Origin of the sequence: Thioalkalivibrio sp. ALJ15, from assembly GCF_000383695.1 — a bacterium.
In the GTDB taxonomy this organism is placed as follows: Bacteria; Pseudomonadota; Gammaproteobacteria; order Ectothiorhodospirales; family Ectothiorhodospiraceae; genus Thioalkalivibrio.
In genome coordinates, this window is sequence record NZ_KB912056.1 from 474,630 (window position 1) to 589,972 (window position 115,343).

At 66.5% G+C, this 115,343-nt stretch carries 94 protein-coding genes and 3 pseudogenes (1 of these 97 only partly in view); 49 read left to right on the forward strand and 48 right to left on the reverse strand.

Annotation, left to right across the window (positions count from 1 at the left end; all coding sequences use genetic code 11):
* Positions 1-1,085: the 5' portion of a glutamate--ammonia ligase gene (gene glnA / locus G015_RS0102270; RefSeq protein WP_018139726.1), read on the reverse strand. Its footprint begins 325 nt before the window's first position; 1,085 of the gene's 1,410 nt are visible here — the first part of the coding sequence; its start codon is at positions 1,083-1,085; its stop codon lies off the left edge, out of view.
* A gap of 196 nt (positions 1,086-1,281) precedes the next feature.
* Positions 1,282-2,556, reverse strand: coding sequence for a cation diffusion facilitator family transporter (locus G015_RS0102275; RefSeq protein ID WP_020146084.1), 1,275 nt, complete (start codon positions 2,554-2,556; stop codon positions 1,282-1,284).
* An 86-nt stretch (positions 2,557-2,642) separates the two neighbouring features.
* Here G015_RS0102275 and glyQ point away from each other — a divergent pair, with 86 nt between their 5' ends.
* From glyQ to G015_RS0102295, 4 genes are read left to right on the forward strand one after another with little or no spacing between them, the layout of a single operon-like run.
* Positions 2,643-3,587: a glycine--tRNA ligase subunit alpha gene (glyQ, locus tag G015_RS0102280; RefSeq protein ID WP_018867665.1), complete on the forward strand. Its 945-nt coding sequence runs from the start codon at positions 2,643-2,645 to the stop codon at positions 3,585-3,587.
* A 59-nt stretch (positions 3,588-3,646) separates the two neighbouring features.
* A complete protein-coding gene (glyS, locus tag G015_RS0102285) occupies positions 3,647-5,728 on the forward strand; it encodes a glycine--tRNA ligase subunit beta (protein ID WP_020146085.1) in 2,082 nt (693 codons plus the stop codon).
* A 9-nt stretch (positions 5,729-5,737) separates the two neighbouring features.
* A complete protein-coding gene (locus tag G015_RS0102290; RefSeq protein WP_018139722.1) occupies positions 5,738-6,493 on the forward strand; it encodes a 1-acyl-sn-glycerol-3-phosphate acyltransferase in 756 nt (251 codons plus the stop codon).
* The gene (locus G015_RS0102295; RefSeq protein ID WP_018139721.1) at positions 6,483-7,124 is read left to right on the forward strand and encodes a hypothetical protein; all 642 of its coding nucleotides are present in this window, start codon (positions 6,483-6,485) and stop codon (positions 7,122-7,124) included. The genes G015_RS0102290 and G015_RS0102295 overlap by 11 nt, the downstream gene beginning before the upstream one ends.
* 71 nt (positions 7,125-7,195) lie before the next feature.
* On the opposite strand, the gene G015_RS0102300 is transcribed toward G015_RS0102295, so the two are convergent.
* The 7 genes from G015_RS0102300 to G015_RS0102330 form a co-directional block, all read right to left on the reverse strand.
* The gene (locus G015_RS0102300) at positions 7,196-7,927 is read right to left on the reverse strand and encodes a ThiF family adenylyltransferase (RefSeq protein ID WP_018139720.1); all 732 of its coding nucleotides are present in this window, start codon (positions 7,925-7,927) and stop codon (positions 7,196-7,198) included.
* Positions 7,924-8,706, reverse strand: coding sequence for a TatD family hydrolase (locus G015_RS0102305; protein WP_018993349.1), 783 nt, complete (start codon positions 8,704-8,706; stop codon positions 7,924-7,926). The genes G015_RS0102300 and G015_RS0102305 overlap by 4 nt, the downstream gene beginning before the upstream one ends.
* 11 nt (positions 8,707-8,717) lie before the next feature.
* Positions 8,718-9,752 (reverse strand): NADP(H)-dependent aldo-keto reductase, encoded by a 1,035-nt coding sequence (locus G015_RS0102310; protein WP_018139718.1) that lies wholly within the window; start codon positions 9,750-9,752, stop codon positions 8,718-8,720.
* A gap of 14 nt (positions 9,753-9,766) precedes the next feature.
* Complete coding sequence (locus G015_RS0102315; protein WP_018993348.1) at positions 9,767-10,894, reverse strand: FIST C-terminal domain-containing protein; 1,128 nt, start codon at positions 10,892-10,894, stop codon at positions 9,767-9,769.
* 284 nt (positions 10,895-11,178) lie between these two features.
* Positions 11,179-11,640, reverse strand: a complete 462-nt coding sequence (locus G015_RS0102320; RefSeq protein ID WP_020146086.1) for a hypothetical protein — start codon at positions 11,638-11,640, stop codon at positions 11,179-11,181.
* A 109-nt stretch (positions 11,641-11,749) separates the two neighbouring features.
* A complete protein-coding gene (locus tag G015_RS0102325; RefSeq protein ID WP_019023466.1) occupies positions 11,750-12,640 on the reverse strand; it encodes a phosphoribulokinase in 891 nt (296 codons plus the stop codon).
* A 49-nt stretch (positions 12,641-12,689) separates the two neighbouring features.
* Positions 12,690-14,528, reverse strand: a complete 1,839-nt coding sequence (locus G015_RS0102330; RefSeq protein WP_018137576.1) for an SLC13 family permease — start codon at positions 14,526-14,528, stop codon at positions 12,690-12,692.
* Between the two features lie 250 nt (positions 14,529-14,778).
* Here G015_RS0102330 and G015_RS0102335 point away from each other — a divergent pair, with 250 nt between their 5' ends.
* The 3 genes from G015_RS0102335 (at position 14,779) to G015_RS0102345 (ending at position 19,827) form a co-directional block, all read left to right on the forward strand.
* Entirely contained in the window at positions 14,779-15,627 is an 849-nt protein-coding gene (locus G015_RS0102335) for a universal stress protein (RefSeq protein WP_018175057.1), read from the forward strand.
* A 104-nt stretch (positions 15,628-15,731) separates the two neighbouring features.
* Positions 15,732-17,645 (forward strand): ATP-binding cassette domain-containing protein, encoded by a 1,914-nt coding sequence (locus G015_RS0102340; RefSeq protein ID WP_020146087.1) that lies wholly within the window; start codon positions 15,732-15,734, stop codon positions 17,643-17,645.
* A gap of 166 nt (positions 17,646-17,811) precedes the next feature.
* Positions 17,812-19,827 carry a methyl-accepting chemotaxis protein gene (locus tag G015_RS0102345; RefSeq protein ID WP_020146088.1) on the forward strand — a complete coding sequence of 672 codons (2,016 nt, stop codon included), beginning with the start codon at positions 17,812-17,814 and terminating at the stop codon, positions 19,825-19,827.
* 11 nt (positions 19,828-19,838) lie between these two features.
* Here G015_RS0102345 and G015_RS0102350 read toward each other — a convergent pair whose 3' ends face one another.
* Positions 19,839-21,803: a GNAT family N-acetyltransferase gene (locus tag G015_RS0102350; RefSeq protein ID WP_028490874.1), complete on the reverse strand. Its 1,965-nt coding sequence runs from the start codon at positions 21,801-21,803 to the stop codon at positions 19,839-19,841.
* 224 nt (positions 21,804-22,027) lie between these two features.
* Between G015_RS0102350 and G015_RS0102355 the strand changes: the two genes are divergently transcribed.
* From G015_RS0102355 to G015_RS0102460, 23 genes and pseudogenes are all read left to right on the forward strand, one after another.
* Positions 22,028-22,327, forward strand: coding sequence for an STAS domain-containing protein (locus G015_RS0102355; protein ID WP_018139565.1), 300 nt, complete (start codon positions 22,028-22,030; stop codon positions 22,325-22,327).
* An 11-nt stretch (positions 22,328-22,338) separates the two neighbouring features.
* Complete coding sequence (locus tag G015_RS0102360) at positions 22,339-22,701, forward strand: response regulator (RefSeq protein ID WP_018139564.1); 363 nt, start codon at positions 22,339-22,341, stop codon at positions 22,699-22,701.
* Positions 22,702-22,703: 2 nt separating this feature from the next.
* Positions 22,704-23,421, forward strand: a pseudogene (locus G015_RS14455) (Hpt domain-containing protein); the annotation flags it as partial.
* 92 nt (positions 23,422-23,513) lie between these two features.
* A pseudogene (locus tag G015_RS14460) lies at positions 23,514-24,725 on the forward strand (chemotaxis protein CheA); the annotation flags it as partial.
* 20 nt (positions 24,726-24,745) lie between these two features.
* Positions 24,746-25,267: a chemotaxis protein CheW gene (locus G015_RS0102370; RefSeq protein WP_020146091.1), complete on the forward strand. Its 522-nt coding sequence runs from the start codon at positions 24,746-24,748 to the stop codon at positions 25,265-25,267.
* Between the two features lie 19 nt (positions 25,268-25,286).
* The gene (locus G015_RS0102375; RefSeq protein WP_020146092.1) at positions 25,287-26,066 is read left to right on the forward strand and encodes a ParA family protein; all 780 of its coding nucleotides are present in this window, start codon (positions 25,287-25,289) and stop codon (positions 26,064-26,066) included.
* Positions 26,067-26,083: 17 nt separating this feature from the next.
* Complete coding sequence (locus tag G015_RS0102380; protein WP_018139560.1) at positions 26,084-28,318, forward strand: methyl-accepting chemotaxis protein; 2,235 nt, start codon at positions 26,084-26,086, stop codon at positions 28,316-28,318.
* Positions 28,319-28,338: 20 nt separating this feature from the next.
* Complete coding sequence (locus tag G015_RS0102385; RefSeq protein ID WP_018139559.1) at positions 28,339-29,160, forward strand: protein-glutamate O-methyltransferase CheR; 822 nt, start codon at positions 28,339-28,341, stop codon at positions 29,158-29,160.
* Positions 29,160-29,783 carry a chemoreceptor glutamine deamidase CheD gene (cheD, locus tag G015_RS0102390; protein ID WP_020146093.1) on the forward strand — a complete coding sequence of 208 codons (624 nt, stop codon included), beginning with the start codon at positions 29,160-29,162 and terminating at the stop codon, positions 29,781-29,783. Before G015_RS0102385 ends, cheD begins: the two co-directional genes overlap by 1 nt.
* The gene (locus tag G015_RS0102395; RefSeq protein ID WP_018139557.1) at positions 29,784-30,857 is read left to right on the forward strand and encodes a chemotaxis response regulator protein-glutamate methylesterase; all 1,074 of its coding nucleotides are present in this window, start codon (positions 29,784-29,786) and stop codon (positions 30,855-30,857) included.
* Positions 30,858-30,870: 13 nt separating this feature from the next.
* Complete coding sequence (locus G015_RS0102400) at positions 30,871-32,070, forward strand: methyl-accepting chemotaxis protein (protein ID WP_018139556.1); 1,200 nt, start codon at positions 30,871-30,873, stop codon at positions 32,068-32,070.
* A 43-nt stretch (positions 32,071-32,113) separates the two neighbouring features.
* Positions 32,114-32,419: an STAS domain-containing protein gene (locus G015_RS0102405; protein WP_018139555.1), complete on the forward strand. Its 306-nt coding sequence runs from the start codon at positions 32,114-32,116 to the stop codon at positions 32,417-32,419.
* On the forward strand, positions 32,416-34,143 hold the full coding sequence (locus G015_RS0102410; RefSeq protein ID WP_018993336.1) for a SpoIIE family protein phosphatase: 1,728 nt from the start codon (positions 32,416-32,418) through the stop codon (positions 34,141-34,143). Before G015_RS0102405 ends, G015_RS0102410 begins: the two co-directional genes overlap by 4 nt.
* A 72-nt stretch (positions 34,144-34,215) precedes the next feature.
* Entirely contained in the window at positions 34,216-34,941 is a 726-nt protein-coding gene (locus tag G015_RS0102415; RefSeq protein WP_020146094.1) for an SDR family NAD(P)-dependent oxidoreductase, read from the forward strand.
* 255 nt (positions 34,942-35,196) lie between these two features.
* Positions 35,197-35,400 (forward strand): cold-shock protein, encoded by a 204-nt coding sequence (locus G015_RS0102420; RefSeq protein WP_012983920.1) that lies wholly within the window; start codon positions 35,197-35,199, stop codon positions 35,398-35,400.
* A gap of 212 nt (positions 35,401-35,612) precedes the next feature.
* Entirely contained in the window at positions 35,613-37,181 is a 1,569-nt protein-coding gene (murJ, locus tag G015_RS0102425; protein ID WP_018139552.1) for a murein biosynthesis integral membrane protein MurJ, read from the forward strand.
* Positions 37,182-37,235: 54 nt separating this feature from the next.
* Complete coding sequence (locus G015_RS0102430; protein ID WP_020146095.1) at positions 37,236-38,198, forward strand: bifunctional riboflavin kinase/FAD synthetase; 963 nt, start codon at positions 37,236-37,238, stop codon at positions 38,196-38,198.
* 32 nt (positions 38,199-38,230) lie between these two features.
* Positions 38,231-41,077 carry an isoleucine--tRNA ligase gene (ileS, locus tag G015_RS0102435; RefSeq protein WP_018139550.1) on the forward strand — a complete coding sequence of 949 codons (2,847 nt, stop codon included), beginning with the start codon at positions 38,231-38,233 and terminating at the stop codon, positions 41,075-41,077.
* On the forward strand, positions 41,077-41,586 hold the full coding sequence (gene lspA, locus G015_RS0102440) for a signal peptidase II (RefSeq protein ID WP_018993333.1): 510 nt from the start codon (positions 41,077-41,079) through the stop codon (positions 41,584-41,586). Before ileS ends, lspA begins: the two co-directional genes overlap by 1 nt.
* Positions 41,587-41,589: 3 nt before the next feature.
* The gene (locus G015_RS0102445) at positions 41,590-42,024 is read left to right on the forward strand and encodes a peptidylprolyl isomerase (RefSeq protein WP_020146096.1); all 435 of its coding nucleotides are present in this window, start codon (positions 41,590-41,592) and stop codon (positions 42,022-42,024) included.
* Between the two features lie 15 nt (positions 42,025-42,039).
* Positions 42,040-42,990: a 4-hydroxy-3-methylbut-2-enyl diphosphate reductase gene (gene ispH, locus G015_RS0102450; RefSeq protein ID WP_028490875.1), complete on the forward strand. Its 951-nt coding sequence runs from the start codon at positions 42,040-42,042 to the stop codon at positions 42,988-42,990.
* Positions 42,991-43,107: 117 nt separating this feature from the next.
* Positions 43,108-43,962 carry a formyltetrahydrofolate deformylase gene (purU, locus tag G015_RS0102455; RefSeq protein WP_020146098.1) on the forward strand — a complete coding sequence of 285 codons (855 nt, stop codon included), beginning with the start codon at positions 43,108-43,110 and terminating at the stop codon, positions 43,960-43,962.
* A gap of 210 nt (positions 43,963-44,172) precedes the next feature.
* Complete coding sequence (locus G015_RS0102460) at positions 44,173-44,943, forward strand: S1C family serine protease (protein ID WP_018139542.1); 771 nt, start codon at positions 44,173-44,175, stop codon at positions 44,941-44,943.
* Positions 44,944-44,954: 11 nt separating this feature from the next.
* Here the strand turns inward: G015_RS0102460 and G015_RS0102465 are convergent, their stop codons facing one another.
* From G015_RS0102465 to G015_RS0102490, 6 genes are all read right to left on the reverse strand, one after another.
* Entirely contained in the window at positions 44,955-46,073 is a 1,119-nt protein-coding gene (locus tag G015_RS0102465) for a nucleotidyltransferase family protein (protein ID WP_020146099.1), read from the reverse strand.
* Positions 46,063-46,974 carry an HprK-related kinase A gene (locus tag G015_RS0102470; protein ID WP_020146100.1) on the reverse strand — a complete coding sequence of 304 codons (912 nt, stop codon included), beginning with the start codon at positions 46,972-46,974 and terminating at the stop codon, positions 46,063-46,065. The genes G015_RS0102465 and G015_RS0102470 overlap by 11 nt, the downstream gene beginning before the upstream one ends.
* On the reverse strand, positions 46,974-47,240 hold the full coding sequence (locus tag G015_RS0102475) for an HPr-rel-A system PqqD family peptide chaperone (protein WP_020146101.1): 267 nt from the start codon (positions 47,238-47,240) through the stop codon (positions 46,974-46,976). The genes G015_RS0102470 and G015_RS0102475 overlap by 1 nt, the downstream gene beginning before the upstream one ends.
* Before the next feature lie 52 nt (positions 47,241-47,292).
* Positions 47,293-48,000, reverse strand: a complete 708-nt coding sequence (locus G015_RS0102480) for a hypothetical protein (protein WP_020146102.1) — start codon at positions 47,998-48,000, stop codon at positions 47,293-47,295.
* A 347-nt stretch (positions 48,001-48,347) separates the two neighbouring features.
* Positions 48,348-49,088 (reverse strand): class I SAM-dependent methyltransferase, encoded by a 741-nt coding sequence (locus tag G015_RS0102485; protein ID WP_020146103.1) that lies wholly within the window; start codon positions 49,086-49,088, stop codon positions 48,348-48,350.
* Positions 49,069-50,529: a VanZ family protein gene (locus G015_RS0102490; protein WP_020146104.1), complete on the reverse strand. Its 1,461-nt coding sequence runs from the start codon at positions 50,527-50,529 to the stop codon at positions 49,069-49,071. Before G015_RS0102490 ends, G015_RS0102485 begins: the two co-directional genes overlap by 20 nt.
* A 133-nt stretch (positions 50,530-50,662) precedes the next feature.
* Between G015_RS0102490 and G015_RS0102495 the strand changes: the two genes are divergently transcribed.
* On the forward strand, positions 50,663-52,042 hold the full coding sequence (locus G015_RS0102495; RefSeq protein WP_019592324.1) for a hypothetical protein: 1,380 nt from the start codon (positions 50,663-50,665) through the stop codon (positions 52,040-52,042).
* 12 nt (positions 52,043-52,054) lie between these two features.
* Here G015_RS0102495 and tviB read toward each other — a convergent pair whose 3' ends face one another.
* Complete coding sequence (gene tviB, locus G015_RS0102500; RefSeq protein ID WP_020146105.1) at positions 52,055-53,344, reverse strand: Vi polysaccharide biosynthesis UDP-N-acetylglucosamine C-6 dehydrogenase TviB; 1,290 nt, start codon at positions 53,342-53,344, stop codon at positions 52,055-52,057.
* Positions 53,345-53,583: 239 nt separating this feature from the next.
* Between tviB and wecB the strand changes: the two genes are divergently transcribed.
* The 4 genes from wecB to G015_RS0102520 are packed head-to-tail and all read left to right on the forward strand — an operon-like array spanning position 53,584 to position 57,735.
* Positions 53,584-54,726, forward strand: a complete 1,143-nt coding sequence (wecB, locus tag G015_RS0102505; RefSeq protein ID WP_018139533.1) for a non-hydrolyzing UDP-N-acetylglucosamine 2-epimerase — start codon at positions 53,584-53,586, stop codon at positions 54,724-54,726.
* A gap of 57 nt (positions 54,727-54,783) precedes the next feature.
* Positions 54,784-55,731, forward strand: coding sequence for a polysaccharide deacetylase family protein (locus G015_RS0102510; RefSeq protein ID WP_018139532.1), 948 nt, complete (start codon positions 54,784-54,786; stop codon positions 55,729-55,731).
* Between the two features lie 13 nt (positions 55,732-55,744).
* Positions 55,745-56,740 (forward strand): polysaccharide deacetylase family protein, encoded by a 996-nt coding sequence (locus tag G015_RS0102515; RefSeq protein WP_018994412.1) that lies wholly within the window; start codon positions 55,745-55,747, stop codon positions 56,738-56,740.
* Positions 56,737-57,735 carry a GNAT family N-acetyltransferase gene (locus G015_RS0102520; protein WP_028490876.1) on the forward strand — a complete coding sequence of 333 codons (999 nt, stop codon included), beginning with the start codon at positions 56,737-56,739 and terminating at the stop codon, positions 57,733-57,735. Before G015_RS0102515 ends, G015_RS0102520 begins: the two co-directional genes overlap by 4 nt.
* Before the next feature lie 205 nt (positions 57,736-57,940).
* Here G015_RS0102520 and G015_RS0102525 read toward each other — a convergent pair whose 3' ends face one another.
* The 4 genes from G015_RS0102525 to G015_RS0102540 form a co-directional block, all read right to left on the reverse strand.
* Positions 57,941-59,095 (reverse strand): sugar-transfer associated ATP-grasp domain-containing protein, encoded by a 1,155-nt coding sequence (locus G015_RS0102525; protein ID WP_028490877.1) that lies wholly within the window; start codon positions 59,093-59,095, stop codon positions 57,941-57,943.
* A gap of 92 nt (positions 59,096-59,187) precedes the next feature.
* A complete protein-coding gene (locus G015_RS0102530; RefSeq protein WP_232196814.1) occupies positions 59,188-60,417 on the reverse strand; it encodes a hypothetical protein in 1,230 nt (409 codons plus the stop codon).
* 15 nt (positions 60,418-60,432) lie between these two features.
* Positions 60,433-61,500, reverse strand: a complete 1,068-nt coding sequence (locus tag G015_RS0102535; RefSeq protein ID WP_020146109.1) for an ATP-grasp domain-containing protein — start codon at positions 61,498-61,500, stop codon at positions 60,433-60,435.
* A gap of 11 nt (positions 61,501-61,511) precedes the next feature.
* Positions 61,512-62,087 carry a GNAT family N-acetyltransferase gene (locus G015_RS0102540; protein ID WP_020146110.1) on the reverse strand — a complete coding sequence of 192 codons (576 nt, stop codon included), beginning with the start codon at positions 62,085-62,087 and terminating at the stop codon, positions 61,512-61,514.
* Between the two features lie 470 nt (positions 62,088-62,557).
* On the opposite strand from G015_RS0102540, the pseudogene G015_RS14465 reads away from it, so the two are divergent.
* The 3 genes and pseudogenes from G015_RS14465 to G015_RS0102555 all read left to right on the forward strand — a co-directional run.
* Positions 62,558-62,800: pseudogene (locus tag G015_RS14465) on the forward strand (hypothetical protein); the annotation flags it as partial.
* A 50-nt stretch (positions 62,801-62,850) separates the two neighbouring features.
* Positions 62,851-64,317: a hypothetical protein gene (locus G015_RS0102550; RefSeq protein ID WP_020146112.1), complete on the forward strand. Its 1,467-nt coding sequence runs from the start codon at positions 62,851-62,853 to the stop codon at positions 64,315-64,317.
* Positions 64,317-66,539, forward strand: a complete 2,223-nt coding sequence (locus tag G015_RS0102555) for a hypothetical protein (protein ID WP_020146113.1) — start codon at positions 64,317-64,319, stop codon at positions 66,537-66,539. The genes G015_RS0102550 and G015_RS0102555 overlap by 1 nt, the downstream gene beginning before the upstream one ends.
* A 49-nt stretch (positions 66,540-66,588) precedes the next feature.
* Here G015_RS0102555 and G015_RS0102560 read toward each other — a convergent pair whose 3' ends face one another.
* Together G015_RS0102560 and G015_RS0102565 are read right to left on the reverse strand one after the other, a co-directional pair.
* Positions 66,589-68,436, reverse strand: a complete 1,848-nt coding sequence (locus G015_RS0102560) for a hypothetical protein (RefSeq protein ID WP_020146114.1) — start codon at positions 68,434-68,436, stop codon at positions 66,589-66,591.
* 30 nt (positions 68,437-68,466) lie between these two features.
* The gene (locus G015_RS0102565) at positions 68,467-69,858 is read right to left on the reverse strand and encodes a putative O-glycosylation ligase, exosortase A system-associated (protein ID WP_018993313.1); all 1,392 of its coding nucleotides are present in this window, start codon (positions 69,856-69,858) and stop codon (positions 68,467-68,469) included.
* Between the two features lie 181 nt (positions 69,859-70,039).
* Here G015_RS0102565 and G015_RS0102570 point away from each other — a divergent pair, with 181 nt between their 5' ends.
* Together G015_RS0102570 and G015_RS0102575 are read left to right on the forward strand one after the other, a co-directional pair.
* Positions 70,040-71,638, forward strand: a complete 1,599-nt coding sequence (locus G015_RS0102570) for an acyl-CoA ligase (AMP-forming), exosortase A system-associated (RefSeq protein WP_018175021.1) — start codon at positions 70,040-70,042, stop codon at positions 71,636-71,638.
* A gap of 41 nt (positions 71,639-71,679) precedes the next feature.
* Positions 71,680-72,885, forward strand: a complete 1,206-nt coding sequence (locus tag G015_RS0102575) for a pyridoxal-dependent decarboxylase, exosortase A system-associated (RefSeq protein ID WP_020146115.1) — start codon at positions 71,680-71,682, stop codon at positions 72,883-72,885.
* Between the two features lie 16 nt (positions 72,886-72,901).
* On the opposite strand, the gene G015_RS0102580 is transcribed toward G015_RS0102575, so the two are convergent.
* On the reverse strand, positions 72,902-74,701 hold the full coding sequence (locus tag G015_RS0102580; protein WP_028490880.1) for an ABC transporter ATP-binding protein: 1,800 nt from the start codon (positions 74,699-74,701) through the stop codon (positions 72,902-72,904).
* Between the two features lie 298 nt (positions 74,702-74,999).
* Between G015_RS0102580 and G015_RS0102585 the strand changes: the two genes are divergently transcribed.
* Complete coding sequence (locus G015_RS0102585) at positions 75,000-76,607, forward strand: amino acid adenylation domain-containing protein (protein ID WP_020146117.1); 1,608 nt, start codon at positions 75,000-75,002, stop codon at positions 76,605-76,607.
* Between the two features lie 43 nt (positions 76,608-76,650).
* Positions 76,651-77,352, forward strand: a complete 702-nt coding sequence (locus G015_RS0102590) for a class I SAM-dependent methyltransferase (protein WP_018139516.1) — start codon at positions 76,651-76,653, stop codon at positions 77,350-77,352.
* Here G015_RS0102590 and G015_RS0102595 read toward each other — a convergent pair.
* The 4 genes from G015_RS0102595 to G015_RS0102610 are packed head-to-tail and all read right to left on the reverse strand — an operon-like array spanning position 77,349 to position 80,319.
* Positions 77,349-78,350, reverse strand: coding sequence for a glycosyltransferase (locus G015_RS0102595; RefSeq protein ID WP_020146118.1), 1,002 nt, complete (start codon positions 78,348-78,350; stop codon positions 77,349-77,351). The genes G015_RS0102590 and G015_RS0102595 overlap by 4 nt on opposite strands.
* A gap of 8 nt (positions 78,351-78,358) precedes the next feature.
* Complete coding sequence (locus G015_RS0102600; protein ID WP_018994397.1) at positions 78,359-79,243, reverse strand: hydrolase 1, exosortase A system-associated; 885 nt, start codon at positions 79,241-79,243, stop codon at positions 78,359-78,361.
* Positions 79,240-80,067, reverse strand: coding sequence for a hydrolase 2, exosortase A system-associated (locus G015_RS0102605; RefSeq protein ID WP_018994396.1), 828 nt, complete (start codon positions 80,065-80,067; stop codon positions 79,240-79,242). Before G015_RS0102605 ends, G015_RS0102600 begins: the two co-directional genes overlap by 4 nt.
* Positions 80,068-80,319, reverse strand: coding sequence for an acyl carrier protein (locus tag G015_RS0102610; RefSeq protein ID WP_012983883.1), 252 nt, complete (start codon positions 80,317-80,319; stop codon positions 80,068-80,070).
* A gap of 430 nt (positions 80,320-80,749) precedes the next feature.
* Between G015_RS0102610 and G015_RS0102615 the strand changes: the two genes are divergently transcribed.
* Positions 80,750-82,462 (forward strand): asparagine synthetase B, encoded by a 1,713-nt coding sequence (locus G015_RS0102615; RefSeq protein ID WP_018994395.1) that lies wholly within the window; start codon positions 80,750-80,752, stop codon positions 82,460-82,462.
* On the opposite strand, the gene G015_RS0102620 is transcribed toward G015_RS0102615, so the two are convergent.
* The 14 genes from G015_RS0102620 to G015_RS0102685 form a co-directional block, all read right to left on the reverse strand.
* A complete protein-coding gene (locus tag G015_RS0102620; protein WP_018994394.1) occupies positions 82,456-83,802 on the reverse strand; it encodes a phenylacetate--CoA ligase family protein in 1,347 nt (448 codons plus the stop codon). The genes G015_RS0102615 and G015_RS0102620 overlap by 7 nt on opposite strands.
* A gap of 2 nt (positions 83,803-83,804) precedes the next feature.
* Positions 83,805-85,040, reverse strand: coding sequence for a glycosyltransferase (locus G015_RS0102625; RefSeq protein ID WP_018994393.1), 1,236 nt, complete (start codon positions 85,038-85,040; stop codon positions 83,805-83,807).
* Positions 85,030-86,247 (reverse strand): TIGR04063 family PEP-CTERM/XrtA system glycosyltransferase, encoded by a 1,218-nt coding sequence (locus G015_RS0102630; RefSeq protein ID WP_018175010.1) that lies wholly within the window; start codon positions 86,245-86,247, stop codon positions 85,030-85,032. The genes G015_RS0102625 and G015_RS0102630 overlap by 11 nt, the downstream gene beginning before the upstream one ends.
* Complete coding sequence (locus G015_RS0102635) at positions 86,244-87,191, reverse strand: methyltransferase domain-containing protein (protein ID WP_020146119.1); 948 nt, start codon at positions 87,189-87,191, stop codon at positions 86,244-86,246. Before G015_RS0102635 ends, G015_RS0102630 begins: the two co-directional genes overlap by 4 nt.
* 2 nt (positions 87,192-87,193) lie before the next feature.
* Positions 87,194-89,125, reverse strand: coding sequence for an XrtA/PEP-CTERM system amidotransferase (locus G015_RS0102640; RefSeq protein WP_020146120.1), 1,932 nt, complete (start codon positions 89,123-89,125; stop codon positions 87,194-87,196).
* Position 89,126: 1 nt separating this feature from the next.
* The gene (locus G015_RS0102645; RefSeq protein ID WP_018139506.1) at positions 89,127-90,362 is read right to left on the reverse strand and encodes a TIGR03088 family PEP-CTERM/XrtA system glycosyltransferase; all 1,236 of its coding nucleotides are present in this window, start codon (positions 90,360-90,362) and stop codon (positions 89,127-89,129) included.
* Entirely contained in the window at positions 90,359-91,903 is a 1,545-nt protein-coding gene (gene xrtA, locus G015_RS0102650; protein ID WP_018139505.1) for an exosortase A, read from the reverse strand. The genes G015_RS0102645 and xrtA overlap by 4 nt, the downstream gene beginning before the upstream one ends.
* Positions 91,900-93,141 (reverse strand): TIGR03087 family PEP-CTERM/XrtA system glycosyltransferase, encoded by a 1,242-nt coding sequence (locus tag G015_RS0102655; protein ID WP_020146121.1) that lies wholly within the window; start codon positions 93,139-93,141, stop codon positions 91,900-91,902. The genes xrtA and G015_RS0102655 overlap by 4 nt, the downstream gene beginning before the upstream one ends.
* 90 nt (positions 93,142-93,231) lie before the next feature.
* Positions 93,232-94,302 (reverse strand): FemAB family XrtA/PEP-CTERM system-associated protein, encoded by a 1,071-nt coding sequence (locus G015_RS0102660; protein WP_018993301.1) that lies wholly within the window; start codon positions 94,300-94,302, stop codon positions 93,232-93,234.
* Positions 94,286-95,194: an XrtA system polysaccharide deacetylase gene (locus G015_RS0102665; protein ID WP_019592347.1), complete on the reverse strand. Its 909-nt coding sequence runs from the start codon at positions 95,192-95,194 to the stop codon at positions 94,286-94,288. Before G015_RS0102665 ends, G015_RS0102660 begins: the two co-directional genes overlap by 17 nt.
* A gap of 16 nt (positions 95,195-95,210) precedes the next feature.
* A complete protein-coding gene (locus tag G015_RS0102670; RefSeq protein WP_020146122.1) occupies positions 95,211-96,272 on the reverse strand; it encodes an XrtA/PEP-CTERM system-associated ATPase in 1,062 nt (353 codons plus the stop codon).
* Between the two features lie 2 nt (positions 96,273-96,274).
* Positions 96,275-97,732, reverse strand: a complete 1,458-nt coding sequence (locus tag G015_RS0102675; protein WP_018139500.1) for a TIGR03016 family PEP-CTERM system-associated outer membrane protein — start codon at positions 97,730-97,732, stop codon at positions 96,275-96,277.
* Between the two features lie 73 nt (positions 97,733-97,805).
* Positions 97,806-98,699, reverse strand: a complete 894-nt coding sequence (locus G015_RS0102680; RefSeq protein WP_018139499.1) for an XrtA-associated tyrosine autokinase — start codon at positions 98,697-98,699, stop codon at positions 97,806-97,808.
* A 117-nt stretch (positions 98,700-98,816) separates the two neighbouring features.
* Complete coding sequence (locus G015_RS0102685) at positions 98,817-100,373, reverse strand: XrtA system polysaccharide chain length determinant (protein WP_018139498.1); 1,557 nt, start codon at positions 100,371-100,373, stop codon at positions 98,817-98,819.
* Positions 100,374-100,727: 354 nt separating this feature from the next.
* Here G015_RS0102685 and G015_RS0102690 point away from each other — a divergent pair, with 354 nt between their 5' ends.
* The 4 genes from G015_RS0102690 to G015_RS0102705 are packed head-to-tail and all read left to right on the forward strand — an operon-like array spanning position 100,728 to position 103,824.
* A complete protein-coding gene (locus G015_RS0102690) occupies positions 100,728-101,321 on the forward strand; it encodes a PilZ domain-containing protein (RefSeq protein ID WP_018139497.1) in 594 nt (197 codons plus the stop codon).
* Positions 101,322-101,364: 43 nt separating this feature from the next.
* Positions 101,365-102,183 carry an acyl-homoserine-lactone synthase gene (locus tag G015_RS0102695; RefSeq protein WP_018994386.1) on the forward strand — a complete coding sequence of 273 codons (819 nt, stop codon included), beginning with the start codon at positions 101,365-101,367 and terminating at the stop codon, positions 102,181-102,183.
* On the forward strand, positions 102,173-102,949 hold the full coding sequence (locus G015_RS0102700; protein ID WP_018994385.1) for a PEP-CTERM/exosortase system-associated acyltransferase: 777 nt from the start codon (positions 102,173-102,175) through the stop codon (positions 102,947-102,949). Before G015_RS0102695 ends, G015_RS0102700 begins: the two co-directional genes overlap by 11 nt.
* Positions 102,949-103,824 (forward strand): ThiF family adenylyltransferase, encoded by an 876-nt coding sequence (locus tag G015_RS0102705; RefSeq protein WP_018174998.1) that lies wholly within the window; start codon positions 102,949-102,951, stop codon positions 103,822-103,824. The genes G015_RS0102700 and G015_RS0102705 overlap by 1 nt, the downstream gene beginning before the upstream one ends.
* A gap of 122 nt (positions 103,825-103,946) precedes the next feature.
* Here G015_RS0102705 and pepA read toward each other — a convergent pair whose 3' ends face one another.
* Positions 103,947-104,777, reverse strand: a complete 831-nt coding sequence (pepA, locus tag G015_RS0102710) for a flocculation-associated PEP-CTERM protein PepA (RefSeq protein WP_019592349.1) — start codon at positions 104,775-104,777, stop codon at positions 103,947-103,949.
* 236 nt (positions 104,778-105,013) lie between these two features.
* Between pepA and G015_RS0102715 the strand changes: the two genes are divergently transcribed.
* Positions 105,014-105,682, forward strand: coding sequence for a class I SAM-dependent methyltransferase (locus tag G015_RS0102715; RefSeq protein WP_018174996.1), 669 nt, complete (start codon positions 105,014-105,016; stop codon positions 105,680-105,682).
* Between the two features lie 90 nt (positions 105,683-105,772).
* On the opposite strand, the gene prsT is transcribed toward G015_RS0102715, so the two are convergent.
* From prsT to G015_RS0102740, 5 genes are all read right to left on the reverse strand, one after another.
* Entirely contained in the window at positions 105,773-108,553 is a 2,781-nt protein-coding gene (prsT, locus tag G015_RS0102720; RefSeq protein ID WP_020146123.1) for an XrtA/PEP-CTERM system TPR-repeat protein PrsT, read from the reverse strand.
* Between the two features lie 34 nt (positions 108,554-108,587).
* Positions 108,588-109,925 carry a PEP-CTERM-box response regulator transcription factor gene (gene prsR / locus G015_RS0102725; RefSeq protein ID WP_018174994.1) on the reverse strand — a complete coding sequence of 446 codons (1,338 nt, stop codon included), beginning with the start codon at positions 109,923-109,925 and terminating at the stop codon, positions 108,588-108,590.
* Positions 109,926-109,951: 26 nt separating this feature from the next.
* On the reverse strand, positions 109,952-112,018 hold the full coding sequence (gene prsK, locus G015_RS0102730) for an XrtA/PEP-CTERM system histidine kinase PrsK (RefSeq protein WP_020146124.1): 2,067 nt from the start codon (positions 112,016-112,018) through the stop codon (positions 109,952-109,954).
* Positions 112,019-112,021: 3 nt separating this feature from the next.
* Positions 112,022-113,416, reverse strand: coding sequence for a TIGR03013 family XrtA/PEP-CTERM system glycosyltransferase (locus G015_RS0102735; RefSeq protein WP_012983858.1), 1,395 nt, complete (start codon positions 113,414-113,416; stop codon positions 112,022-112,024).
* A gap of 133 nt (positions 113,417-113,549) precedes the next feature.
* The gene (locus tag G015_RS0102740; protein ID WP_012983857.1) at positions 113,550-114,188 is read right to left on the reverse strand and encodes an XrtA/PEP-CTERM system exopolysaccharide export protein; all 639 of its coding nucleotides are present in this window, start codon (positions 114,186-114,188) and stop codon (positions 113,550-113,552) included.
* A gap of 518 nt (positions 114,189-114,706) precedes the next feature.
* Here G015_RS0102740 and G015_RS0102745 point away from each other — a divergent pair.
* Positions 114,707-115,288, forward strand: a complete 582-nt coding sequence (locus G015_RS0102745; protein ID WP_028490881.1) for a YdcF family protein — start codon at positions 114,707-114,709, stop codon at positions 115,286-115,288.
* Positions 115,289-115,343 lie beyond the last annotated feature (55 nt).

The following is a 115,343-nucleotide window of genomic DNA, read 5'->3' on the forward strand; positions in this document are numbered from 1 at the left end:
GGGAAACGCAGCTCGATGCGGCGGGCCTTCGGGCTCATCACGAACGGGATGCGCAGCGACGCGGAGCGGTTGCGCGCGGAGTAGGCCAGCATGACCGGCGCCTCGAAGCCCGGCACCAGACGCTTGTAGCTGTTGGTGGACGGGTTGGTGAAGGCGTTCAGCGAGCGGGCGTGCTTGATGATGCCGCCGATGTAGTACAGCGCGGTCTCGGACAGGCCGCCGTACAGGTCACCGGAGAACAGGTTCTTGCCGTCCTTGGACAGCGACTGGTGCACGTGCATGCCGGAACCGTTGTCGCCGACGATCGGCTTGGGCATGAAGGTCGCGGTCTTGCCGTGCATGTGGGCCACGTTCTGCACCACGTACTTCAGTACCTGCACCTCGTCGGCCTTCTGCGTCAGCGTTGCGGGGCCGACACCGATCTCGCACTGGCCGGCGGTGGCCACCTCGTGGTGGTGCACCTCGGTAACGAGGCCCATCTCGGTCATCACTTCGCACATGGTCGAGCGGATGTCGTGCAGGCTGTCGACCGGCGGCACCGGGAAGTAGCCACCCTTCACGCCCGGGCGGTGCCCGATGTTGCCGTCTTCGTAGACGCGCTCGGAATTCCAGGAGGCCTCGGAGGAGTCCACGCGGCAGTAGGAGCCGGAGAGGTCCGAGCCCCATTTCACGTCGTCGAACACGAAGAATTCGTTTTCCGGCCCGAACAGCGCGGTGTCGGCGATGCCGGTGCTCTGCAGATAGGCCTCGGCACGACGCGCCAGGGAGCGCGGGCAGCGGTCGTAGCCCTGCATGGTGGCCGGCTCGACCACGTCGCAGCGGATGTTCATCGTCATGTCCTCGAAGAACGGATCGATGACCGCGGACTCCGCATCCGGCATCAGGATCATGTCGGACTCGTTGATGCCCTTCCAGCCGGAGATCGACGACCCGTCGAACATCTTGCCTTCCTCGAAAGACTCTTCGTCGAGGTCATGGGCTGGAACGGTTACATGCTGTTCCTTGCCCTTGGAGTCGGTGAAACGGAAGTCGACAAAGCGGACTTCCTTTTCCTGGATCTGCTTCAGCACGTCGGCTGCGGACATGGGAGTCTCCTTAGGTTTGCTCTTGGTCTTTGGGTTCGCCGCGCCGATTCGAGCCCGGCCGGCGTTGAATCGGTTCTATGCAGGCATCATGCCAGTTCGTTCGATTGGCCCTGTGACGGTCGTTCAGGACTCATCAGGCCCGTACCACGCGGCGGGCTGCACAATATCCGTGCGCCATCGGCACCACAGTAGTGCATCAAGTCTTTTGTTGCACGCCAGTGGTGCATGGGCGATAGAGGATCTTCACCTCACCCAGCCGGTCCTTCAGGCGCGGATGGCCCTGCAGCGACTGTGACAGGCCCTCGCCCCGCGCGTTCAGGTCCGCGGGCGTGCATGCCCCGTCAAGGCGCAGCGTCAGGGTCAGGTGGATGCGCCCGTTCAGATAGTGCATGGAAAGCTGCTCCAGGCGATCCAGTTCCGGGGTGTCGGCCCAGGCCTCGCGCACCGCTTCGGCGATCTCCGGACGCAGGGGCAGGTTCGAGCTTCGAGCCTGATCTTCGTCGTTTTCCGGATCTACATGGACCGTAAAATCGCGCAGCCGCTCGTGGCGCTGGGTGACGGCCCCGTACACCGCATCGGCAATCCGGTGTCCCTCGGACACCGAAATCATCGGGGCCACCTGGATATGCACATCGGCGACCACGTCGTTGCCGTGCCGCCGCGTACGCAGCATGTGCGCGTCCTTTACCCCGGGCACTTCCATGATCGTGCGGTGGATGTGCGCGACATCCTCCGGATCCAGTGCCGTGTCAATCAGTTCGGCCGCGCTGCGCACGATCAGGCGCCCGGCGATATGCAGGATGAACAGGGCAACGATCAGCGCCGCCAGGGCATCCGCCCACGGGAAGCCCGCCACCGCGGCCCCGACCCCGACCAGCACGAACAGCGAGGAGATCGCATCCGTGCGGTGATGCCAGGCGTTCGCATCCAGCATCCGCGAGCCGATCCGTTTCGCCACACGGTGGGTGTACTGATAGAGCCCCTCCTTGGCCACCAGCGTCAGCACCGCAAAGGCGAGCGCGGCCGGCGCCGGCCCTGCGGTCGCGGCGTTGGTATCCATCAGCCGCTGTCCGGCGGCCCAGGCGATCCCGAGGCCGGCCAGTGCGAGGAACACACCGACGACCACGGTGGCCAGGGTCTCGATACGCCCGTGTCCGTAGGGGTGGTCATGATCGGGCGAGGCCGCGGCCTTGCCAGCGGCGAACAGCACCACACCATCGGTGATCAGGTCCGACAGGGTGTGCACGCCGTCGGCGATCAGCGCCTGCGAGTTCAGCAGCCATCCGCTCAGCAGCTGTGCCAGGGCAAGAAAGGCATTCACCACCGCACCCACGACCGTTACCCGGCGCGTGGCACGGTAGCGCCGGCCGTTTTCGGGCGAGATCGTGGCCTCGGAGTTGGCGCGGGGGTCGCTCAGGACATCCCTCCCGAACAGGGTCAGGCCCTCAGTATGGGCGTGCCTCCGCCACATGCAAGACGCTTGCACTGCCTTCAGCGGTGGCCGCAGCCGGAGCCCGGCCGATATACTGTCCGCTTTGCCCTGACCCGGGATTCCGCATGGCGCACGAACGCACCCCGTCCAGCAGCAGCCCCACCTTCCAGGACCTGATCCGTCGCTTGCAGGACTACTGGAATGACCACGGCTGCGTGGTCCTGCAGCCCTACGACATGGAGATGGGGGCCGGCACCTTCCATCCGGCGACCTTCCTGCGCTCCATCGGGCCGGAGCCGTGGCGCGCGGCCTACGTGCAGCCCAGCCGCCGTCCCACCGACGGTCGCTATGGCGACAACCCCAACCGCCTGCAGCACTACTACCAGTTCCAGGTGTTGCTGAAGCCGTCGCCGCCGGACATCCAGGATCTCTACCTGGGCTCCCTGGAGGCCCTGGGCTTCGACACGCTCACCCATGATGTGCGCTTCGTCGAGGACAACTGGGAGTCCCCGACCCTCGGTGCCTGGGGCCTGGGCTGGGAGGTCTGGCTGAACGGCATGGAGGTCACCCAGTTCACCTACTTCCAGCAGGTCGGCGGGCTGGACTGCCACCCGGTCTCCGGCGAGATCACCTACGGGCTGGAACGCCTGGCGATGTACCTGCAGGGGGTGGAGAGCGTATTCGATCTGGTCTGGACCGTCGGGCCCGACGGCCGCCCGGTGACCTATGGCGACGTCTATCACCAGAACGAGGTGGAGCAGTCCACCTACAACTTCGAGCATGCCGATCGCGATGCCCTGTTCGCCGCCTTCGACCAGCACGCAAACGAGAGCGACCGCATGATCGAGCTGGGCCTGCCGCTGCCGGCCTACGAGCAGATGCTGCGCGCCTCCCACAGCTTCAACCTGCTGGATGCCCGCGGCGCGATCTCGGTCACCGAGCGCCAGCGCTACATCCTGCGCGTGCGCGAGCTGTCGCGAAACGTCGCCCAGAAGTACTACGAGTCGCGCGAGGCCCTGGGCTTCCCGCTGTGCGCCGACGACGATACGAACAAGCCCGACGCCGCCTGAACCCAATTTCCAGACCGCGCCCTGGCGCGCGGTTGCGATGGACCCGACACGGACCCGACATGGCTGAAGCCCGCGAACTCCTGATCGAACTGGGCACCGAGGAGCTGCCCCCCACCGCCCTGCCGCGCCTGCGTGACGCCCTGGCCGAGGGCCTGGCCACGCGCCTGCGCGAGGCCGGGCTGGAACCGGGCGCGCCCGAGGCCTTCGCCACCCCGCGGCGGCTGGCCGTGCTGTTCCCCGATGTGCCCGCGCGCCAGCCCGACCAGCTCCAGGAGCGCCGCGGCCCGGCCGTGGCCGCCGCCTTCGACGCCGCCGGCGAGCCGACCAAGGCGGTGCTGGGCTTTGCCCGCTCCTGCGGAGTGGAGGTCGAGCGCCTGGAACGCGAGACCACCGACAAGGGCGAATACCTGGTCTTCCGCCAGATGCAGCCGGGCCGCGCCCTCGGCGAGCTGCTGCCGGAGATGCTGGAGGCCGCGCTGGAGGCCCTGCCCACGCCCAAGCGCATGCGCTGGGGCAGCAGCCGCACCGAGTTCGTGCGCCCCGCGCACTGGCTGGTCGTCCTGCACGGGACCGAGGTGCTGGAGATGACGGTGCTGGAGCAGACCGCCGGGCGGGCCACGCATGGTCACCGCTTCCACCAGCCCGGTGCGCTGGAGCTGAAGCGCGGCAACGACTACGCCGAGCGGCTGCGCAGCCCCGGCTTTGTCGAGCCGTCGTTCGAGGCGCGGCGCGAGAACATCCTGGCGCAGGTGCACGAGCAGGCCAAGGCCCTGGGCGGGCGCGCACTGGTCGATGCCGACCTGCTGGACGAGGTGACCGCGCTGGTGGAGTGGCCGGTGGCCCTGACCGGCGGTTTCGATCCGCGTTTCCTGGATGTCCCGCAGGAGGCGCTGATCTCTACCATGCAGGACAACCAGAAATACTTCCCGGTGGTCGACGAGGCCGGGCGCATGCAGCCGCACTTCATCGTGATCAGCAACATCGAGTCGCGCGACCCGCACGCGGTGCGCGACGGCAACGAGCGCGTCCTGCGCCCGCGCTTCGCCGATGCCGAATTCTTCTGGCAGCAGGACCGCAAGAAGCGCCTGGAGGAGCGGCTGGACGCGCTGGACTCGGTGGTATTCGAGAAGCGCTTGGGCACGCTGCGCGACAAGTCCGTGCGTCTGGAGGCCCTGATGCAGCGCCTGGCCGGCCTGATGGGGCTGGATGCCGGGCTGGCCGCGCGCGCCGCGCGCCTGGCCAAGTGCGATCTCGTGACTCAGATGGTGTTCGAGTTCACCGAGCTGCAGGGCACGATGGGCCGCTACTACGCCCTGCACGACCGCGAGGACGAAGCGGTCGCGGCCGCGATCGAACAGCACTACTGGCCGCGCCAGTCCGGCTCCGAGCTGCCGGATGTCCCGCTGGCCCAGGCACTGGCGCTGGCGGATCGGCTGGATACGCTGGTCGGGATCTTCGCGATCGGCAAGCAGCCCACCGGTACCAAGGACCCGTTCGCCCTGCGCCGCGCCGCGCTGGGGCTGGTGCGCATCCTGGTCGAGCGCGAACTGCCGCTGGCCCTGACCCCGCTGCTGCAAGCCGCGGCCGAGCCGATCCGCGAACGGGTGCCGGAGGCCGACCAGGCGGTGGAACCGGTGCGCGAGTACATCCTAGAGCGCCTGCGCGGCTACCTGCTGGAGCAGGGCCAGACGCACGAGACCATCGAGGCGGTGGCCGCGGTCGTGCCCGATACCCCGCTGGACTTCGTCCGCCGCGTGCGCGCGGTCAGCCTGTTCCGCGAGCGCCCGGAGGCCGAGGCCCTGGCCGCGGCGAACAAGCGCATCCACAACCTGCTGCGCAAGGCCGGCGAGGAGGCCGAGGCCGACCTCGACCCCGAGGCCCTGGCGCTGGACGAGGAGCGCCAGCTCTACCAGGGTCTGCAGGCGGTGCGTCCCGGCGTCGAGCAGGCGGTGGCCGATGGCGACTACCTGCACGCACTGGGCGAGCTGGCGGGCCTGCGTGATCGTGTCGACACCTTCTTCGACCAGGTGATGGTGATGGCCGAGGATGCCGCCGAGCGGCGCAACCGCCTGGCGCTGCTGCGCGAACTGCGCCGCGCGTTCGAGACCGTGGCCGACATCGGCCGCCTGGCCACGGGATAGCGCCGCCGCATGCTCCCCCTGATCCGAGGCCTCCTGTTCCAACTGGGGTTTATCGGCTCCACGCTGGTGTTCGGCCTGCTGGTCCCGCCGCTGATCTGGCCGCTTACGCGCCCGGCGCGCTATCGCGTCCTGACCCAGTGGGGGCGCTTCAACGTCTGGTGGCTGCGCATCACCTGCGGGCTGGACTACCGGGTGCGCGGTGCCGAGCACATCGACCCCTCGCGGCCGCATGTGGTGCTCTCCAAGCACCAGTCCGCGTGGGAGACGGTCGCCTATGTGGCGATCTTTCCGATGCAGACCTGGGTGCTCAAGCGCGAGCTGATGCGCATCCCCCTGTTCGGCTGGACCCTGTCCATGCTGGACCCGGTCCCGATCGACCGCGAGGCCGGGCGTCAGGCGCTGGAGAACCTGGTCGCGGAGGGTCAGCAGCGCCTGGACCAGGGCCGCTGGGTGATCGTCTTTCCCGAGGGGACGCGCGTGGCACCGGGCGAGCACGGGCGCTACCGCCAGGGCGGCGCAATACTGGCGGCACGCACCGGATACCCGGTGCTGCCGGTGGCGCTGAACAGCGGGAGCTTCTGGCCGAAAAAGGGCCTCCGGCGCTACCCCGGCACCATCGAGGTGGTGGTCGGCCCGCCAGTCGAGACCGCCGGGCGCAAGCCCGTCGAGGTACTAAGCGAAGCCGAAGAATGGATCGAGACCACCATGGCCGAGATCGAGCCGCGTCCCGCGAAATCGCCGTCGGAGGAGCCGCATGGGCAGTGAACCGCTGATCAGTGCCCCGCTGGTCGAATTGCGTGACCGCAGCATCTACCGCGTGGGCGCCTCGGACCCGACCGTCTGGCTGATCGACGACCGCGAGCTGGGGGGCGTGCTGGTCAACGCCCCGGCGTATTCCGAATCCCTGCTGGAGGCGATTCGGGCGATCACAAAGCCCGCCTACCTGTTTTTGCCCAGTCGCCATGGCGCGCAGGACCTGGATGCCTGGCGGGCGGCTGGGCTGGAGACCCTGGCGTTCGAGGCCGAGGCACCGGCAATCCGTGCGGCCGGCGGCGAGATCGACATCGCCTTCAACCGCAAGCAGCGCCTGTCGCGCACCATCGATTTCCTGCCGATGGCCGGGGTGACCGAGGGCACCTGTGCCCTGCGGCTGAAGAACCTGCCGGGCGTCGTGTTCTTCGGGCCCGCGCTGGCGCCGGGGGCGGATGGCTGGCCCACGCTGATCCAGACGCCGGACGATCATTCCTTCGAGGCGCGCCTGTTCGGCGCCCTGGGCGTGAAGGACCTGAAGTTCGCCTACGCCTTCTGCGACCGCTTCGACCCGGCCGGCACGCAGTACGGCCCCGACGCCGACCAGCACATCCAGGCCCGCATCGAGGCCGTGTTCGACGAATAGCAGGACCGCTGGGGGAGCTCCTCGGCGATTGCCGCGGCGCTTTGCGCCTCGCAATGACGGGGCTGGGCGAGTCAGGCGCGGGCGATCAGGGTCTGGATCACGTGGCCGGCGGCGGTCAGGCCGAAGATCGCGGGCAGGTAGGAGATCGTGCCGTTGACCGAGCGTGGCCGGCCGCCCTCGACCGGCCGGTGTTCGGTGCCCTTGCGCGGCTGCTCGATCGAGAACACCACGGGGTAGTCGAGCCGCGCGTCCATGCGGCGCAGGTTCTTGCGCATCTGCCGCGCCAGCGGGCAGACGCGGGTGGACTCCAGCGGGCCGACCCGTACGGCCGTGGGGTCGATGCGCCCGCCGGCCCCCATGCTCGAGATCACCGCCTGGCCGCGGCGCTGGGCCCCGGCGACCAGCGCCGCCTTGCAGGCGATGGAGTCGATTGCGTCGAGCACGAAGTCGGCGTCTTCCGGCACCAGGTCGGCAATGCTGTCCGGACGCAGGAACTCGCGCTGGATGTTCAGTTCGATCTCCGGGTCGATATCGCGGATGCGTGCCTCCATCACCGCGGTCTTGGGCTGGTCCACGGTGGAGCGCAGTGCGACCAGCTGGCGGTTCAGGTTGGAGGCGGCGACCACATCGTGATCCACCAGCGTCATGCGTCCGACCCCGGCGCGTGCGATCGCCTCGGCGGCAAAACTCCCGACCCCGCCCAGCCCGGCGATGAATACATGCCGGTCGCGCAGGCCGGCGGTGACGTCGGGACCCAGCAGGAGGTCGGTGCGTTCGCTGTAGGGATTGTGGGGCGTGCTCATGGATCCGGGTCGTTCGGGAGCCGGAGGACCCGGCGTGCATTTTGTGACGTGATTATAGCCATCTCGGCCGGGTCGATGTCCCGCAGGCGGGCCAGATGGCGGTTCACCTCGGCGGTCATCATCGGTTCGTTGCGCTCGCCCTGGTGCCCGGCCAGTGGCTGGTCCGGGGCATCGGTCTCCACGACCAGCGCCTCCAGCGGGGCCTCGCGCACCACGCGGTGCAGTCGTTTCGCCCGTTCGTAGGTCACCGGCCCGCCGATGCCCAGACAGCAGCCGAGATCCGCCGCTTGTCGGGCCTGCTGCGGCGAGCCGATAAAGGCATGCAGGATCCCGGTCACGCCGGGCTGCTGGCGCAGGCCTTTCAGCACTGCGTCCAGCGCGCGCCGGCTGTGGATGATCACCGGCAGGTCGCGCTCCCGCGCGATGGCCAGCTGCCGCGTGTAGAAGCGCCACTGGCGGTCCCAGTCGAGCCCCTCTTGATAGCCATCGAGCCCGATCTCGCCGACCGCGATGGTCTCCGGGTGCGTATCCAGCCAGGCCTCCAGGGCGTCAAGGTCCGCGTCCGCATGCGCCTGCAGAAAGGTCGGGTGCAGGCCGTAGGCGACATGCAGACCCGCGTGCTGGCGGTACAAGGCGTCGAGGTCCGGCCAGCGTGCGCGGGTGACGCCGGGCAGGACGAGTTCCTGAACCCCGGCGGCGCGGGCGCGGTCCAGCACCGCCGGGCGATCCGGATCGAACGCGTCCAGGTCCAGGTGGACATGCGTATCGATCAGGTGCACCGGCGGTGGTCCTACGGACAGGGGTAGGTATAGCGGGCGTGGATGGCCTCGATGGCCTCCAGCACGGCATCGGACAGGGTGATGTTGACGGTGGCGATGTTCTCGCGCAGCTGCTCCATCGTGGTTGCCCCGATCAGGTTGCTGGTCACGAAGGGCTGCTGGTTGATGAAGGCCAGCGCCAGCTGTGACGGGGTCAGGCCGTGTTCGCGGGCCAGGCGCGCGTACTCCGCGGTCGCGGCCAGGCCGGATTCGTTGCTGTAGCGCTGGAAGCGCTCGAACAGCGTCAGGCGCGCCCCCGCGGGCTTTGCCCCGTCCAGGTACTTGCCGGAGAGCATGCCGAAGGCCAGCGGCGAATAGGCCAGCAGGCCGGCGTCCTCGCGGATGGCCATCTCCGCCAGCCCCGCCTCGAAGCTGCGGTTGAGCAGGTTGTAGGGGTTCTGGATGGAGACGATGCGCTCGGACAGGCCGCGGTCATGGGCGCGTATCCACTCCATGAACCCCCACGGGGTCTCGTTGGAGATGCCGATGGCGCGCACGCGGCCGCTCTCGACCACGGCCTTCAGCGCCGCCGCGGTCTCTTCGATCGAGGTCGCGCTCTCGTCCGGCTTGTGAACGTAGCCGAGCTGGCCAAAGAAGTTGGTGGCGCGCGCCGGCCAGTGGACCTGGTAGAGGTCCAGGTAGTCGGTCTGCAGGCGCCGGAGGCTGTCGTTCAGGGCCTGCTCGATGTGTTCGCGGTTCAGCTGCGGGCCACCGCGGAGGTAGTCGATCATCCCGGGGCCGGCGACCTTGCTGGCCAGCACCACGCGGTCGCGGTTGCCGCGCTTCGCCAGCCAGTTGCCGATGTAGGTCTCGGTCAGCCCCTGAGTCTCCTCGCGCGGCGGGACCGGGTACATCTCGGCCGCATCGATCAGGTTCACGCCCTGGTCGAGCGCGTAGTCCAGCTGCTCGTGTGCCTCGGCCTCGGTGTTCTGCTCGCCCCAGGTCATGGTGCCCAGGCCGATCAGGCTGACCTCGATATCGGTGCGTCCCAGTTTGCGGTATTGCATGCCAGTCCCTTGGTTCAGGTGAATAGGGTAAGGACCCCGGTGTAGCCGTACAGGCGGTTGGCGAAGATCTCGCCATTGGCGAAAAAGCCGATCAGGGGTACATCCCCCAGACCCTGCTGCACGATTGCCAGTTCCGCGCCCTCCTGGCCGAACTGGTGGCGCCCGCGTCCGATGCAGGAGACATAGATCGCCCCGCGGATCCCGTTCGGGGCCTGGGCGCGAATCTGCTCCAGCATGCGCTCGAGGTCGTCGCGAGCGGCCTGGCCGTCGCGGCGTACGAACAGGATCTTCTGCCCGGGCTCCAGCAGTTCGCCGACCGCGAGCACCTGCTGATCGAGGTCCACGCCGATGATATTGCGGACCCGGTAGTCGCCGGTGTCCGAGCCGGCGATCGGGAAGCCGACCAGGATGTAGCCCAGTGCCCGCTCCAGGTCGCGCGACAGGACGTCGCCGATGATGCCCTTGAATGCCGGCAGTGCTCGCTGACCATCCAGCTGCACGATGATGTTGCGCCAGGTCTCGGTCAGCTCGTGCTGGCCGGGCAGCGGGGTGCAGCCCTGGCTGTGGCGTGCGGCGATCGCGACATCGTCGCGCAGCGCGAGCCCGGTGATGCCCGAGGCGACCACACCATCGGCGATCTGCCCGGCCCCATTCTCGCCGGAGTGTATGCCGCCGGTGGCGAACCAGGCGGTCTGGTCGCCAATTTCGGTCAGCACGGCCTCGACACCCTCCGTGCGTGGATCGGCGTTCAGCAGCAGGCGCCCCGGGGTGGCGGGGTCGAGGAAGCCGTCCAGGGCCTGCTTCAGCTCGTCCAGGCTGTGGACCGGACGCTGAATCACGCGCGCGGAACCGGCCGGCAGGTCGCCGATCATCAGGGTAATCGCCGGGTCTTCGTAGAATTCGCGGTCTGGCCCGATCACGGCCATGCCCATGCCGCCGACGAAATGGTCCACCCCTAGTGCCTTGCGCAGCGTGTCCATGACCAGGCGGGCATTGCGGCTCAGCGCGTCGGAGACGTAGATAAAGCCCACGCGCACGGTCTCCGGATCCCGGGGCGGCAGCGTGCCCAGCCCCTGGATCAGTTCGGCGGCGAGGGTGCGCGGATCATTGCCGCTGGCGGCGGTACTGACAAAGCGTTCCATCAACGTTCAGGACTCCATTACAGCCCTAGGGAAACACTGATCAATGTACACGCTCGCGCTCGAGTCGCTTTTGCGTGCGAACAAGGCGCGGTGACTGCCGTGCAGTCATTCTGCACAAGGGAGCCGCAACGCCGTGCGCATGCAAAAGCGGCCGAGCCCCTTCGGGGTTGGCACCCCAGGTTCCCCGATCCTGCGTTGCGCCGCTTGCGGGTAGAACCACTACCCGCTGCACGGCGCGCCTTGTCTCGGAAAACCTGGGGTACCAACGCGAGTGTGTACATTGATCAGTGCTTCCCTAGCTGTTCCAGCATGCTGAGGGCCTCGTTGTCGGTTTCGGGGATGCCGCGCCGGATGGTCATCTGGTCGTTTTCTGTGAACTCCAGGCGGGCATGGTGGCGGGTGTCCAGCTCCTCCAGAAACCAGGCGATCTCGGAGGGGTGGACCGCCCGTTCGCCCCGCATCAGGTGCCGCGCGAGGATCGCGTCCTCGCGGATGTCCAGATACAGCGGCTGGGGCAGCGCCAGGGGCAGCACATGGGTCTGTACCAGCCACTCGATCGGCGTGGCGCGCCGGGTCGGCAGGCGGCGGCTGTCGATGCGGAAGTGCCCGCCGCCGCCGGGCTGCTTGAGCAGTTCCTCCAGCCAGTCGCCCTCGAAGCCCTGGTGCACGATTAGCGAGCGGCCGGTATAGCGGCTGCGAAAGCGTTCCATCTGTTGCGCAGGGCGTGGCCCGAACAGTCCGAACACGGCAACTCCATGAGTCCAGGTGGGATCGTCGGAATGCTAGCCCAAACACCTGTCGCCACAAAAAAGCCCCGCCGGAGCGGGGCTAGGGGAACTTCCGGAGCGCTTGTGCTCAGCCGCGACGCGACAGCATGTCGTGGATGATCGGCGCGAGGATGACCTCCATCGCGAAGCTCATCTTGCCGCCGGGCACCACGATGGTGTTCGGCCGGGACATGAAGGAGTCGGGCAGCATGTTCAGCAGGTAGGGGAAGTCCACGCCGAACTTCTTCGGCTCTCTGAAGCGGATTACCACCATGCTCTCGTCGGGGGTGGGGATGTCCCGGGCGATGAACGGGTTGGAGGTGTCCACCGTCGGCACGCGCTGGAAGTTGATGTCGGTGTGGCCGAACTGCGGGGTGATGTAGTTCACGTAATCCGGCATACGGCGCAGGATCGTGTCCACAATGGCCTCGGCGGAATAGCCGCGCTCGGCGTTGTCGCGGAAGATCTTCTGGATCCACTCGAGGTTCACGATCGGCACCACGCCGATGCCCAGGTCCACGTGCTGCGCGGCATTTACTTCACCGTTCACGACCAGGCCGTGCAGGCCTTCGTAGAACATCAGGTCGGTGCCCGGCTGGATCTCTTCCCAGGGGGTGAATTCGCCCGGTCCAAGGTTGGTGCCGAGACGCTCGTTATGGGCGGCCGCTTCCTCGTCGGAGTGCAGGTAGTAGCGCTTCTGGCCCTGGCCCGTCTCGCCGTAGGTCTTGAACAGATCCTCGATGCGATCGAACAGGTTGGCCTCGGGGCCGAAATGCGAGAAGTGCTGATTGCCTTCGTCGGCGGCCTTCTTCATGGCCTCCTTCATCGCCTTGCGGTCATAGCGATGGAAGCTGTCGCCCTCGATGACGACCGGGTTGATCTGCTCACGACGGAAGATCGACTCGAACGAGCGCTTCACGGTGGAGGTGCCGGCTCCCGAGGAGCCGGTGACCGCGATCACGGGATGTTTTTGCGACATGGGGTTTCTCCTTGCATAGCTTCTTGCGACGAATAGTGTACGGACGAGTTTAGAAAATGAGATTGAGCATCAGCATGGCCACGATACCGAACAGCAGCGTCATGATGCCGCCGGCCTTCATGTAGTCCTTCACCCGGTAGCCGCCGGGGCCCATGATCAGGGCGTTCACCTGGTGGGTCGGGATCAGGAAGGAATTCGAGGTGGCGATCGCCACGGTCAGCGCGAACACGCGCGGGTCGGCGTCCATCCCCGCGGCCTGGGCGGCGATCGCGAAGTTGATCGCCAGCGGCACCAGCAGCACGGTCGCACCGACATTGGACATGACCAGCGTAAAGAACGTGGCCAGCGCGAAGATCGTCGCCTGCAGCACCCAGGGCGGGACGGTCCCCAGCAGTTCCAGCGTGTTCTGCGCAATCCACGCGGCGGTGCCCGTGTTCTCCACCGCCATCCCCAGCGGTATTAGTGAGGCCAGCAGGAACACCGTCTTCCAGCTCACCGAGCGATAGGCGTCGTCGAGGCTGATCACGCCGGTCAGGATCATGCCCAGCGCGCCGGTCAGCAGCGCGACCGACAGCATCAGGTCGGTGAACAGGATCAAGCCCACCGTCAGCGCCAGGAAGAACAGCGCATGCGGGACCTTGGAGGGGCGCAGCTCCTCGCGCGGGTAGTCGGAGGTAATCACGACAAAGTCGCGATCCTTGTCCAGGCGCGCCAGCGACTCCCAGGTGCAGTGCACAACCAGGATGTCGCCGATCTCCAGCGGGATGTCACGCAGGCCCTCGCCGAAGGTCTCGCTGCCGCGCTGGATGCGCATCACCGACAGGCCGTAGGTCTGGCGCATGGCCAGTTCGGTCACGGTCTTGCCGGCGAGGTTGGAGCCAGGCGCGATGGCGACCTCGGCGACCCCCGAGCGGCTGGTGTCCAGCGCGTTCGCAAACACGTCCAGGCGCGTGGTGGGGCGCTTGCGCGTGCCCTCGCACAGCTTTTCCATGCGCGCGGGGCTGGCGAGCACCGCCAGGTGCGAGTTGGCCTGGATCTCGTAGCCGGTCCAGGGGGCCATGCGCAGCTCGTCGCGCACGTAGGTGCCGACGATGGCGATCCCGGTCTCGCGTTCGATCTCGGCCACGGTGCGGCCCACCAGCGGGTCCTTCTCGGGAACGAATACTTCGTGGATCTCGTAGGACAGGCCGTATACCCGCTGGAAATACTCCTGTGCACTCTCGCGCTGCGCGGACTTGGACTTGACCGAAGGCAGTACGAAACGGCCCAGCACCACGAAGTAGACGATGGTAGTGGCCAGCAGCGCGAGGCCGATCGGGGTGACGTCGAACAGCTGGAAGGGCTCCATGTTCGACGGCAGCAGGTCATTCAGCAGGATCAGCGGGCTGGAACCGACCAGGGTGATGGTGCCGCCGACGATCGCGGCGAAGCCCATCGGCATCAGCAGGCGCGACAGCGGGATCCCGAGGCGGCTGGAGATCCGGCTCATCACCGGCATGAACAGCGCGGCGGCGCCGATGTTCTGCATGAAGCTCGAGATGACGCCGACGGTGCCGGAGACCGTCGGGATGATGCTCTTCTCGGTGGTGCCGCCCACGCGCATGATGAAGGCGGCCACCTTGTGCATCACGCCGGTCTTGTCGAGACCGGCGCCGATGATCATCACCGCGATGATCGCGATCACCGCATTGGAGGCAAAACCGCTGAACAGTTCGTCCTGCGCGACCAGCAGCCCGAGCCCGGGCACCAGCGTCAGCAGGCCGAGCAGCACCATCACCGAGATGGCAGCCAGGTCCACACGGATGACCTCCGTCACAAACAGGAAGATGGTGAACGCCAGTAGCGCGAGCACCACGATCATCTCGGTGGTCAGCGTAAGGTTTTCCATGTATCGATTTCGTATCCTGAAGACCCGCACCGGACGGTGCAGAGCCGGGGCTGAGGGGGCTGGCGAGTGGCCCTGGCCGGTGGCCAGTGGCGTGGGAGGCGTCGCCGGTGCTTCCCCTTGAAAGCGCGCGATTATTTCATCCCGGGCGGTTGGACGCAAAAAGCGGGCCGTTCGGACCTTTCGCGAGACGCTGGCTGTCGTGCGCCGGCCGGTCGGTTATGCTGGTCGAAAACTGTCAGGGAGACGCCCCATGTCCGATGCCCCGCTTTGCCGTTTCGAGACGATCGTGCTCGCGACTGACGGCTCCGAGTTCAGCGAGTCGGCCGAGGCTGTCGGCCTGGATCTGGCCCAGCGTTGCGGGGCCCGGCTCATCCTCGCGCGTATCATTCCTACCGATACGCAGCACGACGCACTGTCGCCCCGGCGCAGCCACGATGCGAGCGTGACCGCGCAGGGCGACCTGGACGTGCTCGAGAAAAAGGCGCGCGAGCAGGGCCTCGATGCCCTGCCCATCCTGCGCCACGGAGTGGACCGGCATCAGGAGATCGTCAAGATCGCCGAGGAGTACAAGGCCGGCCTGATCGTGATCGGGCGCCGCGACCGCAACGATCTCGCGCGTCTGATGGTCGGCGACGCGACGCGCAAGGTGGTGGGCACGGCGCCGTGTAACGTCATGGTCGTTCCGCGTGGCGCGCAGGCGCCGCACCGGGGGCTGCTGGTCGGGACCGATGGCTCCGAACTGGGCGATCAGGCGGCGCGTGCGGCGATCGAACTGGCCGGCTATTGTCAGCTGCCGATCACCATCGCCTCGGTCGCCGTGCCCGGCCAGAGTGACGAACGCCGCCAGGAGGGCGTCGATGCGATCCAGCGCCTGCAGGGCGAGGCCCGGGAGCAGGGCCTTCAGGCGGACGCGACCTTCGAGGAAGGCCGCGCCGAGGTCACCCTGATTGACGTGGCGCGGCGCGACAATCGCGACCTGATCGTCGTGGGCAGCCACGGACGTACCGGCCTCAAGCGTCTGCTGATGGGTTCGGTGTCCGAGCGCGTGATTGGCGGTGCTGACTGCCCGGTGCTGGTGGTCAAGGGCCTGAACGTCTAGGGAAACATTTGTTTCCCTGGTCGCACTCCCTGGTTCACGATTCCCCCTGAACCCCTTCTGCCCGGCGTTTGCCGGGTTCCCCAACTGGATTCCTCTCGATCTCGATGGCTCTGCTGACCCTGCGCGATATCCACCTGGCCTATGGCATGGCGCCGTTGCTGGATGGCCTGAATCTGAGCCTGGAGCCCGGCGAACGCGTGGCGGTAGCCGGGCGTAACGGCGAGGGCAAGTCGACCTTGCTCAAGGTGATTGCGGGTGCAATCCAGCCGGACTCGGGCGAGGTGGTCCGCCAGGACGGCCTGGCGACCGCATACCTGACCCAGGAGCTGCCGCCCGGGGTCGAGGGCACGGTGTTCGATGTGGTCGCCGAGGGGCTGGGCGAGGCCGGGCAACTGCTGGAGCGTTTTCACCACCTGAGCCAGGCCGCCGCCAGTGGTGACGCCGAGGCCCTGGAGAAGATGGGCCCGGTCCAGGCCCGGCTGGAGGCGATCGACGGCTGGAGTCTGCAAAACCGGGTCGAAACGACGCTTTCGCGCCTGGAGCTCGACCCCGAGGCCGGATTCGCTGCGCTCTCCGGCGGGCTCAAGCGTCGCGTCTGGCTGGCGCGCGAGCTGGTGCGCGAGCCGCAGCTGTTGCTGCTGGACGAGCCGACCAACCACCTGGATGTGGCTGCGATCCGCTGGCTGGAGGAGTTCCTGCGCGGGAGCGGGCTCACGGTGGTGTTCATCAGCCATGACCGCCAGTTCATGGAACAGGTCGCCACTCGCATCCTGGAGCTGGATCGTGGCCAGGTGTACGAACACCCGCCCTCGATCGAGGCCTTCCGCACGCGCCAGGCCGAGCGCCTGGAGGTCGAGGCGCGTCAGCGCGCCGAGTTCGATCGCAAGCTGGCGCAGGAGGAGACCTGGATCCGCCAGGGCATCAAGGCCCGGCGTACCCGCAACGAGGGGCGGGTGCGCGCCCTGCAGGCCCTGCGCAAGAAGCGCGCCGAACGACGCGAGCTGGGGGGACAGGTACGCATGCAGCTGTCCCCCGAGCAGCGTTCCGGCCGTTTGGTGATCGAGGCGGAGCATGCGGACTTCGGCTACGGCGACACGCCGGTGGTGCGCGACGTGAACCTGCTGCTCCAGCGTGGCGACGCCCTGGGCATCATCGGCCCCAATGGCGCCGGCAAGACCACGCTGCTGCGCGGGCTGCTGGGCCAGGTGGAGCCACTTTCCGGAACGGTCAAGCTGGGCACCCAGCTCGAGATCGCCTATTTCGACCAGGCACGGGCGCGTCTCGACGAGACGACCACCGTGCAGGATGCGGTCGGCGAGGGCCGTGACCGCGTCACCGTGAATGGCGAGACCCGACATGTGCTGAGCTATCTCGGGGATTTCCTGTTCCCGCCGGAACGCGCGCGCCAGCCCGTATCGGCCCTGTCCGGTGGCGAGCGCAACCGGTTGCTGCTGGCCAAGCTGTTTCTGCGCCCGGCCAATTTGCTGGTACTCGACGAGCCCACCAACGACCTGGATGTCGAGACCCTCGAGCTGCTGGAACAGCTTCTGATCGAGTACACCGGCACGGTGATCGTGGTCAGCCACGACCGCGCGTTCCTCGACAACGTTGCGACCAGCACGCTGGTGCTGCCCGGCGATGGCACGGCCGAGGAATTCGTCGGCGGTTGGTCGGACCTGCCCGCACGCGTCACGCAACGCCTGCTCACGCGCGAAGCGGATACCGGAGCCCAGGAGGCGCCCGCCGCACCCGAGGCCCGCTCCGAGCCGACGTCCGCGGTCGCGGAACCGCCGCCCCGCGCCCGCAAACTCTCCTACAAGGAGGCTCGCGAGCTGGAGGCCCTGCCAGGCCAGATCGAGGCGCTGGAAAACGAGCACCAGTCGCTGGCCGAGGCCCTGTCGGATCCAGAGGTATTGCGCGATGGGGAGCGCGTGCGCGAGTTGCAGGCCCGGCTCGAACAGGTCGAACGAGACCTGGCGGTGGCTTACGAGCGCTGGGAGGCGCTGGAATCACCCTGACTCTTTCCGCGTCATCCGGTGTGATGTGACTCTCAAAACGGCCGGGGCTCAACTTCAGGGGAATGCGGCCGTAACAGGGGATGAATCGTCTCTACAGGCAGCGGAAGACCCGCTTGCACGTGATGGCATGCGCCCGGCAGAAGGCGCTGAGGAAGGAGTCAACACCATGCTGGACAAACTCTCCATTCGGGGACTGCTGATCGCCGGCTTTGGGCTGGTCGTCGCGATCCTGATCATCAATTCGCTGCTGGCGCTGCGTGCCCTGAATGTGGGCGGACAGGGCGTGGCCGAACTGACCCAGTCCGACTATCCGGCTGTGGCGCGCGTCAATGAGGTGGAGCAGCTGTTGCAGGAGAGTGCCGCCTTCCTTGGCTTCTACCTGATGAGCGAGGAAGAGGACCACCGCGACGCCTGGCTGAACGCGATGGACGAGCTGGACGTCGCCATGGATGCCCTGGTCAACGATCCGGTCGTGCAGGGCTCGGATGAGCTGAGTGCCTCTGCGGAACAGGTGCGCGCGAACATTGATGGCTTTGCCGCGCACCGTGACCGTCTGATTGAAGTGGCCGAGGACGTGGCCCAGAACATGCCGGCCCAGGGTGTCGCCAACTCGCGTGCCAATCCGGCAACCATGCAGATGACCCAGCTGACCAGCACCATGATCGACGAGGAGATGGCGCGGGCACGCTTCCAGCGCTCGTTCGAGCGTCTCGGCGATTTCTACAGCCTGCGCACCAACCTTTTGCAGATCACCTCGAACCTGCGCGGTTTCATCGCGTTTCGTGATGACTCCTTCGAGCAGAATCTGCGACTGTATCTCGGCCAGACCCACGACGTGCTGGCGCGGTTGCTGGAACAGTACGACGAGCTCGACTTCGAGCAGCAGATCGCGGTCGAGGACTTCGAAGGGCTCCTGAATGATCTGGATAGCGCGATCCAGGACATCGTTCGTATCCACGGCAGCGAGGAGGCCCTGCAGGACGCATTCCTGATCCGTACCGAGGTCGGCCCGGTGATCTTCGAGGCACGTAATGAACTGCAGCAGCTGTCCGAGCGCATCACCGGCCGTGCTGAAGTGTCCGCCGCCGAGCTGACCGCGACCATGCGCAATACCCAGGTGACGCAGGGCGTGCTGGCGCTGATCGGCGTGATCCTGGGTGTGGCCGGCGCAGTCTTCATCATCCTGGTGGTGCGCCGTGCGCTCGCCCACTCGACCGAGGCGCTGGAAGAGATCGCCGACGGTGATGGCGACCTCAGCCGCCGCCTGGACGAAAACGGCCTGTTGGAGACCGCCCAGCTGGGGCGTGCGTTCAACCGCTTCACTGACAAGATTGCGCAGGCGATCGGTAACGCCCGTAGCGGTACCGAGACCCTTAACCGTGCGACCGAGAACCTGAATCAGGAGGCCTATCAGGCCCGCGAGGTGGTCTCGCGTCAGCGCGACGAGACCGAGCGCGTCGCCACGGCGATCAACGAGCTGCAAAGCAGCGCCGAGGAGATCGCGCGTAATACCGATGCCACCTCCCAGGCCGGACAGGAGGCCAGCGGTGCGGTGAACAACGGCGCCGACGTGATGGAGAAGAACATCGAGTCCATGTCCTCCCTGCTGGGCACGGTCGAGCAGGCCGCCGGCACTGTTGCCAAGCTGGGTGAAGACTCGAAACAGATCGGCACCATCCTTGAAGTCATCCGCGGCGTAGCCGAGCAGACCAATCTGCTGGCCCTCAACGCGGCGATCGAGGCCGCCCGTGCCGGGGAACATGGCCGCGGGTTTGCCGTGGTGGCCGACGAGGTACGCAAGCTGGCGACCCGCACGCAGGAGTCCACCGACGAGATCGAGAGCATGATCTCGCGTCTGCAGACCGCCACAGGCTCTGCGGTGAAGGCGATGCAGCACGGCCAGGAAGAGGCCGAGACCACCATGGAGCACACCGCCGAGGTGAATGGGGCCCTGCAGCAGATCCGCCAGTCGGTGACCACGATCGTGGAGATGACCGATCAGATCGCGGTTGCCGCGCGTCAGCAGAGCACCGTGGTCGAGGACATCAACCGCAACATCGTGCAGATCTCCGACGGGGCCGATCAGTCTGCCAACACCGCCGATCGGGTCAGCGCGGCCTCCGACGAGCTCAAGCAGGTCGAGCGCGAGATCCAGCAGGCGCTGGCCCAGTTCCGGCTCTGATGACGGCTGGATCAGCCCGGGGGCTGCCCCCCGGACTCGACCCGGGTGCGCCAGGCCTGCGCGGCCTGACGCAAACGCCGTACCACGCCGCGGCGTCCGGAGACCCCCAGACGGACAGCCAGGTCGTCCCAGTCGATCGGTGGCTCCAGGGCGGTGGCCAGCACGGTTCCTTCTGTATCGGTCGGCGGCTGCGCGCGTAGCTGGCGGACCAGGGCCGGGAGTACCCATTCCAGTGGCCGGGCGCGCTCGGCGAAGGCCTTGAGCTCCGCCAAGTCCTTTGTCATCGCCGGATCAGGTCCGGCCTCCGGAAAAAGGGCTTCCAGCGCCCGTGCCAGGGCCGTTTCGTGCCGGGGCCACAGACGATCCCGCCATGCGGGCCAGTCCCGGGCCTGTGCGGCTGCCAGGCATCGTATCGGCCCGGCGAGCGTGTCATCGACCGCCTTCAGGACTACACCCCCTGGGCGGCCGCTGTAGGGATCCGGGCGCAGGCCGGCACGTAGCAGGTCGAAGCCCCCGCGTTTCCACAGCCCGAGCAGGCCGGAATCCAGGCCAAAGCTGGCCCCGACCATGCCGATACCCTCGGCCCGAGCGCATTCGGTGATCTGGTGCAGCAGCCGCTGTCCCAGCCCGCGACCCTGCCAGTGCGGATGCACCGCGATGCGCTGGATGCGCCAGACCGGGTGCCGGGCCAGGTCGAACGCCCCCTGGGCTGCCAGCACGCAGGGCAGAAAATGCCCCTGGGGTCGGCGCTCTCCTGCCCAGACCGCTTCGGCCATGCTGGCGTCCAGTCCCGGTTCCACGCCCACCAGCACCACGCCGAACAGGGCCCCGTCGCGGATGCCCTCGAGCGTCAGCAGGTGGATGGCGGCGTCGTCCAGCCAGCGCTGCAGATCCGAGGGCCGGGTGCGGTAGTGCGCATCGGCCAGCAGGCCGGCCACGGCCTCCAGTCGCCCGGGCTGCGTCGCCAGCTCGGATGCATGGCTCCAGTGCCATCGCACCGCCTGCGGCTCTGGCGCGGCACTGGGGGCCCCCAACAGGAACAGGTCATCGATCCAGCGCTCCAGCGGGTCGCCGGGTTCCCAGCGCACTGGCGTCTCCAGGCGCGCGTGGCGCATGCGAAGACCCGCCTGTTCCAGCGCGGGCAAGGCGCGCAGCCGAAAGCCCTGCCCGCTCCCCTCGAAGCCACCCGTCGTAGTCGCCAGCACCAGTCGTTGCCCCCGCCGTGCCAGCCGCAGGAGGTGGTCGACCGGGAGTGCGGCGGCCTCGTCCACCACCAGGGTTTCCGATTGGGCGGCCGCCGCCTCCAGCGCGGCAGGGGCGTGGTAGCGCAGCTCTTCGGGGACACGGCCCAGGTGCGCTTGTATGGCCTTGTGTACCGCCTGGACAGCCGCCTCGGTCGGGGCTGTCAGGGCCATGCCCCTGGGCGTGGGGGTCGGAGAGGATCCGGCCATCCAGTCCCCCAGCAGGGTCGATTTGCCGCGGCCGCGGGCTGCGGTCAGGACGCCGCATTCGCCGGGTGCCAGTGCATCCAGCAGTCTGCGGGCCGCCTGCTGGTCCGGCGTCCACTCAAAGGGTGTTCTCTCGCTACGCGGGAGTGGCCAGCGATCCGGTCCTTCCTGGACCCATTCCACCAGTGGCGCCCGCAGCGCTGTGCGCCAGCGCCTGGACCAGGCCCCGTGGCCGGGTTCGTCCAGCAGCAGCAGAATCCCACCACCGCGCAGGAGCCCGGCGGCGATCGCAAGGGCATCACCGGGAAGGGGTGTGGTGGCCTCGAACACCACTGCATCACACTCGTGGCCCAGCCAGTGGCCGGCCTGGGCCGGCCGGGTACGGGGCACGCCTTCTGGTGGATGGCTGCCCACCCAGAGCGGTTGGCAGTTGTCCGGCATGCGCGCCAGCCAGCGCGTCGCCTGGTCCCGACCCTGGTTCGACCCGCGGAGCGCGAGCACGCGCCGAAAAAGGGTGTTCACCGCCATCCCCATTCGCCTTTCGGCGTGCCCGGCAAAATATCCGGGTAATCGTGCAGAGGCCCGCGCGGCCCCACGCTGCCAGCAGATTGTTGAGAACGGGTTCTCAAGTTTTCGACTCGGAGGCCGTACAAGTATTCTACAGGGACCCTGTATTTTCTTGTACAGATCCTGTACAAAAGAGTCCGGAGCATGGGGATCCGTCGCTTCGTCACTCACAAAGGGTACTGCACATGAACAAGGTTCTGCTGCCGGAAAGGCTGCGCATCGACACGGTGGGTGAATGCTGGGAGAGCCTGCGAGGGGCGATCGAGGCAGGCCAGCCGGTCGCGCTGGAGGCAGCGGGTGTGCGGGATGTCGACGCTGCGGGCGCCCAGATGCTGCTGATGGCAGAACAGGCCGCTCGCCACCAGGGTCAGGCCCTGGTCTACGAGTCCTGCAACAACACCCTTGAACAGGCGCTGGCCGCACTGGGTCTGGCTGAACTCCATGCCCGGATGCAGGCCGCGCCTGCCACTCACGACCCGATTTGAGGACATAACGTATGGCGAAGGTACTGGTGGTGGACGACTCGGCCTCGATGCGCCAGATGGTCGCATTCACGCTCAAGCAGGCGGGCCACGAGGTCACCGAAGGCCGCGACGGCAATGATGGGCTGAGCAAGGCCCAGGGCCAGAAGGCGGATCTCGTGATCACCGACGTGAACATGCCGGGTATGGACGGCCTGCAGATGACGCGCGAGCTGCGCAAGCTCGGCGACTACAAGTTCACCCCGATCCTGGTGCTGACTACCGAGGCCGGCCCGGAGAAGAAGCAGGAAGGCAAGGCGGCCGGCGCGACTGGCTGGCTGGTCAAGCCGTTCGACCCGGACCAGCTGATGAACACCGTGAACCGGGTGCTGCGCTAGTCATGTCCATCGACATGGCCCAGTTCGTCGACGCCTTTCTCGAGGAGAGCTTCGAGGGGCTGGAGCGCATGGAGACCGAGCTGCTGGCGCTCGAGGGCGGTGGCGATCCGGAGACGTTGAATACCATCTTTCGTTCCGCGCACTCCATCAAGGGCGGGGCCGGGACCTTCGGCTTTGCCGCGATCTCCGAATTCACCCATGGCGTGGAGACCCTGCTCGACCGCCTGCGTAATGGCGAACAGGCCGCCGACCGTGACACGGTCAACCTGCTTTTGCGCGCGGTGGACATCCTGCGCGCGCAGCTGGAGGCCGCGCGCGACGGCGGCGAGGCGGACCCGGCCGAGGTGGCCGAGGTGCGCACCCTGATCGAGGCCCATCTGGGCGAGCCGTCATCGGCCGAGCCGGCACCCGGGAGTGCCGGTGGGGAGTCGCGCGCCGGCTCGGGCTGGCGCATCCACTTCCGGCCGCACCGCGACCTGATGCGTACCGGCAATGACCCGCTGCGTATGTTCGAGGTGCTGGAGGAGCTCGGCACGCTGCGGGTGACCTGCGAGACCGGTGATCTGCCGGATACCGCCGAGGGCTTCGACCCGGAGGACTGCTACCTTGCCTGGACCCTGGAATTGGAGGGTGACGCGACCGAGGATCAGCTGCGCGAGGTCTTCGAGTGGGTCGAGGATGAGTGCGACCTGAGCATTGAGCCGCTGCCATCCCCCTCCGCGCCCAGCGACCAGGACGTGCCGGTTGTGGAGGAAAGCTCAACCGGGGAGCGAGAGCCCGCCGAAGGTGGCGCCCGTCAGCCCGCCGCCAGTCGGGGGGCCGAGTCCAGCTCCATGCGCGTCAATACCGGCAAGATCGACGCCCTGATCGACATGGTCGGCGAACTGGTGATCACCCAGTCCATGCTGACCGATATCAGCGAGCAGCTGGAGGACGACCCGTCGCAGGTGGAGGCACAGATCGAACGCCTGCGCACCGGCCTGGCCGACCTGGAGCGCAACACCCGCGAGTTGCAGGAGAGCGTGATGGGCATCCGCATGGTGCCGATCGCGCAGATCTTCAATCGCTTTCCGCGGCTGGTGCACGACATCTCCGGCAAGCTCGGCAAGCAGATCGAGCTGACGCTCAAGGGTGAATACACCGAGATCGACAAGACCGTGATGGAGCACCTGGGCGACCCGCTGGTCCACCTGGTGCGCAATGCGGTGGACCACGGCATCGAGCTGCCCGAGGCCCGTCGCGCGGCCGGGAAGCCGGAGACCGGCCAGGTCACGCTGGAGGCCTACCATCGCGGCGGCAACGTGATCATCGAGATCCGCGACGACGGCAAGGGCATGGATGCCGAACGCATCCTCGCCAAGGCGCGCGATGCCGGCCTGGTCGGCCCGAATCAGCACCTGGAACGCCACGAGGTCCTGCAGCTGATCTTCGAGCCCGGGCTGTCCACCGCCGACCAGGTGAGCGACCTCTCCGGGCGCGGCGTTGGCATGGACGTGGTCCGCAAGAACATCCGCGGGCTCGGCGGCAACGTGGAGCTGGAGTCTCAACCCGGTAAGGGCTCGCGCCTGACCATCCGCCTGCCGCTGACGCTCTCAATCATGGACGGCCAGCTACTGAAGGTGGGCGAGGAGACCTTCGTGATCCCCCTGATCGCGATTGTCGAGTCGCTGCAGACGCAGGCCGGCAGCGTGCAGCAGGCCTTCGGCAAGCTGCCGCTCTACCGGCTGCGCGACGAGTACATCCCGATCGTGGACCTGGCCGCCCTGTTCGGGCGCGCCGAGCCCAGCCCGCTGCCGGACCCGGCCCTGCTGGTGGTAGCCGAGGCCGACGACCAGCGCGTGGCCTTGCGGGTGGATGACCTGCTCGGCCAGCAGCAGGTCGTGATCAAGACACTGGAAACCAACTTCCGCAAGGTCCCCGGTACCGCTGGCGCCACCATCCTCGGGGATGGTCAGGTCGCCCTGATTCTGGATGCGGCGGGCATCGCGCGAATGGCCGCCAGGCGCGATACCCGCGCGGCCTGACCTACAAGGAGCCAAGCATCATGGCGAACGACGCAACCCAGTCCATCCACGACCCGGCCACGGCCGGCGAAGACCAGTACCTGACCTTCATCCTCGCCGAGGAGGAATACGGCGTGGACATCCTGCGGGTGCAGGAGATCAAGGGCTGGGAACGCCCCACACCCCTGCCGAACACGCCCGACTACATCCGTGGCGTGATCAACGTGCGCGGAATGATCGTTCCGATCATCGACCTGCGCCTGCGTTTCGGCATGGAACCGCTGGACTACGGTCCCACCACCGTGGTGATCATGCTGCGCGCGATCAACGAGGAACGCGAGCGCGTGATGGGGGTGGTGGTCGACGCCGTCTCCGAGGTCTACAACGTCGGCGCCGAGGACCTGCAGCCGGCGCCGGACTTCAACACCCGTATCGGAGTCGACTTCGTGCGTGGCCTGGCGACGCTGGACGAAAAGATGATCCTGATGCTGGATATCGACACCCTGCTCGGCGCCGGCCTGATCGCCAGCGCCGATGCCATCGAAGCGGGGGCTACGGCCTGAGGCCGGCCCGACAAGGACGATGCGGACGATCGCGGTGATCAACCAGAAGGGCGGGGTCGGCAAGACGACCGTGACCCTGAACCTGTCGCATGCCCTGGCGCTGGCCGGGTATCGCGTGCTGGCGATCGACGCCGATCCGCAGGGTCACCTGTCCATGGCCTTCGGCCTGGAGGACCCCGCCGGGCTGGACCGCGTCCTGCACGGCGGGGCGCGCCTGGCGGACGCTTTCAGCGAGGCCGGCAACGGCCTGCAGATCGTCGCCGCCGGGGAGCAGCTGCAGGAGGTGGAAAACCTGCACGCGGGAGGGGCCGAGCGGGGCTGGCGCCTCAAGCGTGCGCTCGACGATTTGCCGGAACCGTTCGATTTCGTATTGATCGACTGCCCGCCCTCGGCCGGGTTGCTGGGGATGAACGCGATCATTGCCGCCGACGAATTGCTGATCCCGGTCGCCGGCGACTTCCTGGCCTTGAACGGGCTGTCGCGGCTGATGCGCATCCTGCAGGGCATCGAACAGCGCCTGGGCCGGGCGCGCACCAAGTGGATCGTGCTGTCGCGCTTTGTCGAGCAGCGCCGTCACGCCCGCGAGGTGCGCGAGCGCATACGCGAACACTTCGCCGCTGCCCTGCTGCCCACCACCATCCGCGAAACGGTGGTGCTGGCCGAGAGCCCGAGCTTCGGGCAGACGATCTTCGAGTACCAGCCGCGCCATCGCGCGGCCAGGGATTTCCAGCAGCTGGCCGCCGACCTGGTCGCGGCCGGGGCACAACCGACGACCCGCCCACCGGCGGCACACGCCTGAGCCGGGGAGAACGGACCATGACCACACGCAAGCGCAACAAGCTGGGCACCGACCCGCTGGGCTGGATGGACACCGCTGCCTCAGCGTCCGACGCGAGTCCCGACGACAGCGCCACCGAGGTCGCGACTGCCGCGCCCGAACCCGGCCCGGAACCGGTTCCGACACAGAAGACACGCCAATCCACGCGCCGCCGGAAACCGGCTGCGCGACAGACGAACACGCCAAGCGAGGACACAGCAATGGCCGCCAATCCGAAACCGAACGTTGCCGGCACTGCCCCGGACGAACTGATGGACAACCGCTTCATGCAGGCCGCCTGCGAAGGCTCGAAGATGGCCGTGATGATGTGCGACGCGGACATGAACATCATCTATGCCAACCCGTCCGTGCTGTCCTTCCTGCGCGAGCGGCGCGATGCAATCCGCCGGGTATTTCCGAACTTCGATCCGGAAAACCTGATCGGCCAGTCCATCGACCAGTTCCACAAGGATCCGTCGCACCAGCGCGTGATCCTGAGCAACCCCGCCATGCTGCCTTACACCGCGGAGATCGAGGTCGGCGGCATCGAGTTCAGGCTGCTGGCCTCCGGCGTCACGGACGACAGCGGTCAGATTATCGGCAACATGGTCGAGTGGCAGGACATCACCGAGGTCAACACGCTGGAGCGCGAGCGCGCACGCTTCAAGGCCGCGATTGATGGCGCGACCACCCCGCTCATGATGTGCGACGAGAACATGACCATCACCTTCGCCAACACATCGCTGACGGCCATGTTCCAGAAGCATCTTGCGGCCTTCACCCAGGCCTTCCCGGGCTTCAACCCCCACAACCTGGTCGGTCAGTCCATCGACCAGTTTCACTCGGTTCCGTCGCATCAGCATTCGATCCTGAAGGACCCGTCCAGGCTGCCGTACGAAACCGAAATCAGCCTGGGCGACCTGCGTTTCTGGATTAACGCGACCGCGATCATCGACGACGAAGGCAATTATGCCGGCAACATGCTGGAGTGGCGGGATGTCACGGAGATGCGGACCGCCGAGGCCGAGATCGATGCCCTGATCCGCGACGCGGCGAGCGGCAATCTGGGCGAACGCCTGGAGACCGAGCGCTACAGCGGATTCACCCAAAGTATCGCCGAGAGCCTGAACGAGCTGCTCGACGCCGTCGTCCCGCCGGTGCGCGAGGGCTCGCGGGTGATGCAGGCCATGGCCGAGGGTGATCTGAGCGTGCGCATGCAGGGCGAGTTCCGGGGCGAATTCGCCGAGTTCCGCGACGCCATCCACACCTCGCTGGAGAACCTCGACCAGCTGGTCGGGCAGATCCTCGAGGGCGCCGGCAACGTGCGCTCGGCCTCGGCCGAGATCGCCCAGGGCAATACCGACCTGTCCCAGCGCACCGAGGAACAGGCCTCCTCGCTGGAGGAGACCGCCTCGTCAATGGAAGAGATGACCTCCACGGTCAAGTCCAACGCGGACAACGCAAAGCAAGCCAATCAGCTCGCCAGCGCCGCCCGCGACAAGGCCCAGGAAGGCGGCGAGGTGGTCGACAAGGCCGTGACCGCGATGGGCGAGATCAACCAGTCCTCGAAGAAGATCGCCGACATCATCGGCGTGATCGACGAGATCGCGTTCCAGACCAACCTGCTGGCACTGAACGCGGCGGTCGAGGCGGCGCGGGCCGGCGAACAGGGCCGCGGCTTCGCGGTGGTCGCCACCGAGGTACGCAACCTGGCGCAGCGCAGCGCTCAGGCCGCCAAGGAGATCAAGACCCTGATCAACGACTCGGTGGAGCGCATCGGCGAGGGCAGCAAGCTGGTCGACAACTCCGGCAAGGCCCTGGAGGACATCGTCGACTCGGTGAAGAAGGTTTCCGACATCATCGCCGAGATCGCCGCGGCCAGCGAGGAGCAGTCCACCGGCCTCGACGAGATCAACAAGGCCGTGACCCAGCTCGACGAGGTCACCCAGCAGAACGCCGCCCTGGTCGAGGAGGCCGCGGCCGCCAGCGAATCGCTGGACGACCAGTCGCGCGAGCTGCTGGACCTGATGAGCTTCTTCAAGGGCGAGCAGGCCGCGGCCGCCGGGCAGGCAATGAGGCAACCGAGTGCCCGTTCGGCCCCGGCGGGCGCCCGCGCCCAGAGCGGCGCCTCTGCGCTGAAGCGGCCGGCCTCTGCCAGTGGCAACGCCGGCAGCAAGCGCCCGACCCCGGCCCCGTCGCGCCAGGAGGCCTCCGAAGAATGGGAGGAGTTCTGAGGATGGGGGCTCGATGCTAGATGGCCGCCTCCGATCGCCTGAGCGAACGCGACTTCCGGCGCGTGGCGCGCCTGACGCAGGAACGCACCGGGATCATGCTCAACGAGAGCAAGAAGGAGCTGGTCTTCAGCCGGCTCTCGCGGCGGCTGCGCGTGCTCGGCCTGGATGCCTTCGACACCTACCTGGACCGGGTCGAGGGCGGCGACGAGGGCGAGCTGGAGGAGTTCATCAATGCGCTGACGACCAACCTGACCGCGTTCTTCCGCGAACCGCACCACTTCGAGATGCTGGGCGGTCCGGTGCTGGAGGAGCTCCGGCGGGCTAACCCGACCGGCCCGCTTAAGGTCTGGTCGGCCGGATGCTCCACCGGCGAGGAGCCCTACTCCATCGCGATGACGCTGGCCGAGGCCCTGCCGTCGCCGGAGGATGTGCGCATCCTCGCCACCGATATCGACTCGCGCGTGGTCGCCCATGCCGATGCCGGGGTGTATGACGCCAAGCGCGTCACCGGCATCCCGCAGGCGCGCCAGAAGCGCTGGCTGCTGCGCGGGACCGGCGCCAACGAGGGCCGGGTCAAGATCCGCGACGAGCTGCGCGCCATGCTGAACTTCCGCCAGCTGAACCTGTTCGACCCGTGGCCCATGAAGGGCCCGCTGGACGTGATCTTCTGCCGCAACACGCTGATCTATTTCGACAAGCCGACGCAGAAGCAGCTGGTGGAACGCTTTGCGCGCCTGCTGCGCCCGGAGGGCTACCTGTTCATCGGGCATTCCGAGTCGCTGTTCCGCGTGACCGAGGACTTCCGGCTGCTGGAGCAGACGCTGTACCGGAGAGCGGCCTGATGTCCGCCCTGCCGCAGCTGCACGATGGGGCCTTCGCGCACATCAACCGCTACTGGGACCGGGTGCACGCCTGCCCGGCCGCGAAGCTGCTGCCGGGGGAGTGCTACGTATCGGTCTCGCCGACCGAACTGATCACCACGGTGCTGGGCTCCTGCGTGTCCGCCTGCGTGTGGTCGCCCACGGCCGGCGTTGGCGGCATGAACCACTTCATGCTGCCGGACGGCGCCCGTGACAGCGGTTGGGGACCGGCGGTCTCCAATGCCACGCGCTACGGCACCCATGCGATGGAGTTCCTGATCAACGAACTGCTGAAGCTGGGCGCGGAGCGAAGCGACCTGCGCGTAAAGATGTTCGGCGGCGGCCGCGTAATGGCCGGGATGACCGATGTCGGCGCCGGCAACATCACCTTCCTGCGCCGCTTCCTGCGCGAGGAGAACCTGGACCTGGTCGCCGAGGACGTCGGCGGACACTGGCCGCGCAAGGTCGTGTTCTTCCCCGCCACCGGGCGCGTGCGCATCAAGAAGCTCGTGTCCCTGCACAACAACACCCTGCTCGAGCGCGAGCAGGACTACCGCCGCCGGCTGCAGGACGATCCCCTGCGGGGCGACGTGGAGCTGTTCTAGATGCCCGCCACTGCCAAGCCCGTTCGCGTCCTGGTCGTCGATGACTCGGCCCTGATCCGCAAGCTGCTGACCGAGATCCTCGGCGCGCAGGACGGGATCGAGGTCGTGGGTGCCGCGACTGACCCCTATGATGCCCGCGAGAAGATCAAGCAGCTGGAACCGGACGTGCTGACCCTGGACGTAGAGATGCCGAAGATGGATGGCATCACCTTCCTGCGCAACCTGATGCGCTTGCGCCCGATGCCGGTGGTGATGGTCTCCTCGCTGACCGAGGCCGGGGCCGAGGTGACCCTGGAGGCGCTGGAGATTGGCGCGGTGGACTTTGTCACCAAGCCGAAGGTCGATGTGTCGCACGAGCTGCAGGCCTACAGCGACGTGCTGGCCGAGAAGGTGCGCGCGGCCGCGCGGATGCGCCTGCAGGCCCGCAGTGCCGCCACGCCAGCCCCGCAGCGGCTGGCCGCCGTGGGCGGTCGCCTGAAGACCACGGATCGGGTCATCGTGCTGGGGGCCTCTACCGGGGGCACCGAGGCCCTGCGCGAGGTCCTGACCGCGCTGCCGCCGGACGCCCCCGGCATCCTGATTACCCAGCATATCCCGGCGGGCTTCAGCAAGGCCTTCGCCGAGCGCATGGACCGCAACACCGCGCTCAGCGTGAAGGAGGCCGCCGATGGCGATGTCGTGATGTCCGGTCACGCCTATGTCGCCCCGGGCACCGACTACCATCTGCGCCTTGCTCGCGACGGTGCCCGCTATGTCTGCCGCCTCGACACCTCGGCGCCGGTCAACCGGCACCGGCCGAGTGTGGATGTGCTGTTCCGCTCGGCCGCCGAACAGGCGGGGGCCAACGTGGTCGCCGCCCTGCTGACCGGAATGGGGGATGATGGCGCCGAGGGTCTGCTGGCCCTGCGCGAGGCGGGCGCCCACACCGTTGCCCAGGACGAGGCCACCAGCCTCGTCTGGGGCATGCCCGGGGAGGCCGTGAAGCGGGATGCAGCCGTGCAGGTATTGCCACTGAACCGTATCGCCGCCGCCCTGATCCGCGACCACCGCGAATCCGCCCGAACGGGCATCTGAACAGGAGGTCGTCATGCAAACTCTCAAGGACTGGATTGTGCGTAGTGGCACGCTGCGGGGGCTGGCGTTGGCCCTGGTCGGCGTATTGTTCCTTCTGGCCCTCGCGATCGCGGCCAGCGGACATCCTGGCCAGGCCGCGCTGATGGTGCTGCCCCTGGTGCTGGCTGGGCTCCTCGTCGTTGGCTTTGGCCTGCGCGAGGCCGCGACTTCCGGTGAACCATCGGGGACTGACTCCCATGCTCCCCGCGTGACCGGGGGCGCCGAATTCTCGGAGGAGCTCGATCAGGCCATGCAGTTCGAGCTCGGGCAGCTGGAAGAAGAACTGACGCGACAAAAGGGACTGATCGCGGATGCGGTCGGGGACCTCAACGACAGTTTTGCCAGCATGCACCAGATCACCGAGCGCCAGATGCAGCTGATGAACAGCAACCTGCAGGCGGAAGGTGGCGACGAAGGCATGAGCCAGACCCAGATCATCGCGGAGCTTACGCGGCGCTCCGACGAGACCCTGCAGATGTTCATTGACACCCTGGTGGAGATCTCGCGCCAGAGTGTCGAGAGTGCGCACCACATGGAAGACATGGGCCAGCACATGGACGGGGTGTTCAAGCTGCTCGACTCGGCCGGGGCGATCGCCGGCCAGACCAATCTGCTCGCGCTGAATGCCAGCATCGAGGCGGCGCGGGCCGGCGAGGCCGGGCGCGGGTTTTCCGTCGTCGCCGACGAGGTGCGCGCCCTGTCGCAGCGTTCGGCGACCTTCCACGAGGACATTCGCGGCCAGATCGATGCCGCCCGTGAGGCGATCGCCAAGGTCACGGGCACCGTGCACGACATGGCCTCGCGCGACATGAACCAGAGCCTGGAGGAGAAGGAGCGCATCCAGGAGCTGTTCGGCTACGTGCAGCGCGCCACCGACGAACTGGACATGCGCATGCAGGAAGAGGCGGAACTCAGCGAGCGCATGCACCAGGCGGTGGCCACCGCCGTGCGCTCACTGCAGTTCGAGGATATCGCCCGGCAGTCCCTCGGCACGGCCGAGGATGCCCTCGCTCACCTGCACGAGCTGCAGGGCATCCTGCAGGAGGCGCATGCTACCGACGATGCCCATGCGATGGCCGGGCGGGTGCGGGCGTGGCGCGAGGAGCGGCAGAATACGCATCACCGCGCGGTCAGCCAGGAGGGGCTGAGTGCCGGCGAGGTGGAACTGTTCTGAACCGTCGAAGACCCATTCCCCGACAACAAACAGCGAGGAACGCATGAGTATCGAATCCCACTCCAGCGCCGACGGCAAGGAAGTTCGCATTCGCGTCCGCGGCCGTTTCGATTTCGAGTCCCATCAGGAATTCCGCGCGGCCTATCGCAATACGCCCGGCACGGGTATTCGCTACGTAGTCGACCTTTCGCAGACGGAATATATGGACAGCTCCGCCCTTGGAATGCTGCTCCTGCTGCGCGAACACGCCGGGGGCGAGTTTGCCGAAGTAACGATTGCCGGCCCGTCCGAGGGCGTGCGCAAGGTGCTGGATATCGCAAACTTCGGCCGCCTGTTCACCATCCAGTGACGTACGCCTCCGACGCATTCTCGCGGCAGGAGGCGGCTGAAGATCCCCTCAGCGGCGAGGGCCGCGTGCTGGTTGTCGATGATGACAAGCACAATCGCCGTCTGCTGCACATGATGCTGGAAGGCTGCGGCTATACCACCGTAGAGGCGGAGAATGGCCTCGAGGCCATCGCGATCTGTCGGGACGATCCACCGGATCTGATCTTGATGGACGTGATGATGCCGGAGATGGATGGCCTGGAGGCGACTCGCCGCATCAAGGCCGACTGCGACGGGCGGTTTGTCCCGGTCATCTTCCTGACGGCCCTGGACGACGAGCACACGCTGCTGCGGGCCATCGCCGCCGGGGGCGACGACTTTCTTGCCAAGCCACTCAATCTTTCCGTACTCAAGGCCAAGATCCACGCCATGGAGCGCCTGCGCGATCTGCAGGCCGACCTGCGAAGCCGCAACGACCAGCTGCTACGCGCTTCGGCGCGTCAGGCCTGGGAAGAGGAGACCGCCGAAAGCCTGTTCTCGCGGGCCATTACACGCCGCAATCGCGGGCACGAGCGCCTGGGGGTTGGCCACCTGTCCGCGGCCACCTTCAGCGGTGACGTCGTGCTGTCGGACTACACCCCGGAGGGCAGTCTGCGCGTCCTGCTCGGGGATTTCACCGGCCACGGGCTGTCGGCCGCGATCGGCGCCTATCCGGTCAGCGAGACCTTTCACACCCTGACCCGGGAGGGCGCCGCAGACGCCGAGCTGATCCATCAGCTGAACCACACCCTGCATACCTTTCTGCCGCCGACCATGTTCATGGGGGCGGTGCTGATCGGCTTCAGCCCGGATGGACGCCAGGCGCGCATCTGGAATGGCGGCATGCCGGATGTGCGTATTTGTTCCGCTCGGGAAGTGCGCCACGTGGCCTCTCAGGCCATGCCGCTCGGGATCCTGCCGCGTCTGGAGCGCGGGCTGCTGCCGGAGGAACATGCTGTCGGGCCGGACGACACCATCATCGCCAGCAGCGACGGGGTGATCGAGGCGGTGAATGCCGCGGGCGAGGCGCTGGGTGACGAGGCCCTCGACCGGGCCTGCTGCGGCCAGCGCGCCGATTCGATATACGACACCGTCTGGGGTGTCGTGCAACGGCATGCCGAGGGCACCACGCCGGATGACGACATGACCCTCGTCTGCATCCCTTGTACCTCGGAGGTTCTGCTCGACAGCCCGGTCACAACGGGTGCCGAGAACACCGGAAACCTGCGCTGGTCGCTCGAGCTCGGCGGTCCACAGCTCGCTCGGGCCGACCTGACCCAGGAGGCCCGGAACCAGTTGCGGCACTGGTTCCCGGATCTGGGCGAACACGCCGAAGCCCTGCATACGGTGATCGCGGAGTTGTGCAACAACGCGTTCGAGCATGGTGTGCTGGGCCTGGATTCCTCGATGAAGACCACCGTGGAGGGCTTCGAGGCCTATTACCGTGCCCGCAGCGAGGGCCTGGCCTGCCCGCGTGGCCGGATCGGGATTTCGCTGCATTATCGTCGGCGGGGCGATGCCCACTGCATGCGTATCCGCGTCCGCGACAGCGGTGCGGGCTTCGACCACGAGGCCGTTCGCGCCGCGATCGAGGGCGCGGGGGCCGAGCGGCTGTGGGGCCGCGGCCTGAATCTCGTGCACCGGCTCTGCACCCGCGTGCGGCACGTTGGCCGCGGCAACCTCGTCGAGGCCGAATACTGCTGGTAATCTTCGGGCCGTTTTCGGTCCCGTCGGCATCCACACGGGACTGCCCTGCAGCGTATTCGAGGAGACGGGAGCATGAACGAGACCAACCCCATTCGATCCGCCCTGATCACCGGTAATTCCAGTGGTTTTGGTCTTGGCCTGACGCGTGTCCTGATGCAGCGCGGCGCGAGCGTGCGCGGGATGAGCCGCAGGGGATGTCCGGAATCGGGTGTGGCGGCTGACGAGCGAGCGGATCTGTCCGATTTCGATGCCACCGCCGCTGCGATGGAGCGTCTGCTCGAAGGGGTCGACGAGCTGGATCTGGTGATCCTGAACGCCGGGTTGCTCGGCCATATGCAGCGCATGCAGGACGCCTCGATGGACGAGCTGCGCCTGCTGATGGATGTGAACACGTTCGCCAACAAGATCATTCTGGACGCCCTGCTGCGTCGCAACGTGCGCGTGGGGCAGATCGTGGCAATCTCGTCCGGGGCCTCGGTGTCGGGCCACGCGGGCTGGAGCGGCTACTCGCTGTCCAAGGCCGCGCTGAACATGATGATGCAGTTGTACGTCCACGAGTTTCCCGAGGACACCGCGATCAACGCTCTGGCCCCCGGGCTGATCGACACCGCGATGCAGGACTATCTATGCGATGAGGCCGACCGCGAAGCCTTCCCGGTGCTCCAGCGGTTGAAGGCAGCGCGTGGCACCGAGACCATGCCAACGCCGGAGAAGGCCGCCGGGGCCGTGCTGGCGGTGCTGCCGCGCCTGCGCCAGACGACGCGCGGGAGTTTTGTGGACATCCGGCAGCTGGACTGAGGTAGCCGCAACGCCGTGCGCGGTTCAGTCAGCGTCTCCCTCGCAGGAGGTATTCCAGCCGAACCTCCTGAATGTCACGTAAATTTCTCGGAGGGTGGTTGGCTTTTGCCGGAATGCAGGCGTATAGTCGTGATCGTGGTCTGCGGATGAACGGCAACACTAGGAAGTTTCTAGTTTCTGAACCAGTGCTCCCGTTGATCTGTTGGCAGCATCCCGCGACCACATTTGTTAGTTACATTTAAGAGGTTACAAGTTGTGAATACTGGTGTTGTTAAGTGGTTCAACGAGAGCAAGGGTTTCGGTTTCATCACCCCCGATGATGGCGGCAAGGACGTGTTTGTGCACTTCTCCGCGATCAGCGGTTCGGGTTTCAAGACCCTGGCCGAAGGCCAGAAGGTCTCCTTCGAAATCCAGGAAACCGCCAAGGGCCTGGCCGCCGGTGAAGTGACCGCCCTGTAAGGCGCACTTCCCAAGGCTGACGACCCCTCGCGGGTCGTCCAGGAAAGGTCGCCTCCGGGCGGCCTTTTTTGTGTCTGCGTTTCCGTTATTGCGAGGCGTCGAATAACTCCCAAACAGGGCCGGCGCACGCCCTTTTGAACGCTGCGCACGGCCGGGCGTATTCGATGTGCAGTACACTGCCGGCCTTTGTGCATGGACCCGCGCTGCCCGCGATGAACCGCCTGTTCCGCTCCACCGCCGTTGTCAGTGGCATGACCATGATCTCGCGGATCATGGGCTATCTGCGCGACATGGTGCTGGCGGTTACCTTCGGCGCCGGGGCCGCGACCGACGCCTTCTTCGTCGCCTTCCGCATCCCCAACTTCCTGCGCCGGCTGTTCGCGGAAGGCGCGTTCAACCAGGCCTTTGTACCGGTGTTCGCGGAGTTTCGCGAGAAGCGCGGGCGCGAGGCCCTGCGCGACCTGCTGGATCACACCGCCGGCACGCTGATGGCTGTGGTTTCGGTGGTCACGCTGATCGGCATCCTGGCCGCGCCGCTGCTCATCTGGGTGTTCGCCCCGGGGCTCGCCACGCAGGAAGAGGGGCGCCAGGATCTCGCCGGGCAGATGCTGCGCATCACCTTCCCCTACCTGCTGTTTATATCGCTGACCGCGATGGCTGCGGGGATCCTGAACAGCATCGGGCGCTTCGCGGTCCCCGCCTTTACCCCGGTGTTCCTGAACCTGGCGCTGATTGTCGCCGCACTGTGGCTGGCGCCGATGTTCGCGGAGCCGATCGTCGCGCTGGCCTGGGGCGTGTTCATCGCGGGTGCCTTGCAGCTCGCCTTCCAGATCCCGTTCCTTTTGCGCGCGGGGCTGTTGCCGCGGCCGCGTTTCCGTCGTGCACACGAGGGGGTGCGGCGCATCGTCAAGTTGATGCTGCCGGCCATCCTCGGGACCTCGGTCGTGCAGATCAACCTGCTGGTGGACACCCTGGTGGCCTCGTTCCTGGTGGCCGGGTCGATCTCCTGGCTCTATTTCGGCGACCGCTTCGTGGAGCTGCCGCTGGCGCTGTTCGGCATCGCGATCGGTACCGTGATCCTTCCGCGCCTGGCGCGGCAGTACAACCAGGCCGATCCGGCCGCGTTCGGGCGCACGCTGGACTGGGCGCTGCGCCTGGCCATGCTGGTGGCCCTGCCCTCGATGGTCGGCCTGATCGTGCTCGCCGTCCCGATCCTGGCCACCTTGATCCAGTATCAGGCCTTTACCCAGTGGGACACCTACATGGCCGCGATGGCGCTGGCCGCGTATGCGCTGGGTCTGCCGGGCTTCATCCTGATCAAGGTGCTCGCCCCGGGGTTCTTCGCCCGCCAGGACACCAAGACCCCGGTGAAGATCGCGATCATCGCGATGCTCGCCAACATCGTCCTCAACGGTGCATTTGTGCTGCCCTGGTACCTGTCCGGTATCCCGGGCGCGCACGCCGGACTGGCGCTGGCTACCTCGGCCTCCGCCTACATTAATGCGGGTCTGCTCTATCGCGGGTTGATCCGCGAGGGGATCTATCAGCCGGGGCCCGCGCTGAGGCGTCTGCGTGCGGGGCTGCCCGTCGCGCTCGGGGTGATGGTCCTGGTGCTGGCTGTTCTCTCGCCATCATTCGGGCAGTGGACGGACTGGACGGTGAGCACGCGCCTGTTCGCACTGACCGGCTTGATCACCGCCGGGGCCGGCGCGCTGATCCTGACGCTGCTGGCCGCAGGGCTTCGGCCCCGACACTTCCTGTTACGGGAGGCGAGCGAATGATGCCGGGACTTTGCCTGGCGGGTTATACTTGCGGTTTTGCTCGGGATCGGGGCGATGCGGCTGATTCGCGGCCTGGGGCCGTCCGACAGCAGGGCTTCCACGGCAGCGGCCTTGCATGGCGCGGTGGTGACCATTGGCAACTTTGATGGTCTGCATCGTGGCCATCAGGCTGTTCTGGGGCGCCTGCTCGAGGCGGCGCAGGATCGCCAGGCGCCGTCAGTCCTGATGACCTTCGAGCCGCTGCCGCGCGAGTACTTCGGCAGCCGGCCCGAGGCCCCGGACCCGCCCGGGCGCCTGCAGCGCCTGCGCGACCGCCTGATCACGCTGGGGGATACCGCGCTCGAGGCCGTCTGGATCCTGCGCTTCGATGCGAAACTGGCCGGCCTGTCGGCGACCGCCTTCATCGAGGAGGTGCTGCACCAGCGCCTCGGCGCGCAGCATGTACTCGTTGGGGACGACTTTCGCTTCGGCCGCGGCCGCGAGGGGGACCAGGCCCTGCTGCGCCGCGAGGGCGAGCGCCTCGGCTTCAGTGTCGAGGGCACCCCGACGGTCGCGGATGCCGAGGGCCGGATCAGCAGCACCCGGGTACGCGCGGCGGCGCTGGACGGCGACTTCGCGCGCATGGCCGAACTGCTGGGGCGGCCCTACCGGTTGCACGGGCGGGTCGCACATGGCGACAAGCGCGGCCGCACGATCGGTTTCCCCACCGCGAACCTGCGCATGGGGCCCTGGCCTCTGGCGCTGCGCGGGGTCTACTCCGGCTGGCTGCGCCGTGCATCGGGCGAGGCCCTGCCGGCGGTCGCCAATATTGGCTGGCGTCCGACGGTGGCGGGCACCGAGCAGCGTCTGGAGGCGCACGTGCTTGAGGGCAGCCCCGACCTCTACGGCGAGGCCGTGTGCTTCGAACCGATCGCGCGGGTCCGCGGCGAACAGCGCTTCGAGGGGCTGGACGCCCTGTGCGCGCAGATCGCACTCGATGTCGAGACCGCCCGCGCGCAACTCTCCGAACACGACTGAAACCGGCCCGCAGGGCCGATCCGGAAAACATCATGGCACGCAAACCGGCACCGCCGAATCCCTACAAGGACACCCTCAACCTGCCCGAGACCGCCTTTCCGATGCGCGCCGGCCTCGCCCAGCGCGAGCCGGAGTGGCTGGAGGCGTGGAAGGCGGAGGATCGCTACCACCGTCTGCGCGAGCACTGCGCCGGGCGCCCCCGCTTCGTGCTGGCCGATGGCCCGCCCTATGCGAACGGTTCGATCCATGTCGGTCACGCGGTCAACAAGGTCCTCAAAGACATTATCGTCAAGAGCCGCACCCTGTCGGGCTTCGACGCCCCCTACGTGCCGGGCTGGGACTGCCACGGCCTGCCGATCGAGCTGAAGGTCGAGCAGAATCTGGGCAAGGCCGGCCGCGACGTGGACGCCGCGACCTTCCGCAAGGCCTGCCGCGAGTATGCGCAGGAGCAGGTCGACGGCCAGAGCACGGACTTCCAGCGCCTCGGCGTGCTGGGCGACTGGGACCATCCCTACCTGACGATGGATTACCAGGTCGAGGCGGACACCGTCCGCGCGCTGGGTCGCATCTTCAAGCGCGGCCATGTGCAGATGGGCGAGAAGCCGGTGCACTGGTGCGTGGACTGCGGCTCGGCCCTGGCCGAGGCCGAGGTGGAGTACGAGGACAAGATCTCGCAGGCGATCGATGTGCGCTTCCGCGTGGTCGACGACATCGACTTCCTGCGCCGTTTCGAGGGGGCCAAGGACTCGCGCGGCCCGATCAGTGTGGTCATCTGGACCACCACGCCCTGGACGCTGCCGGCCAACCAGGCCGTGGCCCTGCACCCGGAGCTGGACTACGCGCTGGTGCAGCTGGACAACGAGCGCCTGTTGCTGGCCGAGGCCCTGGTCGAGGACTGCCTGGCGCGCTACTCGCTGGGCGAGGGGGCCGTGGTCGCGCGGGTCAAGGGTCAGGCCCTGGAGGGCCTGATGCTGCAGCACCCGTTCCTGGAGCGCGAGGTGCCGCTGATCCTGGGTGACCACGTAACCACCGAGACGGGTACGGGCGCGGTGCACACCGCCCCCGGACACGGCCAGGAGGACTACGCGGTCGGCCTGAAGTACAGCCTGCCCGTGCACAACCCGGTCGGTCCAGATGGCCGCTTCCTGCCGGATACCCCGCTGTTCGCCGGCGAGAACGTGCACCAGGCGAACGGCCATGTGATTGACGTGCTGAAAGAGCACGGCGCGCTGGTCGTGGCGGTGAAGTTCGAGCACAGCTATCCGCACTGCTGGCGGCACAAGACGCCGATCATCTTTCGTGCCACCCCGCAGTGGTTCATCAGCATGGAGCGCGCCGAGCTGCGCGCGGACGCGCTGAAGGCGATCGCCGAGACCCGATGGATGCCGAACTGGGGCGAGGCCCGCATCCACGGCATGGTGGTGAACCGCCCGGACTGGTGCATCTCGCGCCAGCGCAACTGGGGTGTGCCGATCCCGTTTTTCGTTCACCGCGAGACCGGACGGCTCCACCCGCACACCCCGGAACTGATCGAGATGGTGGCGCAGCGCATCGAACAGGCGGGTATCGAGGCCTGGTTCCAGCTCGATCCGAAGGAGCTCCTGGGCGACAAGGCCGATGACTACATCAAGCTGAACGACACCCTGGATGTCTGGTTCGACTCCGGTGTGCTGCACAGCACGGTGGTGGAGAAGCGCCCGGAACTGGGCGGGTTGCCGGTGGACCTGTTCCTGGAGGGCTCGGATCAGCACCGCGGCTGGTTCCAGTCGAGCCTGCTGACCAGTGTCGCGATGCGTGGCGAGGCCCCGTACCGGGCAGTGCTCACCCACGGCTTCACCGTGGACGAGAAGGGCGAGAAGATGTCCAAGTCGCGCGGCAATGTGGTCGCGCCGCAGGAGGTCGTCTCCACCCTGGGCGCGGACATCCTGCGCTTGTGGGTCGCCGCGACCGACTTCTCCGGCGAGATGGCGATCTCCAAGGACATCCTCGACCGCACGGCCGACGCCTACCGCCGTATCCGCAACACCACGCGCTTCCTGCTGGGCAACCTGAACGGCTTCGATCCCGCCGAGCATGCACTGGAGCTGGACGAGCTACTGCCGCTCGATCGCTGGATCGTCGCGCGGGCCCTGCAGGTGCAGGAGCAGGTGACGAAGGCCTACGACGACTACCTGTTCCACCAGATCTACCAGCGCGTGCACAACTTCTGCTCGGTGGAGCTGGGGTCGTTCTACCTGGACGTGATCAAGGACCGCCAGTACACCACGCAGGCGGACTCGCGCGCGCGGCGCTCCGCGCAGACCGCGCTGTACCACGTGGCCGAGGCCCTGACCCGCTGGGTCGCCCCGATCCTCACCTTCACCGCCGAGGAGATCTGGCAGCTGCTGCCGGGCGAGCGTCCGGACAGCGTGCTGTTCGCCACCTGGTACGAGGGCCTCGCCCCGTTGCCAGAGGGTGCCGAGTTCTCCAGCGCGGACTGGGACGGCATCCTCGAGGTGCGCACGCATGTCGCCCGCGCGCTGGAGATTGCGCGCAACGAGCACGGCATCGGGGCCTCGCTGAATGCCGCGATCGAGGTCTACCTGCCGGCGGGTTCCGCCGCCCATGGGCGCCTCGCGCGTCTGGAGGACGAACTGCGCTTTGTGCTGATCACCTCCGAGGCCCGGCTGGTGGACGGAGCCGCCCCCGAGGGGGCGCATACCGCCGAGCTGGAGGATGGCACCGCGATTGGCGTGGTCGTCCACAAGAGCGAACACGCCAAGTGCGTACGCTGCTGGCACCGCCGGCCGGACGTCGGCCAGCATGACGCCCACCCCGAGTTGTGCGGGCGCTGTGTAACCAACGTGGAGGGCCCGGGCGAGACCCGGCGCTTCGCCTGATGGGGCTGGCGCAATCGGGTCTGCGACCGGGGCTGTTGATTGCGGTCGTGGTTGTGCTGCTGGACCAGGTCACCAAGTGGTGGGCGGAGAATGCCCTGACCCTGTACGCGCCGGTCGAGGTGACCTCGTTTTTCAATCTCTCCCTGGTCTATAACCCGGGCGCTGCGTTCAGTTTCCTGGCCGGTGCAGGGGACTGGGGGCGCTGGTTCCTGTCCGGCGTGGCGGTCGTGATCGGGTTGCTGATCCTCTGGTGGCTGGCACGGCTGCCGCGCCAGGCGCGCTGGTCGGTCACCGCCCTGGGGCTAGTGCTGGGCGGCGCGGTCGGCAACCTGATCGATCGCATCGCCCATGGCCGGGTGATTGATTTTCTCGATTTCCACTGGGCCGGTTATCACTGGCCGGCGTTCAATGTGGCCGATATGGCCATCGTCGTCGGCGCGATCACTCTGATCGTGGCAACTTTTATTGAAGGCGACCACAGCGGCTCGCCGACGGATTCGCGGGGGTAAGGCATGACAACGGTAACCAAGGGCGCGACGGTGGAGATGCACTACCGCCTGATCCTGGACAGCGGCTTTGTCGTGGATGCCACCGACGAAGAGACCATCCGCCTCGAGGTCGGGGCGGGCGAGATCCTGCCGGGGCTGGAGGACCTGCTGGTGGGTCTGGAGCCTGGCGATCACCGGGAATTTGCGATCGAGGCCGGGGCCATGTTCCCGTTGCGGGACAATGCGGCGGTGCAGACGATGCCCCGTTCACAGTTTCCGGCGGACATGCCGCTGCAGAAAGACTACATTTACGAATTCACCAGCCCGTCGGGGGATGCGGTCCCGGGCCGCATCGAAGAGGTCGGCGACGAGAGTGTCACCGTGGACTTCAATCACCCCCTGGCCGGGCAGTCGTTCACCTTCGAGGTGGATGTGGTATCGGTTAGCGAACCTCAATAGTTCGCGGGAGCCACTATGAGTATGCAGGTCCAGCTCGCCAATCCGCGCGGTTTCTGCGCCGGGGTCGAGCGCGCCATCGAGATCGTCGAACGCGCGCTGGAGATCTACGGCGCCCCGCTCTATGTCCGTCACGAGGTGGTGCACAACCGCCATGTGGTCGGGCGCCTGGAAGGGGCCGGCGTGAAGTTCGTCGAGGAGCTGGATGAGGTCCCTGACGGCCAGGTGGTGATTTTCTCCGCCCACGGCGTGCCCAAGCGCGTGCAGCAGGAGGCGGAAAACCGCGGCCTGACGGTGTTCGACGCGACCTGCCCGCTGGTAACCAAGGTCCACCTCGAGGTGGCGCGCTATGCCCGCGAGGGTCGAGAAGTGGTGCTGATCGGCCACGCCGGTCACCCCGAGGTCGAGGGGACGCTCGGCCAGTTCGATGACACCCAGGGCGGGCGCATGATGCTGGTCGAGACCGTCAAGGATGTCGCCAGCCTCGAGGTCGCCAACCCCGATCGCCTGGCCTTCGTCAGCCAGACTACGTTGTCGATGGACGACACCGCCGAGATCATCGATGCCCTGACCGCGCGCTTCCCGAAGATCGAGGGGCCGCGCAAGATGGACATCTGCTACGCAACCCAGAATCGCCAGGACGCCGTGAAGGATCTGGCGAAACAGTGCGACCTGCTGCTGGTCGTCGGCTCGAAGAACAGCTCGAACTCCAATCGCCTGGCCGAAATCGGCGCCCGCCTCGGCATCGAGTCCCATCTGGTCGACGGCGCGTCGGACATCGACACCGACTGGCTTCAGGGCAAGCAGCGTATCGGCGTGACCGCCGGCGCCTCCGCCCCCGAGGTCCTGGTCAACGAGGTGCTGGACTTTCTGCGTGCCCAGGGGGTCGAGGCGGTCTCCGAGCTGTCCGGTCGCGAGGAGACCATCACCTTCTCCATTCCCTCCGCCCTGCGCCGCGAATCCGCCTGACCCGGGACCGTTATCGCGGGGCGTGCCGCGCCGTGGCGATTTCCGCATGGGGTCCCAGTGCCGGATCGGCTATGCTCGGCGCTGCACCCCGCTACCCTTCGTGATCCCGAGACACGCATGATGGAACGCCCCCGCTTTCGCCTCAGCATTCGCTGTCCTGACCAGCACGGGATCGTCTCGCGCATCGCGGCGGCCATTGCCGATACCGATGGCTGGATCACCGAGGCTGCGCAGCACACCGACGACGAGGCGGGCTGGTTCTTCATGCGCTGGGTATTCTCGCTGCCGGCCGAAGGCGAGGCCCTGCTCGAGCAGCGGCTGGCCTCCCTGGCACCCGAGCTGCGCATGGACTGGTGGCTGAACAACGCCGACACGCGCCCACGGGTCGTGCTGCTGGCCTCGCGCGAGCCGCATTGCCTGAGTGACCTGCTCGCGCGCTGGAGCGCGGGTGAGCTGGCGATGGAGATCCCCGCGATCCTCTCCAACCACCGCGACCTGGAGCCGCTGGCCACCTGCCACGGCATCCCGTTCGAGCACATCCCGGTGCCGAAGGTCGATCGCGAGGCCGCCTTCGCTACGCTCCAGGAACGCCTGGCGGCCCTGGCACCGGAGACCATCGTGCTCGCCCGCTATATGCAGATCCTCCCGCCGGGACTGTGCGCGGAATACCCCGAGCGCATCCTCAACATCCACCACAGCTTCCTGCCCTCGTTCGTCGGCGCCCGCCCCTATCACCAGGCCTTCGCCCGCGGGGTCAAGCTGATCGGCGCGACCTGCCACTATGTGACCGACGAGCTGGACGCCGGCCCCATCATCGAGCAGGACGTCACCCGCATCCGCCACGACGACGGCGTGCAGGATCTGATCCGCAAGGGACGCGACGTCGAACGCTGGGTCCTCGCGCGCGGCCTGCGTTATCACCTCGAGGGCCGCGTCCTCACCCACGGCAACAAGACCGTCGTCTTCGACTGACCGCCTAGTCGGGGCTGAGTCTGGCCCTCCTTCTTGCCGCCGCACGGCTGAGTTATTGCATGCCCGGAAGGCCCGTCGGGCCGTGCTCTGCGCGCTATTCTCTAGAGGGTTGGCAACAGGGCTGGAGGGCGCGGCATGTGGGGATGGGGACACCTTCTTGGGGGCCTTCGATGGCCCGTTCGTTACCGGCGCCCGCGGGCCCCGTTGTGGATGGCGATACCGCTTGCGCTGCTCGCCCTGGTAGTTGGGCCGGGCCCCGCGCTCGCCGATCCGCTGCCCGATACGGCCGAGCGGGTGAAGGCCTCGGTGGTGAGTATCGCGACCTATCAGCCCACCCGCAGCCCGCGCGCCCAGTACCTCGGGACCGGCTTTGTGATCGACGATGGCCGTCTGGTGGTCACCAACGATCATGTCCTGCCCGGGAGTCTGGACCAGGGCAACCGCGAAAGGCTGGTGGTGGTCAGTGGCCAGGGTCGGGACAACACGATCCATCATGCCGAGGTCGTGGCCCGCGCCGCGAGCGATGACCTGGTCCTGCTGCGCATCGCCGCACCCTCCCTTCCCGCGCTGCAACTCGGCAATTCCAGTCGGGTGCGGGTCGGAGAAGAGGTCGCGTTCACCGGCTACCCCATCGGCATGATCCTGGGGCTGTACCCGGCCACGCATCGCGCGGGCATCTCGGCGATGACCCCGATGGCGATCCCGGCGCGCCGTGCCGCGGAGCTGGATGACAGCCGCATACGTGCCCTGCGCAATGCCCCGCCGATGGTCTTCCAGCTGGATGCCACGGCCTACCCGGGCAACAGCGGCAGTCCCCTGTACCGCAAGGACACCGGCGAGGTGATCGGAGTAATCAACCAGGTCTATGTCCAGGGCGGGCGGGAAGCGGCCGTGCGCAATCCGAGCGGGATCACCTACGCCATCCCCTCGGACCGCATTCGTCCCCTGCTGGAACAGTACCGCTCGCGGGCGGGCGATTGATTCAGTGACCCCTAACCGTGCTGTTCCGGCTGCGGCTGGGCTGTGGCCGTCTCCGGTTTCTCGGCCAGGAAGGCCTTGTGAAACAGGTGTCGCGCCAGCAGGCCGGCCGGCATCTTGAGCCAGTGCCCACGCAGAAACAGCATGCCCCGCGCGACCGCATCGCGGCGGGGGGTCATCGAGCCGGCGCGTGTATGCAGCCCGTGCGCGAACGCCCAGCGGCCAAGGCCCCGCAGGGCAATGCCCGCGCGCGCCCGGGCCAGTCGTTTCACGGGTTCGGCCGGGATCTCGGTCAGCAGTAGTCGGTTCGTGGTCCACAGCGCGCGTTCCGCCATCCAGGCAATGTTCAGGGCCTCGGCCTCCGCAACGAAATGCTCCCAGAAGGCGTCGCCGTCACGGGCGCTGAAGTGGCCGAGCAGCACATGGATGTCGTAGAGGTCGCGCAGGCCCCGGTCCCATTCCGTCTCCGAGAACAGGTGCACGATTGCGTGGAGTACCAGGTGCGCCGGACACAGGATCCGGAAGCGGAAGGGTTCCGGGAGCGCCTCGCTTTGCTGCCGCAGGCGGGCGGGATCGGGATGGCCGCGGAAGGTCTCCGGCAGGATGTTGTGGTGCAGGTCCAGCGTGGTGCCCCGGTGCTGGTGCACCAGTGGAGGCAGTTCGTGCATCCACTCGCGGTAGTAGCGCTGGTCGTAGACATTGTGATGCGTGCCCGACCAGCCCTCGAAGAACAGGAGCTTCTCGGCGCGTTCGACCTCGCTGCGGGGAAAGAGCAGGTCGATGTCGTTGGCCAGCCGCCCACGTGCATTCGGCAGCCCGGCGGCCAGATAGGCCGCCCCTTTCAGCGCGACAGCCGGACTTATCCTCGAGAGCAGCCCGTTTTCCAGGTGGTGCAGTTCCCAGACCAGGGCCTGCGACCGATGCTCGGCGATCAGGGCGGCGCCCCAGAGGTGGCTGGCTACCGGTTCCGGCAGGCCGTCCGCCAAGCCCGCGTCGTCCGCGAGGTGCCAGAGCGTACCCAGCAGGGCGCTCTCGCGTGCGGCCGCCAGTAGCGGGGCCCATTCGGCCGTCGTGCGCTCGGCCATGCTCTCCGGCCGTGCCAGGGCCAGACGCAGTGCGGTGTCAGCGTCCATCGGCCAGCCTGTCGAACTGCTCTATGGCCTCGTCCAGACGGCTGTAGGAAAAGTCGAAGCAGGCGGACTGTTCGACCAGTCGTCCGGCGCTGTGAAAGCCCCGTGCCCCGAGGGCCGCGTAATTGAAGGCATTGGCGATCAGCTGCATGAACCCGGAACCCGCCGGGCGTGGTTTCATCTGGGTAGAGGCGCCTGGCTGATAGCGCGGGAATACGATCCACCCGGGCCGGGCGGTCTCGTGACTGCGCCGCACGGCATCCGTCGGCGGGCGCATGTGCGCCACGGCGCCCTTCAGCGTGTCCGCGATCGGCGTGCTGAGGACGGCCGAGGGGCAGGCGTCGCGGATCACGCGGATCGAGTCGTTTTTCAGGCTGACCGGCCGCGCGGGTCCGGAGACCTCGCTGGAGGCGAGGTCCACCAGTACGGACTCGTCCGTCAGCAGGCGCCATCCGTGATGGGCCAGGGCTGCGCAGAGGGTGCTTTTCCCGGAGCCCGGCGGCGCGGGCAGGATCAGGGCCTTCCCGTCGCGTTCCAGGGCGGCCGCGTGCAGCACCAGTCGATGCGGCACCTGGTTGGCGATGCACCAGTTCAGTCCCCATTCGAGCATCGGATAGGCCTGGTGGTAGGCCAGGGGCTTGAAGACGCTGCGACGGTCGGCGAGAAACAGGACCTGGGGCCGATAGAAGCGGCGGTGGGAACGCGGTGCGCGCAGCTCGCAGTGGAAGTCGTAGAAACTCGAGTGGTCGGCTACTTCGAAGTCCCGGTACAGCGACTCGATACCCCGGGCCACGCTGGCGATCGGGCTCTGGATGCGGCTGGTGAAGGGGCCAGTGCGCAAATAAAGGCCACGGCCCGCGAGGCTGCGCTGGAGCCGGGCCTGTCCCAGATCCGCGATCCGCATCAGGGGTGTTCCTGGATCAGATCGGCCGTTTGCAGGCTGGACAGCCAGCGCCCCAGTTCGGCTGCAGCGTCGTCTGCCGACAGGCCCAGGTGCCGGGCCAGTGTGGCCTCGTCCATTGCCACGCCCTCGGCCAGGCCGTCCATCAGCGCGGCGGCGGCGGGTGTCAGCAGGTGGGTGGTGCCGGCCCCGGGGTGAAAAACGACGCACTCCCGCCCCAGGGTGCGCTGTTGCAGCCCGTCAGTCCGTTGCCACCTGCGGCGCGACATATCGTTCCCCCTGGGTCCCGGCCATCACGGCGGCCATTACGGAATGAATGGCTCAGGCGGACCCCCAGCTCGGGAGGCCCATGGTGTTCTCCAGGAACCGATACACCTGCTCGGGGTACAGGCGGTCGCCGCCATCGGTCTCGTAGTAGCCGTGCTCCAGGGTGTCGGTGACGATGTCCCGGACCAGGCGTTCGGAGAGCGGGTACCCGTTGGTGTACTTGGCATTCAACAGTGCGGCGGTCCCGTAGCGGATCACTTCGCGTTCGGCTGCCCCCTGCACATCCAGCACGAACACCGAAGCGGAGACGGCCCCGATCATGGTGAGGTCCCCCTCCTCTTCCTGGAAGCCCCGGCTCACGCCCGGGAAGCCGTAGTTCGAATCGAACAGCACGCCGGACTCCACCGCCAGCCGCCATTCCGGATGGCTGTGGAAGGAGGCGCTGTTGAACAGCTGGCCGCCACCACGGCCCTGGGCACTTACATTGCGCGAAAGACTGGCATGCGTCGGGTCATAGCCCCCGCTCCAGTAGTCGGGGGAGTGGCCGCCGCAGTCCTGGGGACCATCGTGGCGCGACACATTGCCGGACGCCCAGCCCGAGGGCATGCAGTTCGCACCGGCCGCCTTCAATGGCGAGGCATGCAGGGTCATCAGCAGAGGGGTGGCCCCGAGCATCGCCCGGCTCAGACGCCGCCGATTGTGGCCGTGTGTACCCAGCCCCTCCTGGCGCCGGCTTGAGTCCTGGTTGTCGTTTTGTTCCATCGTGTCCCTCCAGAATTTTCGGGACCGGGCGTTGGTTGGATCGGTATCGCGTCCAGGGAGACGCGGACAATCCAGACTCCTGGTTTGATACTAGTCCGGGTTACCCGGGTCCTCGCATTCCGTCGCGATATTTTTTATTGCCGCACGTATTCGCCGCGACAACCAAAACACAGAGCAATATCTATACCCCAAATCAACAACGATGTAATCGGCTGTTTGGAAGGCTTTTTCTCATACCAAGGGTCCGGCGTGGGCTTTTCTGAGAAGTGATTTGTAAAAGGCGCTGACACTTGTGGTCGTTCGCCAATGCCGGCACGCCCGGTGGCATGAAGGAGTGTCACCCCCTTTTACATTTGCCCTTTGCGTGCACGCAGGATGAACGAGTGACACAACCGCTCCGCGATCCACGGCGATGCCTGCCAAAGGGCCCTCGCCCAGCGGCTCTCGGCCGGGCCCTGGAGCCCGTGCAGCCGGCCCGGAACCAGGGGCAGCCAGTAACACGCCAGAGGCTGCAGGCCGGCGGCCCGCGCGGCTGCCTGCAGCGAGTCGGTGGCCTCGTAGCGCAAATGGGGTGCCTTTCCGGCCCGGACCCGTCGGCGTTCCTGCAGCACGGTGGGCCAGGTCCTGGCGTTCAGCGCATCCACCCAGATCTCGCCGCCGGGGCGCAGCACGCGATGCATCTCCGCGAGTGCTGGGCGTGAGTCGGCCAGCGCCTGCATTACCCCGAAACAGAGCACGCCATCGAACTCGCCATCGGCGAACGGCAGGTGGTGGACATCCGCCGCCAGCCAGTCGATCGACGCGGGGCTGCGCTGTCGCGCCTTGTGCAACGACGGGGCGGAGTAGTCCAGCCCGATCGGGCTGCGCCCTTCGGCCTGCAGCAGCCGGGTATAGGTGCCGGCACCGCAGCCGATATCGAGCCATCGCGTCCCTTCGGGACGGGCGTGCTGCCAGAGCGACTGGAACTGCCGCACCCGGCTGGCCAGCCCGGTGGGCGTCCAGCCCGCGATTGCAGCGTCGTCGTCGCACTGGCTGCCGCGCTGGGTAAAGCGCTGGCGCCAGCGCTGCTCAAAACTGGAGTTCGTCACGCTCGTGTTCCCGCCTGGATGGTTCGCTGATGACTGTAGACCGCTCGGCCGTGACTGGCGCCGAACCGGGTGGCCGGGCCCGGGTGTGGCTCGTGGTACTGGCTTCGGTAGCAAGGCGCGTCAGGAAGTGCAGCGCGGTCGCCATGCCCCAGGCGGCCAATGTGGCCAGGACCAGGCTGGCCGGGTCCGGCCGCAGCCCCACGACCAGCAGCTTGCCACCTTCCATCAGCAGAGCCGCGAGCAGCCCGCCGAGGGCGGCCAGCCACTGCAACTGGCGCGGATGCAGCGGGCGCCGGATCTGCGCCAGCCATATCAGCGCGCCCAGCGGCAGGTACATGGCCACATGCAGTGCCGCACTACGCAGGGCCACGGTCTCGCCGACGAAGTAGTGGTAATAGAACGGCCAGAGATTGAGCTGGGCCCATTGCGCCGAGATGGCCGCCCGGTCCCACTGGTAGGGGCCCAGGTCGTGGTTCAGGGCGAGCAGCGCGACCCCGTAGAGTGGCGTCGCAACGACCAGGAGCGGGATCGCGGCACGCCGCAGGGTCTGCATCAACTGCGGCGGCGAGAGGTATGCGTACAGGAGCATGCCTGTGACAAATCCGGCGCCCCGCAGCACGGCCGATCGGCCCTCCGCGATCCCCGAGAGCGTGGCAAGATTCAGGGCCTCCAGCAGGATGGCCAGGAGCGCGGCCAGGGTCATCAGCACGGCCCCGTTCGCGGACGGGCGCCGTCCGAGTCCGTACGCGAGCAGGATCCCGACGGGCACACTGGCTACCAGTGTCAGGCCCAGCTCGGAGATACAGCGAAGACCGGACGTACAGGCCCCGGCTGCGACCCACAGGCCCCAGGTGTCGGAGTCGAGGCGCTGACTCCACTCGGCGGTGGACAGGACCAGGTCGAATGGGGCCAGGCCGATCGCGACGTACAGGATCGCATAGGCGATCAGGACGGCAGGCACGGTGACACGGTTTGGGCCTGCGAGCTGGCCTCGCCAGCGCAGCAGCGGCCGGCGCAGTCCCCACCACATCAGGGCCCCGACCACCGCACCGAGGAAATTGCCCGCGATGTCCGCCCCGGCCGGATAGCGATAGGGCAGCCAGATCTGCAGGAACTCCACCGTTGCCGTGGCCGCCAGCCCCAGAAGGGCGACCAGCGCGAGGGCACCCAGGTGCCATACAAGGTGACTGCGGCCATAGGTGAGCCAGGCCATCCAGAAAAAGCCCAGCGGCATGAACATCATGGCATTGGCCATGAACTGGGCGCGCCCGCTGGCGCCGGGTCCCTGCAGGCTCATGTCGCGGTAGAGTGACCACGCCTCCTCCAGACCCATCCCGCCGAACTCGAACGGCAGCAACGTCAGGTAGAGGGCAAATCCCAGGGACAGCCACGCCCCGATGACACAGGTCCACAGGGCCAGTGGTTCGCGTCTGCGTGTCATGGGTTGCCGCGCTCGCACATGGTCTAACCTGACAAGGGGGCATACACCGGAGTATGGCCCCTCCAATCGCCAGAGCGCGGGCTGGTTTCGCAGGCCCCGGGCAGGGAGTGCGGTGATGACGGCAGGGCGGTCAATGTTCCACTCGCTTGTGTCCCGGGCATGGGTGCTGGCGGGCGTGATGCTGCTGGCCATGATGACGGCGGGCGCCGACATGCCACGACCGGGCGGGGCGTCCGAGGCCCCCGCAGCCGCGACCCGCGTGCTGCAGACCGACCCGGAGGGATTGCGCCGTGCCGTGCGCCAGCTGCGCCCTGGCGATCATCTTCAGCTCGCCCCGGGCGAATACCCGGAGCCGCTGGTGCTGCGAGGCGTTAGCGGGACGGCCGAGCGGCCAATCGTGATCACCGGCCCGGATTCTGGAGACCCGGCCATCCTCCGCGGTCGTTCGGGCAGCAATACCATTCGCCTGATCAATGCCGCGCACCTGGTGATCCGGCACCTGACCCTGGAGGGGGGCGGGCACAACATTGCCGGGGTCGTGGTCGAGCACGACAGTGAATACGCCCACGACATCACGCTGGAGCACCTGACCATACGCGGCTACGACCGTTCGCAGGGCAACAGCGGCATCACCACCCGTGCCGCCGCCTGGAACTGGACCATCCGCCACAACGACATTCGCGATGTCGGCACCGGCATGTATCTCGGTCGGCCGGATGGTACGGGGCCGTTTGTCGCGGGCCTGATCGAGCACAACTTCATTGGCCGTACCCTGGGCTACAACATGCAGATCAAGCACCAGCGTCCGCGAGCCCCGCGTGCGGGGATGCCGACCGAACCCCATGCCACCATCATCCGTCACAATGTGTTCAGCAAGGCGGAGCGCGCGAGCAGCGGCCATCGCGCGCGGCCCAACCTGCTGGTAGGGCACTTCCCGCCCGAAGGACCCGGGCAGCACGACTGGTACTGGATCTACGGCAACCTCTTCTACCAGAACCCCCACCAGCGCCTCTTTCAGGGCGAAGGCCGTCTGGCCCTGTACAACAACCTGTTTTTCAACGATGCCGGCAGTGCCCTGATCGTGCAGCCGCACAACCACATCCCGAAGGATGTCCTGATCGTCCACAACACCGTGGTCGCACGAGAGTTCGGGATACGACTGGTTCCCGGCGATCGGCGCTATGAACAGGTCATTGCCGGGAATGCGGTCTTCGCCGACCCCGCGATTGATGCCGCGCGCACGGCGCAAACGGAAATCAACCACGAGGCCGGCTTCGAACGGGCTTCGGCCTACCTGGTGCGCCCGCGCGGGCCGCTTGCGGAGCTCGATCTGTTCCCGCTGGAAGGGATGCCGGGGTACGAAGGTTTGCCCGAGTTCCAAAGTCCTCTACCTCCCGGTCTGGGTCGCGACTACAACGACCGCGATCGCAGTCAGCCCCGATTCGGGGCCTACGCGGGCGGCTACGAGGCCAATCCGGGGCGGCGCGAAGGCGTCGGGCCGGCAGCCCGGTAGCGGCCCGCGCGGTCACAGGCGCAGGTCGCTGGCCTCGCGAGGGAAGACCGATTTCACATCGAACAGGACCGCTTGCGGGTGCGCGAGTGCACGGATCGCCTCCACTCCCATGTCCAGGAACGCCTGGTGGGGCACCGCCACGATGATGGCGTCAAACGAGTCCGCCTCGGGAGGCGCGGTGATCGGGGTGATGCCGTATTCGTGCTCGGCCTCCTCCGGGTCGACCCAGGGATCAAACACGACGACCTCCGTGTTGTACCCGCTCAGCGTATGGTAGATGTCCATCACGCGCGTATTGCGCAGGTCCGGGCAGTTTTCCTTGAAGGTCAGGCCCATCAGCAGGATGCGCGCCCCCACCGGATTGATCCCCTTGCGCACCAGCGCCCGGATGGTCGCGTCCGCGATGTGCGCCCCCATCGCGTCATTCACGCGGCGCCCGGCCAGGATCATCTCCGGGTGGTGTCCGACGGCCTGGGCCTTGTGCGTCAGGTAGTACGGGTCCACCCCGATGCAGTGCCCGCCCACCAGGCCGGGCCGGAACGGCAGGAAGTTCCATTTGGTCCCGGCGGCCTGCAGGACCGCTTCCGTATCGAGGCCCAGGCGCTCGAACAGCAGCGCCAGCTCGTTGATCAGGGCGATGTTCACGTCGCGCTGGGTGTTCTCGATCACCTTGGCGGCCTCGGCGACACGGATGCTCTCGGCCTTGTGCGTACCGGCGGTGATGACGCGCGCATACAGGGCGTCGACGAAGTCCGCCACCTCCGGTAGCGAGCCCGAGGTGACCTTCTTGATGGAGGTGACCCGATGCGCCTTGTCCCCGGGGTTGATCCGCTCGGGGCTGTAGCCGGTGAAGAAATCCTCGTTGTGGGTCAGCCCGGATTCCCGTTCCAGGATCGGGACGCAGTCTTCCTCCGTCGCCCCCGGATAGACCGTCGACTCGTAGATCACCACGTCACCGCGCTTGAGCACCTGGCCCACGGTATGGGTGGCCCCGAGCAGGGGGCGCAGGTCCGGTCGGCGGTGGGCATCGATCGGCGTCGGCACGGTCACCACGAACACATTGCACGCGCACAGCGCCCCGAGCTCCGTGGTGTAGTCCAGCTGCGTCGCGGCAGCGAGATCTTCCGGCTCGACCTCGCGGGTGCGGTCGATGCCGTTCTTCAGGTCCTGGATGCGGCCGGGCTGGATGTCGAATCCCAAGGTCGGCCAAACCCGGCCGAACTCGACCGCCAGCGGCAGCCCGACATAACCCAGTCCGATAACCCCGAGGCGAATCTCTTCCGATGAGGGGAGTGCATGCATGAGTGAGGGCTCTTCCGTGCAGCGAGTTGAGTGGCAGGGCGTCTCACCAGGTCAGTGCCTTTTGCGCCTGGGCAGCCACGGTATTGCGAGCTTAGGCACAACATGGATGGCGGGACAATGATGAAAAATCTGCACAAATTTCGTCCTTTCGTCCTATGCCCATTTCCCTCAATTCGAACTACATTGGGCGCTAATGCCCCAGCCAAACCGGCGTGTCGGGGGGTCGACGGGATCTCTATATGTCTACAGATTCGCAATGCGACATCCTGTGCGTGGTGGGCGCGCGCCCCAACTTCATGAAGATCGGCCCGGTGATGCGGGCCCTGCAGCAAGCCGAGATACCGGCGCAGCTTGTGCACACGGGGCAGCATTACGACCCGGCGATGAACGAGCGCTTCTTTACCGATCTGCAAATCCCGTATCCCGATATCAACCTCGAGGTGGGTTCCTGCTCGCATGCCGTGCAAACGGCCGAGGTGATGATGCGTTTCGAGGGCGTGCTGGACCGTGTGCAGCCTCGCGCCATTCTCGTGGTGGGCGATGTGAACTCCACGATTGCCTGTGCCCTGGTGGCGGCCAAGAAGGGGGTCGGGGTCATCCACGTGGAGGCGGGGTTGCGCAGCTTCGATCGCAGCATGCCGGAGGAGGTGAACCGGGTGCTCACCGACCAGATCTCGGATCTGCTGTTCATCACCGAACGCCACGCCCGCGACAACCTGGCGCGCGAGGGTATCGCCCCCGATCGGGTGCACTTTGTCGGCAACGTGATGATCGATACCCAGCTGTACAACCTGGACCGTGCCGTACCGTGGCAGGAGACCCTGCGGGCGGCCGGGATGGAGGCCGATACGTTTTCCGACAGCGGGGCCTACGGCGTGCTGACCCTGCACCGCCCCTCCAACGTCGATCATGCACCGGTGATGGAGCGTCTGGTCGACAGCCTGGTGACCATCGCCCGGGAGCTCCCGCTGGTATTCCCGCTGCACCCCCGCACCCAGGCCCGTCTGCAAGGTTTCGGGCTGGAGTCTGCGCTGCGCGAGGCACCGATCGCCGTGCTGCCGCCGGCCGGCTATCTGGAGATGCTGGGACTGATGAAGGATGCCCGTGTCGTGCTCACCGACTCCGGCGGTATGCAGGAGGAGACCACCGCCCTCGGGGTGCCCTGCATCACCCTGCGCGAGAACACGGAACGGCCGATCACGATCGATGAAGGTACCAATATTTTAGTAGGCAATGATCCGCAACGACTGATGGAGTCTTTCCGCGAGGTCATGGACCATGGGGGCAAACAGGGGCGCATCCCGGAGTACTGGGACGGCAATGCCGCAGAACGCATCGTGGCCGTCGTGGCTGACTGGCTGAATCACGCAAGAAAATCCTGACCGGTACGTTCGCGCTCCCCCGACCGACGCCCCGAGCGGGTTCAGGAGATCGTGCGCATGCTGCGAGTACCGCTGTCCATGCTGTCGCCGCAAGGCCGGCGCGCACGCCTGACGATCCTCGCCTATCACCGCGTGCTGGCGGACCCCGACCCGCTGCGACCGGAAGACCCGGTGGCCGAGACCTTTCGCTGGCAGATGCGCCTGCTGGCAAGGGAGATGAACCCGCTGCCGCTGGACGAGGCCATCGAGCGCCTGCAGGAAGGCCGGCTCCCCGCCCGGGCCGTAGCGGTCACCTTCGACGATGGTTATGCCGACAACGCGGAGATCGCGTTGCCGATCCTGCGCGAGGAGGGGGTGCCGGCAACGTTCTTTGTCGCCACCGGCTATCTGAATGGCGGCTGCATGTTCAACGACATGCTGATCGAAACGGTTCGCCGGATTCCCTCCATGGCAGTGGACCTGGCCCCGGAGGGACTGGGCACGCGTCCACTGGAGTCCATGGCGCAGCGCCGCGCCACGATCCACGCCCTGATCGGGGCCCTCAAATATCGGCCGCTGGCCGAACGCAGCCGTCGCGCCGAGGCGTTGGGCGCGCGCTTCCACATCATGCCCCCCGGCGACCTGATGATGACCGATGACCAGGTTCGCGAGCTGGCCGATGCCGGCATGGGGATCGGCGGGCACACGGTCCTGCACCCGATTCTGGCGGAGACCGATGCGGAGACCGCGCAGCAGGAAATTGCGGAGGGCAAGGCCGAACTCGAGGCCCTGGTGGGACGTCCCGTGCGCCTGTTTGCCTATCCCAACGGTCGTCCCGGCAAGGACTATGCGCCGGAGCATGTCGAGATGGTGCGTGCCAGTGGGTTCGACGCCGCCGTATCAACCATGGCCGGTGCCGCCGGCCGCGACACGGATCCGCTGCAACTCCCGCGTTTTACCCCCTGGGATCGAACACCTCTGCGCTTTGGCCTGCGGCTTGCGCGCAATCTGGCTTCAGCCCACTGAAGGTGCGAACACGATGACGACCCGCGTCCATTTGACCGTTGATACCGAGTTCAGCATCGCCGGGGCCTTTCGCGAGCCGCAAACCCACCAACCGGTCGGGCCGCCGTCGGTCTACTGCCATCGTAACGGGCGCTCGGAGGGTCTTGGTTATCTGCTGGACACCCTCGACCGGTATGCGATTCGTGCCACCTTCTTTGTCGAGACGCTGAACACGATTTATTTCGGCGACGAGCCGATGGGCGAGATCGCCCACGCGATCGCCGGCCGCGGGCACGATATCCAGCTCCACCTGCACCCCTGCTGGACGTACTTCGGACACCCGGACTGGGTTCAGCGGCTGCAAAGCGACCCGCCGAACGACAATGTCACCCGGCGCAGCGTCGAGGAACTGGCCGACCTGATCGAACAGGGAAGGGCGACGTTCCGCCGCTGGGGGCTGGATGCCCCCAGCGTGCTGCGTACCGGCGGGCTCAAGGTCGACCTGAAGGTCTACGCTGCCATGCGGCAGGCCGGGCTCCCCCGGGCCTCCAATATCGGGCTCGCGATCTATCCGCCGGCCGAGCCGGAGCTGCAGTTGCGGGGCGGCTGCCATGTGATCGACGGGGTACTCGAGTTCCCGGTGACCACCTACACCGATTTCCAGTGGGGGCCGCGGACCCATCTGAAGTCGCTCACCATTACCGGCACCTCCTGGCCGGAGATGCGCAGGCTGCTGTTTCAGGCCCGGCGCCAGGGGCTCAGCGATGTGGTCGTGCTGACGCACCCGTTCGAGTTCGTGCGCTATCGGGACGATCAGCCGACCCCCGGCATCAATCCGTTGACCCGCCGCCGCCTGGAGCGACTGTGCCGGTTTCTGCGGTCGGAACCCGGATTCACCCCGGCCTGCATGGCCGACGTGCTGGCCACGCCCGCGCCTCGCGAGGCGACCCCCATGCTCACCGTCCCCGCAGCCCAGGCGGCACTGCGTGCTTTGGAGAACTGGACCAGTCAGCGGGTGTTCTGGGGATGAGGGCCGACCATCCAATGGCCGGACATTCGGTGGCCCGCTATCCGGTCGAGCGGGTCCGTCTCGCCCTGCGCATCGGCGAGATCACGCTGGGCGATGTTTCGCTGCGAATGTCGGTCGACAGCCGCCATTTCCTGCAGCGCCCGGCGGCCCAGGCCCCGTACGCCGGGGATGCGGTCGCCGATGGCCACCTGGCCCGCTCGCAGCCCGTCGAGGCGCCCTTGCCACGGCTGTCGTGGGTGGCGGGCTATCTGCGCTACGTCCCCAGCCAGTACATGCGCCACTACATCGATCTCGACATGGGCTGGGAGGGTTATCAGGCGAAGTTCTCCTCCAAGTCCCGCCAGACGATGCGGCGCAAGGTACGCAAGTTCGCCGATGCCTCCGGGGGCACGATCGACTGGCGTACCTATCGCACACCGGAGGAGCTCGAGACCTTTCGCAGCCTGGCGCGCGAGGTCTCGCGGTTGACCTACCAGGAGCGCCTGCTGAACGCCGGCCTCCCGGATGATGACGCGTTCGCCGAGCGCAGCGCGCGGCTGGCCGCCGCCGACCAGGTGCGGGCCTACCTCCTGTTCCTGAATGACGAGCCGGTGGCCTATCTGTATTGCCCGGCCCGCGACTCGGCCCTGGTCTACGCCTACCTGGGCTACCACCCGAAGGTGGCCGCCCTGTCGCCGGGCACGGTACTGCAATGGCTGGTGCTGGAATCCCTGTTCCAGGAGGGCCGGTTTCGCTATTTCGATTTCGCCCCGGGCGACAGTCCGCACAAGGCCCTGTTTGGTTCGGACCACCAGCTCTGTGCGGATGTCTATTACCTGCGGCGTCGCCCGCGCCCGCTTGCCCTGGGTCTTGCCCATGCCGCTACCACGCTGGGTTCGGACGCCGTCTCCGCGGCTCTGTCCCGGCTCGGCCTCAAGCAATCGCTGAAGCGTTTCCTGCGCCGCGGCGGGACGGCCCGCCCCGCGGGTCACGAACGGGGGGTGATCAAGAAATGATGTTGGAAGTCATTTCCGCAAGGCCCACATCAATGTCCGATGGGGTGGTAACAAGCACCGACTTGCACGCCCTTTGTGGGGGCCGCAAGCGGTTCCGGTTCTTCCAACTGAAACGGTGACACTCTCGCTGAACGTGGGCAGTGAGCGCGTGGGTAGGTACTCGATAGTGCCTTGCCTATGCTCGCGACGACGCGACTAAATCCGTTCAAGCTCTCCCGCTCCCACGCGAGATGCTGCGGCGCAGAGACGAAAGGAGGCGTGGCCCTCGGGAACGCCCCCATCGTCTGCGTACCAGGTGTAGCACTGCCAGCGGCAGTGGTCTCAACCTCGTGGGGAAGGCGGCCCCATAGGCCCTCAGTTGGTCGCGGATTGCGTCGGAGAGATATCCATCTCCGTGAACCTGGACGGAAGGGAGGCCCCAGTCGGCATTAGCCTCCACAATGACCGGTCCGTCGACAGTCAGAGCGATATCCCAGCCAATCGAACGTGCCCCGGAGAATATCCGTGCCGCGTGTTCACATAATTCCTGGATGGCATTCCATTCCGGAATCTGAAGGCCTTCGAACGGAGCTCCCGTTTCTGGATGGGAAGCGCTCCATTCGCCCCCGAATTCGGCCTTCCGAACACCCTTGCCAAGCTGCCCCGTGCTGGGGTCAACTCGGATCGACAGACCACCTTTGTCCCAGTTATCGGTCGCGTTGTCGCCGCAACCGACCCGTAGAATGGAATGGTGTATGTGGACGTTACCTTCGGTATCCATAAAGGTCACGATCCGGAAGGTATTGACGCTGCTGGGGTTGAGTGCCGCCAGAAACGGGTGTTGCCGCAAGACCTCTTGAATAATCCAGCCGGGATAGCGGTTCGTATGGACATCGAACACATCTTCGGCGAGACAGGCGGGAAACTCCGTAACCGGTACGGTTCGACCATCATATTGAACATCATCCGTGCCATCCGCCCTCCTCTGGATCGTCGCTTTAGTAATGCTGTCCCCGCGCGATCCGCCGCGCGGCTTGAAGATCAGTTCTGCTACATCGCTAGCGCGCAGCAACGCACACAGGTCCTCCGGATTCCTTAATGGGTCACCGCTGGCAGTTAGGCCTACAACCGGATGGTAGAGCCCCAAGGTGCGCGGTACGGGTACCGCCAGCGCGGAAAGGACCTGATGCGTCATCCACTTGTCGTCAAGGAGGTGCTTCTCGTAGCCAATATTGATGCAGGGATGGTAACGGCGGTGATTCTCCTCAAACGACAGGTAGCGCATGGCAAGCTGGGGATTGCCAAGGTTCTCAAACCCGTACAAGGAGTATTCTCGGCGGGTGAATCCGCTACCCAATATCCGTGTTTTATCTGTGTTCACAAAACCATCTCCATTGACCGTCCGAGCAGCGTGCGATGGGCCCAGTCAGAATTCTCCAGACTTGTCGGGCCGCTAAGTCTTTACCATGTTAATTATTTCTTTAATTTCAGGGCGTCCCGCAAGGCATTTCTGGTGTCATTAATGAATGGTATTGGATCCATAATGTTGAAGACGAAGTAATGGTTTCCAGGTCGAAGTGGATAAGTCAGAAAACCTACAGCCTGCCAAAGTGGACTTCCGCTCTCCGGTGCTGGGCCTGCGTTGCTCCTGGTTTTTCTCAGAATTTCCCATAGGTATTTCGCCTCGTGGACGAACGACAAGCACCTTATTCCTGGGATGCATTTCTTCCGAGTGACCGTTCCGCGCTGCTTGCACTGGACGCTGTCCGATACGAATCGGACGCCGGAGTGATAGGCCAATGGCAAACTGCCCCAGAAACGTCCGTTTACTTCGATCAGATACAACTCCCCATCATGAGGATTCCTTCGGTACTCCAGCATCGCAACGCCTTCCCAATCCAACGACTTAAGGAAGCCAACCGTCTTCTCAAAAGCCTCCCCTTCCTCATCGGGGTCTAGCGACTCACATAACGCCGATATTCCCCCGCTAGGAGGCCACTCATGTAGCCTTTTGTGCGCACACCGCACGACGGCTTCCCCATCATGCATCAACACGGTGTGGCCCACGCCCTCGCCCGGGCAATAGGCCTGAACCATCGGTACAACACCCGCATTCAGCATGCGCTCTATCCGGGCGCGCAAGGCATCAATGTCGTAGTAATACTCACACTTCTGTATCTGGATTCCTGATCTTTGCAGTCTGAGCGGGTCTTCGTTCACGTCGTTTGCCTTCACGATAATGGGGAACTGCCCGGACTCGAACCTGTTTGGATGGGACAGTACTTCGTGCGGATCGTACATAGGCGGGACCCGTAGTCCGAACTTCGATGCCTCCTGGTTAAGTAATCGTTTGTCCAGAACTTTCGAAAGTTGGCTGTGATCCGGGAACATCATCTCCACGCCTTGGAACTCGTGCCTGTGGTCGTTGAGGCGAATGATGTCGGCCTCCCACACTGCAAACACATGGGTCACCGCATCGGAACGAATCACCTCGGATACAAAAGGCACCAGATCGTCCACGCCCGGAGGAATCAGATATTTCTTGGCGACATAGCGTGAAGAAAACCCCAATGCGTCGCGGCCACGTGATGCTGCGATCACATGGATTCCTGCCTCGCCAAGTTCCCTGACAATGGCGAGTCCGATCCTGCCACCGACCCCGATGACGAGGGCGCGAATATGGTCTTGGTTCGACTCAGGCATGTTCAGCACACGGCGTCAACGCATTAGGAAAGGTCGAGGGTCGCTCATCGCCTGCCACAGGCCGCGCAGGTTGTACGGGGCGATCCCTCTCCAATGGCGGGGTTTCCAGAGCAGGTGTTTAATCAGGTGGCTGTGCAGGTGGTAGGCGCCGGCTACGGGGGAGGGCCGTACAGCCGAGCCACCCGTGGCGATCGCGAAACCCGCCTCGACGAAATTGCTCCCTGCCCACAGCGAGGCCTGCAAGGTGTACCAGAAGCGCGGATTGCACTCGAGTACGCGAACGTCCCCGGTCGATTCGTCCACGCGCAGGTCGATATTCGCCACGCCGGTATAGTGCGCCGCCCGGACGATCCGGCGACCGATCTCCAGCAGCCGCTCGTCGGCGAAGAATTCCAGCGAACAGGGATTCCGGCGCGATTGCAGGAGGTGGCAGACGACCTCCCCATCCCGGGCCAGCAGGCTCAGGTCCGCGTCGAATCCGGGCGCATATTCCTGTACCACCAGCGGGAACCGGGCATGCCGGCCACCTTTCTCCAGGTGCGTCTCGATATCCTCGAGCCGCTTTGCCTGAAGGATTCCATGGCTGGACTCGCCGTACAGCGGCTTGACCACGAGCGGGAACGTCATCCCGGCATCCTGCAGGCGTTCCGCGTCTCCGGGGCCTTCCAGGCGCAGTGCCTTTGGACACGGGATTCCGTGGGTCTCCATGAAACGCTGAAAGGCCCATTTGTCGTCCAGCATGCCCAGCACCTCCAGGCTGCTGGAGGGAAAGGCCGTCACGCCCGGCAGGCGCGGTGCGAGCGCGTGGACTACGCCGGCTCCCAGGATGTCGGCCCCGACAATCCCGTCGATACGGTGCCGTGTGCAGTAGTCGCGCAGGCGGCCGCCAAAGGTTTCCAGGGTTTCCGGCTGGGTGTCCGGCAGGGGCATGCGCTGATAGTGATCGCGATATCGGGAGTGGCGTGCGGCCCCCGGGGACTTGAGTTCCAGCAGGTGGATCTCGGTGCCCAGTCGCTGCAGGCAGTACAGCACCTTCAGGGCGAGTGGCGAACCGTCGGAGAGCACCACGACGCGCTGCGGCATGGGGGTCTCGGTCATACCGGCAGGCGAAGCTGGATGCGTCGGCGGAACGGGCAGATCTCGATGTAGGAAACGGCGACCCGCCAGCCGGTTTTTTCGCTCACCCGGATCGAACTCTTGTGGCTGTGCCAGATCCGGCTGTACAGGCGGGTGAAGCCCCGTTGCGACATCAGGTAGGCCGTCTGCCTTTTCAGCAGGGCCGCATACCCCTGCCCGCGATGCTGGGGCAGGGTGTACAGCCCGGTCGATTTCGCCGCCCCCTCGGGCAGTCTCCAACTGCGCCCCTGGCGTTCGGCCTCGTAACGCGCCCCCCACCAGTACCATTGCACTGCCACGAGCTCATCGTCGCGAAAAAGGCCGAACCCCTGGGCCCCTTCGCCGCCGAATTCCCGACGCTGGAGCATCCCTTCATCCACCACGCCGTCCAGGTCCTCGGGGGTGATCGGCTCGACCCGGATGCCCTCGGACAGTTCGGCCGCGGGCTGCGGGAGATCGATATAAAAGACCTTCCAGTACTGGTAATCGCCCAGCCCCAGGTGCAGGGCCTCCTTTAAAAGGCTGCGCGGACTATAAACATTGACGGTGGCCACACGCTTCCCCTATTACGCCCTTCGCGACCCAGGCAATCGCTGGATATGGCCGCCCTGGCTTTCGACGCACGCCATGACGCGAGTGCAGTTTGACGATGCGGTTTTGATAAATCGATCCTGGAGGCCGGTTCTGGCTGTGCTTTCATATTTCGACAGGAAGCGATCATTAATCAGTGTCTCCCTAGCATATATCGCCACGTTGCGATTGTCGGTACGGTTTTTTTGGTACGCGAAAGCCCTTTCGGCGCCGTTTCAAGCTGCTAGGCTGAAATGTCCGGATCAGGTTTGTTCAGGGGCAATGAGATAACTCAATCAGGCGGGGCAAACAGAGCGTTCTTGCAACGAAGAGGCCGGGTGCGGTCGCGCGTTTGTTTTTAGTTGGGGAGGATATCGTGGGTAAAGTGTTGGGGTTACTGGTATCCGCACTCTATCGTTCCAATTATATCGTTGGGCACTGCTTCCGTCCCGATGTGTGGGGGCAGTTTCAGGCGGCCGCCGACCACTATGGTCCGTCGGCCCCCGTCATCGCCCGGAGGGCGCTGCGGTTGTACGGGGTCGCCCGCTTTCTGTCTGGTGAGGTGCTGTTTCGAGGGCATCGGAACACGCGCGTTCCGATGCACGAGCGCTTGGCCAATGTTGGCGATGAGCGCCTGCAAGGGTTCCAGTTCGCTGTTAACTCGTCACATGCGCCTCTATGTCGCAACAAGCTTGTGAACCAGAGAGACCGCATTCAGGACCAGCAGTGGCCCTGGCGGGAGAAGCGATGGCGTTCGTAGAGGTCAGTGGTCGCCAGTGCCTGGGGCAGGCGTCCCATCGCCTGGCGTTCGATTGGGTCGCCGATGGCCCGACCCTCGCCGCCGGTTGGTCGTTCGATGGGACGAGTCTGTCGGTCTCGGCCGATCGGCTCGGATTCATCCCGCTGTTCTATGCCCGTGAGGGCCGTCGCCTGATCGTGGCCGACTCCCTGCGGGAGGCCGCGGCGCGCTTGTCGGCCCCAGCCTTTGACGACGAGGCCATCGCGGTCTTCATGGCGCTGGGTTATCTCGTGGGTGACCAGACTCCGCTGGCGGGTGTGAAGGTTCTGATGCCCGGGGAGACCCTGCTGTGGCGTGAGGGTGTGCTCTCCGGCGAGCGCCCCGCCATCCCCCTGATAGCCGCTTTCCCCGGAGACCCGCACGAGGCGCGGACACGGTTCGCGGAACTCTTTGCGCGGGCGATCGAGCGGCGTGCTGCTGGCGGTGTGGGGCGCCTGCCACTGTCCGGGGGCCGCGACTCGCGCCATATCTGTCTGGAGCTGGCGCAACAGGACACCCCACCACCCCGAACCTTGGTCCTGCGGGCGAAGAGAGGGGACGAGAGTGGCGTGGCGTGTGCGCTGTCCCAGCACCTGGGGATCGAATGTCAGGTGATCGACAATCCCCAGGATTGTATCGCCGCGGAGCGACAGAAAAACCGCCTGAACCACTACTCCACCGACGAGAACAGCTGGTACCTCGCGTTGATGCCGCATCTGGACGGCCCGGTATTCGATGGCCTGGCCGGTGACGCCTTGAGCAACGGCAACTATTTCGACCCGCGAACGGCCGAGTGCCTGGATGCCGGTGATCTCGAAGGGGCGGCGAATCGTGTGCTGATGGCGGGCAGTTACACATCGTTTCTGAAGCGGCCGTTTCAGGACCGCTGGCGCCTGCAGGTCGCTCATGATGCGATCATCCGCGAGTTGGCCATGCACGCCGGCGCGCCCGACCCGGTTAAGTCGTTCCTGTTTTGGAACCGGATCCGCCGCGAGATAGCCCTGTTGCCGATCGCCATGGCCGGACAGCAGCAGGCCGTCTGCCTGCCCTATCCAGACCCGGACGTGCTGGAGTTCCTGTTGAGCCTGCCGTGGCAGTCGTTCGCGACGCGCGCGTTCCACGATGAGGTGATCCGGAGCCGTTATCCCCACGCCGCGCATATCCCGTACAGCCAGAAGGCCACGGGGTCACCGCCACGGGTCGAGTGGGCGCGTCTCAGCCGCAGGGTTTCGCATCTGGCGCGGCCGTTGTTCAATGCCTTTACGCGCCCGGAGCGGGTCGTCGGGTACACCCTCGAGGCTCTGCGCACGGGCCATATCCGCCCGCTCACGCCGACCTTCGTCAAGGTGATGCCGCTCCTCCAGGCGGTTCAGGAGCTGGGGGTCGACCCTCACCGCTGCCAGGCGGCTGCCCACCCAGCAGGAAAGGCTGCCTGATGCGCCGGCTCGCGCGTCGAAGCACCGTCTGGTTGCCGGCCATCCTCGCGCTGGCGCTTACGACCAGCCAGGCAGCGGCCAGTGACAGCGCGTTGGGGCGGATGGCGGCGAGCCTGCAGCCGGGGGAACTGGCCCCCCTTGATGCCGGTTATCCCGAGGGGTTCCAGCGCTACTACGACTTCCTGCGTGCCAGGTCGAGCGATCCGGATACCTGGAACGACAGTGCCCACTGGGATGCCGAGCGGCGCCAGGTCTTCATGTATGGCGACCGCGGATCGCGCCCGGTATTCATTACTTACCAAGAAGATCAACATGAGTGGCGGTATCTGTCTGCCGAGGGCCCGCCCCCCTTTGCGCATGTCTATGGTGGTGTGGCGCTCGACCCCGAGCGGGGCCATTACTACAAGATCAGTGCCGGCCGCTCGCAGCGCACTCTGCATCGCTATTCCATTGCGGAGGATCGCTGGGAACTCGCGACTCGCAGTCTGCCCGGGCCCGGCGGGGGGTGGGAGCACACCGATCCGATCGAGTGGCACGACGCACTGGACCAGCTGATCTACATCCGCGAGAACCAGGTTTACGGCCTCCGCGATGGTCGCTGGACTGAACACGGCAAGGTCGCGGTCGATGGCTATCACTCTTCGGCCCAGTACAACCGCGTGCGCGACGAGATGCTGTTCATCGGCGGCAACAAGTCGCGCAACAAGGTCTCCCTGCTCGATGCGAATGGCGCAGTGCGCGATCTTGGCGATGCGCCGTTCGTGTTCGGCATCATGAACGGAAGCCTGACCTACGACCCGCAAACGGGGAACTACTTGGTGCTGCGGGCCGGGCGGACGCGGGAGTTGTGGGAGCTCGATCCGGATCGGGACGAATGGCGCAAGGCGGCCGACTGGAGCGGCCAGCGCTGGCCGTTTGATCGCTATGGCGGGATCGTGCCGGTGCCGATCGACGACTTCGGGGTGATCCTCTGGCTCAACCAGGCCGGCCCGCTGCTGCACCGGCATCAATCGGCGTTCGGTCAGGAGCGGGCGGCCGCCGTCCCGCCACCACGGGCCGAATCACACGCGGCGTTCCTGCAGGTTTCGGCATCGCAGCCCGCGCCGGAGCGACGTTCAAAGCTGTACGACATCGCCGAGACCCTGGAACCGGGCGAGTTCCGCCGCGTGGAGACCCAGCTGCCGGACGGAGTCCCGGACATGGCGCGCATGAACAACACCCAGTGGCATGACCCGGACAAGCGCGGCACCTTCGGGGTGGGCTGGACCGACCGCCACATCTTCGATCCGGAGACCGGGCGGCTGTTCAATATCCTGATGCGGGACAATTCCGTTCGTTCGGTAACCTGGCTGGAGCCGGATTTGACCTGGGCCGGCGTCGTGGCCCCTCCGGGGCTCGATTATGACGGGGGCGAACGGCGCCCGTACAACCGCCTGATGGATGGCGGTGATGGCTACCTGTACTTCTCGCCGAGCGAGCCGCGACGCTCCGACATTGGCCGCCTGGTGCGCGCCCCGTACACCGACCCGACGGCCTGGGAGGAGGTCGGCCTGGGTGCCGGCCAGGGCAATGCGCATGCAGTCGGCGATCACTCGACCGTGTGGCATCCCGATATCGAGAAATTCGTCCTCTATACGCTGGGCTCCGCCAGCTACGACCTTATACCGGGTGACGGCATCGAGGCCCACACGATGGGGCAGGTCCGTGTCTGGGGGCATGGCGATCGGGCGTGGACCTATCCCCGGAATCACCCGGATTATCGAGGCCCCGAGGGCCGCACCCAGTCCTCCGGGTATGGCGGAACCATGCTCTACAACCCGGTGCATCGCGAGGTGCTGATCTATGGGGGCATGACCCAGTACGGCGGCAACCACCGCCGCGGCGCCGAGGCCACGGCCACCATCGACCGCGAGGGCCGATTCCAGCGGCACGGGGCCTCCGGACAGGCCTATGTTGCCGGCGGCAGCCGGCTGACCTATCACCCGAAGACCGGGGACTACATCCTGCTGCAGAACAATGCCCGGCAGATGTACATCGGCGATCCGCCCCGCGGCAAACCCTGGCGGCTGATGTACAACTGGCAGCAGGTGGACTTTGCCGACCGCCCGTTTGACCGCTACGAGAACTGGCATCGCGTCACCCCGCTGCCCGGGACGGGTGTACTGATCTGGTCCGACCTGCGCCGCGGGATCATCCTGCAGCGCCTGCCCGAAGGCGACTAGGAGACGCGGATTGAATCCCGCGTCTCCCTCACGTTCCGGGGGCGGGTATTCAGTCGCTCCAGCCAAGCGTCAGTCGGTGGGCATAGGGGCCCGGGGGCAGCGGTTTCGGCGGTAGTGCGCAGCCCAGGCCGGGGATGGTCGAGGGCAGGGGGATCTGGACGATCGAGCGTCCGGATGCGGGAAAGAGCACTTCGGTCCACTGACCGGTCACCGGATCCTGCTGCTGAAAGCGCCGCACACTCGGGCCGTTGTCGACCACCAGCGCATGGCCGCCCGGGTTCAGGTAGTGGACCGGGACCTCGCCTCGGCATTCCAGCGCGACCTCCTGGCGCAGTGTGGGCCCGGCGGGGTCCAGCCAGAACGTGATGCGGCCGAACAGGACGGACGAGCGCGGGCGCCGCAGGGCCTCCCCGCGTCCGACGGCCCCGCCGAACCAGCGCCAGTCCAGCGCGGCCAGGCCGCGCCTCCAGAGAGTGCGGGCCGCTGCCCGCAGCACGGGGACCGCGTGGCCATCTTCCAGGCGTACCCGTACGGCGGCCCCCGGCGCATCCACCGTCACCGAGCGAAACTCGGCCAGGGCCCAGAGCTGGTCGCCGATCCGAAACAAAGGTACCCAGCCGGCCAGGGCCGGGTTGCGCAGCAGCGCTTCGGCCTCGACCCGTACCGCCGGCGGGCACAGGACCCGGTCGCGGTGGCGAATGTGAAAGGGCTGACCACCGGCATAGCGCAGCTCGGCCACGTCGCGGCTGAACGCCTGTGGCGCCTGCCCGCGGGTGCTGATCAGGGCACACAGGTCCGGCCCGGCCCGGGCGCACAGTACGCCCGCCTGCAGATCCTGCTGGCAGGCTTCGGTCCGCCCTCCTGCCCATTGAAGATCCTCGACTATCTCCGGCGTCCCCTCGCGGCGCCGCCGGTCGCCGACCCATGCCAGGACCGCAGCGGCCCAGGCGTTGTAGACCGACAGGTGCATGTAGTTGTCCCATCCCGCGGGATGGTTCCCGGGGGCGGGTGTGGAGGCACGATCCGCGGGCGTCAGACCCAGCAGACCGTCGCCTCTGCGTTGCCGCTCCCATCGCGCCAGCACGCCACGCAGCATCTGCCCGGCCGGGGCGTCCGTCTGCTGTGCCCCGGCCAGCCCGAGCAGATCCAGGCTGCCCACCAGGCAGGCGTCGCCGAACAGGGAGTGGGTGCTGCGGCCAAGACCTCCCGCGTACTCCCCGCCGTCCCAGGTCAGCGCGACCCAGCCATAGAGGCGCTGGGTGAGCGTTGCCAGCGCGGGCGTGGGTGCGTAACACAGCGCAATCGAGGCGATCAGCAAGGCCTTGTGGTGGTACGCCATCGGGGTGGCCACGCCCCGTGGCCCCGGGCGGGCCGGATAGTCGATAAAACCGCCGCTGGCGGTCGTCCAGCGTTCCAGCAATGCGGCCAGCCGAGCCGCCGCATGGTCGCGTGGGCGGCCGGGCCGGGCCTCAACCAGACGGCAAAGCTGGGCCAGCAGGGTCCAGTTATTCGACGGATAGTGTCGACTCGGATGGCACCGTTGCAGCGCCTCGTCGAGCATCGTTTCCAGTGCGGGCGTGACAGGTTGTACCCCCGCGATGACCCGTTCCCGCAACAACAGCAGCAACAGGCGGTTGAACGGTGCGTGCCCGGCGTGGCGGCCACAGCGCGTGAGCCAGGCCCGCAATGGCCAGCCCCACTGTTCCATCTCGGGGCCACCCTGCAGGTACAGCGCCAGGGTCGCACTGGTCTGGCCGTAATGGTCCGCGGGGCTCGGCGCCTGCTCGATGGGGTCCCAGAGCCCGGTGTCCGGTCGCACATGGGCTGCGATCGCCTGGGCAAGGCGCTCGGCCCACGGCTGGAGCGTGGAGGCGCCCAAGGTGACGACCTTACCCATGAGCCTGCGTGTACATGGATCCGTGTTTCCCTAGCGCGAGATGCCGGGCGCCCCGGCGGCGCTGTCGGGCTCGGCGCGCGTCGAAAACGCATTCGCCTGGACTGGTGCGGACACGGGCGCCTCGGCCACGCGGGGTGCTTCTTCCAGTTCGCGGCGCATGATGACAGCCAGGGCGATGAACGCGAACAGCAGGTTGAAGTAGATCACGTCGAGGAAGGCCCCGGCAGCCAGGTAGCCGAGCAACCCCACCTGGATGGCCCAGGCGTATTCCGCCAGCCAGATCTGCCCCGTCTCGAGTCGGGCTCGCTTGCGGATCCGGTTCAGCGAAAAGAACGTGAACCCGACCAGCAGCAGGAAGGTGGCGAGTCCACCAAAGCCATGTTCGCCCATCAGGCCGAAATAGATGCTGTGCGGCGACAGTACGTGGCGCCAGTCCCCCTCGAAATTCGCGTAGCCGACCCACCAGTCATAGCCGAGGTGGTGGTTGCGAAAGCCCATCCCGGTAAGCGGTCGCTCGGTGGCCATGTTCCAGTTCACGCCCCACGCCTGGATGCGCTGCATGGCGGAACGGTCTTCCTCGTAGGTCTCGATCGTGCCCCAGCGATCCAGAAGACGATCCGGCGCGGTCACTCCAATCACCCCGAAGACCAGCACGCCGGCCATCACCATCGCCAGCTTGTGGCGCATGTGCCAGAACAGGAACGGCGCGACCACCAGGATCCCCAGCAGGGCCCCGCGGGAATAGGTCGCGAGGATCGCGATGGCAGTCAGCCAGAACACGCCGTATACGCCCCAGCTGATCGGCCGGTAGAAGCGCTCCAGGCCCGGGATCTCGAGATCCACCCAGCGCTCGCGGAACAGCCGCGCGCTGATCAGGATCAGCGGCAGCACCATCACCATTGCCAGCCCGATGTACGTGTTCCCGGACAGATAGGAGCCCGGAGGGCCCAGCACCATGTACTGCCCGCCCGTGGACAGCGTGAACAGGCCGCCCTTGAACCCGAAAAATGCGATGGAGAATGTAATAACTAATAACAGCCAGACGATGCGAAGCTGACCGAATATCAGCATGGGTGTGATAAATGTAATCAAGAGGATCTTAAAAACGTGCTGCCAGAAGTCCCATGCACCGCTGGAATTTACCGCAAAATACGAAGTCATGGTGATGTAGCCGAGAAACACCCATAACATCACCATCTCGCGCGTCATCGGCATCGGCCGTCGATCCTTGGCCAGAAACAGCGCGGCCAGCGTTGTCATGCCAATGACGGCGGCTACGGGGAAGCTGCGCATGAACGACCAGGTGAGGCCATGCGGGGCCATCAGGCCGACCCAGAACCAGGCGGGGATGCCGACCCAGGGCCTTGCCAGGATCACCGGGATCAACACCATTATTATAAAAAACAGCAGGTAGTCGCGCATCGCAGAGAATTCCGCTATACAGCAGTACGTGCGTGTCGATTCGAGTTTCGACACATGAAAACGGCGATAGTGTTCGGCCCACTCGAAGAGTAGCCTATTTACCGAACGAGTGGGTATGGGGTTGTAAAAGATTCGTACTCGGCTGCGTGCCGAATCCACCTTGACGGAGTCCGTTCTGATCATGCGTCACACCACCCTGCTGCACGAAGGCGTTTTGCACAGCGCCGAGCGAAACCCAATGGCCTCGGCCATCACCCATCGGGGGGTCACGCAGTCATACGAGGCGGCCGCCAGCGACATCGAGAACGCAGCCCGACGGCTTCTCGCCACCGGGCTTCAGCGACAGGACCGGGTTGCGGTGTATCTGGACAAATGTCCGGAGGCGGTCCATGCGATGTTCGGGGCCTCGCGGGCGGGAGGGGTGATGGTCCCCGTCAACCCGCTGCTGAAGGCCTCGCAGGTCGCGCACATCCTTCAGGACTGCCGGGTGCGAATCCTGGTCACGTCCGCAGTGCGCTATGCCGCGCTGCGCGATGCCCTGGCGCAATGTCCGGAACTGGACACCATCCTGTTCGTGGACACACCGCCTGACGCCGAAACATCGGGCGGGCCGCGGCTCGAGGCCTGGCAGTCGGCGGCGGATTTCGGGCTGGGCAGGCCGGCCCATCGGGTCATCGACACGGACATGGCGGCGATCCTCTACACCTCCGGCAGCACCGGGCGACCCAAGGGCGTGGTGCTGTCGCACCGCAACCTGGTGGCCGGTGCGCAAAGCGTCGCGCACTATCTGCACAATCGTGCGGAGGACCGCATCCTCTGCGTGCTGCCGTTCAGCTTCGATTACGGCTTCAGTCAGTTGACCACCGCGTTCCTGACCGGGGCCCATGCCACCCTGCTCAATTACCTCCTGCCCCGCGACGTTCTGAAGGCGGTGAGCCAGGGCGGGATCACCGGGCTGGCGGCGGTGCCACCGCTGTGGATCCAGCTGGCCGAGATGGAGTGGCCGGAGGCCGCGCGGCGATCCCTGCGCTACATCACGAACTCGGGCGGCGCGATGCCCCTGAAGACCCTGAAGCGCCTGCGGGCGCACCTGCCGCGCACCCAGGTCTATCTGATGTACGGCCTCACGGAGGCCTTCCGTTCGACCTATCTGCCGCCCGAGGAGGTCGATCGCCGCCCCGACTCCATGGGGCGGGCCATACCCAATGCCGAGGTCATGGTCGTGCGCGAGGACGGCAGCCGCTGCGCCCCCGGAGAGCCCGGGGAACTGGTCCATCGCGGGGCCCTGGTCGCGATGGGCTACTGGAACGATGCCGCGCGCACGGCCCAGCGCTTCCGTCCCGCGCCGGGACAACCCGAAGGCCTGCCGGGCCAGGAGATGGCCGTGTGGTCCGGTGACACGGTGCGGATGGACGAGGACGGATATCTGTACTTCGTCGGCCGGCGCGACGAGATGATCAAGACCTCGGGGTACCGGGTGAGCCCGGTGGAGATCGAGGAGGTCGCCTATGCCACGGGGCTGGTGACCGAGGGGGCGGCGCTGGGTATCGCGCATCCGCAGCTGGGCCAGGCGGTCGTCCTGGTCGCGCTGCCCGCCGAACCCTCGGTGACCCATGACCAGCTGATGGCGCTGCTGCGCGAGCGCTTGCCGGCCTTCATGGTACCCAGCCACCTGGAGCTGCGGTCGCAGTCCCTGCCCCGCAATGGCAATGGCAAGATTGACCGCAAGGCGCTGGCGGCCGAGTTCGAGGGCCTGTTCCAGGCGGTCGCCCTGTCATGAACCGGGAGGTATCCATGACGTCCGCCCCCCGTCATGCGGCGATGGCGGCCTTCGAGGTGCGCGACCACTCGCTGCTGATCGGCGGGATCCCCCTGACCGAGATCGCCCGCCGCGCGGGCCGGACCCCGTTCTATGTCTATGACCGACAGGTCATGACGCGCCGCGTCCAGGCCCTGCGCCAGGCCCTGCCCCGGGACCTGTCGATCCACTACGCGATCAAGGCGAACCCGATGCCGGCGGTCGTGGGGCATATGGCCTCGCTGGTCGATGGCCTGGATGTCGCCTCCGGGCGCGAACTGCAGATTGCCCTGGACGCCGGGGTGTCCGCGGCCGATATCAGCTTCGCCGGGCCGGGCAAGTCCCCGGCCGAGCTGGAGATGGCGGTAGCCGCGGGGATCACCATCCACCTCGAGTCCGATACCGAACTGACGCGGGTCGCGGCGATTGCCGAGCGCACCGGCAGGGCGCCCTGCGTCGCGGTGCGTGTGAACCCCGACTTCGAGCTGAAGACCTCGGGCATGAAGATGAGTGGCGGCCCCAAGGTATTCGGCGTGGATGCCGAGTGCGTGCCCGAGATGCTGGGGCGCATTGGCGAGCTGGGGCTGCACTTTCGCGGGTTTCACATCTTTGCCGGCTCGCAGAATCTGCGCGCCGAGTCGCTGGTGGAGGCCCAGGGCCTGACGCTCGACCTGGCATTGCGCCTGGCCGACCATGCCCCGGGGCCGGTGGAGACGCTGAACATCGGGGGCGGTTTCGGGATCCCCTATTTCCCGGGCGATCAACCGCTGACCCTGGGCCTCATCGCCGAGCAGCTCGAGAAACGCCTGCCGGAGGTTCGCGCGCGGATGCCGCAGGCCGAGATCATCCTCGAGCTGGGCCGCTATCTGGTGGGGGAAGCGGGCGTTTACGTCGCCGAGATACTGGACCGCAAGGTCTCGCGCGGCCGGGTATTCCTCGTCACCAATGGAGGGCTTCATCATCACCTGGCGGCCTCGGGCAACTTTGGTCAGGTGATCCGCAAGAACTACCCGGTCGCCATCGGCAACCGCATGGGAGAGGCCGACACCGAAGTCGTGGACGTCGTCGGGCCGCTGTGCACCCCGCTGGACGTCCTGGGTCAGCAGATGGAACTGCCCCGCGCGGAGATTGGCGATCTGGTGGTGGTCTTCCAGTCCGGGGCCTATGGCTACACGGCCAGCCCCAAGGGGTTCCTTAGCCACCCGGAGCCGGCGGAGATCCTCGTCTGACGCGAGGGGTCCGCTGTCAGGCGTGCCCGGCCGCCAGCTGCTGGAAGTGCGTGCTGCCGTCGACCAGCATCTCCCAGCGGCCCTGGTCGACCAGACGCCCGCTATCGAGCACGTAGATCTGATCGCAGGGTTTGACGGTGCTCAGCCGGTGCGCGACCAGGATGATCGTCTTGTCGCCGCTCAGGTTGTGAATGGCGTCCATCACGGCGCGTTCGGTGGCGTTGTCCAGGGCGCTGGTGGCCTCGTCGAAGAACAGCACCGCCGGGTCGCGGTAGAGGGCCCGGGCAATGCCGATGCGCTGACGCTGTCCGCCGGACAGGCGGGTCCCGCGTTCCCCGATCAGGGTGTCGTAGCCGTGCGGGAGGTCATTCATCACGAAGTCGTGCAGGTTGGCCAGGCGCGCGGCCCGCTCCACCGCGGCATGATCGATCTCGGCCTCCGGTACGCCCAGGGCGATATTGGCGGCGACACTCTGGTCGGCCAGGAAGATGTGCTGCGGGACATAGCCGAGTGCCGCCTGCCACTGCCGCACGTTCGCTGCGGTGAGTGGCTGCCCGTCGACCAGAATCGCTCCCTCGTCGGGTTCCAGCAGCCCGAGCAGGGCATCCACCAGCGTGCTCTTGCCGGCCCCGGACGAACCCACCAGCCCGATGGTCGTGCGGGCCGGGATCTCCAGCGAGAGGTGATCCAGTGCAACGCGGTCATGCTGGGGGTAGCGATAGGTCACGCCCTCGACCCGAATGGCCTGCTGCGGCGCCAGTGCAGCAGAGGCCTCGCCGCGCGGGGGCAAGACGTCGCCGCCGCGATCACCCAGATCCTTCAGGATGTTGTCGACCGCCGCAAAATTGAAGCGCAGGGCGGCCACGTTCTGGAAGATCTTCTGGAAGGCGGGAATCAGTTGCTTGCCCGCCAGCGCATACAGGCCGAGCAGGGGGAGGGCCTGGGCGAGCCCCCCGTCGCCGGCCATCAGGTACAGCACGAGCAGCAGTACACCACCAAAGGCGATCGCCTCGATCGCGTACTGCGGGGTGTCCTGCAGGAGCACCGCGTTCGCCTGGTGCCGGGCGTAGCGCCTGGACGGGTGGCGGTAGCGTTCCAGGTAGTCGCGCTCGCGTCCTAGCAGGCGGATCTCCTTGGCGCCCGCGAAGGCCTCGGCCGCCGCCGTGAAGCGCTCGCGGTTGGCCTCCACCCGGTCCTGCCCGATCCGGTTCAGCCAGATCCGGGCCACGATGTAGATGGCCGCATAGACGCTGCCCAGACCCAGGGCCACGATGAGCGCGAGCCACGGCTCGACCAGGATGAGCAGGGCGATGATCGAGACCGCCAGCAGACCCTGGCTGACCAGGCGCATGGCCGGCATCACCGCGCCACTGATCGCGTGCGTGGTCTCCTGCAGGATCGTCTTGGCCAGGTCGCCCGAATTGCGGTGCAGGAAGAAGGTGTAGGGCCGTCGCAGATAGTCGGCCATCAGGCGGCGCGACAGTTCGTACTGCTGCATGTGGGAGAAGCGCGTGATCGACCACTGCGTCAGCGCCTGCAGCAGCGTCCCGAGCATGAACATTACAAACGCGGCTACCCCCAGAAAGTAGAGAAACTCTCCGGTCGACTCGAAACCGAGGGTGTTGTACGCCTCGTTTAACAGCGCGTGGCCGTGAACCATGTCCGGATCGGACAGCACCGCGAGAAACGGCATCACCGAGGCGACGCCCACGGTCTGCATGAACGCCGCGACGATCATCAGGATCACCAGCAGCCCGACCTTGCGGCGATCCCGGGGGTGCAAAAGGGCGTTCAACTTGCGCAAGGTTCTTAACATGTAATCAACCGGTTTTCAGCATCGGGACCCCTATGACGTATAGCGTTTTTTTACCCTCGTGGAAACGGGAAAGTGAGGCCTGACGGGGCGGAATGGCCCGTTAATTACAAAACTCATGCGGCCGTCCAATCCGAAACATCAGGTAAATCCCCCGCGGTCGGGATTGCGTGATTTAACCGGTTTCCGGATTCTCCCAGAAGAGGGTGGACAGCCAGCTTTCGGCGAGTATTCAAGTAAAAACTGCCGCCAGCAGGAGCGGCCTCCATCCCGTACATTTGTGACTTCAAGGAGTGGTCGGATGGCCATGGACGAGTACGGTTTGCACGCCGGGTTCCTGCGCGCGGCTAGGCAGTTCGCGGACCGCCCGGCGCTGGATGTGGAGGGGGGCGAGATCCGCTACCGGGATCTCTACGCCGCCAGTGCCAGCCTGGCTTCGGGCCTGCAGGCCGTCCTGCCCGCCGACGGGCCGCGGACGATCGGCGTCCTGGCCCAGCGCTCGCGCATCCTGTACCAGGGCCTTCTGGGGGTGCTGATGGCCGGGCACACGCTGGTACCCCTGAACCCGTCCTTCCCCCCCGAGCGAACACGGCGGATGGTCGATCTGGCCGGCTTGGGGGCCTTGGTCGTGGATGCCACGGGGATGCAGTCGCTGGATGGCTGGCTGGGGCCGGAGCATTCCGACTGTGCGATCTGGCTGCCGACCCGGGAGGACTGCGATGCCTTTCAGTCCCGCTGGCCCGGGCATGCCTTTTATGCCCTGGACGCGGCCTCGCCCCCCGAGGGATGGTCGCCGGCCCGGGTCAATCCCGACGATCTCGCCTGCCTGTTCTTCACCTCGGGCAGTACCGGCGTACCCAAGGGCGTGGCCGTGCGTCATCGCAATGCGGCCCGGTTCGTCGCCATGTCGCGGGAGCGCTATGACCCTCTGGGGCTGAGCGAGAACGATCGTTTCTCGCAGTTCTACGACATTACCTTCGACTCCTCGATGTTCGACCTGTACGTCGGATGGGCCTACGGGGCGTGTCTTTGCTGCCCCTCCGCCCGCGAGTGGTTCAACCCCAACCGCTACATCGCCGACAAGACCCTGACCGTCATCGACATCACGCCGTCGGCCGGCCACGGCATGAGTCGCCGCAACGGCTGGGCCCCCGGCCGTTTCCCCCAGCTGCGGCTGTGTCGCTTTGGCGGCGAGGCCCTGTCGGCGGAACTGGCCAGGATCATGGCGGCCGCCGCGCCCAACGCCACGATCGACAATGCCTACGGACCCACCGAGTGCACCGTCGACGCCTGCTTCTACCGCTGGGACCCGGCGCGTTCGCCTGCCGAGTGCACCCACGGGATGGCCCCTATCGGCTATCCGGGCAACCAGGTCGGCATTCGCGTGGTCGACGAGGACTTTCACGAAGTGCCGGAAGGGGGCGAGGGCGAGCTCCTGATCAGCGGGCCGCAGGTCAGCGCCGGGTACTGGAAGGACCCGGAGCGCACCGCGGCCGCATTCATCCGGCTCGGGGACGACAGCACCCTGTATTACCGCACGGGCGATCTCGTGCGGCGCCCGTATCCCGGAGAGCCCCTGCAGTTCCTCGGGCGCTTCGATCACCAGATCAAGATCGGTGGCGTGCGCATCGAGCTGGGCGAGATCGAGCAGGCCCTGCGCGAGGCTGCGGCGACCGACCAGGCCGTTGCGGTCGGCTGGCCGCGTACCGCAAGTGGAGCCTCCGGCATCATCGCCTTTGTGGTCGCCGAACACCTGGACGTGGAGGTGATTCGGGAACAACTGAGGCAGCGGCTCCCCACCGTAATGGTGCCGCGGGAGATCCATCTTCTGGACGAACTGCCGCTGAACGCGAATGGCAAGGTCGATCGCAAGGTGCTCGTCGAGATGCTGCAGGCGGCTGAAGCGTGAATAACCCAGCGCTTTCAGGCCCTGCCACTGCGAGGGCAGCGAGATGATGGATGCGCTGGTTCAGTTGCGCTCCTCCCTGCACCGGCATGGCTGGTGGCGCACCCTGGCCCTCATCCCGCGGAACGTCCTGTTCCGGCTGACGGACTTCGACCGCAAGCATGGCACCAATACGGGCATCCAGGCCGGGGACGACGCGGGTCTGCCGCAGGAGCACGAGGGATACGAGGGGGCCCCGCCGCGTCTGTTCCACAGGATCATCCGCTCCCTGGGCATCGCCCCCGCGCGCTATGCGTTCATTGATCTGGGGTCGGGCAAGGGAAAGGCGCTGCTGCTCGCATCGCATCATCCGTTTCGCCGGATCATCGGGGTCGAATACAACTCCCGCCTGGATGCGATCGCCGCCGCGAATGCGCGGATCTACCGGCACCCCGAGCGCTGCATGCACCGGATCGAGACCGTCTGTGGCGACGCCGGTGCGTTCGGGTTGCCGCCGGGCGACCTGCTGATCTACCTGTTCAACCCCTTCAAGGCCGCGATCATGGAGCGCGTGCTCGCGAACCTCGAGAGCGCCCTGCAGGCCGACGGAGAGCGGGACGTGCTGGTCGTGTACCAGAACCCGACCCAGCGAAGGCTGCTGGACGAGGCCCCATTTCTGGAGCGCGTGGCCTACCGGGAGTACCGCACCAGGCGGCTGCGAAAGATGCCGATCGGCCGTGTCGCGGTTTATCGAAACCGCCGAGATTAGCTCCGGGCGAACAGGGCCTTCACCGTACTGGCCCCCAGATACCCCCAGGTCTTCATGCGTCCCGGTCGGCGCACCAGGGCCTGAAAGAACGCGCGCCGGGCGATCCGTGGGTCTCCCTCCCAGTAATGGTGGTAGCCGAAGGTGAAACAGGCATCACCCAGGCGCTCGCGGACCCGGGGCCAGGGGGTCTTTTCGCCATTGGGCCCCACCAGACCCCAGCGACCCAGCGCCCGCTGGACCACTTCGACCTCGTAGTTCACGTCCGGGTATCGGGTCATGCAGCCACGCCCGTGCAGGCGATAAAGGGCGGTGACCCGGTCCAGCTGGCGGTACTCGGTCAGTCGCGAGGCTCGAATCCAGTAGTCATAGTCCTGGCCGCGCTTGAGCTGCGGGTCGAACGGGCCGACCTGTTCCACCAGCTCGCGCCGCATCATCACCGTGATCGTATGCGGCAGGGATTCCATTAACAGCTGGTTGTACACCCAGCCCGAACCCTCTGGGACAATCTCCGGCAGCTCGGTCACCGGAACCGGGGGATCGGCCAGGGTATGGGGCGGGGCGAACTGTCCGCTGGCATCGGGCTTCCACGCCAGAAAATCCGTGTGCACCAGGCCGATCTCCGGGTGCTGCTGCATGTACAGCACCTGGGCGGTCAGCTTGCCGGGCAGCCAGACATCGTCGGAATCGATAAAGGCGATGAAGCCGCCCTGGGCAGCCGCGATGCCGGTATTGCGGGCTACGGCCGCCCCCTGGTTCTGCTGGGTCAGCAGCGTCAGACGATCGCCATACCCGCGCAGGATCTCGACCGTCCCGTCGGTCGAGCCGTCGTCCACCACGATGAGTTCGATGCTGGGGTAGTCCTGATCCAGGACGCTGTCGACGGATTCGGCAATATAGGCCGCCGTGTTGAAGGCCGGCATGACCACCGACACCAGTGGCTTGCGGGGGAGCCCCTCCGGCTCGGCCGGGGGTGTGCTGTGCGCCAGGGAAGTTTCCATGGGTGGCATCATCCCGGGCTGTGCCCGGGCGCCTGGCGCAGCCAGTCATGCGTCCATGTCGCAACCTGGTCGCGCCATTCGCGGCGGGAAAAGGTGTGGTTGGCGTCCGGCAGTTCGCGCAGGGTCACGCGTGGCTGTCGCAGCAAGCCGTCCCAGGCCGGTGCATGGCTGGCTACATCCCGAAACTCGGCGGCCGTCAGGTCCTCTCCGCTCAGGACCAGGAGGATCGGCCCGTGAAAGCGGCGCCAGCCCTCGGCCATCCGGTCCGGCAGAGGTGCCGACGAAACATCGAAACGGCCCTCGTCGGTCGCAGCCGGGGGAGCCCCGGCACGACGGCCCAGTACCGTGCCGACCATTCGTCCCAGGGAGCGCAGGGAGACCCAGGGGTTGAAGCGTCCCTTCAGGGCGCCTGACCAGAAGTCGCGCGAAACAAGCCGCTGGAGGTAGTAGGTCTTCAGGTAGGCGCGGGCCAGGCCCTCGTCGGTGCGGACCCACGGGTTGGCCAGCACCAGGCCCGCCACCCGGGGGTCCCGCCAGGCATAGAACAAGGCGGCGGAGGCCGCACCGCACAGACCCCAGATCACGACCTCGCGCATTCCCGGTACCTCGGCCGAGAAGGTATCCATCGCCGCGCGCAGGTCATCGTGCACCTCTTCGTAGTCGCGCTGGGCGCCGGACGAGTCGCCCATGCCGCGAAAATCGAAGCGGAACACTGGTATCCCCCGAGCCGCCAGGTCGCGCGCCAGGAGCAGAAACTGGCGATGACTGCCGACGCGATACTGCGGGCCGCCCACGGCGATCAGGACGCCTCGTATGGCCCCGGCGGCGCCGGGGTGAAGGATGCCGAGCAGCTCCTCCCCGCCCAGCCGGAAGACGACCGCCCGCTCGTTCATGCCGCCCGCCCCAGGGATACCGTGTGTCCCAGGCAATCCATGGTGTGTTCCAGCAGGGCCGGGACCTCGAGGATGTCCGGCGCATTCCAGAAGGGTTCGCCGAGGACAACGGAGGCGTGAGCTTCCACCCCCTGCTCGCGCCACGCATCCAGCGTCCGGGTGCTCCCCGGGGACAGAGCAGCGCCCTCGCTGTCGCTGACCTCGAACCAGTACACCGGCCCGTGTGGAGGTGGTGCCAGGCGGGCCTTTGCCAGTGCCTCTGCCAGTGCCGGCGCCAGCGTATAGCCCGCGACCTCGATGGCTTCTCCCGCCTCCAGTCGGCCGCGCAACTGCCCCGTGCTTTCCTTCTCCCCGCCCATCATGGCGGCGGCCATGCGCAGGCGGAGGAACTGCGTCAGGTGCTGTTCGCCGTTGGTAACCGGTTGCCACAGCACGGTCGCCGCCACCGACGGGGCGCGTGTGGCCAGAAGGTCGCTGATCAGCAGGGCGCCCGCGCGCAGTCCCCAGAGGATCAGGGGGCCCTGGCCGTCGGATGCCGCCTCCAGGTGATCCAGGCAGCGCGAGAGGTCGTCGAGCCAGATCTCCCAGCGCGCATCGCCAAAATCGCCACCGCTGTCGCCGCAGCCGTACAGGTCCGGCAGCAGGACGGTGTACCCCTCGCGGGCCATGCGCCGGGCCTGCAGCGCCACCATGCGCCGGGCCTTGTTCAGCTCCTCGGCAAACGGGGGTACGAACAGGACCCGCCCGCGGGCAGGGGCCCGGGCGGCCGGGTGCAGGACATAAAAGATCGGTCCGGCGCAGCCCGGCAGGAAACCGGCGTCCATCTAGGCACCATTCTTGTGTTCAACGAAATCGACTAGGGCGCCGACGGTCTCGAAGGTCTCCGCACTGACGTCATCGTCATCGATCACAATGTCGAACTGTTCTTCCATCTCGTTGATCAAGGAAACCACCGCCATGGAGTCCAGTTCGGGGACCCCGCCCAGCAGGGGGGTGGAGCGGTCAAAGTGCTGGGCGCGGCCGTTCAGGCCGAGGGCGCTGTCAAGCAAGGCCTTGATGTGCTCGAGCGTCGACATGATGCAGATCTCCTGTTCCCTGGTGGCGCATTCCACATACTTCCAGAAGCCCTATTGTGAAAGTTTGTGGCCGACAACTGGAGACCTTGCGGGTACCAAATAATCAATACTTTAAAGTGGTCGGAAGTCCCTCCATCATTGAGTTTTACCTTTTGCCGGCATTTTTGGTTTGCTGGAAGGTAAACGCGGAAACTTGAATATCGGCATGCCCACGGGAGCCATCACAGGCGGGCACTTGCTGCTGTTTCCTTGAACGCCGCTTCAGGCGACAGGAAGGCCAATGGCGGGACTATGTGGATGGTTTGGAGCGCCCAGGGGGGCGGCGGGCGATATCCTCGGCCTGCAGGAGGCGGGGCTCCCTTCGGTCCCGGGTGAGTCCAGCGCGCGCTGCGATGGCCCCCGGGGCGGGTGTCTGGTCCAGGGCGGCTGGGTGGCCCAGGCCCCGGATGGGCTGATCGCGGCCATCGCCGGCCACCCCCGGTGGCGGGAGCGCGGCCTGCAGCGCCTGGCGCTGGAGCAGTCGCCCGCCCATGCCTTGCTCGACGCCTACCGGCGTTTCGGCGATGCCCTGTTCAGCCAGGTGGCGGGGGATTTCGTGGTGGCGATCCTGGACCCGCAGCGGCCGCGCCTGCTCGCGGGCGTGGACCGCATGGGGCAGGCCTCGCTGCACTGGGCGGCGGTGCCGGGCGGGGTAGCCTTCGGGACAACGGCCGGCAGTGTAGTTCGCTATCCCGGTCTGAGCCGCGATCCGACCCCATCGGGGCTTTATCACTATCTCTTCTTTCACATGCTGCCCGCACCGGTCAGTGTGTTCGCGGGCGTCGAGAAGCTGCGCGCCGCGCATTACCTGGACGGTCAGGCGGACACAATCCGCGTGAAGCCCTACTGGCTCCCGCATTTCCGCGAGGCGCGCATGGGCGATGCCGCCGAGATGGGGACGGCCCTGCGGGATCAGCTGCGCAATGCCGTCAAGCAGCAGCGGGAGACGCCGAAGCCGGGGGCCTTTCTCAGCGGTGGGCTGGACAGCTCGACCGTGGCCGGGCTCCTGGCCGAGACGACCCCCGAGCCGCCGCCGACCTTCAGCATCGGTTTCGATGCCCCGGGTTACGACGAGATGGAGTACGCCCGCATCGCGGCCCGGCACTTTGCGACCCAGGCGAACGAGTACTACGTGACGCCGGACGATGTCGTCGCCGCTGTCCCCCTGATTGCGGGCAGTTACGACGAGCCCTTTGGCAACTCCTCGGCGCTGCCTGCCTATTTCTGTGCACGTATGGCGGCACAGGCGGGCGTGACACGGATGCTGGCCGGCGATGGTGGCGACGAGCTGTTTGCCGGCAACGCACGCTATGCCAAGCAGGGCCTGTTCGAGCACTGGCAGCGCCTGCCACGCCCCTTGCGCCAGGGCATGCTGGAACCCCTGGCGACCCGCATCCCGCAGGGGGCCGGCTGGTTGAGCAAGGCGCGCCGCTACGTGGAGCAGGCGCGCATCCCGCTGCCCGATCGGCTGCAGACCTACAACTACCTGTATCACCTCTCGCCCACGGCGATGTTCGAGCCGGACTTTCTCTCGGCGGTGGATACCCAGGCCCCGTGGGATCTGATGCGCGAGATCCACGACCAGCCGGCACACGCCTCGCCGCTCAATCGCATGATGTACCTGGACTGGCAGCAGACCCTGGCCGACAACGACCTGCGCAAGGTGACCCGCATGTGCGAGCTGGCCGGCGTGGATGTCGTCTTTCCGATGCTGGACGACGACGTGGTGGAGTTCTCCCTGGGCATCCCGTCCGACCAGAAACTGCGCGGGCAGCGGCTGCGCCACTTCTACAAGGAGGCGATGCAGGGCTTTCTGCCCGACGCCATCATCGACAAGAAGAAACATGGCTTTGGCCTGCCCTTCGGGGTGTGGATGCACGACCACGCGCCGCTGCGCGAACTGGCCTATGACAGCCTGCTGCGGCTCAAGGGGCAGGGCTTTCTGCGGCCGCAGTTCATCGACGAACTGATAGCGCTGCACCGCGACGGACACGCGGCCTATTACGGCGACATGGTGTGGGTGCTGATGATGCTGGATCTCTGGCTGCACGCCCCGCCGAGCGAGATGCCAGCCGAAGCGCGCGCCCAGGCGGGCGGTTACTGAACCCGGCAGACCACGTGCCGGTGCTTGCCGCCGGCTTCCGGGGCGATCGCCTCGACCTGGCGGATTTCCACCGTCAAGGATTCCCCCAGGGCCTGTGTGAAGGCACGCCGCAGGCGCTGCTCCACGGTCTCGGCCAGGGGCTCGTCGAGGACCAGCAACAGCTCGACCCGGTCCGGCGCGTGCTGGATGATCTTGTACGAGCGCAGGCCCGCGATCTCGCGCAGGCAGTAGTTGAAATGACTGCCGTGCACCCAGCGGCCATCGAGCGCGATCAGGCCGTCGTTGGCTCGCCCCTCGATCTCCCGCAGCAGCGGCAGGCCGCGCCCGCAGGGGCAGGGCGCCGGGTCCAGCGCGCCACGATCACCGGTGCGGTAGCGGATGAAGGGATACTCCGGGCCCATCAGATTGGTGACCACGATCTGCCCGGTCTCGCCGGCCGGAAGCGGTCGCCCGGCATCGTCCAGGATCTCGACGATCAGCGCCTCGGCCGTCAGGTGCAGCCCGCCATGCGGGCACTCGCGTGCGATCAGGCCGGCATCCCGGCCGCCATACTCGTTCGCGACCCCACAGCCCAGTACGTCGGTGATGATCGCCCGCCACTCCGGGCGCAGGACCTCCGACGTGGTAAAGGCCACCCGAATACCCAGATCATCCAGGCGCCGGCCCTGTTCCCGCGCGTGTGCGCAGACCCGTGCCAGTACGGAGGGATAGCCGAAGATCATGCGCGGGCGGAACTCGCGAGTCTGGTCAATGATGGCATCGACCCGTGCCCGGTCGAGGTCGCGGGCCGGGACCAGGCGCGACCGCAGCACGCGGTCGCGCCAGGACCGCAGGCGATTCTGTACGTCGGTCTCGTTCGGTGCGCCCCACAGGACCAGCTCGCGATCGCCAATGTCGACGCCCCACCAGCGGGTCGCGCGCCACTTGGCGGCGATGTCCATCGCAATGCGCTCGCGCCCCAGCCAGAAGGCCAGCGGTTCGCCGGTCGAACCGCTGGTACGTTGCGCGACCAGGTGTTGTGCCCCGTCCGCTTGCCACTCATGGCCTGCCTGGCGCAGCACGGCCTTGTCGATGATCGGCAGGCGTTCAAGATCCGCAAGGCTCGTCAGTGCGCGGGGTGACCAGCCCTGGTCGGCGAACCACTGGCGGTAGAACGGTATCTGTTGGGCCACGCGTTCGAGCAGGAGCTGCAGGCGGGTCAGCTGCAGGTTCTCCAGTGCCTCGGGTGCCCACCACTGGGTCGCCTCCAGCGCCTTGCGCAGGCGCACCGTCGAGTGCCCTTTCAACCGCTCGTGCACGGGAAACGCGCCATGCGCGATCAGCGAGGTGTACAGCCCCATCTTCAGGCGCGCCGTGGCAGGCGATGTCCGACGGGCCCGGCGATCGTCTCGAAGGCCGCGACCAGTTCGGGTATCCGCACCCGCCAGTCATTCGCCCGCGCATGGGCCAGGATCGCCGCGCGGTCCCACTCGCGCCCCAGGGCCTCGTGGATCGCCGCGCGCAGTGCGTCATGATCCCCGTACGGGACGATCAGCCCCACCTGCTCCGAGGCGACGACCTCGGCGTTGCCCCCTACATCCGTGGTGACGATGGGCAGCCCGCAGGCCGAGGCCTCCAGGAAGACATTCGCCCAGCCTTCAAAGCGTGTGGCGAGCACGAACAAGTCCCCCGCGGAGTACACGAACCGCAGCTCGTCGGGCGCGACGGGCCCGAGGAACCACACCCGGTCCTGCAGCCCCAGTGCCTGGACCTGCTGGCGCAGCTCGGCCTCGTTGTTGCCCTCGGGGGTGCCGCCGCCGGCAATCACCAGATGCAGGTCCGGGTGCTGTTGCAGCAGTTCGGGCAGGGTCGCGATCACGCGGTGAAAGCCCTTGCGCTCGGAGAGCCCGCCGACGGAGATCAGGAACCGCCCCTCGGCGGGCAGGCCCAGGCGCTGCCGGGCCTCGGTCCGGTCCTCAGGCTTGAAGCGGTCGAGATCGGCCCCGTTCCCCACGACCTGCACATGGTCGGGCTCGATGCCCCAGTCCAGCGCCTCGTCGCGCAGCGCCCCGGCCACCGAGAACACCCGCGCCGCATCCTCCAGCGCCCGGCGAATCTGCGCCCGGTGCAGCGGCCGGTCGCGGAAACGGTTCAGGCTGCCGCGCAGGGTGATGGTGCAGGGGCGGTTCAACCAGCGTGACAGCCAGCGCGCGGCGACCCCGTCGGGATAGATGAAATGGGCATCGATTACGTCGAAGCCGAACTCGCGCTGCAGCCGACGCATCAGGCGCAGACTGCCGAGCGCCTGAAAGAAGCCGTCGGTCCACTTGAACAGGCCCGGGATACACAGGAAACGAGGGTGGTAGACGTGAATCGACCCCTGCCGCTCGAAGGCCGGCAGCGGCGGTCGGGCGTGCGGACGCAGGCGTCCCAGCCAGTTCTGGAACGGGAACCAGGGCGCCGGGGCCACGACGACCAGGTCGAGATGTTCGGCGACACGGCGCATGCGCTCGCGCACGAACAGTCCCAGATTGGGTTGCGCCGCGTTCGGGTACACGCGCGTGAAGACCACCAGACGTGGGCGCCCGTCATCCGGCACGCAGCACCTCCGGCCGGGCCCGCAGCCCGTCGTAGACCGACTGGTAGCGTGCGACACTCGCCGCCCAGGTGCGCTCCTGTTCCACGAAACGCCGTCCGTTCTCCCGCACCCGTGGCCAGTGTTCGGGGTGCTCGAGCGTCTCCAGCACCCGGGTGGCCAGGGCCTCGGGGTTGTCGGCTGGGAACAGCCAGCCGGTCTCGCCATCCCGGATCAGCTCCCGGTGCCCGCCCACGTCCGATGCCACCAGCAGGCGCCCCTGGGCCATTGCCTCCAGTGGTTTCAGCGGCGTGACCAGGTCGGTCAGGCGCATCGAATGGCGTGGATACACGAGCAGGTCGACCAGGTCGTAGTAGCGCTGCACCTGGTGATGCGGGACGCGCCCGGTGAAGATGACGCGGTCCTGGATGCCGAGGCGTTCGGCCTGGGCCTTCAGGCGCTCGGCTTGCGGGCCGCCCCCGACCAGCAGGATGCGTACGTCGGGCGCCCGGGCCTGGATAAGCGGAAAGGCCTCGAGCAGGGTATCCAGTCCCTCGTAGGCATAAAAAGACCCGAGAAAGCCGAGCACACGGGCGTCACCCAGACCCAGTTCGGCCTTCAGGGCGGGATCGGGCTGACCGCCCAGGTGGAAGTCATCCGCGTCCACCGCATTGGGGATCACGGTGACCCGCTCGGCCGGGATGCCGCGCGCGATGATGTCGCGGCGCAGTCCCTCGCAGATGGTGGTGACATGCCCCACGCGCTTCAGGGCATAGGTCTCCAGCTCCCGCGTCAGGCGGTAACGCAGGCCATATTCGCGGGCGGTGCCATGGTCGACCGCGGCGTCCTCCCAGAATGCCCGCACCTCGTAGACCACCGGGATGCCCAGCCGGCGACCGGCACGCAGGGCCGGCAGGGCATTCAGCGCGGGCGAGTGCGCATGGATGATGTCGGGCGCGACCTGGCAGGCGACGCGGGTCAGCCGCTGGGTCAGTGCCTGCATCAACCCCCATTGCTCGATCCCCGGGATCGCGCTCGGGTTGTAGGCCGTGCGGTAGAAATGCAGGCCGTCGATCGTCTCCTCGTCCGCGTTCGCGCCGGTATGCTTGGGGCTGGTCAGATGACAGGTCTGCCAGCCCCTGCGGCGCTGCTCGCGCAGGATGGCCGCAGTGCGGAAGGTGTACCCGCTGTGCAGCGGGATGGAATGGTCGAGGACGTGGAGGATCTTCATGCCGCAGCCCTCGTTTCGTCGTCGGGCGCCGGGCGGGTCACCACGAGCCAGAATCCCAGGCAGCGCAGCGTGGCCTTGTCGAGCCCGCGAAATGGTTCGGCCAGATAAGGGGCCACTGCAGCCACATCCTCGTCCAGTGCCTCGGCCGTGGACTCGAGATGCCGAACCACGAGTCCTGCACGCTTGATTGCCTGCCGGTAGCGGTCCAGACGCCAGCGGTTCGGGACACCCTTGCCGGCATACATCCAGTGCCACAGGCCCACCGGCCAGGTGAGAAAGTCGAGCGGGTTTTCACGGTGCAGGCCATGGCTCTTGAGGTCCACCTGATGGACCGCCAGCGCCCCTGGTTTCAGGGCCGTCGCCATGTCGCGAAAGGTCGCTTCCAGGTCATTGACGTGTTCCAGCACCGCGCGCGAATAGATCAGGTCGACCTCGGCGTTCAGGCCCGACAGCCCATCCCGGGTCACGCGGTATTCCAGCCGCTCGCTGCGAAACCCCGAGGCCGGATCGCCGGGGCGCTCGAAGCACGCGGCCGCCTGTTCGTGGGCCTCGGGGCCCAGGCCGTCCAGCAGGCACTGCAGGACCTCCAGCTGAAAGGGGCTGCGCTGCGACAGCGCAAAGCGGTCAACGCAGGTTACCCGGGCCGCGCCATGGGCCAGCATTAGCAGCGCCACGCCGGGCACGTCGCCGGGCCCGTACTCCAGCAGGTGCTTGTCGCGAAGGGCGTCCTCGATCGCCTCGGGCGGGACCCCCAGCTGATCGAAGTAGTCGAAGAAACAGGTGGTGAAGTACTGCGCCACGGATTCCGCCGTCTCCGCGCCACGGCCACGGCCGGTCTCGTGGGTCAGGCGTACGTAGAGCCTCGGAGCTCCCTGGGCCAGTAGGTTGCTGAGGATGGCACGAGTGGCACGCGAGGCATCGGCAACCGGGTGGCGTCCATACATGGCTAGGCTCCAGGCAGGACGCAGCCGCTGCGCGGGCTGGTCGGTTGCACCTTGTCCAGAAAGGTCTGGAACATCATCAGCGACCACAATGCCGCGCTGTGATCGCGCGCGCCCCGGCCGTGCTCGTCGACCAGACGCCTGAGGGTGTGCTCGTCGAACAGCCCGGAATCACGCATCTGCTCGCCCAGTACCCGCTCGTGCATCGCCTCGCGCAGTGGCCCCCGGAACCAGTTGGCCAGGGGTACGGCGAAGCCCCGCTTGCGCCGATAGAGAATCGAGTGGGGCAGGTAGGGCTCCATTGCCTTTTTCAGGACCGCCTTGCCTTCGCCGTCGCGCAGCTTCAGTTCCGGTGCGAGCGTGGAGGCCCACTCCACCAGCGGGTGATCCAGCAGCGGTACGCGGACCTCCAGCGAGTGCGCCATGCTGGCGCGGTCGACCTTGGTCAGGATGTCGCCCGGGAGGTAGGTCTTGAGGTCCAGGTACTGCACCAGCGAGAGCGGGTCGTCGGTCGGGGCCCGCCCGGCATGGGCGCGCAGCACCTCGACCGCCCCGTAGCCCTGCAGCTCGCGGCGGAATGCGGGCGAGAACAGAGAGTTGCGCTGCTCGTCGCGCAGCACCGACACGCCCTGGAAATATCCCTCGACCGCATCCCGCGCCAGTGCCTGGAAGGTCGCCCGGGCGCGCAGCGGGCGCGGCGCCCAGTCCGCCTTGGGATAGACCTGGGCCAGGCTGCCGAACAGGACCCGCCGCAGGCCCAGGGGCAGCGGGTTGCGCAGGCGTTCCTCGGCGAGGTGGTGCCGATACCGGCGATAGCCCGCCAGGTTTTCGTCGCCCCCGTCACCGGACAGCGCGACCACGACCTGTCGGCGGGCCTGCTCGCAGACGCGGTAGGTCGGCAGGGCCGAGCTGTCGGCAAAGGGTTCATCGTAGAGATCGCCCAGGCGTCCCAGCAGGGCAAAGTCATCGGGGTCGACCTCGCGGTTGTGATGCTCTGTCGCGTAACGCTCGGCGACCTCCCGGGCATAGCGCGACTCGTCATAGGCGGGGTCGGCAAAGCCGATGGAACAGGTGCGCACGGGCTCGGTGGAGAGCCCGGCCATCATCGCCACCACGGCGCTGGAATCCACGCCCCCCGACAGGAAGGCGCCCAGCGGCACCTCGGCCACCATGCGGATGCGCACGGCCTCGCGCAGGCGTTCGGTCAACTCCTCCGCCGCCTCCGACATGCCGATGGGGGCGGTTGTCGCAAAGGGGACATCCCAGTACGCACGCGGGCTGGCGGCGGAGCGCTGGTTGCGCCGTACGGTCAGCGTATGCCCCGGTGGAAGCTTGTGGACGCCGCCCAGAATGCTGCGCGGCTCGGGCACATAGCCATACGCGAAGTATTCCTCTACCGCGCAGGGGTCGAGCTCGCGTGTCTGCCCGGGATGGGCCAGCAGGACCTTGAGTTCGGAGCCAAAGATCAGCTGGCCATCCGGCAGCGTGCTGTAGTAAAGCGGCTTGATGCCCAGGCGATCGCGGGCCAGAAACAGGGTCTGGGTGTGGCGGTCCCAGAGGGCGAAAGCGAACATCCCGCGAAAGCGCTGGACGCAGTCCTCGCCCCATTCCTCCCAGGCGTGCACGATGACTTCCGTATCGCAGTGGGTACGAAAGCGATGGCCCGCCCGCTGGAGTTCATGGGTCAACTCCGGGAAGTTGTAGATCTCGCCGTTGTAGGTGACGACGACGCTTCCATCCTCGTTGAACAGTGGCTGCTGGCCACTGGCAAGGTCGATGATCGACAGGCGGCGATGCGCCAGCCCGACCCCGGGCTCCAGGTGGATACCGCCTTCGTCCGGGCCCCGGTGGAACTGGGTGGCATTCATGCCCTCCAGACAGGCGCGGTCAATCGGGCGCCGCCCGTGCAGATCGAAAATACCGGCGATACCGCACATGTCAGCGCCCCATCGTTTCGTGTTGTCGCCGGCGGCCCCTTGCCCGAACCGAGGGGGTTCGGGCGTTGGCCCTGTCCAGCAGGCTGTCGTAGACCCCGAGGTAGCCGGCCACCATGGCGTCCATGCTGAATGCGGCCTCGGCGCGAATGCGGGCCGCCTGTCCCATGCGCTTGCGGGTATCCGGACTGGCGAGCGCATCACGGATGGCCTCGGCGAGGGCGGCCGGCGCCCCTGCGGGGACCAGGGCCCCCGTGTTTCCGGGGGTCACCAGGTCAGGATTGCCGCCAACGTCGGTCGCGATCACCGGAAGCCCGGAGGCCATGGCCTCGAGGATGGTGTTGCAGATCCCCTCGGCCAGAGAGGGGAGGACAAAGAGGTCCATCGCCCGCAGGCACTGCGGGATGTCCTCGCGGGCCCCCGGCAGCCATGCCTGTTGCGCGACTCCGGCGGCCTCCAGGCGCTGGCGGGCCTGTTCCCTCAGCGGGCCGTCTCCCACGATCACCAGGCGAAGACGGTCGAAGGGCACCGGGGTGTTTTCGCGCAGGGCAATGAATGCCTCTACCAGGTCCAGCGGGGCCTTCACTGCCTGCATCCGCATCACGCTCCCGATCACGATGTCCTCCGGGCCGGCAAAGCCCGGGGGCCAGGGGCCTGTGCGGGTGCCCTCGCGCGGGTGGAATCGCCCGGTATCCACCCCGTTACAGATGTGCGTCAGCCGCTTGGTTCCGACACCAACCCGTTGCTGCAGGTAGTCCATCTGATGGCGCGACAGGGCGATGTACCGGCCGACCAGGGGGCGCACCAACCGTCGCATGTAACGATGCTTGTCGCGGGAGCCATCGAGGTCGGCGATGTCCCAGCCGTGCTCGCCATGTACCCGGGCGCGCACGCCGGCCAGGGCGGCGGTGACCTGCCCCTCCAGTGTTGCCAGATTGCGGGTGTGGACGATCGCGGGGCGCAGTTCGCGCAGCAGCCGCCACAGGCGCCGGTGTACGCCCAGGTCCTTGCCCTCGCGCTTGTGCAGGGCATGCAGGCTGATGTCCTCCCGCTGCAGGCGCTCGCTGAACCGCGTGTAGTCGGTCATGCAGATGATCGCGTGCCGGTAGCGCTCGGCGGGCATGTGGTTGAGCAGGTTGACCAGTCCGTTCTCCATGCCGCCGACATCCAGGCGATGGATGACATGGGCCACGCATGGGCGCGGGTCGGCGGCACTCCCCTTGGATGCCAGGGCGCTCATCGCTGGTTCACGTCCTGCAGCCGTTCCAGCACCTGCGGCATCGCGGCCTCCACATAGGCGCGTATCGCATCCTCGGCCTGCTGCGGTTCGTCGTGGTATTCGGCGTAGATTACGATCAGCGCGGCGTCGTCGCGCCCGCCCAGCAGTCGGCTAATGGCCTCGCGGGCCTTGACCTCGAAGGGCCGGGTGGTGAGATGCCCGTTCGCCCAGTACCACTGCCAGGCCACCATCTGCTGCTGGCGCCCGCGCAGCAGGACCCGCTGCGGATCGGGATAGCCCGCGACCTCCGCCTGGCCGCGCCGGGCCTGGCTCCATTCGGCCCGCTCCCGGCCCGCCAGCGTGTTGTGCCAGCCGAGCATGTTTCCGTGGCGCGCCTGTTCGCGGTAGAAGCCTACGTGCATGCCGACCTCCACCTGTGAATCGTTTACGACCCAGCCCCCGCGCTCCGCACGCATGAACTGGTAGCCGGGCTGCCAGCCGGGCCGCTCCCGAGCGGGCACGGCGGTCCAGCCGGAAGGAACGATCGGTCCGGTGCCCAGGCCCTGTATCGGGCCGAGATCCCGGGTGTCCATCCAGTGGGCATAGACGGGACCCAGTGTGACCACCAGCGCGGCGATCACGGCCATATGAGCAAAGCCCATGGCCCCGGTTTGCTGGGCTCGTGCCGGGACTCGGCGGGCGGGCTCCCCGGCTGCCCCATCCTCGCGCCAGAAGGCCCCGATCCAGAACATCAGAAAGATCACGACACCGAAGAAGACCCACCCGTAGATCAGGTGGTCGACGCCCGCGGCATACTCCATGTCGCTCAGGTGTCCGATCATCACGATCATGTAGGCGCGCAGGCCATTGGCGATGATCGGCACGATGATCGCGACACCGACAAAGGCCAGCCGCCGCCAGAGGCTGCGGTACATCAGATAGGCGTACAGCGTCCCCAGCGCGACCGACGCAATCAGATAGCGCACACCGCTGCAGGCCTCGATCACCGACCAGCGTCCGGTCGGCAGTTCGAAGTGCAGGCCGTCGCGGTAGATCGGTATCCCGGACAGTTGAACCGCCGCGACGGTGAACTCCGCGGTGAAGTCCATCAGCGGAGGCACCAGGAATTCGCCCAGCGGGACGGCGAACAGCAGGTAGGCCAGCGGGAACTGCAGGACGCGCACGACTGTGGTGCCCATGACCAGCCACACCAGGAAGGGGATCATCAGGGTTGCGGCGAACTGGCGCACCGAGATGACATCCACCAGCTCGCCCATGACCCAGGCGAGCCCCAGCAGCACGATCGGGACCAGCGCCAGGGGATAGGGGCGCGGCGATACAGCCGCCAGCTCGTCACGCTTGAGATAGACCAGAAACAGGACGATCGGTACGACCAGGAATCCATGCGCGAAGGTATCCGAACGCGCCCAGGTATCCACCATCGAGACGAATGTGGGCGCGAACACGACCAGCGTGGTCGCAATCAGGGCGGCCAGTGCCAGCACGGGCGCCCACCACCGTTGCACCAGCGGCTGGGACATCACAGTGGCCGGCGTGCTCATGCATCCCCCCGGGAGACGATCGCCTCGCCCTCGTGCGCCAGCCCGCTCTCGAGATAGTCGTGCAGGCACGCGAGGTTGCGGCCCCAGTCGTAGTCCGTGGTGATGCGTCGGCGGGCGCGGGCGGCCATCTCGGGATCGGGCTGTTCCAGGCACTGCAGGACCGCGCGGGCGAACACCTCGGGGTCGGTCTCGGCCTCGATCACCTCGTCATCGCGTACGGCGGTGATCCCCTCGAGCGCCTGCGGGGAGGCCACGACCGGCCGCGCCAGCGCCATGGCCTCGAGCACCTTGTTCTGGACTCCGCGCGCGATCCGCAGGGGCGCCACCGAAACCGCGGCACCGCCGACCCAGGGGCGCATGTCTTCCACTGGTCCCACGACCTCGACGCCCGGCTGGCGCTCCAGTTCGCGGACCTCCGGCGCGGGCCGGCTGCCGACAATGTAAAAACGCACATCCGGGTGAACCTGGCGAATGCGTGGCAGGACGGATTCCGCGAACCAGACCACCGCCTCCACGTTCGGCCAGTAGTCCATGGCCCCGCTGAACACGATCGGCTGGACCCGGTCCGGATAGGGGCCTTTCTTCGGGAGGTGCTGCGGGTCGAAGTACGCCGCATCGACGCCGTTGTTCAGTGCATGCACCCGCTCGGCACTCTCCGGCGCCAGGGCCCGAAATGCCGCGGCTTCGTCCGGTGATACGAACAGGCTGGCCTCGCTGCGCGCCGCGACCTGTCGTTCATAGCGCAACAACTGGCGTCCTTCGCGGCGGTAGATCGCGCTCATCGGCCAGGGCTTGCTGGCGGCGTACTGGGTCCACTTGTCGGAGTCGACATCGACGAAGTCCACCACCCGCGTCAGGCGGGCCCGGGGCGGGAGGTATTGCGCCATGGCCGAGGAGAACACCAGCGCGCGCGAGATCTCCTGCTGTTCCAGTACCCGGTCGACCCAGCGCTGCAGCGCCGCATCGCGATACCAGGGGAGGGTCAGCGGCTCCTGTGTCAGCAGTCCGCGCAGGGCGCGCCATTTTGCGCGCCCCGGCGAGAGCGGGCGCACGCAGACGCCCGCGCAGCAGCGCTCCAGCTCTTTGACGTAGGCCGCATCGGCCGGGTCGTCGATAAAGGTGCCCAGGTAGACCCGGTAGCGCCGCGTCAGATCGCGCAGGATATGGTACGAGCGAATCTTGTCGCCCTTGTTGGGCGGCCACGGGATTCGATGGGTCAGATAAAGTACGGCATCCATTGCAAGCTCACCCGCTGCTGCGGTCGAAACGGAAGCCCCAGTGCGACCCGTCCCCGGGTGTGCTGGGGTGTTTAATAACGGTCACGAGCACTACCCGAGATTGCGGGACAGCCAGGGCCCCACCCGGTTGGCCACCGCCAGCGGCAGTCGCTGCCACGCCTGGATGAAGTAGCGGTACTTCGGGTTGAGCGGGTTCACGTCGGGCATGGCCCGGGCACGCACCAGGTCGTACTCGTAGTACAGGGGCTGGGGCTCGAAGCCCCAGTTCTTCTTGAAGCTGAATGACCCGGTATCGCGCTTGCTGCGGCCAAAATCGAAGAGGCGCAGACCCGACTCGCAGGCCCGGCGCATCACCTCCCAGTACATGAAGTCATACCCGGCTACCTCGCGGGCGCGCGGCGTGCCGCCGCCGTAGTAGGGCAGGACCTGGTCGCGGAAGTAGAAGTTGAGCACGCTGGCCACAGGGGTCCCCGCGTCGGTGACGGTCAGGATCCGGCAGTCGTCGCCGAACACGGTTCGCAGGATGCGGAAGTAGCGCCGGCTGAACACGGGCGTCCCCATGCGATGCACGTTGGCCGCATAGATCGGGAAGAATCGCTCGATGTCCCGGTCGATCTCGCTGACCAGGCCGGCCTTGATGCCCTTGCGCACCATGCGCCGCTGTTTGCGCGGGATCGCCTCCAGGTTCTCTTCGACCTCTTTCGCCATCTCCTTGCGAAAGGTCACATACAGGTGCTTGGTCGGTCGGTCCGGGTGGTAGGGCGCCATATGGCGGTACTCGAGATAATCCACCTTGTATTGCTGCGCGAGCTCCCGGGCCCGGTTGTCCAGGGCCACGAAGGCCTCTTCAGTGCGCGCGGCGATGCCGCCGTACACACAGAACGGCAGCGAAACCAGGGAATGGCCGAACAGAAAGCTGCGCACGCGCGCCAGGGGCAGGACACCCTCGATCCCGTTCGGGCCTTCGGCAAACAGGAAATGGGTCGAGTGCCCGAAGGCCTGTTCGATAACCGTCTGCCAGCCCGCGCGATGGAAGAACGTCGCCACCGGGCAGGTCTCGACAAAGGCATCCCACCGGGCAACATCGGCAGGCGTGAGGTCCTGGACCCGCAACGCGGTCGCGCGCGTGGTCGTGGGTCGCTGGTCAGTGGACTTGAGCATGGCTGTTCGCTGTCGTCGGGGTTGGCGGCGCCGGGCTGGCGAGGAGGTGGGCAAAGACCTGGTCCATGCGGCCCCAGCGGAAGTCCTGCAGCAGCCGCTGCAGTCGACGTTCCGTACGCCCGAGGTTGAGGTAGTGACGAAAACGCGTCCTGGCGCTCACGCCGGGGACACGCGGTTGTCCGGGATCGATCTCCCAGGGGTGGAAATAGAACACCCCGGACAAACCGTCTTTGTTATTGATCCTCCGTAACGCCTGGCGGGAGACCGCATAGGGCAGCAGCCGAAAGTAGCCGCCACCGGCCGCCGGCAGATTGCGGCCAGCCACGCGCAGGGTGGCCGGGGGTAGTTCCAGCACGCCCTGGGGCCCACGCGGGCGATAGGGGTGGCGCGGCGCGCTCGGCGTGCCGTAGTGATCGTGCTGGACCGGATAGATGCTCGAGCTGTAGGTGTGGCCCGTTTCGGCCAGCAGGTCGAGCGCCCACAGGTTGCCCTCGCCGATCGAGAAGCTGGGGGCGCGATAGCCGCGCACCTCGACACCGGCGATGTCTTCCAGGATGGCCTTGGCGCGGACGATGTCCGCGCGAAATGCCTGAGGCTCCAGTTCGGTCACCCGCTGGTGCCCGTAACCGTGGCTGGCCAGCTCGTGCCCGGCGTCGACGACTCGCCGCACCGCCTGGGGATAGCGCTCGGCGATCCAGCCAAGGGTAAAGAAGGTCGCGCGCACGCGGTGATGATCGAACAGCGCCAGGATCCGCTCGAGGTTGTACTCCACGCGGCACTCCTGGCTCTCCCAGCAATGGCTCGGGAAATGCGGCGCCAGGGCCGAGACCTGAAAATAGTCTTCGACATCGACGGTCAGGGCATTGGCTACGGTGGGCGGTGCGGACGGCATGGCGGTTTCCCCGGCACTAGTGCCGGGCGAGCTCCTTGTGGTCGAAGCCCGAAAACTTGTCCAGCGAGTCCAGGGCGTCGAGGATGCGCTGCGACTGTCGGTAGTTGATCGCCAGGGCGTGCTCGATCCGGTCCAGGCGTTTTTCCATCGCCTCGTAGCTGTCCTCCAGACGGATCAGGGTCAGCTCGTTGGCAATGGCGCGTTCGGTATCGATCACGCCATTCACGGCGTTCCCGGGTGTCGGCTCGGCCGTCTCCTGCTGCGCGCCAAAGTCCTCCTCGATCTCGTCGATCACCCGGCGGGCCTCGTCGGCGTCGAGGTCGTAGCGCTCCTCGAGATAGCCCATCAGCAGCAGGCGGTCGCACAGGGTGTTCACCTTGCGCGGGATGCCGCCGGTGAATTCATGGATCACGGGCCAGATATCGGTGGCGAAGTGGGGTGTTCCCTCCCAGCCCACGCGCGACAGGCGGTGCTCGACGTAGGCCCGGGTGTCGCCCTCGTCCATCGGGCCCAGGTGATAGGTGGCGATCACCCGCTGGCGCAGCTGCTGCATGTTTTCGCTGCGCAGGATGTCGCGAAATTCGGGCTGGCCCAGCAGGAAGCTCTGCAACAGCGGCCCGTCAACGCCCTGAAAATTGGACAGCATGCGCAGCTCTTCCACCGCATCCATGCTCAGGTTCTGCGCCTCGTCCACGACCAGCAGCGCGCGCTGCCCGCGTGAACGCGTGTTCAGCAGGAAGCGCTCCATGTGGCGCAGCTGGCTGGCCTTGTCGTCGCCGGTTCCTTCCAGGCCGAAGGCCAGGCACACCGAGCGCAGCAGGTTCTCGGCATCCAGCTGAGTGCTGACCAGTTGTGCCGCGAGTACCCGCTTGGTGCCGAGTGTCTCGAACAGGCTGCGCACCAGGGTCGTCTTGCCGGCCCCGACCTCGCCGGTGATGACGATGAAACCCTCCTGCTGTTGCACGCCGTATTCGAGGTAGGCCATGGCCCGCCGATGGCCCTTGCTGGCGTAGAAGAATTTCGGGTCCGGGCTGAGGGCGAAGGGCTTGCCCTGCAGCCCATAGAAGTTCTCGTACATGCTCAGAACTCCTTGGTGATCAGCGCGATGATCGAGTTTTCCCGGTATTCGTTGACCCGGCTGTTCGAATCCCGCTGCTGATAGCGATAGGCCAGGCTGCCCCGCAGGTCCGGGGCGAACTGGCGGTTCAGGCTGGCGCGGAAGTAGAAGAAGTCGTCTTCGCGGTCGCTGCCCAGAAACTCCGTGCGCGAGACCCCGGAGCTCAGCTCCGTGGTGGTGCGCGGCCCCAGTGTCAGCTCCCAGAAGGCGATCACGCCGGTGCGGCGATTGTCGTCCTCGAAAATGCCGGCACCGGTGTCGAACTCGGCCTCGCGTCGGGTCTGGTAGCCGGTAACCCCGAACACGCTGCGCCCGGTATCGTAGCGCCAGTTCGCACGGGCACTGCGTGTCAGATAGAACCCCTCGATCAGCGCTTCTTGCGTAACCAGCGCGCTCGTGAACAGTAACTGGAGCTCTTCGAAGGTGTACTGGTCGAAGATCTCCTCGAACGTCATGCCCTCCAGTTCGGCCAGTTGGGACACGTCAAGGAACATGAATTCGCGCCGATCGCGGGTCGAGCTGATGCCCTCGGAATAGCTGACGCCGTAGCTGGCGCGGCGGCTGCGGTGCGTCGCGCTGAGGGCTCGTGTTGTGCCGAAGAAGCGTTCGCCATAACGTGCCTCGACGGAGGTCACCGGTGTCGGGGTCCAGCCGACACCGACCTCCCAGAAGCTGCCATCGTCGTCGTCGCGCAGGGTTTCGTAGTCGTTGAACTCCTCGCCCACGACGCCAAATACGCGCAGGGTGCGGCCAATGTTGTACCCGAGGGTTGCGCTGATCTCGCTGAACTCGCCCTCCAGCCCGTCTTCGTACTTCAGCCGGTCGTAGAAGCCCGCCAGCTGCCAGAACACGCGATCAAAAGCCGGGCCGCTGTCCAGGGTGTATTCCGCGCGGTTGCCCGTGCTGCTGGCCCGGTTGCTGCGGTGGTAGTGCCGCTCGTCGTAGGTGTAGCGAATGTCCTGGCGGGCAAAGGTGCCGAACTCGTTCTGCAGGTTGGGCGACACGCTGTAATACGAGGTCTCCTCGATGTTGCTGCGTGGCGTGCTGCCGCCGATGCCGACCGGGTCCAGCAGCGAGGTGGCCTGTTCCCGGCGCGAGGCGGTCACGTCGACAAAGAACGTGTCCTCGATGACCTCGGTCTGGTTGCGGGCGCGCAGCATGTGGGTCGTGCGGTCTTCGCTCGACTCGGACAGGTGGGTGCGATGGTTGAGCTGGTAGTCCACGCGGGTGTCATTGCGCACGCCGTCCCGGCGCAGGGTGAAGCCGGGGCGCGCATGCCCGATCAGGTCCGCATCCTCCTGCCCGCGGGGGGCCAGGCGGACGTTGTCGGTCGCCTCCACCCCCACCGTGACTCGCGGGGTGAAGTCCCACTCGGTGGCCAGGCCCGAGGCGGGCAGCGCCAGCGTGCCGCCGCCCAGCACGGCGATCAGACAGATCGCCCGGCCGTTCCGTACCGGGGCCTCCCTGCGGTGTGTGACCCGCACCCGTCCCTGGTTAGTGCTCATGGCTCACCTCCCCGTACGGGCGCTCGTGATAGTAGCCCGTGCCATAGCCAAGCCCCGGGGTGGAGGGCGCTCGGTTGAGTGCAGTCAGGACCACATCGCAGCCGGCGAGCTGCTGCATCGCGTTCTCCACGGAGGCGGCCGGGGTGCGCTCGGCGTCGACCACCATCACGACCTGTCCCATCCCGGCGGCCAGCACGCCCGGCTCGCTGGTGGCCAGTAGCGGGGGGGAATCGAACAGGATGATGCGGTCCTGATAGCGATCGTGAAGTTCGTCCAGCAAGGCCCGCATCCCGTCACTGGCCAGGATCTCGGTGGATCGCCCGTGCGGGCGCCCGGCGGGCAGCACCGAGAGGTTCTCGATGTTGGTCCGCATCAGGACATCGGGGATGCCAAGGTCCGGCTCCGTGAGGACATCCATCAGCCCGCGCTCGGCCTCGAACCCGAGGACCCTCGGAACGGTCGGCTGGGCCACATCGGCGTCGACCAGCAATACCGTGCGGTCGACCTCCATCGCCATGCTGATCGCCAGGTTGGTGGTCAGAAAGGTCTTGCCCTCGCGTGGCAGCGAGCTGGTCACCATGATCAGCCGCCCGCGGGGTATCCGCATTGCGGAGTGGCGCCCGAACGCGTTGTTCAAGAGCGGCCGCTTCATCATGCGGATCTCTTCGGCCAGGGTGGAGCGCTGGTCGCCGGGCACGATCAGCCCCTGCCGCCGCAGGTGCCCGAAGTCGATGCGAGCTGCCGCCGAGTGCTCGCCGTGCCCGGATGCCGGGGCCTCCGTGCCCCCCGCTTCCCGGTCCGTGTGTCCGGATGCTGCGTCGGCGGGCAGGGGCTGTATGGGAGCCGACCGGCTCTTGTCGAGGGCTTTTTCAATGATGCTCATGAGCGTCTGGCTCCCCTTGCCGTGCGCCGGCCCGCAGGGCCCGCGCCTCCATGGAACAAATGCATCCCGGTCCCTGATGCGTTGCGTGCGATACACCGGGCCGATGGCCGCGGCCGTTCATCGCAACAGGCTCAGCAGTTCGTCGAGAACACCGGCCGATCCGGTGAGGTAAAGACCCATGACCACGGCATACACCAGAAGGAGGGTGGCCAGGGCGATTGAAAAGGCCGACAGCTCCAGCCTGCGGCGGCGCCGTATCTGGGGTGTGCGTACGGCCGAGATGGTGCCCAGAACCGGGCGACCGGCGATCTCCGCGAGCTGCCGCCGATTGCTGACCGTCCGCCGCAGCTGTGAAAGCAGGAAGGCGAAGCCCGTGCCCGCGCCCAGACCGACCAGCAAGATGCCGGTGGCCATCAGTGGGCGGTCGGGTGCCGAGGGGGCTGTCGGTCGGCGCGGCGGCTCGAGGACGCGGAAATCGACCGAGTCGGTTTCCGACTCCACCGCGCCCGACATGATCGCCTGTTCGCGGCGGCTCTGGAGCTGGCGGTAGGAGTCGCGCAGTACGTCGTAGTTGCGGGTCAGCGCGGTCAGCTCCGACTCCACGGCCGGAGCGCGGTCGACGTCCTGTTCCAGCCGCGCGACCCGCGCTTGGAACTCTTCGATCCGGGTCTCCAGCATCGCGATCTCGCTCTCGGCGTCGGTGATCGCGGCCTGCAGCGCGTCGCCACCCCCGGTAGCCCCAATGGGTACGACCGCCGGGTTGCGCGCGTAGTCGGCGGCTTCGCGCGAGCGGCGCTCTTCCAGCTCCGAGAGGATGCGCCTTGCGGCGACGATGTCGGGGTGGTCGTCGGTGTAGCGATGCCGCATGGCATCGATGTTTTCCTGCAGGTCGTTGATCCGGCGGTCCAGCTCCGGGTTGCGGTACTGCGCCCTCACCGTGCCGCCACCCGACCGGCTCTCCTCGGCACGGCGCTGCAATGCGGCCAGGCGGCTGTGGGCCTCGCGCAGTTGCAGCTCTGCCTGGGCCACCTGTTCGCGGCCGCGTTCCAGGCGCGAGTAGAAGTTGCCGTCGCCGCTGATAAAACGCGCATTCTGCCGCTTGAAGTCTTCGATCTCGGCTTCCCTGGCCTGCAGCTGGCGCTCGTAGATCTCGATCTGGCGCTCGATGAATCGCTGCGAGGTGCTCAGATCCAGGCGCGAGTCGCCCAGGCCGCGCTCCATGAACAGATTCACCGTCTCGCGGACCACGCGCTCGGCCACATCAGGATTGCTGTGGCGAAAACGCACAGTGAAGATGTTTTCGCGCCGTTCGCCGTCCAGGGTCAGCCTGCTGCGCAGCAGGCTGACCTGCGCGTCGAGGTCGGCACTACCCATGTAGACGTCCAGGTCGCTTTGCCGGGCGATGGTCTCCAGGTTGTCGCGGCTGAGCAGGGTGCGCGTCACCATCCGCAGCCGCTCTTCTGTATCCGGGCGCACCGTCATCCCGCGCAGCAGCGGGTTCAGGACGGACTGAGTGTTGACGAACACCTGCGCATTAGCCTGATAGGTATCCGGGAGGCTCTGGATGTAAGCCCATCCGCCCAGACACACAATCCAGGCAATCGGCAGAATCCACCAGCGTCGGCGCCAGGTGGCGCGCGCCCGCTGAACAAAATCCTGAACAATCTTTTCCATTTCTTGTTGCCCCCTGTTAAACCCTTTGACGTTCAATGACGCCTTGTGGGTCTTCGAACGGAGTAACAGTTCTCCGGTAAAAGGGTTCCCCGCAAGGTCGATTGGCACCTTGCTTGAGCCCCACCTCGGGAGACGTCTAGGGCTATTGAAGATCGTTTGTTTTCCCTTGTCTACACGTGTCGAGAATGTTTACACCTGAAAAAATTTTGAAGCTGAGTTTTCTAATAAATTTTCGCGGTTTTATAACGGATCAGGGGTTTACGTTAACTGGTACGCAGTTTGCTGGGCTTTGTTCGATTAGGCTCGAAACGGCTGCGGCAGGGGGGTGGCCTGGCGGTTGGGAGGGATTCTCAAATGCACGACGATCTGGGCCAGAGAAGTCTCGCGCAGAATCTGGCGGAGTTCTGGCATCCCGCCATGCTCAAGCGGAACTGGAGCGAGCGCCTCGCGCTGATGAACGACATCTACCGACAGCTCCATCGGTTCAGTGCCAGTGACGAAGAGTACGAGTCCTGGGCCGGACAGCTGGTGGAGGCCGTAATCGACCGACTCGGGGAACCCCCGATTACGGATCCGGCTCAGGCCGATCTCTACGCCTGTTCGCCGAACCCGAGGCACTGGTCGGCCGCATTCGCCTGGCGCTACGGCCGCAAGACACCCGGCCGGCCCGAGCAGCGCTGCTGGCCTCGGTATGCGGTCAACCTGCTGACCGAGATCGGCATCCGAAAGGAGTGGCGCAAGTGCCGCCTGATGGATCTTTCGCGGGGTGGCGCGCGGATTGCACTGGTCGGGCAGTACCCGTATTTGCCGCCGGATACCGCCTTGCAGCTAATGCTCCCGACCGCCGGGACCTTCGATGCCGTCGTGGTATCCGATCGCCGAGTGGGTCTGGGCCTGCGTTTTCTCAGGCGCAATGGTCCGGGTCAACGCATCGACACGACGGCTTGAAGGCATGCGCCTCTGGCCGGGGAAATCCGTATTGAATTACGCAATGGAGGACGAACGTTTGTATACCCATGCTGGCGTCGAACCGGGACGCCCCACCTCAGATCGTTGCCTGCCGGATGGGCACTCCCCGTCCTATCAGGTGTATCTCGCCACGGGCGCCCGGGCGCGTCGCATCCACTATCGGATGCGCTACGCGGTGTACTGTCTGGAGACTGGTTTCGAAGCGGCCGAGCGTTACCCGGAAGGTTTCGAGCGCGACATCCACGACGAGCACGCCGCTCATTTTCTGGTGCGGATGGGCGGGCTGTACGACGGCGGGCACTGGGTTGGCGCCATGCGTCTGATCCGGCCGGAGGCGGGTCTCCTCCCGACCATGGCCGCCGGGCATCTGTTTGAGGATGCCTTCGCGACGCCCAGGGTCGAGTCCCCGCGGGTGCTCGAGGTTTCCCGTCTGATTGCTCGTGGTTCACCGGAACGCGGATCGCCGCGTTTGCTGTATCACCTTTGCCAGGCCGCCCAGGCCTATGCCGAAGACCACGGGTATGACTTTCTGCTGTTCATGATTCGACCAGCCCTCGCGCGTCTGCTCCAGCGCCACCATATCCCCATCGAGCTGTGTGGCGAGGCCTGTGATCACCGGGGGCTGCGGCTGCCGTTTCGTGCATTGACTGCCGAGTCCGGCGTGGCGCTGTCCGCCTGGCGCCGCCGGCTGGGGCTGGGCGACGCACCGGTGCGCCCCCACTATGCGCAACTGGCCGGACACCCACCGCTCCCGTACCGCGCGGCGCCGGGGTACAAGCGTTGCTGGCGCCCGCGTGTGTATCACGCCCCAAGGGCTATGGAAGTGCCCTGTGCAGGATGACCCGCTCATCACGGCATTCTGCCGCTATTTTTCTCTGGTGAAGCCGGACAAGGAGCAGCTGGAGGCGGTGTACCGACTGCGCTACGAGGTCTACTGCCGAGAGTTTCGTTACGAGTCTCCGGAGAGCTGCCCGGGCGAGCGCGAGATCGACGAATATGACGCCCAGTCCACGCATTGCCTGCTGGAGCATGTGGTGAGCGGTACCCACGCGGGCTGCGTCCGGGTCGTGCATGTTGACGCGCGTCAGAAGATCCACGAACTCCCGATGGAGCGCCACTGCGATAACTGCTTTTACGAGACCGAATTTCGCCCGGACCGGCTGGAGCGGGACGCGATCTGCGAGGTCTCCCGACTGGCCGTCAATGGCCTGTTCCGGCGACGTCTGGGGGAGTCGGTCACTCCTGTCGGGGACCTTCATCTGCTGAATGTGCCTCTGGAACAGGCGCGTACCTTCCCGCTGCTGGCGTTGAGTCTGTTCATGAGTGCGGTCGCCATGATGGAGATCGAGGGCCGCTCGCATGCCTTCGCCATGATGGAGCCGTCTCTGGCGCGCATCCTGCGTCGCCACGGCCTGAAGGTGAAGCAGATCGGCACGCTTCAGAACTACCATGGTCGCCGCGCGCCGTTTCATATTAGTCTGCTTACAGCCCTGGCCGGGATTCACCGTTCACCGTCGCTGAGCCAGCTGTATGCACACTCCTATGCCAATCTCTCCGACCCCCATCCCTCCGACTCTCTCTGGGACGCGATTGCCAGCGCGGCCTGATGCCTGAATTCGACTATCACGCGGCGTTCCGGCGCACCCATGGCTGGGTGACCTGGCCGGAGATGGAACGCCTGCGCGGTGCGCGGGTGGCGATCGCCGGTCTTGGGGGTGTCGGCGGGAGCCATCTGCTGACGCTCGCCCGCCTGGGGGTGGGGCGCTTTCATATCGCGGATTTCGACTGCTTCGAGCTGCACAACATGAACCGCCAGGCGGGGGCCGGCATGTCCCGTTTGGGCCGACCCAAGGTCGAGGTCCTGCGCGAGATGGCGCTGGACATCAATCCGGAGCTCGAGATCACCACATTCCCGGAGGGGGTGTACCAGCACAATCTGGAGGCCTTCCTGCAGGGTGTGGACCTCTACGTCGACGGGCTCGACTTTTTCGTGTTTCAGGTCCGCCGCGAGGTCTTCGCCGCTTGCGCGGAGCGGGGGATCCCGGCGATCACCGTGGCCCCGCTCGGCATGGGGGCCGCATTGCTCAATTTCCGCCCGGGTGGTCTGTCGTTCGATGACTACTTCGACCTGCGCGATGGATTGCCCGACGAGGAGCTGGCGCTGCGTTTCATGATGGGCCTGGCCCCGTCGATGATGCAGATGGGCTATCTGGCCGATCCTGCCGCCGTCGACCTGAGGGCGCAGCATGGCCCGTCCACCGTGATGGCCTGCGAGCTGTGCGCCGGGGTCATGGGTACCGAGGCCCTGAAGATCCTGCTGGGACGTGGCCGTGTCGTCTGGGCCCCGCGCGGCGTTCACTTCGATGCCTATCGCCAGCGCCTCGCCCGCACCTGGCGCCCCGGTGGCAACCGCAATCCCCTGCAGCGCCTGCTGCTGGCGATCGGACGACGTCGACTCGCACGTCTCCGGGCCCAGGTCTGAACAGCAGCCATCCAGCCTCGCGTTTCGTATGTTCGGACATAAAAAAACCCCTCGTCCGAAGACGAGGGGCCGGGAGAGGCTTTCCACCCAGGGGGGAGCAGAAGGCCCAACCACAAGGGCTGCTAGGCAGCCAGGCCAGTCTCGCGGCGGCGGCGTCGCGTGGCGACGAAGCCGAGCATTACCAGCCCGGTTCCCAGCAGAAGCAGCATGCCCGGCTCGGGTACCCCGAACCACCGGGCGTCGGCCGAGCCGACCACATCAAAGGTAGTGCGCTGATCGACTTCCTCGAAACCCTCGATAAAGTCGAACTGACCCGATACTCGGACATTCATGTAGAACGGGTCCGGACTGGTGAAGAATTGCTTGCCTTCATCCGTCAGCATCCACTCGTTGAAGATGAGCGCGAAGCTGCCGATATCGTCCGAGCCGGGTTCAAAGCGACCCGCGCCCCGCTCGAAGATGTCGGACCAGCCTACGAGGATGTCATCACCCGTGCCGCCAAGGGCCACACCGTCGGCCGCATCGCCCGAGTTAAACCCGAAGGTGGTATCCAGATTCGGATCCAGGTAGAGCGCGATCGAGCCGGTGGTGCCGGTGAACTCGCCCGAACCCGCGTCGAAAGTCCCGGAGGACTCGAACACGGCATACAGGCCATAGAACAGATCACCGTCGTCCCCGCCGGCGCCCAGACGATTGCTGACGCTTGTACCCCCAAGGAAGTACTGACCTACGTTCCAGTAGGCCGCCGCGTCGAAGGAACCGTCGGTATCGAGGGTCAGCAGCTCCTCATACCCGCCGGTAATACGGTCAACCTGACGTTCGCCGACCGCGATCGTCGAGAGATCGAGCTGCGAATCATCAATCGTGAAGACGCCGGCATGTGCGGTGCTCGCAAGCCCCAGACTGGCCACTGCCAGTACCGCCCCCAGCGCTGTTTGCTTGAACCTTTCCATGTTGTAATCCTCCACCAGTTAGCATCAATTTGTTTGGGTTAACGCTTACTTCCACTTCAATTTGCTAGTCGTCCTGTCTTGCGAGTGAAGTAAAGCAGGCTGCGTGCCAAAAGTGCTAACTATCGGATTTTCAAGGCGTTTGTTTTGTTTTTCCTTGGTCCTGGAAAAGGGCTTTGTAAAAAAAACGGACGGCGGAGTTGGGGGCTCGGCCGTTCTTTCCGTGAAGGAGATGCCACATGTCCAAGCGTGCCAAGACCCGCGACGAGATTGCCGAGGCCTACAAGTCGCCACCCTGGTGGTACGACGCGCGGGGGTTTTTCATCCTGACCTTTGCCTACAACAGCACCCTGGGCGCCCAGATCCGGTTTTTTGGCCGCAACATGGGGGCCCGGCATCTGGAGATCGGCTGCGGTACGGGGACGTTGCTGGAGATGGCGATCAAGTGGCGGCGCCGGCGCAAACTGCCGGAGAGCGAAATCGTTGGCGTGGATTACGCCGAATCCATGCTGGCGGGCGCGCGCCACCGCTTCGCAAAGGACGAGCACGTGACTGTCAAACACGCCGACGCCGCGGAGCTGCCGTTCGCCGACGGCGAGTTCGATACGGCCAACATCGCCAACTCGGTACACTGCTTTCCGGATGTGGACGGCGCCATCCACGAGGCCTTTCGGGTGCTCAAGCCGGGGGGCACCCTGGCCGCGAACGTCCTGCTGTATCCGCGCACGCCGCAGCCACTCAAATTGATTGCCGAACGCATCAACCGCTGGGGCATGCGCAAAGGCATCCTGCATACCCCGTACGAGGCCCGCGATATCCTGAGTCGCTTCACCAGCGCCGGATTCCAGGTGGTCGACTCCTCGATCTCGGGCAATTGCTACAACCTGCTGTTGAAGAAATCGCAGTAGTCCTGGCGCCAGTTTCGACGCTGGCCGGAAAAGCAGAAGCCCACGCGGACGTGGGCTTCTGCTCGGCGCGTCTTTCTCGCTTTTCCGGTTTTACAGCGACTCGTGAAGCGACTGCGCCCGTTCGCGTTCCGGGAAATCTTCGTGGGCCTCCAGCAGCTCCGTCAGCAGGGCGCGCGCCTGTTCGGTTTCGCCGCTGGCCTGGTAGGCCTGTGCCAGATGGAACCCGATATCCGGTGCCTGCGGGCTCATCCGGTAGGCCCGCTGCAGGGTCTCCAGGGCGCTCTCGGTGTCGCCGCCCTCCAGCAAGACCACGCCCAGGGTGTCGAGAATCGCGGGCTGATCCGGGGCCAGTTCGACAGCCCGCTGGGCATACTCGCGGGCGCGGGGGTTGTCGGTCTCGCGGGCCAGCCATGCCGCATTGTTCAGCGCGATGACATCGTTGGGCCGCTGTTCCAGCACGGTTTCGTAGGTTTCCAGGGCTTCGGCCTCGTGGCCGGCGTTGATCTGCGCCGAGCCGAGCAGGTGGCGCGAGGCGAGATCATCGGGGTGCTCCTGCAGCCAGCCCTGCAGCGTCTCCAGGGCCGCGTCGGAATGGCCGGCCCGCTGCTGAACCTGGTATTTCTCCACCAGCCAGTCGCGTCGGGACTCACGCTCAAGGGCGCGTTCGTAGCCCTCGATCGCCTTGTCGAGCTCGCCGGCTTGTGCGTCGAACCAGGCCTGTTGCGCGATCACCTGCGCCGCCTCCGGGGCCCGCTCCGCAACAGGCTCGAAGACCTGACGCGCCTCGTCGACCTCGCCGGCCAGACTCAGGTGGCGGGTCAGCACCATGCGCGCGCTCATGTGGCTGGAGTCGATCGACAGCGTCTCGCGCAGGGCCGTGACGGCCTGCTCGGTCTCGCCCAGCGCGGCGAGATTGCGCGCCTGCCGGAAGCGCAGCTCCGCGGCATCCGGCCGCAGTACGGCCAGGTGCCCAAGCGTCTGTGCCGCGCCCGCGAAGTCCCCCTCGCGCTCCTGCTGATCGACCAGCAGGCCCAGCACTCGGGTGTCGTTGGGGTGATGTTCGCGGGCTTTTTCCAGGGTCGATCGGGCGGCGGCGTGATCCTCCTGCTGGTTCTGGGCGCGTGCCAGCATCAGGTAGGGCTCGATCCGATCCCGGTGCGCCTCGATTGCGTCCTGCAGCCAGCGCTTGCCGGCCTCCATCTCCCCCTGCTGGAAATGCAGTGTCGCCAGCCGAATCGCCGAGGTGGGATGCCCGGGGTCGCGTTCCTGCAGGTCCTCGAGGATCTCGCGGGCCGTCTCCAGGTTGCCCTGGCGGACCTCGAGCGAGCTCAGGTTCAGGGCCAGGGTGCTGTTGTCCGGATGGAGCGACAGTCCTTCCTGATAGATCAGGCGGGCCTCGTGGGTTTCGCCCATCCCCAGCAGGGCGGCGCCCATCAGGTTGAAGCCCTGCGGGTTTTCCGGGTCCTTGTCGCGCAGACGCTGGGTGGCCTCCAGGGCCTGCTCGTACTGCCCATCCCGGATATGCGCCAGGGCCACCGAGTAGTCGGCCAGGCGTACATCCGCGCTTTCGCTGGCGACTCGGTGCAGCAGCGCCATGCCTTGCTCGTGGTCGCCGTGCCGCACCAGGGCAATCCCCAGCATCTCCTGCAGTTCCGGGCGGTCCGCGCGGTTGGCCAGGGCCTCGCGCAGGACCTCGATCCCGCTTTCAGTGTCGCCCTCGCCGATATAGAGCGCGGCCAGCTGATCGCCCAGGGCTTCGATCAGGTCGGGCCGCTCGCTCAGTGCCTCGGCCAGGATCCGTCGAGCATCCTGGGTGCGGCCCTGTTCAATGCGCAGCTGGGCCAGCAGCCGATAGCTCATCGCGTTGGCCGGGCCCAGCGCATGGTGGCGCTCCAGCAGGCGTTCCGCCTGGGACCAGTTGCCTTCTTCCAGCTGGATGGCCGCCAGATAGGGCATCGCGAGGCGGTAGTTGGCCGAGGCCGCCAGCGCCTCTTCCAGGTGGGGGCGAGCCTGCAGGGGTTCGCCCGTCTCGAACTCGATCAGCCCCATCAGGAAGTGGCCGCCGGCGTGGTTGGGTGCGCCATCCTTGAGGAATTTGCCATCGGCCCGGGCCTCGTCGAACTGCCCCAGTTCGACGTGCATCAGCCCGCGCTTCAGGCGTTCGGCGATCGCATCCGGGCGCAACTCGACGGCGCGGCTAAAGGCCTTGAGTGCAGCCTCGGGGTCGCCCTGCACCCGTTCCAGGTCTCCCTTGAGGGACCAGGCAGGCGAAAATTCGGCGTCCTTTTCCAGGGCCGCATCGGTCATCTTCATGGCCTGCTCGGCGTCGCCATCGGACATCGCCTTGTAGGCGCGCGCCAGATGAATCTCGACCAGATCGTCATGCGCCTCGCGGGCGGCCTCAAGATAATCCGATCCGGCAGTGGTGTCTCCCGCCTGATAGGCCGCCAGCGACCGATAGGCCAGCAGGCGCGCGGCATCCTCGCCTTCCAGGCCATCGGCCTCGGGGATCTCGGCGATTGCCCCACTGCCACCCAGCATGAACAGCAGCCGCGCCAGGGGCAGGGCGTACTCGTTCGGGTCCGCGCCCGTCTCCAGGGCTCGTTGCAGGTGGCGCACGGCCGGTTCCGGCTGCTGGTCGCGCAGATAGGCGAGGCCCAGGCGGCCGCGCACCTCGGGGTCCGGATTGCGCTGCAGCACGTTGCGATACTCGATGGTGGCCGCGGCATATTCGCCTGCTTCCATGTGGCGCTCGGCACGTTCGCGGTGCTCGGCCTCGGTCGGGGTGCCCAGGGCATCGCAACCGACCAGGGTCAGCGCCATCAGCAACGGAGCCAGGCGCGGGAGGGTGCGGCGGGGCGCGCCCACCACACGGGATACAGAACGGGGAGTCTTCATGGCGGGTTTACCTCAGGCCAAATTTGTCGAGCAGGCTGTAGAGCGTCGGCCGTGTGATTCCGAGCTGGTCGGCGGCCTGGGCAATGTTGTTCTTGCTGCGGGCCATCGCCTTCAGGATGGCCTCGTGTTCTGCGCTGTCGCGGATATCGCGTAGTCGTACCGCCGGGGCCTCGCCCTCGGGCGGCTCCAGGCCCAGGTCCTTTGCGGTAATCAACTGGCTGTCGGCCATGATCACGGCGCGGCGGATCAGGTTTTCCATCTCGCGCACGTTGCCCGGCCAGTCGTAGGACTCGATCGCGTGGGTGGCGTCCTGGGTAAAGCCGCGGCGCGGCCGCCGCTGATCCTGGGTGAAGCGGTCGAGCAGGTAGTGCGCGATCAGCGTTGCATCCCCCTTGCGCTCGCGCAGGGGAGGAATCGAGACCGAGATCTCGCTGATGCGGTAATACAGGTCTTCGCGGAACTCGCCCTGCTGGATCAGCGCCTTCAGGTCCTGGTTCGTGGCGCCGATGATGCGCACGTTGACCGGGATCTCGCTGCGACCGCCGAGGCGTTCGATCTTGCGCTCCTGCAAAAAGCGCAGCAGCTTGGCCTGCAGGCTGTGCGGCAGGTCACCAATCTCGTCCAGGAACAGGGTCCCGTTGTTGGCGTGTTCGATGCGCCCGATGGTCTGCCGTGTGGCCCCGGTAAAGGCGCCTTTCTCGTACCCGAACAGTTCGCTTTCCAGCAGGTTCTCCGGGATCGCCGCGCAGTTGATCGCCACGAAGCGTTCATCCGCGCGCCCGCTCAGGTCGTGCAGCGCGCGTGCCAGCACCTCCTTCCCGGTGCCACTCTCGCCCAGCAGCAGCACGGTGGCGTCCGAAGGTGCGACACGCTCGACTACCCGGCAGACATCCAGCATTCCCGGGTCGGCGGTGATGACCCCGCTCAGGGACGCCCCGGGCTTGCGCGCCAGCTTGCGGTTCTCCGCCTCGAGGCCGTACAGGTGGGCAGCGCGATCGACGATCATCCGCAGCAGGTCGGATTCGACCGGCTTGATGTAGTAGTCGTAGGCGCCCAGGGCCACGGCCTTGAGCGCGTTCTCGCGATCGTCATTCCCGGTGACAACGATGACCTTGGTCTCCGGGTCCATCGCCAGGATGTCCTGCAGCAGGGCCAGGCCCTCGGAAGCATTGGCCGGGTCTGGCGGAAGGCCCAGGTCCAGTGTCACCAGCTCCGGCTGATGGCGCCGCATCCTGGACATGGCGCTTTCGCGGTCCTCGGCCTCCAGGATCTCGTATCCCTCAAAACACCAGCTCAGCTGGTTGCGCAGACCCTGATCGTCTTCGACGATGAGAAGCTTCAGCATGGAACCCTCGCAATCACCTGCGGCCTTCATGACGGTTCAGCCATGGCCGGTGCCATCTGCAAGGGGAGCTTCAGGGTAAAGATCGTTCCGACGCCGGCCTCGCTGTCGACGGTGATGCGTCCTCCCATGCGCAAAACTCGATCCCGCGCCTCATATAAACCAATCCCCATCCCTGCATTTCCCTTGGTGGTTTGAAAGGGCTTGAAGAGCCGATTTTTTAGAAAAGCCGGCTCCATACCGCTCCCCGTGTCTTCAATTTGAACAATAGCCCAACCCCCTTCGGTGTAAAGATTGAGATTGATTGAGCCGTCATCCGGCGTAGCTTCTTGAGCATTTCTTACAAGATTGAGTAGTACATTTTTAAGTCCCTCCTGGTCCCCGATGACGGCCGCGGGTTCGCGCAGGTCGAGCCGCGGCAGGGGCGAGCGGTGGCTGCTGGCCTCGGAGACCTCGGCGAGAAGCCGATCCAGCGGGATGATGCGGTTCGGTGTGTCGGGCGTGGCCTGGGCGTGGCGCAACTGGGCCAGGGTCCGCTCCAGCCGGTCGCGGGCATTGCTCACCGTGTTCAGGGCATCGCGGACAAAGTCCGGGTTGGACAGGTGACGCTCCGCGTTGGAGCACACCAGGGACAGCTGGGCCGAGACGTTCTTGAGGTCGTGCACCAGAAACGCCGCCAGTCGGTGAAAGGCCTCGAACTGGCGGGCCTCCAGCAGGGCCTCGTCGGTCTGCACCAGCGCGACATACACCGCGAGCTGGCGCCCGGCGGTCTTCAGGAGGTCGCGTTCCTCCCAGTCGATCTTGCGCGGCGCGCGGGGCTGGGCGAGCACGACGAACCCCTGCAGACGCTCGCCCTTGAGCAGCGGCACCACCACCCACAGGCGCGTGTTCTGCGCCAGCCATTCGGGCAGTTGCAGGCCCTGATACAGCTCGGGGTCTCGGCGGTATTCGTTGAGGTCGATCACCCAGCCGGTGCGCGCGACGAACTCCACCAGTGCCCCGTCGGGCTCCTCCGGGGGATAACTCGGATCGCCCAGGTTCAGTACCCCCTCCAGGGCGTAGGGGCCGTTGCGGTCGCGCACCCACAGCAGCCCCCCAGGGCTGTCCACCAGTTCGCCGATCGCCTGGATGGCGCGTTGGCGGAACGGGATCTCGTCATCCTCGGCCGAGAGCGTTCCGGTAAACCGCAGCCACTCCTGGCGGTAATCGAACGAGTAGCGAAAGAAGTGCTTGGCCAGGAAGACGCGCAGACGCGACCGCAGACTGCCCGAGGCGACGATGACGGCCAGCAGCAACGCCGCGCCGAACAGAAACACTACCTGCAGGAAGGCACCCAGATCGCCCCCGACATGCCGCAGGTAGTACCCGGCGGCCCCGATGGCGAACAGATAAAGCCCGGCGCCGATCAGCGCCGCGGTGTGAAACAGCAGGTGGCGCGAGACCACCGGGGCCTCGCGGGCCTGCAGCGGCCGGCGGGCCAGCGAGATCGCGAGCAATGGCACGATGAGCGCATTGACCAGGCCGCGGGCCTGCCAGGCCGGGCTGTTGATCGCCCCGAACAGTACGAGATCGGCAAACAGGAAGAGGTCGAAGGCGAACATCGCCCCGAGGCCCAGGCTCAGGAACTTGATCTCCCAGCGCCGCTGCAGGGGCGTATTGCGAAAGACCTGCTCGACCAGCACCAGGCCCAGCACCGCCATGCCCAGCATCGCAGTGCCCACCCAGGCGCCATAGGTTATCGGGAGCGGCAGTGCCAGGGCAGCGAACACGCCGAACATCAGCGCGGCGGTGACGATCATCGCCGTGCGCAAGGGTGCGGGTGGGCGCGTGCTCGGCTCGCCGCGACGGGCGAGCAGGGCGAACAGGACCGCGAACCACCCGGCGTTGCGCAGCACCTCGAAGGCCCCGCCGGAGACCGGTGCCTCGCCGATCTCGTGCGCCACGAGCGCCATGTGCAGCGCCCAGATCACCGACAGCAGCGCCGCGCCCGCGACCCACAGGCTCCCCGGGCGCTGCCGCCAGGTCCACAGGGCCAGCACCACCAGGACGAGAAAGGCGAGGGCGGCCAGGAGATAGCTGGGCGCGGCGAGATTCATGGCTCAGCGGGCCCCGCGGCCAAACAGGACGACGCGGACCGTCTCGAACAGGATCATCAGATCCATGAACAGGCTGTGGTTCTTGACGTAGTACAGGTCGTACTGGAGCTTCTGCCGGGCATCCTCGACCGATGCGCCGTAGGCGTAGCGCACCTGCGCCCACCCGGTGATACCGGGGCGGATGCTGTGGCGCGCGAGGAAATACGGGATCTGCTCGCTGAGCTGCTCCACGAACACCGGGCGCTCCGGGCGCGGCCCCACGAACGACATGCGCCCCTGAAACACGTTGATGATCTGCGGCAGCTCGTCGATGCGTAGCTTGCGGATTACCCGGCCCACGCGCGTGATGCGGTCGTCGTCACCGCTGGCCCAGCGGGCCACGCCGTCCCCTTCGGCATCCATGCGCATGCTGCGGAACTTGCAGATCTCGAACGGCGTGTTGCCCTGGCCGACCCGGGTCTGCCAGTAGAGCACCGGCCCCGGGCTGTCGAGCTTGATGGCGATCGCGGTCAGCAGCATTACCGGCAGGGTCGCCACCAGCAGGGCCGTGCTCGCCAGCAGATCGAAGCTGCGCTTGACCAGGGCGCGTGCGCGGTGCTGGCGGAAGCCCCCGCCAAACACCAGCCAGCTGGTGTTGATCCCGTCCAGCTGGAGCTGGCGGTCCTCGCGCTCGAAGAAAGTCGACAGGTCCGTGATGCGGATGCCGTTGAGCTTGCATTCCAGCAGCTGGTTGATCGGCAGGTTCTCGCGGCGCTCGCGCATGCCCACCACGATTTCCTCCACCCGCAGCGAGCGCGCCACATCCAGCAGGCTGGTCTTGTCGTCCAGCACCCGGAGTCGTTGCTGGTCCACCAGCCGATCGGTCTCGCGCTCGGTCGCCACATAGCCGACGACCTGATAGGTGGCATCGCCCCCGTCGGGTCCGGCATGGCGTACCTCCAGTGAGCGCGCACGGCTGCCCGTGCCCAGGACCAGGATGCGCCGCTTGAAGGCATCGGTCTCCGACAGCCCGCGAAAGAGGCTGCGCTCGGCCGTCAGGCTTGCCAGCAGGATCACCGCGCCACTGCCCACGATCGTCGGTGTCAGTACGCTGCTGGCCGTGAGCAACCCGTAGATCGCCAGCGCGCCACCCGCCAGGACCAGAGCCCCGCCCAGGCGCACCACAGCGGATCGCAGGCTGAACCTTGCCAGGCACTCCTGCTCGTAAAGCCCCACCAGCATCACCGCGAACAGCACCACCGCCACGGCGATCAGGAGTTCCGGCATCCAGGGGGCGACCGGGCCCAGCGACAGGGCGAACAGGGCGAGCGTCAGGTAGAGCGCGATGTAGATCGCAACCAGCTCCAGCCCCACCAGCGCCAGGATCCGTCGCGATACGTAATGTCCAAGTATGCGCATGCTCAAGATACCCCCCGGTCACCTCCCCCAGAGCCGGGGAGGCGATCGATGCCTGTTTCTTTCCCGAAACCGGGTTGTCCGCTCGGCTTGTAACCTGCGGGCGCGGCAAGAGGCCTTGCCGTGCCCGCACCGGTCAGAAGCGGCGTTCCGGGATGATCAGGATGTCGCCCGGCAACATGTCCACGTTGGCCGAGATGTCGCCCCCGTAGATCAGGTCGTTCAGGCGGACGCGGTACTGCTGGCGTTCGCCGTTTTCGTTGCGCACCAGCACGGCGCGATTGCCGGCCGCGAAATCGGTAATCCCGCCGACCGCGATCATCACATCCATCACGGTCATCTCTTCGCGGTACTGCAGCGCCTGAGGCTCGGCCGCCTGGCCGATCACGCGCACCTGGCGGGCATAGGGGCCAGCAAAACTGGTCACCATCACCGTCACGATCGGGTCGCGGAGGAAGTCGGAGAGCTTGTCTTCCATGTCCCGCGCCAGCTCACTGGGGGTTCTGCCGCTGGCCTGCACGTCTTCCACCAGCGGCGTGGTGATCTGGCCATCCGGCCGCACCGCCACTGCGGTGGACAGATCCGGGTTGTTGCGGACCGCGATATTCAGCGTGTCTCCGGGACCGATGATGTACTGGTCCACCACCGTTTTTTCCACGGTCGAGGGGGCATCCGGATAGGGCGTGGTGGTGCAGGCGCTGGTCGTCACCAGGACGAATGCCAGGGACAAAATGAGAACAATAAAAGCACTTTGTGGGCTGGTCTTGACGGTCATCGCTTGTCTCCCCTTTGGGCGTGTAAGGAAACGCTTCCGCTTCCTTGAGTCAGTCCAATTTGACACCGCCGACTTCATTGTCCGGCGAAACCCGGACCCGGCCCTGATCGTGCCCGGACCCGTCTCCGTTTAGCCTCGAAACGGTGCGGGCAATAGCAAGCACTTAGTTAGTATTGGCTATTCCCCTGGATAATCGATGTTAGACGTGGCCCCCGGCCCAGACCATCAGTCTTTAGACTGACGATGGGGTGTTTTCCGTTCGGTTTATTTGGTCCTTTCAAATCCCGTTGGTGGGCCCAAAATAGGGTCCTTGATTTTGCGTCTACTACCGGGGAAAAACGTTGGACCCCATCCCTCTGCGTCTGCTAGCCAATTGGCTTCTTCTGCCTCCTTCCGGTCCTCTCATACTTGCCATTGTCGGGTGGATTATTTACCGAACAAATGTTGGAAAAGTGCTGTTGGTAATCGGCCTTCTATTGAGCTATTCCTTATCTACTCCTGTATTTAGTTACGCCCTCATGAAGCCCTTGCAGGAGGGGTTTGCGCCGCCGGACGACAACCAGCTGGCGGACGCACAAGCGATTGTGGTGCTGGGGGCCGGGTATCGCAGTGGAGCCGAAGAGTTCTCGGGCGAGACCGTCCACGACCTGGCACTGGTGCGCCTGCGTTACGCGGCGTACCTGCACCACCGCACCGGGCTGCCCGTGATGGTTTCGGGCGGGGGCCCCGAGGAGCGAGTTCCAGAAGCCGACTACATGGCAGAGGTACTGAAGGAATATGGCGTCCACCCGATCCTGCGGGAACCCAATGCGCGCGACACCTGGGGCAATGCCCGGCACTCCGCCGAGCAGCTGCATGCAGAGGGGATCGAGCGCGTGGCACTCGTGAGCCATGCCCATCACATGCCGCGCGCCACTTGGTCATTCGAGCGCGCGGGCCTGGAGATTATCCCGGCCCCGACCGGTGCCTATGTGCCGCGAGATAACGGCTGGTCCCTGGAGGGCTTTCGCCCGCAGGCCAGTGCGGTCTGGGCCAGCTGGCTCGCACTGCACGAGTACTGGGGCATGGCCTGGTATCGCTGGCAATACGGGCCGGAATAGCCCGGCACGACACTCATTTATGTACAGCCGTTCGATCAACGACGAGGCGAAGGTT

Coding starts and splice junctions, on each gene's coding strand:
- G015_RS0102275 (WP_020146084.1), bottom strand. CDS start 2,556: ATGTGGCGGAGGCACGCCCATACTGAGGGCCTGACCCTGTTCGGGAGG.
- glyQ (WP_018867665.1), top strand. CDS start 2,643: ATGGCGCACGAACGCACCCCGTCCAGCAGCAGCCCCACCTTCCAGGAC.
- glyS (WP_020146085.1), top strand. CDS start 3,647: ATGGCTGAAGCCCGCGAACTCCTGATCGAACTGGGCACCGAGGAGCTG.
- G015_RS0102290 (WP_018139722.1), top strand. CDS start 5,738: ATGCTCCCCCTGATCCGAGGCCTCCTGTTCCAACTGGGGTTTATCGGC.
- G015_RS0102295 (WP_018139721.1), top strand. CDS start 6,483: ATGGGCAGTGAACCGCTGATCAGTGCCCCGCTGGTCGAATTGCGTGAC.
- G015_RS0102300 (WP_018139720.1), bottom strand. CDS start 7,927: ATGAGCACGCCCCACAATCCCTACAGCGAACGCACCGACCTCCTGCTG.
- G015_RS0102310 (WP_018139718.1), bottom strand. CDS start 9,752: ATGCAATACCGCAAACTGGGACGCACCGATATCGAGGTCAGCCTGATC.
- G015_RS0102315 (WP_018993348.1), bottom strand. CDS start 10,894: ATGGAACGCTTTGTCAGTACCGCCGCCAGCGGCAATGATCCGCGCACC.
- G015_RS0102325 (WP_019023466.1), bottom strand. CDS start 12,640: ATGTCGCAAAAACATCCCGTGATCGCGGTCACCGGCTCCTCGGGAGCC.
- G015_RS0102330 (WP_018137576.1), bottom strand. CDS start 14,528: ATGGAAAACCTTACGCTGACCACCGAGATGATCGTGGTGCTCGCGCTA.
- G015_RS0102335 (WP_018175057.1), top strand. CDS start 14,779: ATGTCCGATGCCCCGCTTTGCCGTTTCGAGACGATCGTGCTCGCGACT.
- G015_RS0102340 (WP_020146087.1), top strand. CDS start 15,732: ATGGCTCTGCTGACCCTGCGCGATATCCACCTGGCCTATGGCATGGCG.
- G015_RS0102345 (WP_020146088.1), top strand. CDS start 17,812: ATGCTGGACAAACTCTCCATTCGGGGACTGCTGATCGCCGGCTTTGGG.
- G015_RS0102350 (WP_028490874.1), bottom strand. CDS start 21,803: ATGGCGGTGAACACCCTTTTTCGGCGCGTGCTCGCGCTCCGCGGGTCG.
- G015_RS0102355 (WP_018139565.1), top strand. CDS start 22,028: ATGAACAAGGTTCTGCTGCCGGAAAGGCTGCGCATCGACACGGTGGGT.
- G015_RS0102360 (WP_018139564.1), top strand. CDS start 22,339: ATGGCGAAGGTACTGGTGGTGGACGACTCGGCCTCGATGCGCCAGATG.
- G015_RS0102370 (WP_020146091.1), top strand. CDS start 24,746: ATGGCGAACGACGCAACCCAGTCCATCCACGACCCGGCCACGGCCGGC.
- G015_RS0102375 (WP_020146092.1), top strand. CDS start 25,287: ATGCGGACGATCGCGGTGATCAACCAGAAGGGCGGGGTCGGCAAGACG.
- G015_RS0102380 (WP_018139560.1), top strand. CDS start 26,084: ATGACCACACGCAAGCGCAACAAGCTGGGCACCGACCCGCTGGGCTGG.
- G015_RS0102385 (WP_018139559.1), top strand. CDS start 28,339: ATGGCCGCCTCCGATCGCCTGAGCGAACGCGACTTCCGGCGCGTGGCG.
- cheD (WP_020146093.1), top strand. CDS start 29,160: ATGTCCGCCCTGCCGCAGCTGCACGATGGGGCCTTCGCGCACATCAAC.
- G015_RS0102395 (WP_018139557.1), top strand. CDS start 29,784: ATGCCCGCCACTGCCAAGCCCGTTCGCGTCCTGGTCGTCGATGACTCG.
- G015_RS0102400 (WP_018139556.1), top strand. CDS start 30,871: ATGCAAACTCTCAAGGACTGGATTGTGCGTAGTGGCACGCTGCGGGGG.
- G015_RS0102405 (WP_018139555.1), top strand. CDS start 32,114: ATGAGTATCGAATCCCACTCCAGCGCCGACGGCAAGGAAGTTCGCATT.
- G015_RS0102415 (WP_020146094.1), top strand. CDS start 34,216: ATGAACGAGACCAACCCCATTCGATCCGCCCTGATCACCGGTAATTCC.
- murJ (WP_018139552.1), top strand. CDS start 35,613: ATGAACCGCCTGTTCCGCTCCACCGCCGTTGTCAGTGGCATGACCATG.
- G015_RS0102430 (WP_020146095.1), top strand. CDS start 37,236: ATGCGGCTGATTCGCGGCCTGGGGCCGTCCGACAGCAGGGCTTCCACG.
- ileS (WP_018139550.1), top strand. CDS start 38,231: ATGGCACGCAAACCGGCACCGCCGAATCCCTACAAGGACACCCTCAAC.
- lspA (WP_018993333.1), top strand. CDS start 41,077: ATGGGGCTGGCGCAATCGGGTCTGCGACCGGGGCTGTTGATTGCGGTC.
- G015_RS0102445 (WP_020146096.1), top strand. CDS start 41,590: ATGACAACGGTAACCAAGGGCGCGACGGTGGAGATGCACTACCGCCTG.
- ispH (WP_028490875.1), top strand. CDS start 42,040: ATGAGTATGCAGGTCCAGCTCGCCAATCCGCGCGGTTTCTGCGCCGGG.
- purU (WP_020146098.1), top strand. CDS start 43,108: ATGATGGAACGCCCCCGCTTTCGCCTCAGCATTCGCTGTCCTGACCAG.
- G015_RS0102460 (WP_018139542.1), top strand. CDS start 44,173: ATGGCGATACCGCTTGCGCTGCTCGCCCTGGTAGTTGGGCCGGGCCCC.
- G015_RS0102465 (WP_020146099.1), bottom strand. CDS start 46,073: ATGGACGCTGACACCGCACTGCGTCTGGCCCTGGCACGGCCGGAGAGC.
- G015_RS0102470 (WP_020146100.1), bottom strand. CDS start 46,974: ATGCGGATCGCGGATCTGGGACAGGCCCGGCTCCAGCGCAGCCTCGCG.
- G015_RS0102475 (WP_020146101.1), bottom strand. CDS start 47,240: ATGTCGCGCCGCAGGTGGCAACGGACTGACGGGCTGCAACAGCGCACC.
- G015_RS0102480 (WP_020146102.1), bottom strand. CDS start 48,000: ATGGAACAAAACGACAACCAGGACTCAAGCCGGCGCCAGGAGGGGCTG.
- G015_RS0102490 (WP_020146104.1), bottom strand. CDS start 50,529: ATGACACGCAGACGCGAACCACTGGCCCTGTGGACCTGTGTCATCGGG.
- G015_RS0102495 (WP_019592324.1), top strand. CDS start 50,663: ATGTTCCACTCGCTTGTGTCCCGGGCATGGGTGCTGGCGGGCGTGATG.
- tviB (WP_020146105.1), bottom strand. CDS start 53,344: ATGCATGCACTCCCCTCATCGGAAGAGATTCGCCTCGGGGTTATCGGA.
- wecB (WP_018139533.1), top strand. CDS start 53,584: ATGTCTACAGATTCGCAATGCGACATCCTGTGCGTGGTGGGCGCGCGC.
- G015_RS0102510 (WP_018139532.1), top strand. CDS start 54,784: ATGCTGCGAGTACCGCTGTCCATGCTGTCGCCGCAAGGCCGGCGCGCA.
- G015_RS0102515 (WP_018994412.1), top strand. CDS start 55,745: ATGACGACCCGCGTCCATTTGACCGTTGATACCGAGTTCAGCATCGCC.
- G015_RS0102520 (WP_028490876.1), top strand. CDS start 56,737: ATGAGGGCCGACCATCCAATGGCCGGACATTCGGTGGCCCGCTATCCG.
- G015_RS0102530 (WP_232196814.1), bottom strand. CDS start 60,417: ATGCCTGAGTCGAACCAAGACCATATTCGCGCCCTCGTCATCGGGGTC.
- G015_RS0102535 (WP_020146109.1), bottom strand. CDS start 61,500: ATGCCGCAGCGCGTCGTGGTGCTCTCCGACGGTTCGCCACTCGCCCTG.
- G015_RS0102550 (WP_020146112.1), top strand. CDS start 62,851: ATGGCGTTCGTAGAGGTCAGTGGTCGCCAGTGCCTGGGGCAGGCGTCC.
- G015_RS0102555 (WP_020146113.1), top strand. CDS start 64,317: ATGCGCCGGCTCGCGCGTCGAAGCACCGTCTGGTTGCCGGCCATCCTC.
- G015_RS0102560 (WP_020146114.1), bottom strand. CDS start 68,436: ATGGGTAAGGTCGTCACCTTGGGCGCCTCCACGCTCCAGCCGTGGGCC.
- G015_RS0102565 (WP_018993313.1), bottom strand. CDS start 69,858: ATGCGCGACTACCTGCTGTTTTTTATAATAATGGTGTTGATCCCGGTG.
- G015_RS0102570 (WP_018175021.1), top strand. CDS start 70,040: ATGCGTCACACCACCCTGCTGCACGAAGGCGTTTTGCACAGCGCCGAG.
- G015_RS0102575 (WP_020146115.1), top strand. CDS start 71,680: ATGGCGGCCTTCGAGGTGCGCGACCACTCGCTGCTGATCGGCGGGATC.
- G015_RS0102580 (WP_028490880.1), bottom strand. CDS start 74,701: ATGTTAAGAACCTTGCGCAAGTTGAACGCCCTTTTGCACCCCCGGGAT.
- G015_RS0102585 (WP_020146117.1), top strand. CDS start 75,000: ATGGCCATGGACGAGTACGGTTTGCACGCCGGGTTCCTGCGCGCGGCT.
- G015_RS0102590 (WP_018139516.1), top strand. CDS start 76,651: ATGATGGATGCGCTGGTTCAGTTGCGCTCCTCCCTGCACCGGCATGGC.
- G015_RS0102595 (WP_020146118.1), bottom strand. CDS start 78,350: ATGGAAACTTCCCTGGCGCACAGCACACCCCCGGCCGAGCCGGAGGGG.
- G015_RS0102600 (WP_018994397.1), bottom strand. CDS start 79,243: ATGAACGAGCGGGCGGTCGTCTTCCGGCTGGGCGGGGAGGAGCTGCTC.
- G015_RS0102605 (WP_018994396.1), bottom strand. CDS start 80,067: ATGGACGCCGGTTTCCTGCCGGGCTGCGCCGGACCGATCTTTTATGTC.
- G015_RS0102610 (WP_012983883.1), bottom strand. CDS start 80,319: ATGTCGACGCTCGAGCACATCAAGGCCTTGCTTGACAGCGCCCTCGGC.
- G015_RS0102620 (WP_018994394.1), bottom strand. CDS start 83,802: ATGGGGCTGTACACCTCGCTGATCGCGCATGGCGCGTTTCCCGTGCAC.
- G015_RS0102630 (WP_018175010.1), bottom strand. CDS start 86,247: ATGAAGATCCTCCACGTCCTCGACCATTCCATCCCGCTGCACAGCGGG.
- G015_RS0102635 (WP_020146119.1), bottom strand. CDS start 87,191: ATGTATGGACGCCACCCGGTTGCCGATGCCTCGCGTGCCACTCGTGCC.
- G015_RS0102640 (WP_020146120.1), bottom strand. CDS start 89,125: ATGTGCGGTATCGCCGGTATTTTCGATCTGCACGGGCGGCGCCCGATT.
- G015_RS0102645 (WP_018139506.1), bottom strand. CDS start 90,362: ATGAGCGCCCTGGCATCCAAGGGGAGTGCCGCCGACCCGCGCCCATGC.
- xrtA (WP_018139505.1), bottom strand. CDS start 91,903: ATGAGCACGCCGGCCACTGTGATGTCCCAGCCGCTGGTGCAACGGTGG.
- G015_RS0102655 (WP_020146121.1), bottom strand. CDS start 93,141: ATGGATGCCGTACTTTATCTGACCCATCGAATCCCGTGGCCGCCCAAC.
- G015_RS0102660 (WP_018993301.1), bottom strand. CDS start 94,302: ATGCTCAAGTCCACTGACCAGCGACCCACGACCACGCGCGCGACCGCG.
- G015_RS0102665 (WP_019592347.1), bottom strand. CDS start 95,194: ATGCCGTCCGCACCGCCCACCGTAGCCAATGCCCTGACCGTCGATGTC.
- G015_RS0102670 (WP_020146122.1), bottom strand. CDS start 96,272: ATGTACGAGAACTTCTATGGGCTGCAGGGCAAGCCCTTCGCCCTCAGC.
- G015_RS0102680 (WP_018139499.1), bottom strand. CDS start 98,699: ATGAGCATCATTGAAAAAGCCCTCGACAAGAGCCGGTCGGCTCCCATA.
- G015_RS0102685 (WP_018139498.1), bottom strand. CDS start 100,373: ATGGAAAAGATTGTTCAGGATTTTGTTCAGCGGGCGCGCGCCACCTGG.
- G015_RS0102690 (WP_018139497.1), top strand. CDS start 100,728: ATGCACGACGATCTGGGCCAGAGAAGTCTCGCGCAGAATCTGGCGGAG.
- G015_RS0102695 (WP_018994386.1), top strand. CDS start 101,365: ATGGAGGACGAACGTTTGTATACCCATGCTGGCGTCGAACCGGGACGC.
- G015_RS0102705 (WP_018174998.1), top strand. CDS start 102,949: ATGCCTGAATTCGACTATCACGCGGCGTTCCGGCGCACCCATGGCTGG.
- pepA (WP_019592349.1), bottom strand. CDS start 104,777: ATGGAAAGGTTCAAGCAAACAGCGCTGGGGGCGGTACTGGCAGTGGCC.
- G015_RS0102715 (WP_018174996.1), top strand. CDS start 105,014: ATGTCCAAGCGTGCCAAGACCCGCGACGAGATTGCCGAGGCCTACAAG.
- prsR (WP_018174994.1), bottom strand. CDS start 109,925: ATGCTGAAGCTTCTCATCGTCGAAGACGATCAGGGTCTGCGCAACCAG.
- prsK (WP_020146124.1), bottom strand. CDS start 112,018: ATGAATCTCGCCGCGCCCAGCTATCTCCTGGCCGCCCTCGCCTTTCTC.
- G015_RS0102735 (WP_012983858.1), bottom strand. CDS start 113,416: ATGCGCATACTTGGACATTACGTATCGCGACGGATCCTGGCGCTGGTG.
- G015_RS0102740 (WP_012983857.1), bottom strand. CDS start 114,188: ATGACCGTCAAGACCAGCCCACAAAGTGCTTTTATTGTTCTCATTTTG.
- G015_RS0102745 (WP_028490881.1), top strand. CDS start 114,707: ATGAAGCCCTTGCAGGAGGGGTTTGCGCCGCCGGACGACAACCAGCTG.